This window comes from Donghicola tyrosinivorans, from assembly GCF_003003355.1.
Lineage (GTDB): Bacteria > Pseudomonadota > Alphaproteobacteria > Rhodobacterales > Rhodobacteraceae > Donghicola > Donghicola tyrosinivorans.
The window spans coordinates 1-112,276 of record NZ_PVTQ01000010.1; the positions used below are offsets into that span (position 1 = coordinate 1).

General features: G+C 62.0%; 106 protein-coding genes (1 of these 106 cut by a window edge). 62 read left to right on the plus strand and 44 right to left on the minus strand.

Annotation, left to right across the window (positions count from 1 at the left end):
* Positions 1-217 precede the first annotated feature (217 nt).
* Genes CLV74_RS13960 through CLV74_RS13980 form a run of 5 tightly spaced genes read right to left on the minus strand, consistent with a single transcriptional unit; the run spans position 218 to position 5,641 of the window.
* Entirely contained in the window at positions 218-1,129 is a 912-nt protein-coding gene (locus tag CLV74_RS13960) for a substrate-binding domain-containing protein (RefSeq protein WP_106265876.1), read from the minus strand.
* Positions 1,126-1,998, minus strand: coding sequence for an amidohydrolase family protein (locus CLV74_RS13965; protein ID WP_106265878.1), 873 nt, complete (start codon positions 1,996-1,998; stop codon positions 1,126-1,128). Before CLV74_RS13965 ends, CLV74_RS13960 begins: the two co-directional genes overlap by 4 nt.
* An 18-nt stretch (positions 1,999-2,016) precedes the next feature.
* A complete protein-coding gene (locus CLV74_RS13970) occupies positions 2,017-2,925 on the minus strand; it encodes an amidohydrolase family protein (protein WP_170108059.1) in 909 nt (302 codons plus the stop codon).
* A 26-nt stretch (positions 2,926-2,951) separates the two neighbouring features.
* Entirely contained in the window at positions 2,952-4,619 is a 1,668-nt protein-coding gene (locus tag CLV74_RS13975; protein ID WP_106265881.1) for a thiamine pyrophosphate-binding protein, read from the minus strand.
* The gene (locus tag CLV74_RS13980) at positions 4,616-5,641 is read right to left on the minus strand and encodes an amidohydrolase family protein (protein WP_106265883.1); all 1,026 of its coding nucleotides are present in this window, start codon (positions 5,639-5,641) and stop codon (positions 4,616-4,618) included. Before CLV74_RS13980 ends, CLV74_RS13975 begins: the two co-directional genes overlap by 4 nt.
* A 203-nt stretch (positions 5,642-5,844) precedes the next feature.
* On the opposite strand from CLV74_RS13980, the gene CLV74_RS13985 reads away from it, so the two are divergent.
* Positions 5,845-6,816 (plus strand): ABC transporter substrate-binding protein, encoded by a 972-nt coding sequence (locus CLV74_RS13985; protein WP_106265885.1) that lies wholly within the window; start codon positions 5,845-5,847, stop codon positions 6,814-6,816.
* An 11-nt stretch (positions 6,817-6,827) separates the two neighbouring features.
* Positions 6,828-7,679, plus strand: coding sequence for an HpcH/HpaI aldolase family protein (locus CLV74_RS13990; RefSeq protein ID WP_106265887.1), 852 nt, complete (start codon positions 6,828-6,830; stop codon positions 7,677-7,679).
* Positions 7,680-7,775: 96 nt separating this feature from the next.
* Here CLV74_RS13990 and CLV74_RS13995 read toward each other — a convergent pair whose 3' ends face one another.
* Positions 7,776-9,005 (minus strand): LysR family transcriptional regulator, encoded by a 1,230-nt coding sequence (locus CLV74_RS13995; RefSeq protein WP_170108060.1) that lies wholly within the window; start codon positions 9,003-9,005, stop codon positions 7,776-7,778.
* A 226-nt stretch (positions 9,006-9,231) separates the two neighbouring features.
* On the opposite strand from CLV74_RS13995, the gene CLV74_RS14000 reads away from it, so the two are divergent.
* Positions 9,232-10,482, plus strand: coding sequence for an MFS transporter (locus CLV74_RS14000; RefSeq protein ID WP_106265891.1), 1,251 nt, complete (start codon positions 9,232-9,234; stop codon positions 10,480-10,482).
* A gap of 149 nt (positions 10,483-10,631) precedes the next feature.
* On the opposite strand, the gene CLV74_RS14005 is transcribed toward CLV74_RS14000, so the two are convergent.
* From CLV74_RS14005 to CLV74_RS14015, 3 genes are all read right to left on the minus strand, one after another.
* The gene (locus CLV74_RS14005) at positions 10,632-10,790 is read right to left on the minus strand and encodes a peptidase M23 (protein WP_106265893.1); all 159 of its coding nucleotides are present in this window, start codon (positions 10,788-10,790) and stop codon (positions 10,632-10,634) included.
* Between the two features lie 9 nt (positions 10,791-10,799).
* Positions 10,800-12,119, minus strand: a complete 1,320-nt coding sequence (locus tag CLV74_RS14010; protein ID WP_106265895.1) for a DUF3500 domain-containing protein — start codon at positions 12,117-12,119, stop codon at positions 10,800-10,802.
* Positions 12,120-12,262: 143 nt separating this feature from the next.
* Positions 12,263-13,303 (minus strand): Bug family tripartite tricarboxylate transporter substrate binding protein, encoded by a 1,041-nt coding sequence (locus tag CLV74_RS14015; protein ID WP_170108061.1) that lies wholly within the window; start codon positions 13,301-13,303, stop codon positions 12,263-12,265.
* A 312-nt stretch (positions 13,304-13,615) separates the two neighbouring features.
* On the opposite strand from CLV74_RS14015, the gene CLV74_RS22585 reads away from it, so the two are divergent.
* A complete protein-coding gene (locus tag CLV74_RS22585; protein WP_146134962.1) occupies positions 13,616-14,410 on the plus strand; it encodes an alpha/beta fold hydrolase in 795 nt (264 codons plus the stop codon).
* Positions 14,411-14,472: 62 nt separating this feature from the next.
* Here CLV74_RS22585 and CLV74_RS14020 read toward each other — a convergent pair whose 3' ends face one another.
* On the minus strand, positions 14,473-16,524 hold the full coding sequence (locus CLV74_RS14020; RefSeq protein ID WP_211299057.1) for a tripartite tricarboxylate transporter permease: 2,052 nt from the start codon (positions 16,522-16,524) through the stop codon (positions 14,473-14,475).
* Between the two features lie 292 nt (positions 16,525-16,816).
* On the opposite strand from CLV74_RS14020, the gene CLV74_RS14025 reads away from it, so the two are divergent.
* The 7 genes from CLV74_RS14025 to CLV74_RS14055 all read left to right on the plus strand — a co-directional run bounded on the left by CLV74_RS14025 (position 16,817) and on the right by CLV74_RS14055 (position 22,614).
* Positions 16,817-17,701 (plus strand): substrate-binding domain-containing protein, encoded by an 885-nt coding sequence (locus CLV74_RS14025; RefSeq protein WP_106265899.1) that lies wholly within the window; start codon positions 16,817-16,819, stop codon positions 17,699-17,701.
* Positions 17,702-17,713: 12 nt separating this feature from the next.
* A complete protein-coding gene (locus CLV74_RS14030) occupies positions 17,714-18,685 on the plus strand; it encodes a VOC family protein (RefSeq protein ID WP_106265901.1) in 972 nt (323 codons plus the stop codon).
* Positions 18,682-19,218 (plus strand): carboxymuconolactone decarboxylase family protein, encoded by a 537-nt coding sequence (locus CLV74_RS14035; protein WP_106265903.1) that lies wholly within the window; start codon positions 18,682-18,684, stop codon positions 19,216-19,218. The genes CLV74_RS14030 and CLV74_RS14035 overlap by 4 nt, the downstream gene beginning before the upstream one ends.
* Positions 19,219-19,242: 24 nt before the next feature.
* On the plus strand, positions 19,243-19,803 hold the full coding sequence (locus CLV74_RS14040; protein WP_106265905.1) for an NADPH-dependent FMN reductase: 561 nt from the start codon (positions 19,243-19,245) through the stop codon (positions 19,801-19,803).
* 127 nt (positions 19,804-19,930) lie between these two features.
* Positions 19,931-20,902, plus strand: coding sequence for a PhnD/SsuA/transferrin family substrate-binding protein (locus CLV74_RS14045; RefSeq protein ID WP_106265907.1), 972 nt, complete (start codon positions 19,931-19,933; stop codon positions 20,900-20,902).
* Positions 20,903-20,914: 12 nt separating this feature from the next.
* Positions 20,915-21,778 (plus strand): amidohydrolase family protein, encoded by an 864-nt coding sequence (locus tag CLV74_RS14050; RefSeq protein ID WP_106265909.1) that lies wholly within the window; start codon positions 20,915-20,917, stop codon positions 21,776-21,778.
* A complete protein-coding gene (locus CLV74_RS14055) occupies positions 21,775-22,614 on the plus strand; it encodes a fumarylacetoacetate hydrolase family protein (RefSeq protein ID WP_106265911.1) in 840 nt (279 codons plus the stop codon). The genes CLV74_RS14050 and CLV74_RS14055 overlap by 4 nt, the downstream gene beginning before the upstream one ends.
* A gap of 416 nt (positions 22,615-23,030) precedes the next feature.
* Here CLV74_RS14055 and CLV74_RS14060 read toward each other — a convergent pair whose 3' ends face one another.
* Positions 23,031-24,011 (minus strand): haloalkane dehalogenase, encoded by a 981-nt coding sequence (locus CLV74_RS14060; protein WP_106265913.1) that lies wholly within the window; start codon positions 24,009-24,011, stop codon positions 23,031-23,033.
* Between the two features lie 73 nt (positions 24,012-24,084).
* Positions 24,085-24,399, minus strand: a complete 315-nt coding sequence (locus CLV74_RS14065) for a hypothetical protein (protein ID WP_106265915.1) — start codon at positions 24,397-24,399, stop codon at positions 24,085-24,087.
* A gap of 168 nt (positions 24,400-24,567) precedes the next feature.
* Between CLV74_RS14065 and CLV74_RS14070 the strand changes: the two genes are divergently transcribed.
* Positions 24,568-25,479 carry a LysR family transcriptional regulator gene (locus CLV74_RS14070; protein ID WP_170108062.1) on the plus strand — a complete coding sequence of 304 codons (912 nt, stop codon included), beginning with the start codon at positions 24,568-24,570 and terminating at the stop codon, positions 25,477-25,479.
* A gap of 209 nt (positions 25,480-25,688) precedes the next feature.
* Here CLV74_RS14070 and CLV74_RS14075 read toward each other — a convergent pair whose 3' ends face one another.
* Both CLV74_RS14075 and CLV74_RS14085 read right to left on the minus strand, forming a co-directional pair.
* On the minus strand, positions 25,689-26,537 hold the full coding sequence (locus tag CLV74_RS14075) for a PhzF family phenazine biosynthesis protein (protein ID WP_106265919.1): 849 nt from the start codon (positions 26,535-26,537) through the stop codon (positions 25,689-25,691).
* A gap of 604 nt (positions 26,538-27,141) precedes the next feature.
* On the minus strand, positions 27,142-28,191 hold the full coding sequence (locus CLV74_RS14085; protein WP_106265921.1) for a Bug family tripartite tricarboxylate transporter substrate binding protein: 1,050 nt from the start codon (positions 28,189-28,191) through the stop codon (positions 27,142-27,144).
* A 193-nt stretch (positions 28,192-28,384) separates the two neighbouring features.
* On the opposite strand from CLV74_RS14085, the gene CLV74_RS14090 reads away from it, so the two are divergent.
* A complete protein-coding gene (locus CLV74_RS14090; protein ID WP_170108063.1) occupies positions 28,385-29,104 on the plus strand; it encodes a dienelactone hydrolase family protein in 720 nt (239 codons plus the stop codon).
* Between the two features lie 8 nt (positions 29,105-29,112).
* On the opposite strand, the gene CLV74_RS14095 is transcribed toward CLV74_RS14090, so the two are convergent.
* Positions 29,113-29,940 (minus strand): universal stress protein, encoded by an 828-nt coding sequence (locus CLV74_RS14095; protein WP_106265925.1) that lies wholly within the window; start codon positions 29,938-29,940, stop codon positions 29,113-29,115.
* Between the two features lie 127 nt (positions 29,941-30,067).
* A complete protein-coding gene (locus CLV74_RS14100) occupies positions 30,068-31,309 on the minus strand; it encodes an MFS transporter (protein WP_170108064.1) in 1,242 nt (413 codons plus the stop codon).
* Positions 31,310-31,507: 198 nt separating this feature from the next.
* Between CLV74_RS14100 and CLV74_RS14105 the strand changes: the two genes are divergently transcribed.
* Positions 31,508-32,062: a DsbA family protein gene (locus CLV74_RS14105; protein WP_106266196.1), complete on the plus strand. Its 555-nt coding sequence runs from the start codon at positions 31,508-31,510 to the stop codon at positions 32,060-32,062.
* 12 nt (positions 32,063-32,074) lie between these two features.
* Here the strand turns inward: CLV74_RS14105 and CLV74_RS14110 are convergent, their stop codons facing one another.
* A complete protein-coding gene (locus CLV74_RS14110; RefSeq protein ID WP_170108065.1) occupies positions 32,075-33,289 on the minus strand; it encodes an ROK family transcriptional regulator in 1,215 nt (404 codons plus the stop codon).
* 151 nt (positions 33,290-33,440) lie between these two features.
* Here CLV74_RS14110 and CLV74_RS14115 point away from each other — a divergent pair, with 151 nt between their 5' ends.
* From CLV74_RS14115 to CLV74_RS14140, 6 genes are all read left to right on the plus strand, one after another.
* Entirely contained in the window at positions 33,441-34,691 is a 1,251-nt protein-coding gene (locus tag CLV74_RS14115) for an ABC transporter substrate-binding protein (protein ID WP_106265931.1), read from the plus strand.
* 112 nt (positions 34,692-34,803) lie between these two features.
* Entirely contained in the window at positions 34,804-35,694 is an 891-nt protein-coding gene (locus CLV74_RS14120; protein ID WP_106265933.1) for a carbohydrate ABC transporter permease, read from the plus strand.
* Positions 35,694-36,551 carry a carbohydrate ABC transporter permease gene (locus CLV74_RS14125; protein ID WP_106265935.1) on the plus strand — a complete coding sequence of 286 codons (858 nt, stop codon included), beginning with the start codon at positions 35,694-35,696 and terminating at the stop codon, positions 36,549-36,551. The genes CLV74_RS14120 and CLV74_RS14125 overlap by 1 nt, the downstream gene beginning before the upstream one ends.
* A 5-nt stretch (positions 36,552-36,556) precedes the next feature.
* Positions 36,557-37,669 (plus strand): ABC transporter ATP-binding protein, encoded by a 1,113-nt coding sequence (locus tag CLV74_RS14130; RefSeq protein ID WP_106265937.1) that lies wholly within the window; start codon positions 36,557-36,559, stop codon positions 37,667-37,669.
* Between the two features lie 69 nt (positions 37,670-37,738).
* Entirely contained in the window at positions 37,739-38,467 is a 729-nt protein-coding gene (locus tag CLV74_RS14135) for an SDR family oxidoreductase (RefSeq protein WP_106265939.1), read from the plus strand.
* Positions 38,468-38,524: 57 nt separating this feature from the next.
* Complete coding sequence (locus tag CLV74_RS14140) at positions 38,525-39,988, plus strand: mannitol dehydrogenase family protein (protein ID WP_170108066.1); 1,464 nt, start codon at positions 38,525-38,527, stop codon at positions 39,986-39,988.
* On the opposite strand, the gene CLV74_RS14145 is transcribed toward CLV74_RS14140, so the two are convergent.
* Together CLV74_RS14145 and CLV74_RS14150 are read right to left on the minus strand one after the other, a co-directional pair.
* The gene (locus tag CLV74_RS14145; RefSeq protein WP_106265941.1) at positions 39,985-40,704 is read right to left on the minus strand and encodes a transporter substrate-binding domain-containing protein; all 720 of its coding nucleotides are present in this window, start codon (positions 40,702-40,704) and stop codon (positions 39,985-39,987) included. The two genes, CLV74_RS14140 and CLV74_RS14145, sit on opposite strands and share 4 nt — an antisense overlap.
* A 138-nt stretch (positions 40,705-40,842) precedes the next feature.
* Positions 40,843-41,763, minus strand: a complete 921-nt coding sequence (locus CLV74_RS14150) for a GntR family transcriptional regulator (RefSeq protein ID WP_106265943.1) — start codon at positions 41,761-41,763, stop codon at positions 40,843-40,845.
* Positions 41,764-42,051: 288 nt separating this feature from the next.
* Here CLV74_RS14150 and CLV74_RS14155 point away from each other — a divergent pair, with 288 nt between their 5' ends.
* The 14 genes from CLV74_RS14155 to CLV74_RS14220 all read left to right on the plus strand — a co-directional run bounded on the left by CLV74_RS14155 (position 42,052) and on the right by CLV74_RS14220 (position 57,058).
* Positions 42,052-43,035 (plus strand): Bug family tripartite tricarboxylate transporter substrate binding protein, encoded by a 984-nt coding sequence (locus CLV74_RS14155; RefSeq protein ID WP_106265945.1) that lies wholly within the window; start codon positions 42,052-42,054, stop codon positions 43,033-43,035.
* Positions 43,036-43,085: 50 nt separating this feature from the next.
* On the plus strand, positions 43,086-43,517 hold the full coding sequence (locus CLV74_RS14160) for a tripartite tricarboxylate transporter TctB family protein (protein ID WP_106265947.1): 432 nt from the start codon (positions 43,086-43,088) through the stop codon (positions 43,515-43,517).
* Positions 43,518-43,520: 3 nt separating this feature from the next.
* Positions 43,521-45,059, plus strand: a complete 1,539-nt coding sequence (locus CLV74_RS14165) for a tripartite tricarboxylate transporter permease (RefSeq protein ID WP_106265949.1) — start codon at positions 43,521-43,523, stop codon at positions 45,057-45,059.
* Between the two features lie 97 nt (positions 45,060-45,156).
* On the plus strand, positions 45,157-46,227 hold the full coding sequence (locus CLV74_RS14170; RefSeq protein ID WP_106265951.1) for an isocitrate/isopropylmalate dehydrogenase family protein: 1,071 nt from the start codon (positions 45,157-45,159) through the stop codon (positions 46,225-46,227).
* A gap of 5 nt (positions 46,228-46,232) precedes the next feature.
* Complete coding sequence (locus CLV74_RS14175) at positions 46,233-46,874, plus strand: aspartate/glutamate racemase family protein (RefSeq protein WP_146134964.1); 642 nt, start codon at positions 46,233-46,235, stop codon at positions 46,872-46,874.
* Positions 46,868-48,130, plus strand: coding sequence for a 3-oxo-tetronate kinase (otnK, locus tag CLV74_RS14180; protein WP_106265956.1), 1,263 nt, complete (start codon positions 46,868-46,870; stop codon positions 48,128-48,130). The genes CLV74_RS14175 and otnK overlap by 7 nt, the downstream gene beginning before the upstream one ends.
* Positions 48,127-48,765, plus strand: a complete 639-nt coding sequence (otnC, locus tag CLV74_RS14185; RefSeq protein ID WP_106265958.1) for a 3-oxo-tetronate 4-phosphate decarboxylase — start codon at positions 48,127-48,129, stop codon at positions 48,763-48,765. Before otnK ends, otnC begins: the two co-directional genes overlap by 4 nt.
* 1 nt (position 48,766) lies before the next feature.
* Positions 48,767-49,798 (plus strand): AbrB family transcriptional regulator, encoded by a 1,032-nt coding sequence (locus CLV74_RS14190; protein ID WP_106265960.1) that lies wholly within the window; start codon positions 48,767-48,769, stop codon positions 49,796-49,798.
* A complete protein-coding gene (gene acnA, locus CLV74_RS14195) occupies positions 49,795-52,359 on the plus strand; it encodes an aconitate hydratase AcnA (protein ID WP_106265962.1) in 2,565 nt (854 codons plus the stop codon). The genes CLV74_RS14190 and acnA overlap by 4 nt, the downstream gene beginning before the upstream one ends.
* 59 nt (positions 52,360-52,418) lie before the next feature.
* Positions 52,419-53,150 carry a GntR family transcriptional regulator gene (locus tag CLV74_RS14200; protein ID WP_170108067.1) on the plus strand — a complete coding sequence of 244 codons (732 nt, stop codon included), beginning with the start codon at positions 52,419-52,421 and terminating at the stop codon, positions 53,148-53,150.
* 89 nt (positions 53,151-53,239) lie between these two features.
* Entirely contained in the window at positions 53,240-54,160 is a 921-nt protein-coding gene (locus CLV74_RS14205) for an SMP-30/gluconolactonase/LRE family protein (RefSeq protein ID WP_106265967.1), read from the plus strand.
* An 8-nt stretch (positions 54,161-54,168) separates the two neighbouring features.
* A complete protein-coding gene (locus tag CLV74_RS14210) occupies positions 54,169-54,699 on the plus strand; it encodes a TRAP transporter small permease (RefSeq protein WP_106265969.1) in 531 nt (176 codons plus the stop codon).
* A complete protein-coding gene (locus CLV74_RS14215; protein ID WP_106265971.1) occupies positions 54,696-56,015 on the plus strand; it encodes a TRAP transporter large permease in 1,320 nt (439 codons plus the stop codon). Before CLV74_RS14210 ends, CLV74_RS14215 begins: the two co-directional genes overlap by 4 nt.
* Positions 56,016-56,068: 53 nt before the next feature.
* A complete protein-coding gene (locus CLV74_RS14220) occupies positions 56,069-57,058 on the plus strand; it encodes a TRAP transporter substrate-binding protein (protein ID WP_106265973.1) in 990 nt (329 codons plus the stop codon).
* 14 nt (positions 57,059-57,072) lie between these two features.
* On the opposite strand, the gene CLV74_RS14225 is transcribed toward CLV74_RS14220, so the two are convergent.
* Positions 57,073-57,750: an IclR family transcriptional regulator gene (locus tag CLV74_RS14225; protein WP_106265975.1), complete on the minus strand. Its 678-nt coding sequence runs from the start codon at positions 57,748-57,750 to the stop codon at positions 57,073-57,075.
* 99 nt (positions 57,751-57,849) lie between these two features.
* On the opposite strand from CLV74_RS14225, the gene CLV74_RS14230 reads away from it, so the two are divergent.
* The 10 genes from CLV74_RS14230 (at position 57,850) to CLV74_RS14275 (ending at position 67,043) form a co-directional block, all read left to right on the plus strand.
* Positions 57,850-58,725, plus strand: a complete 876-nt coding sequence (locus CLV74_RS14230) for an amidohydrolase family protein (RefSeq protein ID WP_170108068.1) — start codon at positions 57,850-57,852, stop codon at positions 58,723-58,725.
* A gap of 11 nt (positions 58,726-58,736) precedes the next feature.
* On the plus strand, positions 58,737-59,801 hold the full coding sequence (locus CLV74_RS14235) for an Ldh family oxidoreductase (protein WP_106265979.1): 1,065 nt from the start codon (positions 58,737-58,739) through the stop codon (positions 59,799-59,801).
* Positions 59,798-60,565 (plus strand): TIM barrel protein, encoded by a 768-nt coding sequence (locus tag CLV74_RS14240; protein ID WP_106265981.1) that lies wholly within the window; start codon positions 59,798-59,800, stop codon positions 60,563-60,565. Before CLV74_RS14235 ends, CLV74_RS14240 begins: the two co-directional genes overlap by 4 nt.
* Positions 60,565-61,935 carry an NAD-dependent succinate-semialdehyde dehydrogenase gene (locus CLV74_RS14245; protein WP_106265983.1) on the plus strand — a complete coding sequence of 457 codons (1,371 nt, stop codon included), beginning with the start codon at positions 60,565-60,567 and terminating at the stop codon, positions 61,933-61,935. The genes CLV74_RS14240 and CLV74_RS14245 overlap by 1 nt, the downstream gene beginning before the upstream one ends.
* Complete coding sequence (locus CLV74_RS14250) at positions 61,932-62,342, plus strand: cupin domain-containing protein (RefSeq protein ID WP_106265985.1); 411 nt, start codon at positions 61,932-61,934, stop codon at positions 62,340-62,342. The genes CLV74_RS14245 and CLV74_RS14250 overlap by 4 nt, the downstream gene beginning before the upstream one ends.
* Positions 62,339-62,629 (plus strand): putative quinol monooxygenase, encoded by a 291-nt coding sequence (locus tag CLV74_RS14255; protein WP_106265987.1) that lies wholly within the window; start codon positions 62,339-62,341, stop codon positions 62,627-62,629. Before CLV74_RS14250 ends, CLV74_RS14255 begins: the two co-directional genes overlap by 4 nt.
* An 80-nt stretch (positions 62,630-62,709) precedes the next feature.
* Complete coding sequence (locus CLV74_RS14260; RefSeq protein WP_245888557.1) at positions 62,710-63,666, plus strand: D-2-hydroxyacid dehydrogenase family protein; 957 nt, start codon at positions 62,710-62,712, stop codon at positions 63,664-63,666.
* A gap of 122 nt (positions 63,667-63,788) precedes the next feature.
* Positions 63,789-64,637 carry a DUF6635 family protein gene (locus tag CLV74_RS14265; RefSeq protein ID WP_106265989.1) on the plus strand — a complete coding sequence of 283 codons (849 nt, stop codon included), beginning with the start codon at positions 63,789-63,791 and terminating at the stop codon, positions 64,635-64,637.
* A 127-nt stretch (positions 64,638-64,764) separates the two neighbouring features.
* Positions 64,765-65,820 (plus strand): MBL fold metallo-hydrolase, encoded by a 1,056-nt coding sequence (locus CLV74_RS14270; protein ID WP_106265991.1) that lies wholly within the window; start codon positions 64,765-64,767, stop codon positions 65,818-65,820.
* Positions 65,821-65,912: 92 nt separating this feature from the next.
* A complete protein-coding gene (locus CLV74_RS14275; protein ID WP_106265993.1) occupies positions 65,913-67,043 on the plus strand; it encodes a lytic murein transglycosylase in 1,131 nt (376 codons plus the stop codon).
* A gap of 7 nt (positions 67,044-67,050) precedes the next feature.
* Here the strand turns inward: CLV74_RS14275 and CLV74_RS14280 are convergent, their stop codons facing one another.
* A complete protein-coding gene (locus tag CLV74_RS14280; protein WP_106265995.1) occupies positions 67,051-68,202 on the minus strand; it encodes an alpha-hydroxy acid oxidase in 1,152 nt (383 codons plus the stop codon).
* A gap of 114 nt (positions 68,203-68,316) precedes the next feature.
* Positions 68,317-69,804 (minus strand): FAD-dependent oxidoreductase, encoded by a 1,488-nt coding sequence (locus CLV74_RS14285; protein WP_106265997.1) that lies wholly within the window; start codon positions 69,802-69,804, stop codon positions 68,317-68,319.
* Between the two features lie 190 nt (positions 69,805-69,994).
* On the opposite strand from CLV74_RS14285, the gene CLV74_RS14290 reads away from it, so the two are divergent.
* Positions 69,995-71,023, plus strand: a complete 1,029-nt coding sequence (locus CLV74_RS14290; protein ID WP_106265999.1) for a trans-3-hydroxy-L-proline dehydratase — start codon at positions 69,995-69,997, stop codon at positions 71,021-71,023.
* 142 nt (positions 71,024-71,165) lie between these two features.
* Positions 71,166-71,708 (plus strand): YaeQ family protein, encoded by a 543-nt coding sequence (locus CLV74_RS14295; RefSeq protein ID WP_106266002.1) that lies wholly within the window; start codon positions 71,166-71,168, stop codon positions 71,706-71,708.
* Between the two features lie 77 nt (positions 71,709-71,785).
* On the opposite strand, the gene CLV74_RS14300 is transcribed toward CLV74_RS14295, so the two are convergent.
* Complete coding sequence (locus tag CLV74_RS14300) at positions 71,786-73,585, minus strand: PHA/PHB synthase family protein (protein WP_106266004.1); 1,800 nt, start codon at positions 73,583-73,585, stop codon at positions 71,786-71,788.
* 96 nt (positions 73,586-73,681) lie between these two features.
* Entirely contained in the window at positions 73,682-76,285 is a 2,604-nt protein-coding gene (locus CLV74_RS14305) for a cation-translocating P-type ATPase (protein ID WP_106266006.1), read from the minus strand.
* A gap of 202 nt (positions 76,286-76,487) precedes the next feature.
* Here CLV74_RS14305 and CLV74_RS14310 point away from each other — a divergent pair, with 202 nt between their 5' ends.
* Both CLV74_RS14310 and CLV74_RS22855 read left to right on the plus strand, forming a co-directional pair.
* The gene (locus CLV74_RS14310; RefSeq protein WP_106266008.1) at positions 76,488-77,078 is read left to right on the plus strand and encodes a LysE family translocator; all 591 of its coding nucleotides are present in this window, start codon (positions 76,488-76,490) and stop codon (positions 77,076-77,078) included.
* Between the two features lie 156 nt (positions 77,079-77,234).
* Entirely contained in the window at positions 77,235-77,399 is a 165-nt protein-coding gene (locus CLV74_RS22855; protein WP_170108069.1) for a hypothetical protein, read from the plus strand.
* 70 nt (positions 77,400-77,469) lie between these two features.
* On the opposite strand, the gene CLV74_RS14315 is transcribed toward CLV74_RS22855, so the two are convergent.
* Complete coding sequence (locus tag CLV74_RS14315) at positions 77,470-78,612, minus strand: Gfo/Idh/MocA family protein (RefSeq protein ID WP_106266011.1); 1,143 nt, start codon at positions 78,610-78,612, stop codon at positions 77,470-77,472.
* A 19-nt stretch (positions 78,613-78,631) separates the two neighbouring features.
* Positions 78,632-79,357: a GntR family transcriptional regulator gene (locus CLV74_RS14320; protein WP_106266013.1), complete on the minus strand. Its 726-nt coding sequence runs from the start codon at positions 79,355-79,357 to the stop codon at positions 78,632-78,634.
* A gap of 113 nt (positions 79,358-79,470) precedes the next feature.
* On the opposite strand from CLV74_RS14320, the gene CLV74_RS14325 reads away from it, so the two are divergent.
* From CLV74_RS14325 to CLV74_RS14355, 7 genes are all read left to right on the plus strand, one after another.
* Positions 79,471-80,625 (plus strand): LLM class flavin-dependent oxidoreductase, encoded by a 1,155-nt coding sequence (locus tag CLV74_RS14325; protein WP_106266016.1) that lies wholly within the window; start codon positions 79,471-79,473, stop codon positions 80,623-80,625.
* Positions 80,625-81,515 carry an aldo/keto reductase gene (locus CLV74_RS14330; protein WP_106266018.1) on the plus strand — a complete coding sequence of 297 codons (891 nt, stop codon included), beginning with the start codon at positions 80,625-80,627 and terminating at the stop codon, positions 81,513-81,515. Before CLV74_RS14325 ends, CLV74_RS14330 begins: the two co-directional genes overlap by 1 nt.
* A complete protein-coding gene (locus CLV74_RS14335; RefSeq protein ID WP_425430982.1) occupies positions 81,512-82,009 on the plus strand; it encodes a flavin reductase family protein in 498 nt (165 codons plus the stop codon). The genes CLV74_RS14330 and CLV74_RS14335 overlap by 4 nt, the downstream gene beginning before the upstream one ends.
* Positions 82,010-82,063: 54 nt before the next feature.
* Positions 82,064-82,651, plus strand: a complete 588-nt coding sequence (locus CLV74_RS14340; protein ID WP_106266022.1) for a TRAP transporter small permease — start codon at positions 82,064-82,066, stop codon at positions 82,649-82,651.
* A gap of 1 nt (position 82,652) precedes the next feature.
* Positions 82,653-83,942, plus strand: a complete 1,290-nt coding sequence (locus tag CLV74_RS14345) for a TRAP transporter large permease (protein WP_106266025.1) — start codon at positions 82,653-82,655, stop codon at positions 83,940-83,942.
* 29 nt (positions 83,943-83,971) lie between these two features.
* Positions 83,972-85,030, plus strand: a complete 1,059-nt coding sequence (locus CLV74_RS14350) for a TRAP transporter substrate-binding protein (protein ID WP_106266028.1) — start codon at positions 83,972-83,974, stop codon at positions 85,028-85,030.
* Positions 85,031-85,129: 99 nt separating this feature from the next.
* Positions 85,130-86,155, plus strand: coding sequence for a YeiH family protein (locus CLV74_RS14355; RefSeq protein ID WP_106266031.1), 1,026 nt, complete (start codon positions 85,130-85,132; stop codon positions 86,153-86,155).
* Here the strand turns inward: CLV74_RS14355 and CLV74_RS14360 are convergent.
* The 4 genes from CLV74_RS14360 to CLV74_RS14375 are packed head-to-tail and all read right to left on the minus strand — an operon-like array spanning position 86,147 to position 90,563.
* The gene (locus CLV74_RS14360; protein WP_106266033.1) at positions 86,147-86,455 is read right to left on the minus strand and encodes an AtuA-related protein; all 309 of its coding nucleotides are present in this window, start codon (positions 86,453-86,455) and stop codon (positions 86,147-86,149) included. The two genes, CLV74_RS14355 and CLV74_RS14360, sit on opposite strands and share 9 nt — an antisense overlap.
* Entirely contained in the window at positions 86,442-87,737 is a 1,296-nt protein-coding gene (locus CLV74_RS14365) for an acyclic terpene utilization AtuA family protein (RefSeq protein WP_106266035.1), read from the minus strand. The genes CLV74_RS14360 and CLV74_RS14365 overlap by 14 nt, the downstream gene beginning before the upstream one ends.
* A complete protein-coding gene (locus CLV74_RS14370; RefSeq protein ID WP_106266038.1) occupies positions 87,734-89,602 on the minus strand; it encodes a TRAP transporter permease in 1,869 nt (622 codons plus the stop codon). Before CLV74_RS14370 ends, CLV74_RS14365 begins: the two co-directional genes overlap by 4 nt.
* Position 89,603: 1 nt before the next feature.
* Positions 89,604-90,563 (minus strand): TAXI family TRAP transporter solute-binding subunit, encoded by a 960-nt coding sequence (locus CLV74_RS14375; RefSeq protein ID WP_106266040.1) that lies wholly within the window; start codon positions 90,561-90,563, stop codon positions 89,604-89,606.
* A gap of 89 nt (positions 90,564-90,652) precedes the next feature.
* Here CLV74_RS14375 and CLV74_RS14380 point away from each other — a divergent pair, with 89 nt between their 5' ends.
* Positions 90,653-91,570 carry a LysR family transcriptional regulator gene (locus tag CLV74_RS14380; protein ID WP_106266043.1) on the plus strand — a complete coding sequence of 306 codons (918 nt, stop codon included), beginning with the start codon at positions 90,653-90,655 and terminating at the stop codon, positions 91,568-91,570.
* 292 nt (positions 91,571-91,862) lie between these two features.
* Here the strand turns inward: CLV74_RS14380 and CLV74_RS14385 are convergent, their stop codons facing one another.
* The gene (locus CLV74_RS14385; protein ID WP_106266203.1) at positions 91,863-92,741 is read right to left on the minus strand and encodes an alpha/beta fold hydrolase; all 879 of its coding nucleotides are present in this window, start codon (positions 92,739-92,741) and stop codon (positions 91,863-91,865) included.
* A gap of 267 nt (positions 92,742-93,008) precedes the next feature.
* Here CLV74_RS14385 and CLV74_RS14390 point away from each other — a divergent pair, with 267 nt between their 5' ends.
* A complete protein-coding gene (locus CLV74_RS14390; protein WP_106266046.1) occupies positions 93,009-94,091 on the plus strand; it encodes an alpha-hydroxy acid oxidase in 1,083 nt (360 codons plus the stop codon).
* On the opposite strand, the gene CLV74_RS14395 is transcribed toward CLV74_RS14390, so the two are convergent.
* The 13 genes from CLV74_RS14395 to CLV74_RS14455 all read right to left on the minus strand — a co-directional run bounded on the left by CLV74_RS14395 (position 94,076) and on the right by CLV74_RS14455 (position 107,572).
* Complete coding sequence (locus CLV74_RS14395) at positions 94,076-94,924, minus strand: energy transducer TonB (RefSeq protein ID WP_106266048.1); 849 nt, start codon at positions 94,922-94,924, stop codon at positions 94,076-94,078. The two genes, CLV74_RS14390 and CLV74_RS14395, sit on opposite strands and share 16 nt — an antisense overlap.
* A 2-nt stretch (positions 94,925-94,926) precedes the next feature.
* Positions 94,927-95,394 (minus strand): TonB system transport protein ExbD, encoded by a 468-nt coding sequence (gene exbD, locus CLV74_RS14400; protein WP_106266051.1) that lies wholly within the window; start codon positions 95,392-95,394, stop codon positions 94,927-94,929.
* 3 nt (positions 95,395-95,397) lie between these two features.
* A complete protein-coding gene (gene exbB, locus CLV74_RS14405; protein WP_106266054.1) occupies positions 95,398-96,258 on the minus strand; it encodes a tonB-system energizer ExbB in 861 nt (286 codons plus the stop codon).
* 1 nt (position 96,259) lies between these two features.
* Positions 96,260-96,943: a Fe2+-dependent dioxygenase gene (locus CLV74_RS14410; protein WP_106266056.1), complete on the minus strand. Its 684-nt coding sequence runs from the start codon at positions 96,941-96,943 to the stop codon at positions 96,260-96,262.
* An 82-nt stretch (positions 96,944-97,025) separates the two neighbouring features.
* On the minus strand, positions 97,026-99,479 hold the full coding sequence (locus CLV74_RS14415; protein WP_245888558.1) for a TonB-dependent receptor: 2,454 nt from the start codon (positions 99,477-99,479) through the stop codon (positions 97,026-97,028).
* Positions 99,480-99,665: 186 nt separating this feature from the next.
* A complete protein-coding gene (gene xylB / locus CLV74_RS14420) occupies positions 99,666-101,120 on the minus strand; it encodes a xylulokinase (RefSeq protein ID WP_106266058.1) in 1,455 nt (484 codons plus the stop codon).
* A gap of 63 nt (positions 101,121-101,183) precedes the next feature.
* Positions 101,184-101,861, minus strand: coding sequence for an HAD family hydrolase (locus CLV74_RS14425; protein WP_106266061.1), 678 nt, complete (start codon positions 101,859-101,861; stop codon positions 101,184-101,186).
* Positions 101,862-101,912: 51 nt separating this feature from the next.
* On the minus strand, positions 101,913-102,974 hold the full coding sequence (locus tag CLV74_RS14430; protein WP_106266064.1) for an ABC transporter ATP-binding protein: 1,062 nt from the start codon (positions 102,972-102,974) through the stop codon (positions 101,913-101,915).
* A gap of 12 nt (positions 102,975-102,986) precedes the next feature.
* Positions 102,987-104,039: an NAD(P)-dependent alcohol dehydrogenase gene (locus tag CLV74_RS14435; protein WP_106266066.1), complete on the minus strand. Its 1,053-nt coding sequence runs from the start codon at positions 104,037-104,039 to the stop codon at positions 102,987-102,989.
* A 4-nt stretch (positions 104,040-104,043) separates the two neighbouring features.
* Positions 104,044-104,295: a DUF2160 family membrane protein gene (locus CLV74_RS14440; RefSeq protein ID WP_211299058.1), complete on the minus strand. Its 252-nt coding sequence runs from the start codon at positions 104,293-104,295 to the stop codon at positions 104,044-104,046.
* 5 nt (positions 104,296-104,300) lie between these two features.
* Positions 104,301-105,137, minus strand: a complete 837-nt coding sequence (locus CLV74_RS14445) for a carbohydrate ABC transporter permease (protein WP_106266069.1) — start codon at positions 105,135-105,137, stop codon at positions 104,301-104,303.
* A 5-nt stretch (positions 105,138-105,142) separates the two neighbouring features.
* Entirely contained in the window at positions 105,143-106,018 is an 876-nt protein-coding gene (locus CLV74_RS14450) for a carbohydrate ABC transporter permease (protein WP_106266071.1), read from the minus strand.
* A 120-nt stretch (positions 106,019-106,138) separates the two neighbouring features.
* The gene (locus tag CLV74_RS14455) at positions 106,139-107,572 is read right to left on the minus strand and encodes an ABC transporter substrate-binding protein (RefSeq protein ID WP_106266073.1); all 1,434 of its coding nucleotides are present in this window, start codon (positions 107,570-107,572) and stop codon (positions 106,139-106,141) included.
* Between the two features lie 218 nt (positions 107,573-107,790).
* Here CLV74_RS14455 and CLV74_RS14460 point away from each other — a divergent pair, with 218 nt between their 5' ends.
* The 5 genes in view from CLV74_RS14460 to CLV74_RS14480 are tightly spaced (at most 25 nt apart) and all read left to right on the plus strand, a layout consistent with a single transcriptional unit that may run on beyond the window.
* Positions 107,791-108,774 (plus strand): sugar-binding transcriptional regulator, encoded by a 984-nt coding sequence (locus CLV74_RS14460; RefSeq protein WP_106266076.1) that lies wholly within the window; start codon positions 107,791-107,793, stop codon positions 108,772-108,774.
* Positions 108,775-108,799: 25 nt separating this feature from the next.
* On the plus strand, positions 108,800-109,684 hold the full coding sequence (locus CLV74_RS14465) for a sugar phosphate isomerase/epimerase family protein (protein WP_106266078.1): 885 nt from the start codon (positions 108,800-108,802) through the stop codon (positions 109,682-109,684).
* A gap of 19 nt (positions 109,685-109,703) precedes the next feature.
* Positions 109,704-110,696 carry a tagatose kinase gene (locus CLV74_RS14470; RefSeq protein ID WP_106266080.1) on the plus strand — a complete coding sequence of 331 codons (993 nt, stop codon included), beginning with the start codon at positions 109,704-109,706 and terminating at the stop codon, positions 110,694-110,696.
* The gene (locus tag CLV74_RS14475) at positions 110,696-111,973 is read left to right on the plus strand and encodes a D-tagatose-bisphosphate aldolase, class II, non-catalytic subunit (RefSeq protein ID WP_106266082.1); all 1,278 of its coding nucleotides are present in this window, start codon (positions 110,696-110,698) and stop codon (positions 111,971-111,973) included. Before CLV74_RS14470 ends, CLV74_RS14475 begins: the two co-directional genes overlap by 1 nt.
* A 16-nt stretch (positions 111,974-111,989) precedes the next feature.
* Positions 111,990-112,276: the start of an SDR family oxidoreductase gene (locus tag CLV74_RS14480; protein ID WP_106266084.1), read on the plus strand. 445 nt of this gene lie beyond the right edge of the window; the window shows 287 of its 732 coding nt (coding positions 1-287); the start codon lies at positions 111,990-111,992; its stop codon lies off the right edge, out of view.

Consider the following 112,276-nt stretch of genomic DNA (forward strand, 5'->3'; position numbering starts at 1 on the left):
CCCTTACCCCGCCTCCACCAACTTCGGAGCCACCTCCGTCGGCACCCTCGCCATCCGCCGCTTCCTGCGCCCCGTCTGCTACCAGAACCTGCCCGCAGAACTGCTCTCGGAAAGCTTCAGCTAAAGAAAAACAGGGCGCCACAAAAGCGCCCTGCCTTCATCTTGGCAAAAATACCTCGGGGGAGGCCAAAGGCCGGGGGCAGAGCCCCCAAACAGCCTAACCTCCCGCGATTTCGTGGATCAAAGGGTGGAACAGATCATCCACCGCCACGGGACCTGGCAGCAAATGCTGCTGGGTGGCATAGCGGATGGCGCAGTCCAAGGCAGGGCGGTTCGCCGCAATCCCGATGGGCCAAGGGTCAATGCCGTCACGGCCCCCCACCGCCAGACGCGATCTGACAAGCATGTGCCACAAAACCCGCACCACATCGGGTCGCTCGTCGCACAATGAATTGTGGATCATCAGGTAGTGGTTGGGCGGCACCAGACCCGCGCGGCCATGCCATTCCAAGGCGGCCTTATGGGGATCGGGGATCAAAGGACGGATACGTGGGTCGTCGGGCATATTCATACCCAAGATAGCCGCGTCCAGCCGCCCCTCCAGCAGCATCTGCACCGGATCATCGGCCGGATCACCAAAGCGCACGCTCGGGGGATCGGTGTATTCGGTCAGATGGGGCTGATCAAAGCACAGCCAGTCCACGCTGTCGGGGTCTAGCCCGTAATCATTTTGCAAGATCCCCCGCACCCAAAGGCCGGTGGTCTGGGTATAACTGCGCACCCCCACGGTCTTTCCTGCCAGATCGGCGGGGGCCAGATGGGCATGGACATCGGTGTTATAGCCGATGCAGTGATGCTGGAACCGCCCCAGTGCCACAAAGGGCAAAAGGGTGAAGGGTTTGCCATAGGCCAGCGCCTGTAGCGCTGTTGCGATGGCCATCTCGGACACATCATAGCGCCCGTGGCGCAGCATATCCTTAAAGCCCGCGTGGGCCTGCTTCAGCCCCGCAAATTCCAGATGCACAAGGTTCGAAGTCACCTCGCGTTCCAGCAACGCGCGGGTAGGCTCAAAACGGGTGATGTTGGCGGACAGGGTCAATGGCCCCTGCCCATAGGTTTTGGCGCTCATGCAAGGGCCTCCAAGGTGACATTGGCAAGTTGCGGGTAAAGGCGCCGTGCCGTTCCGGACCAGATCGCAGCTCGATCCCTGTCCGACAGCGCGACAAAGCAGCGGTGCCCCTGCTGCACCAGTTCTTTCAACGAGCCGTTGTTGGCTGGAAAGTTCGATCCCCACGCCAGCCGTTCGGCCCCGTATTCGGCCACCAGCTTTGGGAAAACGCTGTCAGGGCGGGCAGGGGCCTTTTCGGTCAGATCAAAGGTGCGCGGCGTGATCTTGAGGAACAGATTGGCGAACCGCGCCAGCTGCCACAGAGGAGCGGCGTTGGCATAAGGCGCACCGTCCGACAGATCGGGGCGGCCCAGATGATCAAGGATGATGTTCACATCGGGAAAGCGCTGCAAGAGATCCTCGACTACGGGCAGGCCGATCTTGGTGGTCTGGATGCAGACGGGCATGTCGATGGCGGCCATATGCTCCCAGACGGGCAGGGTCTCGTGGGCGAACATCCATTCGCCGGTTGATTGCACGGTTGATCCCGCGCCGAACAGGCGCAGACCGGCCATACCGCGCTTGCGCCATGCCTCTATGGTGTGCACTGCATCAGGCGCGCCGATGTCGACGGTGAAAACCCCGACGATGCAGTCGGGGTAATCCATGGCGCAATCGGCCACATAGCTGTTGTCATAGCCATAGGTGGTCGCCGATTGCACCATCGCGGCGGCGCTGATCCCTGCGGCGTCCATCTCGGCCACGTATTGGCTGATGGGAAAGGGCCGCTCGGCCGACCAGTCCGACCGCTTGCCGCCCAAAGGCGCGTAGGGATAGCGGACCGGATCGGGGGCGATGATGTGGGGGTGAATGTCGATGATCTCTGTCATGGGTGTGCCTTGGTCATGTCAGGCCCACTCCAACCAGCGGTTCATGTTCTCGCCCAGAATGGCATCGCGATCTGTGTCGGGCAGGTCAGGCAAGACGCGCCAGAATTCCAGCCCCTCGGCGTAGGGGCTTTTCAGCAGCGTCATGTCGGAGGCGTACATCAGGCGCTGGGGTCCGAAGGTCTCCAGTACCCGACCCACCAGCTGCTGTGCGTTGGAAAAGGGGAAGGCATCGCCGCTGTCACGGGGAATGACGCCGGTCTTAATCATCACATTGGGAAAGGCCGCCATAGTGTCTGCCACGGTTTCAAACCGCGCCAGCGCCTCCTCGGCCTCGACGTTGCGGCCAAGGCCAAAGGCATCAAGGCAGAGTTTCAGATCGGGGTGACGCTCCATCGCTTGGGCCAGCACCGGCAGGCTGTCGCCTGCATGGACCGACACCGGAATGCTGTTTTCTGCCAGAATGGGCCACAGCCAGTCCGCCCCGCCCGAGGCCAGATATTCCGCGCCTGCGTCATTTGACAGGAACATCCGCAGACCGGCCATACCGGGGGTGTCCAGCCAGTGGGTGATGGCCTCTGCCTGATCCTCCGCGGGGCGGCCCGCCAGACCCAGAACACGGATGCGGTCCGGATAGGCTGCGGCGGCCTCTAGCGAATAGGTATTGCCCCGCGCCGCCCAACTGGGTGGGACCAAGACAACGCGGTCAACGCCATTTGCGTCCAGCGTGGCCAGCAGTTCCTCGACCAGCAGCGGTTCTTGCCGTCCGGAGGCGCTGGGGGGCCGGTCCCCGTGGGCCTGCCAGATATGGACTTGCCCGTCGGTGATGCGGGCGCGGCTTTGCGCGCCGCCCTTACGGGGCAGTCCAAGCGTTGCCGTCAGTCCCGTCAGGCCCCCCAGCAGGCTGCGGCGATCAATCGTATTTGCCATCTGTCTTTCCTCCCATTTGATTTCCATCACTTGGCCGCCTGCGCGGCGGCGCGGATCTGGCTAAGGCTTTGGGCCGGTGTCATCGCTTCGGGATCGATCATGATCTCCAGCACCGCGGGCCCGTCATGGGCGTCGGCGCGGGCGAAGGCGGCGGCAAAGCTGTCGGTGTCACTGACCCGTTCCCCAAAGGCCCCATAGGACTGCGCCCAAGCGGTAAAGTCCGGATTGCCTGCACTAAGGTCCGTGCCAGAGACGCGGGCCGGATAGTGCCGTTCCTGATGCATGCGGATCGTGGCCAACATGCCGTTGTTCAGGATCAGGATGCGGATTTTCAAGCCGTGGGCGCAGGCGGTGGCCAGTTCCGTGCCGGTCATCTGGAAATCTCCGTCTCCGGCGATGCAGATCACCTTTGCTTCAGGCTTGGCAAAGGCTGCCGCCAGAGCCGCAGGCACCCCGTAGCCCATTGATCCGCAGATCGGCGCCACCTGTGTGCCGAACTGCCGATACCGGTGGAAGCGGTGCAGCCAGACCGAGAAATTGCCCGCACCGTTGGTGTAGATCGTGTCTTGCGGCTGGGTTTGATCCAGCCACTTCATGATGTGGCTCATCTGGATCGCGCCGGGTACTTCGCGCGGGGCGGTCCAAGCCTCAAAGTCGCGGCGGGCGCTGTCACGCCATGCGCTCCAGTTGCCGCTGACGGGACCACCGGCGGCCAAGGCCAGCGCGAATTCGGCAGGGTTCGACACGACGCCCAAGTCGGGCTGGTAGACATGGCCGATCTCATCGGCACCCGCATAGACGTGGATCAGGCTTTGATCGGGGCAGGGGGCCTGCATCACCGTGTAGCCGTTGGTGCCAATCTCGCCCAAGCGGGCACCGATCACCAGCAAGAGGTCTGCATCCTTGATCCGCTGCGCCAGCGCGGGGTTTACGCCTAGGCCGACCTCACCGATGTAGCTGGGGCTGTCGTTGTCCAGAAGGTCCTGCCGCCGGAACGAGGCTGTGACCGGCAGATCGCTGGCTTCGGCAAAGGCGCGAAAAGCGGTGACGGCCTCAGTGGTCCAGCCGCTGCCCCCCAGCATCACCACGGGCGCACGGGCCTTGGACAGCATCACGCGCACATTGGCCACGGTGGATGCCATCGGCCCGCAAACGGGCGCGGTGACATAGGGGCCATCGGCGCTGTCGGCGTGATCGGTCAGCATGTCTTCGGGCAGGGGGATCACCACAGGGCCGGGACGGCCCGAGAGGGCCAGCCGGAAGGCGCGGGTGACGATTTCCGAGGTGCGTGCCGCGTCCTCGATCTGCAAGACGGCTTTCGACTGGCAGGCGAACATCCGGCGATAGTCCACCTCTTGGAACCCTTCGCGGGTGGAGACATTGCGGGGGTTCTGGCCGATGAACATGATCAGCGGTGTGGAATCCTGCCATGCCACATGCAGACCGGATGAGGCATTCGTCGCCCCCGGTCCGCGCGAACAGAACACCACTCCGGGCCTGCCGGTCAGCTTGCCATAGGCTTCGGCCATCATGGCCGCTCCCCCTTCGTGGCGGCATGTGACCAGTTCGATCTGCGGGCTGTCATGCAGGGCATCCAGCACGGCCAAAAAGCTTTCGCCAGGGACGCAGAACACGCGGTCGATCCCTTGGATCACCAGTTGATCGACCAGAATACGGGCGGCAGAGCGGGTCATGCGGCCTCCTGCGCTTTCAGGCGGGCATCAAGGCGCGGATAGACGCGGCGCACGTTGCCCTCGAAGATCGCATAGGCATCGGCGTCCGAGAGGTTCAGCGCGTCGATATAGCGTTTGGTGTGGTCAAAGGGATGACCGGTCTCGGGATCGATCGAGCGTACAGCCCCCACCATTTCCGACCCGAAGAGCACGTTCTTGACGGGGATCACATCGGTCAGCAGGTCAATGCCGGGCTGGTGATAGACGCAGGTGTCAAAGAAGACGTTGTCCAACAGCGCCTCGGCCAGCGGGGGTCGCTTCAGATCCTGCGCCAGACCGCGATAACGACCCCAGTGATAGGGCACCGCGCCGCCGCCGTGGGGAATGACCATCCGCAGGGTCGGAAAGTCCTTGAACAGGTCCGACAGCAAAAGCTGCATGAAAACAGTGGTGTCGCCGTTGATGTAATGGGCGCCGGTCCCGTGGAAGTTCGGGTTGCACGACCCAGACACGTGGATCATCGCAGGCATGTCCAGCTCGACCAGTTTTTCATACAGCGGGTACCAGAAACGGTCGGTCATCGGCGCGTCGGTCCAGTGGCCGTCCGACGGATCGGGGTTCAGGTTGCAGGCGACAAAGCCCATCGCGGCGCAACGCTCTAGTTCAGGGATACAGCCGCGGGGGTCCGCACCGGGGGATTGGGGCAACTGGCAGACAGGGGCGAAGCGGGTGGGATACATCTCGGCCACGCGGGCGATAAGATCGTTGCAGGTGGCGGACCAATGCTGGGACAGGGCCTCGTTCCCGTGGTGGTGACCCATCAGCCCCGCGATGGGCGAAAACAGGGTCATGTCGATGCCGCGCTCTTTTTGCAGGCGGATCTGGTTGGCCTCTAGCCCCTCGCGCAGTTCGTCGTCGCTGATATGGGGCGCGGGGCTAAAGCCTGAGGTCTTGCCTGCGGCAAAGTCGTCGATCTGGGCTTTGCGATAGTCGCGGAAATAGGCGGGAACGGTGGTGAAATGCCCGTGGCAATCGATGATCATTGGCTCTCTCCGATAGGATATTGGGTTTTCCAAGCGGTAGCGCGGAGGGCCGAATTTCCGCCAATCGGAAAGCTGCCGGATGGTATATGAAACCGGCAGTCGGGGGCGCTTGCGGCGATCCTATGGGGGCTGTGCGATCTTCTATTTTCGTGCGGCAGGGGCGCGCCGCTAGGAAGAAGGCCACAGCAACAGGAGAAGCCAACATGTCTGACGCCCCGCTCAAGGTGGCTTTGCGGACCTATCCTTATACCGCCGCGCTCAAATCCGGCGAGATTACCGTGCCGTCTGCCCCCTTGCAGTTCGAAGAGGTCAAACCCCACATCGCCGCCTTCCGCCGGATGGTGCGTGAACTGGCTTATGACATCTGCGAGATTGCCCCCACCACCTATCTGATCGCCCGCGCCTACGGGGTGCCGATCAAGGCACTGCCGGTCTTTTTCGTGCGCCGCTTTCACCATGACGGCCTGTTGGTGCGCCCTGATGCGGGGATCAAAGGCCCGAAGGATCTGGAAGGGCGCAACTTCGGTGTCAGGGCCTATTCGGTGACCACGGGCGTGTGGAAACGGGGCCTGTTGCAGAACGAATACGGCGTGGACATCGACAAGGTAAATTGGTGGGTCGATGACGAGGAACATGTCTCGGCGCTGAAGCTGCCCGCCAATGTGCATCATGTCCCCCAGGGGGGATCGTTGGTGCAGATGATGGCCGATGGCCAGTTGGATGCCGCCTGTACGGGTGACGCGGGCGTTGGCCGTGCGGGCAAGCCGGACGCAGGCTGGAACGATGCCGCCCCCGCCTTGCCTGACCTGCAAGAGATGTTCGCGGACCCCGCCCGTCTTGATGCCGAGGTCTATGCAAAGGACGGGGTCTTTCCGATCCACGGCACGCTGGCGATCAAGGAAAGCGTGCTAGAGCGTTACCCCAATCTGGCTGCCGAACTCTATGAGGCCTTCGTTGCGGCCAAAGCGCCCTATCTGGCGGCGCTGAAAGACGGCTCGGCCACGGGCAAGCAAGTGGCCAAGGATCTGCGCCACATGCAGATCGTGGGCGATGACCCGCTGCCCTACGGGATCGAGGCCAACCGCGCCTCGATCGAAGCCCTGATCCGCTATGGCCATCAACAGGGCCTGATCCCGCGCCTGTGCAGCGCCGAAGACATGTTCCTGCCGTTCTGAGGAGATAAGATATGAGCAATCCCGACCGCCTCAATGGCATCATCGCCGCGCTGGAAGCTGGCGAGAAACCCACAATGGCCTTTGCCCGCGCTGACCGCGAAGAGGCCACCCAATTCGGCCTGTCGCCGCTAACCGGTGTGCTCTTCGAGATGGAACACACGCCCTATTCCGCGTCCGAGCTGAAAGACGCGCTGGCCCATCTGATGAACCGCAAGCGCATTGTCGAGGGCGGCTCGCTTCGTCCGCCGGTGACGCCTTTTGTGCGCATCCCCGCCAACGGGGCCGAGATGAACACCTGGATGGCAAAGCAGGTGCTGGATCAGGGCGTCTACGGGGTGATCTTCCCCCATATCGCCACGGCCGAGCAGGCGCGAAACGCGGTTTCGGCCTGTCGTTATGCCCGTCCCGAAGGATCGGAGGCCTATGAACCCAAGGGCCTTCGGGGCGATGCGCCCAATGCGGCGGCCCGCTATTGGGGGCTGTCGGTGCAAGAATACTATGACCGCGCCGACGTCTGGCCGCTGGACCCCAAGGGCGAGATCATGGTGGTGCTGATGATCGAAAGCGTCGAGGCGATGGAGAACCTTGATGATATCCTCAAGGTGCCGGGTGTCGGCGCGATCATGATCGGCGAAGGGGACCTGAGCCAGAACCTTGGCTTTCCCCGCCAGTACGATCATCCCGAAGTGGTCAAGGCCAAGGCGGAAATTCTGGCCAAGGCCAAGGCGGCGGGCGTGGCGATTGCCCATCCCCATGTGGGCGTGGCCAACGCCGCCGAAGTGATCGAGCAAGGCTTTGACATTCTCTTTACCACCCCGTCGCGCAGCTATGCCACGCTGGAAAAGGTGAAATCCCTGCTCTGAGCCCGCGCGCCCGCGATCGGCGGGCGCATCCCCTAAACGGAATAAAGGCCGCAGGGTTTTCCCTGCGGCCTTTATACATTTCAGGCGGGGTTGGCCTTAAGAGGCCAGCCGTTCAGGGCGCCGGTTCACCCCCGCTGTGACATCCCTCAGGCAGTCCAGAAAGGCGGCGTGGGCTTCGGTCGGTAGCCAGTCGGAACGGGTGGTCACCCCTTTGGGCAGCACCGCATCCAGTCGCGGGCAGGGCAGGTTTGTCAAAATGCCCATATCCAGATCGGCCTGTACCTCGGATCGGGTCATCAGGGTGATCATATCCAGATTCAGCAGGAATGCACGGCTGAGCGCCAGTGACGGTGTTTCCACATGGAAGGACGGGGGTGTGATACCCTCGAAGATTTCCTCGATGCGTTTGCGGCGCGGGGTGCCCGATTGGGGCGCGATCCACTGGTAGCGGGCCAGATCTTCGGGGGTGATCTGGGGCAGGCGGGTCAGCGGGTGGCCTGTGCGCATCACAAGGCAGTAGCTGTCGCGGAACAAGAGCTCTTCGTTCAGGTCCTCGGCCCAGTCGGGCTTGCGCAGCACGCCGAAGATCATATCGATCCGGCTGTTGGACAGGTCCCCCAGCAGCTTGTGGTATTCACCCGAGATCAGACGCACCTTGGCCTGCGGATAGGCTTGGGTGAAGGCATAGGTCGCCAACGCCAGATCATGCGAGCCTGCCATAGGCAGCGCCCCTACGGTGATCTCAAGGCTTTCGCGTCCCGAGGCCAGCAGGATTTCGCCCCGAGCCATCTCGATCTCGCGCAGGGCGCGGCGCAATTCGCGGGCCAGAGTCTGGCCGGTGGGGGTCGGAATGACCCCTTGGGCGGTGCGATCGAACAGAGGCCGCCCCAGACTGCGTTCCAGCGTGCGGGCCGAGCGGAAGAGGGACGCGGGCGACAGACCGATGCTGTCGGCGATCTGGTTCACGCGGTCTTTCTCGCAGGTGATGATCATGGCCCGCATCTGGGTGTTGGTGATCAGCCAGTCCGCCCGCGGGATGGTCCCTTCAGAGGGGGGCATGGCCTGCGCAATTGCCTTGTCGAGAATTTCGAAGAAGCGGTCGATCCGCAGCAGATACTGTTTGCCCAATGGCGTGGGATAGGTTCCCACGGCGCGGCGTTCAAAGATCGGCGTGCCGATGTCGGTTTCCAGATTGGCGACGGCTTGGGTGACCGCTGGCTGAGATGTGCTTAGCTCGCGCGAGGCACAGCTGACCCCGCCCGTGCGCCCGATCACCTGCACCATCCGCAGATGCCGCAGGTTCGGAATTTCCTCAAAGTGGAACATTACGGTTCTCCCCATCCCCGTGAACTCGAACTGCCCGGCCTCCCCGCCGGGACTTGAGGCCCAAGGGTGACGGGATCGCGGGCAAATGGCTAATCAAATTATGCCTCACGCCATAAGAAATCTGCCGCGCCTCTGGCAAGGTCACGCAGATTCAGTGAAATTTCCTTAAAAATATCGCGCTATGGGCGGGGTTTCCCCATAAGCCCCGCGCCATGAGGGCATTGGAATGTCGTTAGTCCAGAGGATCGCACGCGCACAGGCGGTGCAGGTTTTGTTCAGGTCGCAATTCGGGCTTTATCTGGCCGGTAATACCCTGTCGCTGACTGGAACCTGGATGCAGCGGATCGCCAGCAGTTGGCTGGTCTGGGACTGGACCGGATCGGCGTTCTGGGTGGGGGTGCTGGCGGCCTCGGACCTGTTGCCGGTGGTGGTAATCTCTCCGTTTGCGGGGGTGGCGGCGGATCGCTGGGACCGGCTGCGGCTGAATGTGGTGGCGCAGGTGATCTCGATCCTGAATGCGGTGACGATGGCCTTGGCGATGGTCACAGGTCATCTGGGGCTTTGGGGCGTGCTGGCGCTGACCCTGATGCAAGGGGTGCTGACAGCGGCGACCCAGCCCTCGCGCTTTGCGATGGTGCAGCAGATGGTGCATCGTGATCAAGTTGCCAGCGCCGTGGGCCTGAATTCGGCCTGCGTTAATATTGCCCGCCTTGTGGGGCCAGCGGTGGCAGGGGCGATGATCCTGCATTGGGGCATCCCGCAGGTCTTTACGGTGAATGCGGCGGTGACGGTGCTGTTTGTCGTGGTGCTGCTGCGCTTGCGGCTGGAGCCTATCGCCAAAAGCCCGTCCGCGCCATTTCTGGCGCAAATGCTGGAAGGTTTCGCCTATGCGGCGCGTATTCCGGCACTGAGGGTGATCCTTTTGGCCATGTTCGGAGGCGGCGCCATGGTCCGCGCAGTGATGGAGCTGATGCCGGTCATCGCCGCCCAATCCTTTGCCGATGCGGTGACGGGGCTGGCCATGTTGACCGGTTCGGCTGCGGTGGGCGCGGTGCTGGCGGGTCTAAGCGTTGGTCAGCGTGCGCCGGTGCATCTGTTGCGTCAGGCGCCCATGTGGTGGGCGATCGGCGCGGTAACGGCAATCTTTCTTGCGCGGGCAACGGGTCCGGTGATGGGCATTCTGGCGGCAATGGCCTTGGGCGCGACGATCACGCGGGGGCTGGTCTGTACCCAGACATTTATCCAGCTGACCACACCGGGCACGCTGCGGGGCCGGACCCTGAGCGTCTTTGGCCTGTTTGCCCGTGGCAGCCCTGCCTTGGGGGCTTTGGCAATTGGCTACGGGGCCGATGTGATGGGGATGCAAGCCACGGTTCTGCTGTCCTCTGGCCTGTTGTTCGTGGTGCTGGCGGCGCTGGCGCTGCCCTTGTGGCGCATCTCTGAGGCGCTGGACGACGGTGCGACGCCCTTTGACTGAGGCGGTGCTGATGGACTGACGGGGACTGCTGGTCTGCCACGATGCCATGTGCTCTGCCACGTTCTTCAAGACAGGTAACAGACGCGAAAAGGCCCGGGAGGATCACGTCCCGGGCCTTTCCGATTGATCGCGGGATGGGGTAGCCGCCTTTAGCGCTTGTAGGCCAGCACTGCGGCCACCGCGATCAAACCCGTGCCCAACAAGAGCAACGGAACCTCTGTGCCGTGGGGATGTATATGCACCCCGCCGTGGGCCAGAGCAGGAGAGGCGGCAAAGACCGCCATGGTCAGTGTTGAGATAGATTTCATCTGGAATCCTCAGTCGTGGGAATGGGTGTGCGGGTGGTCATGATCATGATCGTGGGAGTGCCCGTGGTCATGTCCATGCCCGTGCATATGGCTATGGCTGTGATCCCCGTGGTGGTGATCGTTCAGAAGGTGCTGGCGCAGCAGGTCCAGACCAAAGTCGTTGCCGTTCGGGTTGCGCACGGTGGTGTGGATGTGGAACCGCTCGGGCTGGGGGTTGTCCAGCACCACGCCCCAGTGGTGGTCGAATTCCACCATCGTGACGGGGCTTTGGATGCGGTAGTAGAACACCCCGCGCTGCTCTAGCCCGCCTGCCCAACAAAAGCGGGTCTCGGACTTGTGCCGTTCCAGATCGCCCATCTTGGCGGCCAAGGGACCGGCGGGCAGGGTGGACAGGTAGCTTTCTGCCAGATCCAGAAGGTCGCGCCACTGGGTCGGGGTCAGATCGTCGCCGGTGATCCCCTCATAGGGGACAACTTGATTGTCGCGGTAGGCTCCGCCGAAACACAGCCCGTCGAACTGGTGATGACGGCCCGGCGCTTGGGACGCGGCAAGGATGCTATCGGCAAAGATCGCCTTGCGGCGCTGGTCCGCATCCAGACTTTGTGCCAGCCTTAGCCCATTGTATTCGTCGTCCATAAAGACCGAGGCCCCGGCGAATTGCCCTTCGGTGCATTCGTTCGGTTCGACCCCGAAAAAGGTGGGCGTCATGGTCATCTGGCGGCCCAGAATAAAGCAGGTCAGCGCCAGATGGTGACCCGAGAACTGCCAGCCCCATGGCTCGGTCGTCGAGGGCGTGCCCCAGAAATGCAGACGGTAACAGAACTCTCCCAGCAGTTTCGGCGCGCCGACCAATTCGCCCAGATAGCCGTTCAGCTTCATCACGTTGCGCGCCCGCTCATAGCCCTTGGGGCTGAGCGAGGCTTTCAGCACCGCCAAAGCCGCATCGCGGATCGGGGCTGAGACCTCGTCCAGTCGCACGCCGTGGGTGTTGAAATCGGGGATGCCGTTCTGCCACGCGCGTTTCTCGACCGAGTGCAGGGGCAAGAGGGTCTTGGCCTTTTGTTCGGGCGTTAGCAGGGCAAGAAAATGCTCGACCGCGTTGAGGATTTCTTCGGTAGGGGCTCCTTCGTCCCGCAGCTCATAAAGGTCGGGGATGACGGTGCCATCGGTGGTGATGCCTTTGTAGGGCGTCTTTTTCAGGTCTTCCATTGCCGCCGCACGCCGCGTCCAACGACGTTCGGGCATGGTGTCCATAAAGTCCTGCGGGCTCATGCCAAACAGGCGGTGGGTGCCCATCGGGGCGACGTATTTAAGGAAATCAGAGGACATCCTGATGTCTCCTGTTCAAGAATGATGCGGCCTGCTGCGGGGAGCATCCGGCACAGCAGGCCGCCCGTTGACCCGCCCTTGGCCGCTCGTGGCAAAGGCGGGCCGGTGGAAAGGTTGGCCGCTGAAATAAGCGACCACAGGGATTACTGCCCGTTGGTAAAGGTCCGCACCTTTTCCAGCACAGCTTCTGGGGTGGCGTAGAAACCGTCGATCAGGGTTTGTAACTCTTCCGGGGTTTGCAGCTCTGCCTCACCCAGACCCGAGGCCTTGACGAAATCGGCAAAGGCGGGGTCCGCGAAGGTTTCGGCCATAGCGGTGCGTAGGGCGTCGATCAATTCATCGGGCATGCCTTGCGGCACCGCGATGGGCCGCCCCACGGACGAGCTGTCCAACAGGAATTGCGCGACCTGCCGGTTGTCGGGATCGGTGATATAGTCCATCGCGATTGGCAGATCGGGATGGCGCGGATCGGGCTTTGAGGCCATCAGCAGGATCGGCTTCAGGTGCCCTTCCTTGATCATCGCACCAGCGTTGCCGACCAACTCGCGGATGTGCTGCGATCCGGTGAACCAACCGTCGGCCTCGCTGCGCTCCATCGCCAGTTCTACCTCGCCCGAGCCCTTGTAGCCCGCGACGATCTTGAACTTGGTGCCCGCATAGTCGTTCATCATCGCCGGAAAGACGCGGTTGTAGTTGGTGAACGAGGTCGCGCCGATGACCATTTCCGTGTCAAACAGCTGGTCCGCCGACTGCACGGGCGAGCTTTCATAAGCATATGTGGCGTAAGGGTAATCGCCCGAGTTGATCGCGCCGATCCAGGCCATTTTGCGTGGGTCGAACTGGGTGTTGCCGGTGATCATCGGTGTTGTGATCACATTGCCCAGAAGAAACGCGATTTCGGTCCCGTCATTCTTGGCGGCCCGTGCGAAATAGGCACCGCCCACCAGCCCGCCAGCACCGGGCATGTTCTGCACGATGATCTGCGGCTGGCCGGGGATGTGGCTTGCGAAGACCTGAGCAAAGGCCCGCGCCACCGTGTCGGCCATGCCGCCGGTGGCGGCTGCGACCGTCATCGTAATGGCTTTTCCTGCGTAGAATTCCTCGGCGGTTTCGGCATTTGCGGCACCCGAGAGTGCCACCATTCCGGCTGCTGACACCGCGATAAGTGCGGATCTGTCAAACATCATAATTCTTCCTCCGTTTCGGGCCGTCACAGTGCCGGACGGCCCAAGCGCACTATGGGTGATCAGGAAACGAACACCCGCATTGGAATTCGGTAGGCGACGATAGATTTCGGACCGTTTGGCCGAGATACCGCGCAGGGCAGGCCGCCTTGGTATACCGTTCCAGTTTGGCCGCGCTTTCACAATGCGCGGGAAATCGGAAATCGCTCCGCGCCCATAGGAAATCTGTCTGACAGGTGGCGGTGCTCTTGTCTGCGACGCTGCGGGGCGATCAGGCTGCTTGCGTTTTTCACCACTTCGGATCGGCGCGAGATGCTTAAAATCAAGAACCTGACCTTTGCCATGCGGGCGGATTTGTCCGACAAGCCGCCCTTGCTGCTGGTGCATGGGCTGCTGTCCAGCCGCCACCACTGGCGCCTGAATCAAGAGGGGTTGCGCCGCCACTATCGCCTGATCATTGCCGAACTTCCGGGCCACGGGCAGGCCCCCGCCTGCACCGATCCGGCACGATTGTCGCCCGATGCGCTTGCCGATGAACTGGACAAAGCCCGCCGTATTCTGGGCATTCCGCGCTGGTATGTCTGCGGGCAGAGCTTTGCGGCAGGGATCACCCTGCGCCTTGCTTTGCCGCGTCCCGAAACGGTGGCCGCGCAGGTCTGGACCAATGGCAATCGGGTGCTTGCCCCCGCGCCGGACGCGGCCTCGCGGGCCAATGACATGGCACGCGCGGAGGGGATCGAGGATGGCGGCCAGCCCGCCTTGCGCCTTTTGCCGTTCCATCCGCAGCGCGGGGGCGCGTTTCCCGCCGATGTAAGGGCGCAGCTGTCGGCGGATGCGGATGTCTGCGATCTGCCAACGATCTGTGCCTTGATGCGTCATACCCTGCCGCCCCTGCCCATGCGTGACAGCTTCGGGGCGTTGCAGGTTCCGACCCTGCTGATCAATGGCCGCAACGAAAAGCAGTTCCAGCCCATCCGTGCATTGGCAGCCTCGCTCTTGCCGCAGATGCAGGTGGCGGACCTTGCAGGTGGCCATGCCATCAACATCGAAGCGCCCGAGGCGTTTAACGCCGCGCTCTGCGGCTTCTTTGAGAGCCACCCTCTGTAAGACATGACAAAAAAGCCCCGCCCTTCGTAGAGAAGGGCAGGGCAACTGCGCATTCAAGGGCGTCACATGGACGGGATCACCGCCGCTAACCCGGGCAGAAGATCACCCATCACCGTCGAGGGCCACGGCACGCGGATCACCTGATCGAACATCACATAGATGAATAGGGTCACGCTGGCGGCGTAGATGAGGCTAAGCCGCCATGGCTCGCGCCCCTCCAGCCGCATGAAGGCGACGATGATCAGCGGCACAGTGGGGATCAGACCGATCACGGCCATGCTGGCCAGAAAGGCCACGAACCAGCCAAAGAAGATACCGCCACGGATCAGTACATAGCTGGTCGACTGGTCCTCGTCCTCGGAGGCAAGGTCCATGTGGATGCCACGGTGCGTGGCCTCGGCCGCAGCGGCGCTGCCCCGTCCCGAGAACAGCACGTAGATCAGGCTGACGGCCCCAGCGATCAACATGGTGCAGCCGACGACGGTCGGTCCGATACGGGCGCCAAAGCTCCATTCCTGTGCTTCCAGCAGCATCCAGCCGCCGATCCCCAGAAAGAAGACATACATCAGGTCCGAGGCCCGCAGGGAAAAGCCGCCACGAGGGGTGAAAGCACGAAGACCCGCGTGTTTGATCTCGGTGTACATGGGGCGCATCAGCACCATCACCGCCATTACAAGGAAGATCGCGACCACCGGACGGGTCAGCCAGTCTGCGCCGAAACGACCGATCGAAATGGCCATGTAGCGCTCGATCAGGGTGCCCAGAACAAGGCCGAGGATCAGCGGCGGACGGGGCCAGCGCAGGCGCTTCATCGCCCAACCGACAACGCCGAAGAACAGCAGCGCATAGAGATCTCCCCAAGCGCGCGAGCCCTGATAGGCACCCACATAGACCACGGCCATGATCGCAGGCAGCAGCAAGGTGTAGCGCATGATCGAGATCTTGGCGAAGTGGCCGCTGAGCAAAAAGCACAGGCCTGCGCCAAAGATATTGGCCAGTGCGATGGACCAGATCAGGGTGTAGGTCATGTCCAGATCGGTGGTCAGCATGGCAGGACCGGGCACAAAGCCATGCACCATGATCGCACCCAAGAGGATGGCCTGCGCCGCACTGCCCGGCACGCCAAAGGCAATGGTCGGGACCAGACCGCCGCCCTCGCGGGCGTTGTTGGCGGATTCAGGTGCGATGACGCCGCGGATATCGCCTTTGCCAAACGTCTTCTCGGCACCTTTTTCCGTGCGCAGGGCGTGGCCATAGGCGATCCAGTCGGTGACCGCGCCGGTGATGCCGGGAATGATCCCCAGTAGCGCGCCGATGCCACTACAGCGCAGGCACAGGAACCAGTTCTTGAAGACATCGCGGGCGCCCTGAACCATGCCTGTGGTGTGGCTGTATTTCATTTCAGAGGCGACGGACGAGCGTTTGATCGCGATGTCGCATAGCTCTGGCAGGGCGAATATGCCTAGCAGGACCGGCAACAGGGGCATCCCGTCCCAGAGGTAAAAGATATCGCCCGCCCAACGGATGGTGCCGGTCTGCGCGTCGGTGCCGATCATGCTGACCATGCAGCCAAAGCCCGCCACCACAATTCCGCGCAAGGGCGCGTTGCCCGACAGCGAAGAGACCATCGCGATGCCGAAAATCGTCAGACCCAGCAGTTCCGGTGTGCCGATGGCAAGGACAAAGGGCCGGATTACAGGGATCGAGACCGCCAGCACCAGCGCCCCGAAGATGCCCCCCAGAAGCGAGGCGGTAAAGCCTGCGGACAGCGCCCGTCCGGCCTCGCCTTTCTTGGTCAGGGCAAAGCCGTCCAGCACCGTGGCTTGTGACGCCGCCGTGCCGGGCACCCCGAACATCACCGCCGGAATCGTGTCAGAGGTCGAGGTGACAGAATGCATCCCCAAAAGCATGGCCAGCGCCGCGACGGGGTCCATCGTGTAGGTGAACGGCACCAGCAGGGCAAAGCCCGTCAGCCCGCCGATCCCCGGCAACAGGCCGATGGCAAGGCCCACCAACACCCCCAAAACCAGAAACCCGATCCTCTCGAGTTGCATGATGGTTCCGAAAGCCTCGCTTGCGGCTGCAAACATGAAGCCGACATCAAGTCCTTCCATTATGTCTTTCCTCCCTTTCTGCCCGTCGACGGGTCAACGGGCAGCGATTCAGGCGATCGTCTCGCCGTTATGGTTCTTGGGGATTTTGCCTTTTCGGGGTGTTCGGGCGCCAATCGGAAAGAAGCCGCCATCCATAATATCAGCGGAGCCTTCATGTTTAAACGCGCCGCATTCGGGGCGCGGGCCAATCATCCTATTGCCTGTGCCTGTCTTCCTATTGGCGGCTTCGGGGCGGGTTAACGGAAGGTGGCGGGGCTTGCGCGCCCCGCGCCATCTGAAAGGACCATAGCCCGTGCTGCAAAAGAAAACACTCAAGACGCTGCTTGCCGACTATCCGGTGACGCAGGCGATCAAGTCCGGACAGATTACTTCGGATCTGATCGACTTCGACTTTGCGCCCTATGCGCGGGCCAATAAGGGGTTCAAGCCCTTCGTGCGCGATCTGGCCTTTGATGCGGGCGAATTGGCGATTGTGACCTTTCTTCAGGCCCGAGAGGCAGGCGTGCCGCTGGTGCTGCTGCCCGCGACGATCTCGGGGCGGTTCCAGCATCACTGCATCGCCTATAACGCCGACCGCGGCGAGGTGTGCCCCGATGATCTGGCGGGCAAGCGGATCGGGGTGCGGGCCTATACCCAGACCACCGGCATGTGGGTGCGCGGCATCCTGCAAAACCAGTTCGGCGCTGATCTGGATGCGGCCGAGTGGCTGACGTTCGAGGATGCCCATGTGGCCAGCTACCGCAATCCGCCCAACGTCACCATCGCCTCTGAGGATAAAAAGCTGGTGGATATGCTGCTGGATGGCGAATTGGATGCCGCCATGCTGGGGGTGGATATGCCCGACGATCCGCGCCTGAAGACGGTAATCCCTGATCCCGATGCCGCAGCGCAGGCGTGGTACGCGCAGACCGGCGCGGTTTCGATGAACCATATGTTCGTGGTGCAGGAACGCCTGTGCGCTGAGGCCCCCGAGGTGGTCCGCGAATTGTACCGCATGCTCAAGGCTAGCAAGGCGCAGGCCCCGCAAAAGGGTGCCATTGATTTCCGCCCCTACGGGTTTGCGGCGCTAGAGCCCTCACTGACTTTGGTGATCGATTACTGCCTTCAGCAGCGGTTGATCTCGCAGCCGGTGACGCCTGCGGATTTGTTTAACGATCTGACCCGTTCGCTGGTTTGAGAAGAGGGCGCGATGACTGATACCTACCTCACCCCGCCTTTCCGCATCACCCGCATCAGCCATGTGGTGATGCGGGTCCGCGATCTGGACGCCTCGGTCCGTTTTTACACCGGCCTTGCCGGTCTGGTTGAGACCACCCGCGAAGATGGCGCGGCTTACTTGCGCGGGATCGAAGAGACCAGCCACCACAGTCTGGTGCTGATCCGCGATGACACCCCAAGCTGCGATTGCCTTGGTTTTCGCGTGCTGGCAGATAGCGATCTGGACGCGGCGGAGGCGTATTTTGCTGCCCTTGGGGTTTCCACCGAATGGACCGAACGTTTGGGGCAGGGGCGGACGCTAAGCGTCAACCACCCCTCGGGCCTGCGGTTGGAACTGACCGCCTCCATGACCCGCGTGCCGCGCACTCTGACCGATTACGCCACACGCAAAGGCGGGGCGGTGCTGCGCCTGAACCACGCGCAGGTGATTGTGCCGGATGTGGATGGCACGGGCTCCGGCTTTGAAGCGATGGGCTTTCGCGCCGCCGAGGTGATCCGGCAGGCGGACACCGGCCAGCGCATCGGGTTGTTCCTGCACCGCAAGAACGATCCCCATGATCTGGTGCTGGCCCTTGGGGCGGGACCGCGGTTGCATCATTTCTCGTACATCGTCGGTGACTTGCAGGCCATGTTCCGCGCCTGTGACATCGCGGGCGAAATGGGCTGCGGGTCCGAGGTGGAACGCGGTCCCGGTCGCCATGGTCCGGGAAACTCGGCCTTTGTCTATTTCCGCGACCCTGACGGCCACCGGATCGAGTTTATCCTGCCGCCTATGCAGTTCATGGACGCGGATGAGCCCACCGCCGTCTGGTCCACCGAAGAAAAGCACAAGATCGTGCCTTGGGGCCAACCCGCGCCGCAGCGCTGGCGGGAAGAGGCAACGTCTTTTACCGGCGTTCAGGTCAGCCAAGAGGGCGCATTGGCGCGCTGGGTGGCGACATGAGCCTGCCGCCGAACCGCGTTCAGGAACCAGACGCCGCCCAAGTTACCCCGCGCCAGCAGGCGCTGATCGATCGGCTGATCGCCAAGCGGGGCAAGGTCTTGATCCCCTATAAAATCTGGCTGCACGCCCCCGGCGTCGCCGAGGGGATGGAGGCCATCGGCACCCATCTGAACAAGGCGTCCTCTCTGACCGATGCCGAGCGGGAACTGGTGGTGCTGGTCACGGCGGTTCACTGGCAATCGCCCTTTCCGATCCGAGGTCACAGCAAACACGCCCGCGCAGCAGGTCTGACAGAGCCGGTGATCGCCGCCCTTCTGGCGGGGGACGCGGCGCAGATCGACGATCCGCGTCTGTCAGCCATCTACGATCTGGCGCGCAACGCTTTGGCAGGGGCCGATACCGACCAACCCGCCTTTGACCGTTACGCGGCACTGATCACCCGCGAAGGCATCGCCGAGGTGATGGCGCTGATCGGCTATTTCACTTCGGTCGCGCTGGCGATGCGGCTGCATGACGTGCGCCCCGCCGACTGACCCTCTTTGAACAAGGAATGCCCTATGTCCCAAATCCTGCTGATTATGGCCAGTGTCCGGCCGTCGCGCGTCGCTGACCAACTGGCCGACTGGATTCACGCGCGGAACACTCTTGGTCTGTCCATCGAAACGGTCGATCTGCGCGACTGGCCCCTGCCGATGGATGATGAGCCGCACCAGCCCAAGCAAGAGGGCTTTGACGGCTACAGGTCGGAACACACCCGCAACTGGAGCCGTAAGGTCGATAGCGCGGCAGGCTTCATCTTTCTGCTGCCCCAGTACAACTGGGGCTATCCGGCGGCGCTGAAGAACGCGCTGGATCACCTTTATTCCGAATGGCAGGGCAAGCCGGTTGTGATCACTTCTTACGGCGCGGGCGGGGGCGGCAAGGCCGCTGACCAGATCGCGCAGGTCTGTCAGGGCCTTCATCTAGAGCCGGTTCCAACCCGCCCCGCGCTGCCCCTGAAAGCGGCGGAAAGGACCGACGCAGGCCGCCTTGTAGACCCCGCCGCCGCCTTTGCCGCGCAGGCCGCTGACATGCAGGCGGCGCTGGGGGAACTGGCCGCGGCCCTGCACAGCGCATAACGCCCGTTTCCCGATACCCGCTGACGGATTTCCGATTGGCCGGTTTCTGCCTTGATCCACACAATCCCTGAAAACACCTGCCTTCCTGTCCGGCCCGCGCCGGACGGGAACGACGCGCGGAGGCCAAATGCCTGAAAAGGTTAGACTTGATATCTCGATCGCGGAGTATCCGCATACCCGCAAACTGATCTCGGGCGAGATCCCCATCGAAGGGGTGGACGCCAATTTCATCGAGGTGAAACCCCAGATCGGGGCTTTTCGCCGTATGGTCCGTGACGTGGAATTCGACGTCTGCGAGCTGGCTCCGACCACCTATATTATCGCCCGCGCCTATGGGGCGCCCTTTGTGGCGCTGCCGATCTTTGTGATGCGGACCTTCCACCACGGAACTATGGTCAAGCTGCCCGATCAGGGGATCGAAACTCCCAAGGACCTTGAGGGCAAGAAGGTTGGCATCCGCGCCTATTCGGTGACCACCTGCGTCTGGAACCGCCAGATACTGGAAGAAGAATACGGCGTTGATTGTTCCAAGATCACTTGGGTGGTCGATGATGAGGAACATGTTCAGGCGCTCAAGCTGCCCGCCAATGTGGTCCACGTGCCTGAAGGGGTGTCCCTCTATGAGATGATGCAGCGGGGCGAGCTGGTTGCCGGTAGTTCCGGCAATTCGGGGGTGGGGCGTACAGGCTCGCCCACTGGGGGGTGGCAGACGGTCAAAAACGACTGGCCCAAGCTGATCCCTGATGCCTCTGACCGCGAGGCCGCGTCCTACAAAGCGACGGGCGTTTACCCCATGCACGGCACCATCGTGGTGAAGGACGCGGTTCTGGCCGAACACCCGTGGATCGCCAAGTCCCTGTCGGATGCCTTTGCCGCCGCCAAAGCCGACTGGCTGGCCGATTGGAAGCAAGGCATCGGCACCACCAAGGATGACGAGAAATACCGCAAGCTGGCCCCCATCGTGGGCGATCCGCTGCCCTATGGCATGGCCGCCAACCTACCCACGATCAACGCCCTGCGCACCGCTGCGTTCAAGCAGGGTCTGACCCCGCGCTTGATGGAACTGGACGAGATTTTCGTCGACCCCGAGACCACCTGAAGGACCAATCCTATGGCTGACACTTTCTACGACATTCACCCGCACGTCATTTCGGGGGATTTCGACAAATACCCCTCGGACCCGCTGTTCGGCAAACGCTCGGAGTGGTCCGAGGAACGCCCCGTGGATATCGATGCCCTGATCCGCGAAATGGACGAGGCCGGCATCCAGAAAGGCGCAATCGTGCAGTCCTCGACCTGCTACGGGTTCGACAATTCCTACGTCTGCGATGCCTGCGCCATGTATCCGGACCGTTTCACCGCTGTCGGGTCGATTGACATGATGGCACCCGACGCGCTGGCGGTGGCCAAAGGTTGGATGGATCGGGGCCTGACCGGCCTGCGCCTGTTCACCGGCGGGACGACCAAGGCCTTTGATACCTCGGCGATGGATCATCCCGATAGCTTCAAAGTGTGGGAGTTCTGCGGCGCCGAGGGCCTGCCTATTTGCATCCAGACCGGCCCCGTGGGTCTGACGCAGGTGGCCGCGTTGGCGCACCGCTTCCCCAAGACCAAGATCATTCTGGACCACTTCTCGCGGCCTGATATCTCGGACGGAGCACCGTTCAACAAGGCGGTGGGGCTGTGGTCGCTGTCCGCCTTTGACAACATCTATCTCAAGTTCACTCCGCGTATCACCGACAAGGTGCTAGAGGCCGGTATTGAACCGCGTGCGTTCTACGACAAGCTGCTGTCGCACTATGGGTCGGACCGGATCGCTTGGGGCTCGAACTATCCCGCGAATGAAGGGTCGATGGCGTCCAATTTACAGGCAGCGAAGGATCAGATCGCCTGTCTGCCCAAGGCCGATCAGGACAACATTTTCTACGGCACAGCGGCCGCGCTTTATCCGGCGCTGAAGGATGGCGCGGCATGAAGCTGGTCTCTTACGTGAACGGGGACGCCGCCAGCTATGGCGTCCTTGAAAACGGCGCTGTCTGGGATTTGCCCGCCCGCGGCGCGCCTGCACAGATCACCGATTTCATCGCATCGGGCGGGGCGCTGCCAAAGGCGCTGGAAGGAGACGGGGACTTTTCCATCGACACCCTGACCCTACTGCCCGTGGTCCCGAACCCCGGCAAGATCATATGCATCGGCCTGAACTATCAGGCCCATAAGGAAGAGGGCGTGCGCGATCCCGATGACAAGCCCATGCTCTTCGCCCGCTGGCCCGAGACCCTGATCGGCCATAAGGCCCCGCTGGTGATCCCGCGCATCTCGGACAAGCTGGATTTCGAGGCCGAGATGGTCGCCGTCATCGGCCGCGATACGGGCCGCAATCTGCCTGCGGAGAAGGCGCTGGATTATGTGTTCGGCTATGCCTGCATGAATGAGGGCAGCGTGCGTGACTGGCAGCGGCACTCCAGCCAAGTGACGGCGGGCAAGAACTTTGTCGGGACCGGCGCTGTGGGGCCGTGGCTGGTCACCGCCGATGAGGTCGGCGACCCGCAGGCTTTGGAATTGTCCCTGACCGTGAACGGCCAGACCATGCAACAAGCCAATACCGCTGACATGATCTGGCCCGTGGCCGAGATGATCGCGTACATCACCAACTGGATCCCCCTGCGGGCAGGGGACATGATCGCCACCGGCACCCCTGCGGGCGTCGGCTCCCGCCGCACGCCGCCGGTGTTCCTGAAGGAAGGCGATGTGGTGGAGGTCACGATTGACCGGCTTGGCACCCTGCGCAATCGTGTGGTGAAAGAAGGCTGATCTGGGCGGGGTTGGCTCTTTACAGACTTGCGGCATGCAGACAGGATTTGCGTGTCGTAAGGCTGGAGGGCTAAGGTCCGTTTTGAGCCCTTTTTGACCAACGCCGCAAGGCGCACGAATGTCAGATTTCCGCCTGCAGTGAGCTAATTGCTCTGTTTGGCCTAGGTCATTTCTACGGCGAAGGCCTTTTCACGGAAGAAACGTCCAGAAGCGCCGGAACTTTTCCAAGCGGGTTGGCCGCTTGAAACGCCTTTGACTTGCTTCCGAGGTCGACGACTTCGACTTCAAATCGGGTTTACGTGATCGTCTGAAGAGCAGCTGGCGGGCAAGTGGAAAAACTTGGTCATTTTGCTCTCACATGTTGTTTGTTGGTCTGGCGATCGGAGAGCAGAAAGGGGGTCCGCTCTCCGAGGGTCTTAGTTGCGACGCAGCCAGTCCGCGATGGCACGGCCAATCGCGACCGGCTGGTCTTCTTGGATGAAGTGAAGTCCCTGACCGATAAACACTGTTTCCAGATCATGGATCAGGTTGCTGTAGAAAGGAACGGCTTGTGGCGGCACCAGAACGCCCGGTTCCGCGTAGGTCAGCAGGACAGGCATATCCGTTTCGCCCATGAAGGATTGAATGTCGGCCATCAATTGAACGTTTTCAGTCGGCTCTCCTCCAATCGGAACTTCGCGCGGCCACATCCAGGTTGGAAGACGGCTTTCGACAGTTGTGTAGGGTGCGCCATAGGCTTCCATTGCTTGCTCGCCCAAGGTGCGGTTGACCATCATGGGCAGGATACCTTCTACGAAGAAATTGCCCTCCATGACCATCTCGTACCCTTGTTTTTCATCCTGAAGCGCGCGGAACATTCCGCCCATTTCTTCGCCCAACGCCTCGTAGCTCGGCTGGGGCAGTGCAGGCGGTAGAACGCCTTCCATAAAGGCCAGCTTGACTACGATATCGGGGTTGCGCCGGGCAAAATCCCATGCCAGCGCCGCACCCCAGTCATGCCCGACAAGGGTTATGTTGGTCAGATCCATTTCGGCGACAAAAGCATCGAGGAAGCGGGCGTGATCGGCGAACGTATAGTCGATGTCGGGTTTGCCCGACGCGCCCATCCCGATCAGATCGACTGCGATGGCACGATGCGTGTCGGCCACGTGGGGCAGGACATTGCGCCAGAGATAGCTCGAAGTCGGATTGCCATGCACAAAGAGCACCGGATCGCCAGAGCCAGTTTCGACGTACGACATGGAGGAAGACAGGACATCGACGCTTTGCGATGCAAGGGTCATTTCTTCCGATACAGCGGGGAGTGGTAGTTTTGTAGGCTCAGACGATACTGCAAATGGAATCGAGGCGAGCGCCATCGTTCCGGCCACGGCCAGAGTAATTGAAGTGAGTTTCATGGTATTTCCTTGAAAATTTTGGTTTGTTCCGGACAAAGATTGCACTTCCGTACGGAACCAAGACGCTTGGTGGTCAGGTGTGCTTTGTGGTCAGGATGATGGATGCGTTTTCCAGATCGAAGATCGCGTCGCGCAGCGCAACATGTGACTGATACTCAGCATCGCCAGCCATGCCCTGCATTGATGTTTCGGGATCGTCGGTCTCGAACAAGTTGACGAGGTCAGCCTGTTGCGCCCCTCGCAGCGACTTGAGCGCCCGAAGCGGGGCATCAACGCGCCGAAGTCCGTTGCGTTCCATCGCCGGGCGGACTTTCTCAAAATACGCCAGCGCGTCTTCGATGGTTTTGCCTTCCTTGAACGGAAGAATGTCGACAAGAATATGTGCCATTTCGCGTCTCCTTGGACTTTTACTTTTCCGCCCCCCAAGTCGCTCCATGGAAGGTGCATCCGGAGGGGGTGATCTCGGGCTTTGTTGCCCGGACGAGGAAAACTTAGTAGTCTCAAAAATGTGACGCAATTTTCTGATATGATACAAATTGGTGCATTGATGAGACAAATGGATTGGGGCGATCTGAAGCTATTTTTGCTATTCGTGCGAAGCGGGTCCACCCGCGCCGCTAGCGCCGCACTTGGGATCAGCCACTCGACTGTTGCACGCAGGTTGGAGGCAATGAGCGCCTTTGCCGGTGCGCCGCTCTATCAGCGGAAAGGTGGGAAGCTCGAACTTTCTCAGACGGGACAGGAGATGCTGGCGACAGCCACGACCATCGAGAACGAAGTCGCCACGCTGGATCGGCGTACCTTCGGGATCAGCCGCGAGATTTCCGGGCCGGTTACGCTTTCAATGGGGGATGTTCTGGCGGTCGGCCCGGTACTGGAAATCCTTGAAGAGTTCCGTCAAGCGCATCCCGATATAGACCTGCGTGTGATCACCAGCGCCTCGCTCTCCGATCTTGACAGACGGGATGCCGATTTGGCGATGCGGTTCGGACACAGCCCTGATGATCATCTCATCGGTCGGAAATTGACCCAAACCGCCCGCGCGGTCTACCTGTCGAAGGCTGTTGTGGAGAAATTGCGCGACGGCCAGCCGTTCGACGATTTCGGGTGGATCAGTTTCAGTCCCGAAGGGTCTTCAGAATCCTGGAAGAGAAGCACTCCTTTCGCAATGCACCCGACCGTCATGCGTATCAGTGACATGCGAACGCAACAGATCGCCTGTCGCGCAGGCATCGGACTGGTTTTGTTGCCTTGTGTTCTGTGCGACCCCGACCCGGAATTGGCGCGCATCACAGAGCCCGAGTTTGTTCCACGTCAGGATTTATGGCTGCTGCGCCACGCGGAACTGCGCGACAACGCCCGCGTCCGCGCTTTAAGCGACCATCTGGTTCACTCGCTTCCGCGACTGATCGGGCTCTTCAGGGGAGACAGTGGCGAGACAATCCCAATGCCCAAACAGGCGAGCTGACATCGCGATGCAAAGTGCCAGGAATCGCGATGCATTCGCGTGTTGTCTTTGGTCCACGCTCATACACTGGAACCGGTCATTTATGTTTTCATTGTGAACGACCGATAATCGCGTAGCTCCCGTCAATTAACTAGTTGATCGCGCCAAAGCGGCGAACGTCCGCTTCAACGACCGAACGATTTCACGGCCGTCGACGCACGACTGCACAATCAACACTGGTCAATAATTGTGTGCGCTTTGCCCGCCACGTGGACTGGTGCGCCGACCTCGTCGGTGAGGCGAACGTTGATGATCGATGGCGCGCCCATATCTTCTCCTTGCCGGATGACGAAGTGTCCACCATGCGGCCAGCATCGGTCCCGCAGGTAGCCCGCGAAGGCAGCCGCCGCGGCGCCAGTTGCCGGATCTTCCAGCACTCCGCCCGATGCAAAGGCGTTGCGCACGACAAAGGTTCGCTCGTCCTCTACGTAGACGATCATAATTGTCACCAGCCCATGCCGCCGCATGACCTCGCGCCCTTGATCCAGGTTATAGTTTATGGCCGCGAGCCTGGCGCGGTCGTGCAGGGCCAGAATGACGTGGTCCGCTCCGCCATGAATTCGCGCAGGTGGCAGGCGGTCGTCCAAGTCGCGCGTTGTAAGGCCGAACAACTCAAGAGCGTCCGCGGCCTCTTCCTCTGTTGCGGCTCGGCTTCGCGTCGGCGGTGAGGTGAGCGTCGCGGCCATGCCTTCCACTGTCGCCTCCGCCTCTACGGAAATGGTCGTGTCGTTCAGGGTTGGATTATAGGTCCCAGCCCCGAACCGTTCGCCAAGCACAGCACCGAGCGCGATGGTCGCATGCCCGCAGAACGGCACTTCTGTTTCCGGCGAAAAGTATCGCGCGCGCCAACCGGAGGCGCCATCGCTGTTCCGCACGGCAAACACGGTTTCAGAGTATCCGACTTCGGAGGCGACGCGCGCCATCTCAACATCGGGGATGGGGGCGTCCAGCAGGACGACGCCCGCTGGGTTGCCGCCACGTCCATTATCGCTAAAGGCGGCGATGCATTGGATGTCCATGATCTCTTCTCGCGTTCTGAGACGCCGGACTGGTTCCCCGGCAAAGGGGGGATCGCAGTCGTTGAAATGAAGGCAAATTCTTCGGATTTAGACGCAAATCGGCAATGTGAACGCAGTGTAGAAGGTGCGAAAGCAAATTGCCAAGTCAATCATTACCGTTCTCAACGCGGACCGCCGCACAGGCTTTTTTAGGATCGGCAAATCGGCTGGCCTCTGTCCCCATTTCATCGGAGACCCACTGCGCCTGTTGCACAATTGGGGAGCGGTTGATGGAGGAGGACCGTTTCCTACAACCGCCTCGCGCTCGTCGACGAGGCCGAGTTGGACGACATCCTCTCGCGGCCGCATGAGCGGGCGGAGGCTCACCCCTCTATCATTAAATCATCGCGCTTGCATGAGCGGATGCCGGGTCTCTCAGCATGTCTGTAGGAAAGTTTCGGATATGCCTGCCCACTGGCATGGCCAGGTAAAAGGGGGCATTTGTGAGTGTCTTAGCGGACGGCAACTTGCGTCCCACATCCCTCATTTAAAGCCACACACCGCCAACCAAAAAGGGGACGCAGACTGGCTGCGCCCCCTTCCGAGGTGTCTTGGATGTTAGAGGTTACTTGTCGGTCAGGATGTCCCGCGCGGCCTCTAGGACGCTGTCGGGGGCGGCGTAGACTTCGGCGACCAGTTCTTGCAGGCCCGCGCCGTCTACGGTGGCGACCTCTTCCACACCCATGCGTTTGCGCATGTCGGCGATGAAGGCCTCATCGGCTGCGGTTTCGTCAAAAGCCTTGCGGATGGCGGCCACGCGGTCTGCGGGTACCTCTGGCGGGAAGACGATGGGACGACCGGCGATCAGCGGCGTAAAGAAGAACTCTAGCAGCTTGGTCTGTTCGTCATTGGTGATGAACTCAGAGATCAGCGGTACGTCGGGGAAGGCGGGGTGATGTTCGAACCCGATGGTGATCAGCGGAAATGCCGTGCCATCCGCCACCCATTCTTTCGCCTTCGCACCGGGGTCCAAGAGCGAGGCATAGCTGAGCATCCAGCCGTCGACCTCGCGGCGCTCCATCGCCAGATAGATCTCGGGCGAGCCCTTGTAGCCGGGAATGATGTTGAATTTGGCCCCCAGATAGCGGTTCATGATCTCTGGGATGGTGCGGTTCTGGTGGGTAAAGCTGGTGGCGGCAATCGCCATCTCTTTTTCAAAGATTTCATTGGCGGTTTTCACCGGCGACTGGTCGTTGGCGAGGATCACGTAAGGATACGCGCCCACGTCGATGCTGCCGACCCAGTTGACTTCGCGCGGGTCGAACTGGTCCTCGATCCCTTCGACGCGGGGCACAAAGACCGATCCGCCAAGCAGCATGGCCATCGCGGTGCCATCTCGCTCGGCCCCTGCCATCATTTCTTTTGCAGCCACCATGCCGCCCGCACCGGGCTTGTTAAAGACGACGATCTCCGGATTGCCGGGAAAGTGCTTTGCCAGATGTTCGACAAAGGTGCGGGCGATGGTGTCAGCCGATCCGCCGGGGGTCGCGCCCACGGTCAGTTCAACGGTTTTGCCGGTGTAGAATTCTTCTGGCGTCTGCGCGGCGGCAGAGGCGGCGGTCAGACCGGTTGTCACGGCCAGCGCCATGGCGCGGCGTATCCAGGTATTCAGCATATTCTCCTCCCAAGAGTTTATTCGCGCGGCGTTTGTTGCCTGTTCTGCGCCCTTTCATGTTGTGCGCTGGGGCGGGCGGGGAGAAATCGGATTGGGCGGCAGGCCCATAGGAAAGCTATGCGCGGAGGATGCGATTGGCTAAGAACCGGTGCAGATTTCCCGCATATCCAATCGTTCGAAAGGAAGGCAGATGATGCCACGGATCGAGACTTTGACAGTTGGCGGTAGCCCGATGGAGGTCTTCCTCTACGAGCCCGCAGGCACCGGACCTACGCCCGCTATCGTGCTGGCCATGCATATTCCGGGTCATGACGGGATCGAGAAGGACGAATTCACCCTCAAAACCGCCGAGCGTCTGGCTGAGGCGGGCTATGTGGTGGCGGTGCCGTTCATTTTCCATTGGTGGCCGAAATCCGAAGCCCGCGATCTGAAGAACCGCGAATTTCGCGATGACTGGACCATTGCCGATCTGACCGTGACGATGGACCTGTTGCAAGGCATGGAACGGGTTGATCCGGCGCGGGTCGGCATTGTGGGTCATTGCTGGGGCGGGCGTGTGGCGTGGCTGGGGGCCGCAACCGACACCCGCTATCGGGCCTGCGTGGTGTTCTATGGCGGGCGCATCCGGCTGGCGATGGCCGATCAGGGCATTCCGGCGATCGAGCGTGCAGGCGATATCCCCTGTCCCGTCGCGGGGTTCTTCGGCAATGAGGACAGCAACCCCTCGCCCGAGGATGTGGATATCTATGAGGCCGCCCTTGAGGACGCAGGCGTCCCTCATGAGTTCCACCGCTATGACGGGGCGGGCCATGCGTTCCAGAATTTCCCGTCACCGGAACGCTATTGCCCCGCCCAGAGCGAGGATGCATGGGGCAAGGCGCTGGCCTTCTTGGGGCGCGAATTGCGCCCCTGACCATTGCGTTAGTGCGACATCAGCACCGGTAAATGGGCGTCCGCCAGAATATCGGCGGTCGGCCCTCCGAAAAGGGCCTCATGGGTGGCCGAATGCTCGTAAGCGCCCATGACCAGCAGACCCGCGTCGGCGTCACGGCACGCATCCAGAATGGTGTCTGCGATGCTGCGGGCGGTCTTTGGCAGGGTCAGGCGGTTGACCGCGATCCCGTGACGGGTCAGCAGATCCTGAATGTCGTCGCCCTGATGGCGGTCATGGGTCACATCGCCCACGGTCAGCACGGTCACCAGATCCTTGGTTTCAAGGATATGCATGGCATCGGCCAAAGCCCGCGCCGCTGCCCGCTTGCCATCCCACGCAAAGACCGCATGTTCGTTCAAGGCGTTGGCATTGTAGGCATGGGGCACCAGAATGACAGGGCGGCCACTGTCCAGCGCGATCTGCTCGGGCTTGGCCCCGAAGTGTTCATGCCCCGGCTCAAAGGCGCGGCGCCCCATGACGACGATGTCATAGGCGCGGGCGGCCTCGACCAAGGTGAAATCGGGGCGGGTCTCAAGGTCCAGAAAATGGGCGGCGCTTTCGGGCAACTCTGCCTTGGTCTTGTCCTCGAACCCTTGGCGCAGGGCGGCGACGGCCTCGGCATCGCGGCTGTGCAGCAGGTCCAGAAGCTGTTGGCTCATGTAGCGGTTGTACTTGACCTCGGAGAGAGCAGGACCGTGGGACACAACGCCCGTCAGATGGGCATTGTATTTGCGGGCCATCTGGATCGCCAGATGCAGCGCGCCCGAGCTTGCGGACTCGCCGGAGTAGGCCAGCAGGATGCTTTTGATCGCCATGAATTCGGTCCTTTCTAAAGGGGCAGTCGTATGGCGTCAGAATAGCGGGCCGCCCCCAAGGGCATCAGTTCGAAACCTTGCAAAAGCCATAACTTCTGTGCTGCCTGCCTTGACCTGCGGGGCGGGGCTAGGTCTGCAACCGCCGCAGCTTTGGCACAAAGACCAAAAGCGCGAGGGTAAAGATCAGGATCAGCCCGCCCATGACCCCATAGGCCACCCGTACCCCCGCCGAGGCCGAAAGGGTGGCTGCTGCTGCCGTTCCCAAGGGCATGAGGCCACGGTTCATGAACATCATGCTCATGACGCGGCCCCGATAGGCGTCTTCAATCGTCATCTGCATGATCGAGGTGAGCGCGGTGTTATAGCTCATATAGGTCGCGCCAGAGATGATCAGGATCAGTGGCGCCAGCACGGCTACCGGATTGGCGGCGAAGGCCAGTAGCGACAGACCAAAGGCCAGCAGCAGGACCAGCATGACGATGCCGCGCCGCAAAAGTTCGGTATAGCCGCCGATGACCAGCGCCCCCAGCACCGACCCGAGCCCCGCGGCAGAGGTCAGCAGGCCAAAGCCGGTCGGCCCCCAATGCAGGGCGTCATGGGCAAAGACCGCTAGCAGAACCAGAAAGGGCTGGCCTAGAAACACCGGAACAAGAGCCACCAGCACCAGCATATAAAGCACCTGCCGCGCCCTCACGTAAGCCAGCCCCGATAGGATCGCGGCGGCAAGGCTTTCCCTTGGCTCAGGCGTTTTCTGTGTCTGGGGCGCGGGCGTCAGGGTCATGCAGTAAAGGGTGTAAAGCACCGCCAGATAGCTGACCGCATTCAGGGCAAAGCACACCGTCAGGCCGAATTGGGCGATCATCAGACCCGCCAGCATCGGTCCCAGCACCTTTGTCGCGTTCAGCGTCACAAGGTTCAGGGCCACGGCGTTGGGCAGCTCATCGCGCGGGACCAGCATGGGGATCAGTGCATGGCGGGCAGGCAGGTTGAACGCAAAGGCCGCCCCGCGCCCCGCCGCGATCAGCGCCAACGCCCAGAGGGGTGTGACACCCGCCACAGCAAGGCCTGTCAGGATCACCGCAAGCGCCATCGATGCCAGTTGGATGACGATCAGCAGTCTTCGTCTTTCGACGCGGTCCGCGATGGCTCCGCCCACAAGGGCAAGGGCCAGAATGGGAATGGCGCGGCAAAAATTCACCACCGCCAGATCAAGCGCGCCGCCGTTTTGCGCCACGATCAGCCAGTTCAGCGCCACCATGTCCAGCCAGTCGCCCGTGTTCGACACCAGCGTTCCGGTCCAGAGTAGCCGGTAATTCCGCCGCCGCAGGGCGGATGTGAACCGCAATAAGCGGGAAGGAGATGCGCCCATAATGACAGCCTTTTCCACAAGGAGCCGAAGCGCCAGTGTGCCGCGCGGCCTCGGCGGGTCAATCAAGCGGCGCCCTGTTTGCACGGGATCAAATGGGGCGGGGGCAAGTTCCGATAGGCGGACACGCCGAAAGACGTGGAAGGGTCGGTCAGGCAGGCGACACCTCGCCCGATTATGACACTTGGAACGGAGGCCGTAATGGCAACATTCATCGGAGACGCGCTGACATGGGGCCACGGCCCTACCACTCTGGATGTGTTTCTTGAGCCTACCTGCGGGCATTGCGGACGCGCTTTCGCCAAGCTGCCCGCGCTGCTAGAGGCGGCGGGCGAGGATCGCCTGACGGTGCGGATATTTCTGCAATCCCAGCCGTGGCATCTGTTCTCGCCGGTGATATGCCGTGCCATTCTGGCCGCGGCGGCAACTGATGGGGGCAAGGGCGCGGCGTGGGATATCTTTGAAAAGGTCTTTGCCCATCGCGACGATTTCATCGCGACCGAACACTGCAAAGGCGCGAATATGCAGGTCTCTCAAGCGGAGATCCTGTCGCGGATCAAGGCGCTGACCGGTGTGGACGTGACGGAGCCGCTCGAACTGAAAGCCGTCACCAACGAGATGAAGCGCCACGCGAAGATTGCCCGTCAGAACGGCGTGCATGGATCGCCCACCTTCATTGTGAACGGGCTGATCAACGACGGGATGGGCAGCCGTGACGAGATCGGGAAATGGCTGGTTGATCTGGGGCTGGCTTAGGCGAGGCGCGTTTCAGGCGCTGTGATCGGCCCCCAGCAATTCCGGTCGCCCGCTGCCCAAGGGGCCGAACTGGGCAAAATGCTGGTGGTGCAGGGTCATCGCCGCGCCGACGGCGGGGCCTTCGCCACTGGTGCCGGTCAGTTCCAGAACGGGGGGCGGGGTCTCTTCTAGCAGGTGATCGCGCAGGGCGCCTAGCAGGTCGCCTTCGGTGCGGCGGGCCATCTCTGCCACGCGGCCCCCGATCACGATCCGCGCCGGATTGAGCAAGGTGGTCAGGATAGCCAGTCCGCGGGCAAAGTCCTGCGTCCAGACAGACAGCACCTTTTGCGCGGCGGCGTCCCCTTGGTCCAAGGCCGCAAGAAACGCGGTCAGGCTGGTGGCTTGCCTCCCAAGGTTGGCGTAATGGGCAAGAATCGCAGGGCGCGAGACATAGTTTTCGAAGGCCCCGTGAATGCCGGTCAGGTTGCAGTGCCCCTTGGTGCCGATCGGCATGTGGCCAATCTCGGCGGCAAGGCCCGTGGTGCCTTCAAGCAGGCGCCCACCGCTTAGGATGCAGCCGCCGACACCGTCATCCATCAGCAGAAATACCGCATCTTGGGTGTCGATCAGATCGGGGCGGCGCAACTGCGCCACGGCAAAGGCGTTGGCGTCGTTGATCAGTTTATGCACGGGCATTTCGCCCATTGCCTTGGCCAGTTGTTCGCGGAAAGGGACCTTGCGCCAGTTCAAAGGAGGCGCGCGAAGGATGTCGCCCGTCAGATCGACAATGCCGGGGATGGCCACATTCAGCCCTTTGACAGCCGCCTGATCGGGCAGGTCGGCGCAGGCCTTTTCCACCATTTCCGCAAGGCGGGCGCTGACCACCTCGGACGAGGGGTTGGGCTTGTCAAAGCGGTGCGTGACCTCGGCCCGCAGGGTTCCGGCAAAGTCCAGCACACACAAGCGCAGGTCTTTGGCCCCCACATCTGCCCCCAGATAAAACGCATAGTCAGGGTTCAGCCGCAGACTGATTCCGGGCCGTCCGGTCTTTTGTTCGCGGTCAGAATTATCTGCCGAGACCTCTTGCACCTGACCTTCGCTGATCAGGGACGCCACGATGCTGCTGGCCGTCGAGCGGGTCAACTCTAGCACGCGGGCGATGTCCGCGCGGCTCATGATCCCCTTGGAAAACAAGGCCTCCAAGGCGCGAGCTTCGTTCATTTTTCTGACCGCGACCGGCATCGACATGGGGCTCTCCTTTGGTGCGATGTTGGCCCGTCTGGCAGGGTCTTTCAACAGCATTGACAGCTTTTCCGACATATGTTTGTTTTGCAACCAAACAAAATAGCGGCGGCCAAGAGGAGACCGTCGTGAAAGCCAAGAAAGAGGAGTTCTGGCGATGAAAGTACCTGCAAAGCTGCTGGCGACAGCGGCCGTTTCCACCCTGATCAGCAGTGCCGCGATGGCGCAAAGCGTTGAGGTTCTGCACTGGTGGACCGCTGGCGGCGAGGCTGCGGCGCTGAACGTTCTGAAAGAGGATCTGGCCGGTCAGGGCATCGGCTGGGAAGACATGCCCGTTGCCGGTGGCGGCGGTGAAGCGGCAGCAACCACGCTGAAGGCCCGCGTTGCCGCCGGCAACCCGCCCACCGCTGCGCAGTTGTTGGGCATGCAGGTCCGTGAATGGGCCGATGAGGGTGCGTTGGGCGATCTGACCGCTGTGGCGACCGAAGGCCATTGGGCCGACGTGGTCCCCAGCGCCCTACAGGATTTTGCCGTGCGTGATGGCAAGTGGAACGCAGTGCCCGTCAACATCCACCGCCCCAACTGGTTGTGGATCAACGCAGCGATTTTTGAGGAAAACGGCCTGACCCCGCCCACCACTTGGGAAGAGTTCAACACCGTCGCGCAGACCCTGAAAGACAAGGGCATCACGCCGCTGGCCCACGGCGGTCAGCCTTGGCAGGACGCGACCATCTTTGACGACGTTGTTCTTGGGATCGGTGGCGCGGATTTCTACCGCAAGGCCATCATCGAGGCCGACATGGACGCGCTGGGATCGGACACCATGGTTCAGGTCTTTAACCAGATGCGCACCGTTCGCGGCTTTGTGGATGACAACTTCTCGGGTCGTGACTGGAACCTTGCCACGGCGATGGTCCTGAACGGCGAGGCCGCAATGCAGCTGATGGGCGATTGGGCCAAGGGCGAGATTGTCCGCGCGGACATGACTCCCGGCACCGATATCCTGTGCGTGACCGCACCGGGTACCGAAGGTTCGTACCTGTTCAACACCGACTTCTTCGCCGCCTTTGATGTGAGCGACGACAATCAGGCCGCACAAAGCGCGCTGGCCGCCTCGGTCATGTCGCCGGCCTTCCAAGAGGCGTTCAACCTTGTCAAAGGCTCGATCCCTGCGCGGACCGACGTGGCCCCCGATAACTTTGACGCCTGCGGTCAAAAGGCGATGGCCGACATCAAAGAGGCCGAAGCCAATGGCACCCTGCTGGGATCGCTGGCCCACGGCCACGGTCAGACCTCGGCGGTGCAGCGGGCAATCTTTGACGTGGTGACCGAGCATTTCAACTCGGACATGAGCGCCGAAGACGCTGTGGAAGAGCTGCAAATCGCAGTGGAATCCGCGCAGCTCTAACGCGGCAAGCCGGAACAGGGGCGCGGCGTGCTTCCCTTCGCGGTCCTGTTCCTCGGGCGAAGCTCTGGCGTCGCCCGTCTTTCCCAGACGTCTCACCCCGAAGGAGGCCGCCTTGGCCCGATCCGCCTCTTCCGCGCGGGCAGCGTTGCGCAATCTGTTGCCGCGCCTTGTCCTGAGCCCCAGCGTCGCCCTGATCGCGATCTTTGTGTACGGGTTCATCGCCTTCACCAGCTATCTGTCCTTTTCAGACAGCCGCATGTTGCCAAGCTATGGCTGGGTGGGGCTGTCGAACTATGAAAAACTGTTTTCCCTGCGCACATGGGACATTGCCCTGAACAACTTGGCAGTGTTCGGCATCCTGTACATCGCGATCTGTTGTGTGCTGGGTTTGATGCTGGCGATCCTCTTGGACCAGCGCATCCGCGCCGAGGGGTTCATCCGCACCATCTACCTCTACCCGATGGCCCTGAGTTTTATTGTCACCGGCGTGGCGTGGAAATGGTTTCTGGATCCCGGCATCGGCCTTGAGGCGGTGATGCATGACTGGGGCTGGACCAGCTTCAAGTTCGACTGGATCAAGAACCGCGATATGGCGATCTACACGGTGGTCATCGCGGCGGTCTGGCAGACCTCTGGCTTTGTGATGGCCACCTTTCTGGCCGGTCTGCGCGGCATCGATGCAGAGATGCTGCGGGCGGCCGAGGTGGACGGGGCCTCGACCTTTGCGCTGTATCGCCGGATCGTGATCCCGCAGCTGCGCCCTGCTTTTCTGTCGGCCTTTGTGGTGCTGGCCCATATGGCGATCAAGTCTTACGACCTAGTGGTTGCCCTGACCAACGGCGGCCCCGGTACGGCAACCGAAGTGCCAGCCACCTTTATGTATTCCTACACTTTCACCCGAAACCAGATGGGGATCGGGGCGGCCTCGGCCGAGATCATGCTGCTGACCATTGCTGCCGTGATCGTGCCCTACCTCTGGTCCGAACTGCGGGAGAAGCGCTGATGTCCATACCCCTCTCATTCGGCCGTATCAGCCTTTACCTGCTGCTGGGTCTGTTCTGCATTTACTACCTGCTGCCTCTCTACGTGATGGTGGCCAATTCCCTGAAGCCGTTGGACGAGATCACCTCGGGAGGGATGATGGCGCTGCCCTCTGACTGGACGCTGGCCCCGTGGCGGTCAGCATGGTCCGAGGCGCAGGTGGGCGTTGAGGCCACCGGCCTGCGCCCCTATTTCACCAACTCTCTGGTGATGGTGGTGCCTGCGGTCATGATCACCACCCTGATGGGCGCGCTGAACGGTTATGTGCTGACGAAATGGCGGTTTCGGGGCGATACGCTGATCTTTGGCCTGATCCTTTTCGGCTGCTTTATCCCGTTCCAGATCGTGCTGATCCCGATGGCCCGAACGCTGGGTCTGCTGGGGTTGTCGGGCACAGTGCCGGGTCTGGTCTTTGTCCATGTGATCTACGGGATCAGCTTTTCCACCCTTTATTTCCGCAACTACTACGCGGCCTTCCCGACCGAACTGGTGCGGGCGGCAGAGATCGACGGGGCGGGGTTCTTTACCATCTTCCGCCGTATCCTTTTGCCCAATTCCGGCCCTATCGCGGTGGTCTGCGTGATCTGGCTGTTCACCAACATCTGGAACGACTTTCTGTTCGGGGCCTCATTCTCGGACTTTGACAGCCAGCCGATGACAGTTGCCCTGAACAATCTGGTCCAGTCCTCGACCGGCGTGAAGGAATACAACGTTCACTTTGCCGGCGCGATCATGGCCGCCTTGCCCACCCTCTTTGTCTACGTCGTCGCGGGCCGCTTTTTCGTGCGCGGGCTGATGACCGGCTCTGTGAAAGGATAAGCCTCATGGGTTTTCTTGATATCGACAATGTCACCAAATCCTACGGCTCGGTTCAGGTGCTGAATTCCACGCAGATCGAGGTTGAGGAAGGCGAGTTTCTGGTGCTGGTCGGCCCATCGGGCTGCGGCAAGTCCACGTTGCTGAACATGATTGCGGGGCTGGAAAAGGTCTCGGACGGGGAAATCCGCATCAACGGGACGCGCGTGAATGAGGTCCGCCCTGCCGACCGCAACATCGCGATGGTGTTCCAAAGCTACGCCCTTTACCCCAACATGACCGTGCGCGGGAACATCAGCTTTGGGATGGAAATGCACGGCGTTCCCAAACCCGAGCGTGAGGCCAAGATCGCCGAAGTGGCCGAGCTGTTGCAGATCACCCATCTGCTGGACCGCAAGCCCGGCCAGTTGTCGGGTGGCCAGCGTCAGCGGGTGGCGATGGGCCGCGCTTTGACCCGTTATCCGGACGTGTTCCTCTTTGACGAGCCCCTGTCGAACCTTGACGCGAAACTGCGCGTAGACATGCGGACCGAGATCAAAAAGCTGCACCAGAAGCTGGGAACCACCATCGTCTATGTGACCCACGACCAGATCGAGGCGCTGACCCTCTCGACCCGCATTGCGGTGATGTTCGGCGGCGATGTGCAGCAGTTGGGCACGCCACAAGAGATCTACGACAACCCTGCCAATATGTTCGTGGCCGGTTTTATGGGCAGTCCCGCCATGAACCTTCTGCCCGCGCGGCTGCTGCGTCAGGACGGTGTGATGTGCGCCGGTCTGAAGCTGGCCGACGGGTCCGAGGTGCTGCTGCCCTTCCCGCGTGCAGAAGGGCTGGACCGCTATGCGGGCCGCGAGATCGTGCTTGGCATCCGCCCCGAGGCGATGACCGATCCCGAAGGCGCGGACCGCGATAGCCCCGCTTTGGCGCAGGTCGATCTGCCGGTGGATGTGGTCGAGCCTGCGGGCAGCGACACCTTTGTCACCGTCTCGCTTGGCGGGCGTGATGCGATTGGCCGGTTCAGGGCGCACACGCAGGCCCGCGCCGGTCACCCTGCCCGCTTTGCCTTCGATATGGCCAAGGCCGTGGCCTTTGATCCCAAGACAGAGGCGCGGCTGGCCTGAGCCATTGCAACCTTTCAGCCCATGTTTGGGCCAATGATTTCAAAGACAACTCCTTAAGGGAAAACAAGCATGTACACCTTTGACAAAGGCCCCATCCTCGTGACTGGCGCCAGTGGCGGTATCGGCGGCGAGACCGTCCGCCAGCTTTGCGCCGCTGGGGCCGACGTGATCGCCAATGGCCGCAATGAAGTGGCGCTGGCTGCCCTCAAGGCCGAGACCGGCTGCAAGACGTTGCCCTTCGATCTGACCTCGGAAGACAGTATCAAGGCCGCTCTGGAAGGGCTGGACCTTTACGGTGTGGTCAACTGCGGTGGTTGGGGCGGCGAGATCGCCACGCCAATGGACACCGACATCGAGGTCTTTGACAAAGTGATCAGCATCAACGCCCGTGGTGCTTTGCTGGTCACCAAATACGCCAGCCAAAGCATGGTGCGTCTGAAAAAGGGCGGGGTGATCGTCAACGTCTCAAGTCAGGCGTCGCTGGTGGGGCTGCGCGGGCACATTTCATATGGCTCGTCCAAGGCGGCGCTGGACAACATCACCCGCGTCTCGGCGCTGGAGTTGGGCGAATACGGTATTCGCGTGAACAGCGTGAACCCCACCGTGGTCATGACGCCCATGTCCGCGTGGTACTGGGGTCGCCCCGAGGTGGAAAAGCCGTTCTTGGACACCATGCCCCTTGGCCGTTGGGCCACCGAGGCCGAGATCGCCGCGCCCATCGTGTTCCTGCTGTCCGATGCGGCCTCGATGATTTCGGGGGTCACGCTGCCGATTGATGGCGGCTTTACCGCTGTTTGATCCAACGCGCCGCCTCTGAACGGGGCGGCGCATCTTTCTTTTTCCGGAACCCCGAAGATGATCCCCTTGTCCCTTGCAACGCTGGCCGATGTGCCTGCGGATGTGGCCCGCCCCACCTATGACCGCAGCAATCTGCGCGCCGGTATCCTGCACATCGGTGTGGGCAATTTCCACCGCTCCCATATGGCGGTCTATCTGGACCGGCTGATGAACATGGGCCTTGCTCATGATTGGGCCATTGTCGGCGCCGGCCTGCGTGCGGGTGATGCCGACATGCGAGACCGTTTGGCCGCGCAGGATTGGCTGACCACGGTTGTGGACCGCGATGGGACAGGGGAAAGCGCGCGGATCACTGGCGCGATGGTGGATTACTGCCCCGTCGATCCCGCCGCAATCCTTGCGGCCATGTCTGATCCTTTGATCCGCATCGTGTCTCTGACCGTGACCGAGGGCGGGTATTTTCTGGGGCGCGGCGGCGCGGTGCGCTTGGATGATCCGGCGTTGCATGCAGATATCGCCAACCCCGATGCGCCAAAGACGGTCTTTGGCCTGATCATCGCCGCCTTGCGTCAACGGCGTGACGCGGGACAGCCTGCCTTCACGGTCCTGTCCTGTGACAACGTGCAAGGCAACGGTGACATCACCCGCCGCGTGACGCTGGCCGTCGCTGAGGCCCAAGACCCCGAGCTGGCCGGTTGGATCGCGGCCCATGTGGCCTTTCCCAACGGGATGGTGGATTGCATCACCCCCCGCTCTGGTCCGCGCGAACTGGCGCTGGTGCAGGATTGCTTTGGCGTCCGCGATGCCGCCCCTGTGGTGTGCGAGCCCTTTCGCCAGTGGGTGATAGAGGATCATTTTCCCGCCGGTCGCCCCCCCTTGGAAAAGGTCGGCGTGACCTTTGTGGATGACGTAAAGACCCATGAAATCATGAAGCTGCGGCTCTTGAACGCCAGTCATGCCTCGCTTTGTTATGCGGCGGCGCTGATGGGTTATGCCCATGTGGATCAGGCGATGGCCGATCCGGTCTTGTCGGGCTGGTTGAAGGCGCTGCCAACGCGCGAAACGATCCCCACCCTAGAGCCGATCGAAAGCGTCGATTACGCCGCGTATCTGGACAGCGTGCTGCACCGCTTTGGTAATCCGGCCATTGCGGACACGATTGCACGGCTGGCGCAGGACGGCTCGGACCGGCAGCCCCAGTTCATCCTGCCAACATTGCGTGATGCCCTTGCGCGGGACCTGCCCATCGACGGGCTGGCGTTAGAACTGGCGATCTGGATGCAATTCTGCTCCGCCCCGCCGATCCCGCTTGAGGATCCGATGGCCGCCGCTTTGCAAGCGGCAGCGCAAAGCGGGCCTCAGGCGTTTCTTGGCCAGACCGCGGTCTTTGGGCATTTGGGCCAGAACCCGCGTCTGCGGGCGGCGGTCGCTGCGGCCTATGAGGGGCTGCAACAAGAAGGCGTAGAGGCGATGTTGAGCCGCTACCTGACGACTGCGCCCACCAATCAGGTCAGCGCCTAATCCGGTACCAGCGCGCTTTGGCGGCTGACGCCGTGGGCCTCCAGAATGTCGCCCACCCCGCCAGTCGTGGCCAGTTGGCCCAGAAACTCCCGCAGGTGAGCCGCCGCTTGCGGGCGGCCCTTCACGATGGCCATGGCTTGGCGGATTTCCATGAACGGCGGGCGTAATGTGCGTGTGCCGAGGCGCAAGGCGGCCTCGGCGTCCATCACATCGCCAATGCCTGCCGCCGCGCTGATCTGGCCCGTGTCCAAGGCGGCCAGCATGGCGTAGATGTCGGGGAAAACCACCAGATGTTCGGCCCCTGCTTTGCGCTGCAAGGTCAGCGAATAGGCCGAGCCTTCGACTGTGCCCACAGGCGCGCCCGAGGCAACCAGTTCGTCCGACGTCGCTGCTGTGCAATCGGGACCGGCAAGGTAGCGCCCTTCGATGCGGACGTAAGGGTGGGTGAAATCCAACACCTCGGCCCGCTTGGGGTCCACGGCCAGAAAACACACGTCCCATGCGTCTGCGGTGGCGCTGTTCGAGACATCAACCGCCCGCTCATATTCGATGAACTCTACGGGTAGCGACAGTTCAGCCCCAAGCGCCCGCGCCAGATCGACCGAGATCCCCTGCGGGCTGCCATCTGCCGCGCGGCCCACCAAAATCCGGTTCCCGTGGTTCAACGCCACCCGCAGGGTGCCGGTCGGGGCGTATTCGGTTGTCAGATCGTGCATGGGGCGCTCCTGTCGTGGATGTTGCACTCATTTATTGGTTTAATGCATTTCAAAATGCAATATGCAATTTCACCCGTCGAATAAGCAGCCGAAATTACCCCGCAAACGGGCCGTATGGCAGGTCATCAGATAAAAAGGCTACTCGGCCTCGGAGGCTTGGCGCGAGCCTGAGGTCCAATCCCAGACCACGGGCGATTTGCGCTTCAATGCGCCTGATAGATGGCGGCGCATGAAATACGAGGCTTCGGCGATCTCGCCCCGCTCAAGCAAGTCGATCAGCTCCAGATGTTCGGTGCATTGCACGGTCAGGCGTTCGCGATCTACGCGCGATCGGTATTCCATCAGGCGGCGCATCCGGTTTACTCGTTCTAATGCAGTGACAAAAAACGGATTGTGAGACATCTGGCAGATGATCTCGTGGAAGTTGGCCCCGTTATCAAGAAGGCGCTCGACCGGAGTTGTGGCGATGTCGCTGTCCAGCATTTTTGACTGGATGCGCTTTTGCTCTTCCAGTGCCTCGCGGTTGATTTCAAAGCCGGGTTCCAGCAGCGCGGCGGGTTCAATCGCCATGCGGAAACGGTAAATCTCGTCAAAGGCTTCGGCGTTTTTGGCCACGGGCAGCAGACGCCAGCCATAGCCCTCTTTGCGCTCGGCCCATCCTTCGCGGGCGGCGCGGGCCAGCATCTCGGTCAGGCGGGCCTTGGTCCAATCGTATTTCTGGCGCAGGGTCTGTTCGGTCACCACCTCTGGCAGGCGGTCGGTCAGCCAATCCTCGGCGAACTGCTGGTAGTCGCTGCTATCGGTGCCAAAGTTTCCGGCCGCCTCGTCGATGGCGTCCTTGGGAATATTCTCTGAGACGAAATAGCCCCGATTGGGGAAATGTTCAAGAAAACCAATCTCTTGCAAGTGGACCAAAGCATCACGGACGGGCGTGCGCGAGACCTGATAACGGTCCGCAATCTGCTGGGTCCGCACGTGGCTGCCAGAGGCCAGATCGCCGCTCAGGATATCCTGAACAACGCGGTTCGAGATGCGATTGGCAAGCTCGCTGGTGGTCATTTGGCAGCCCTCATTGGTCGTCGGTCGAGTCGCCTAGTTGTGGCAACCAAACCGTATCCAGACAAGCAAAATCACCCGAAATCCGTTCGATTGCATTTGGTTTTGGCTTCTGCGGGGCTGACGTTAGGTAAGCTTAAGACCCTGTTTTAACAGGGTTATCTTAGCCCTTTCGCAGTCAAAATTGTATCTATACGAATAAAAAACCACATTCCCTATTGGCTTTAGGCGTACTAAAGTGCAATAAATGGCAGCGCGGGGCGAACCCGCACCGTTTAGGGAGGAACATTCATGACATTCAAAACCACTTTCGCCGCGGCTGCTGTGCTGATGACAGCGCTGCTGCCGGTTGGCGCTCAGGCGGAATTCAAGGCCGAGAACCCCCAGTGCATCGCACCCTCGAACCCCGGTGGCGGCTGGGACTACATCTGCCGGACCACTGCGAAATACCTGTTCGATCTGGGCCTGATCGACGATGCCATGCAGGTCACCAACATGAGCGGCGGTGGCGGCGGTGTGGCCTTTGCCCATGTCACCAAAGAGCGGAACGAGGACAACAACCTGATCGTCGCCGCCTCGATGAGCACCAGCGCCCGTATCGCGCAGGGCATCTATGAAGGCGCAACCAAGGAAAGCGTTCATTGGCTGGCGACCTTTGGCGCGGAATACGGGGCCATCGCGGTCGATGCGGACAGCGAATACCAGTCGCTGAACCAGATCATGGACGCAATCAAGGCAGACCCTCGTTCGGTCGGCATCGCGGGCGGCTCGTCCGTTGGCGGGTACGACCACATCAAACCGATGCTGCTGGCGCAGGCCGCAGGGGTCGAGGATGTGACCAAGTTGAAATACGTAGCCTTCTCGGGCGGCGGCGAGGCGATGACCGGCCTGCTGTCGGGCTCGGTTCAGGCGCTGTCGGGCGATCTGTCGGAAATGCTGGGGTTCCTTGAATCCGGTGACATCCGCATCGTTGCGATCCTGTCGCCGGAACGTCTGTCCGGCCATCCCGATATCCCCACCGCGAAAGAGCAGGGTTATGACGTGATCGGCGCGAACTGGCGTGGTCTCTATATGCCTGCCGGTGCCTCGGACGAGGCGAAAGAGTTCTGGAAGAATGCGATCCAGACCATGACGGAATCCGATGCATTCCAAGCGGACCTGAAGGCCGCCTCGATCGAGCCCTTCAACAACTTTGGTGCGGATATGGACGCTTACGCGGCCAAAACCATCGAGGACGTGCGCACGCTGTCCAAAGAAATCGGCATCATCCAGTGACCTTACAGGGGGCGGCCCCGTGTCGCCCCCGCACACTCCGGGAGACCCTTATGAGTGACCGAATATTCGGCGCGGTCGGTTTGGCCCTTGGTATCTTTTACCTTTGGGCCGCGACGATCATCCCCGACAGTTTCATGAGCGATGTGGTCGGCCCCCGTGCCTTTCCCTACATCGTGGGCGCGATCATCTGCATCTGCGCCATCATCTTTCTGATCCTTCCCGATCCCGATCCGGTCTGGCCCGGTTTGCGTGATCTGGCCGAGATCATCTTCGCCGGTGCGGTGATGTTCCTTTACGGTTGGGCGCTGTCGCCCGCGGGCTTTGTGGTGCCGACCGTCTTTGCCACCGCCTATCTGACATGGCGTCTTGGCACGCCGCCTTTGTGGTCCCTTGTGACGGGTGCTGCGACCTCGGTCGGGATCTATGTTGTCTTTCATCTTGTGCTTGGCCTGTCGCTGGCCAAAGGCCCGTGGGGGTTCTGAGATATGGAAATGCTATCCAACCTAGGCGACGGTTTCCTGATCGCGATGACCTGGCAGAACCTGCTGCTGGCGCTGATGGGCTGTTTCCTTGGCACCTTGATGGGCGCGCTGCCCGGTCTGGGGCCTGCCAATGGCGTGGCGATCCTGATCCCGATTGCGTTCTCGCTGGGGCTGGGGCCGACGGCATCGCTGATCTTGCTGACCAGTGTCTACTATGGCGCGATGTACGGGGGGCGGATCAGCTCGATCCTGCTGAATATTCCGGGTGACGAGCCTGCGATGATGACCTGTCTGGACGGCTATCCGATGGCGAGACAGGGCCTCGCGGGCGAGGCGCTGACCCTGTCCGGCATCGCCTCTTTCGTGGGTGCGTTCTTTGCCACATGGGGTCTGGTGCTGCTGGCGCCGCAGCTGGTGAAAATCGCGCTGCTGTTTGGCCCTGCGGAGTACTTTGTGCTGTTCACGCTGGCTTTCGCGACCCTTGGGGGGATCTCTTCGACCAATCAGGCAAAGTCGGCCTTCGCGGCGGCGCTGGGTCTGGGGATTGCCATGATCGGCAGCGACAGCCAGACCGGATCGCAGCGGTTCACCTTCGGGGAAATCCACCTCTACGACGGGATCGACTTCTTGATCGCCATCGTTGGCCTCTTTGCCCTGTCCGAAGTGTTCATCTTCCTTGAGCATCACAAAGGCGGCGCAGTGGGCAATTCCGGCGCGATGAAGATCGGTCGCATCATGCCCGATTGGCCGATGGTCCGCCGCTGTATCCCCACCATGGGGCGCGGGACGGTGATCGGCTTTATCGCCGGTGTGCTGCCGGGGGCAGGGGCGTCTTTGGGATCGTTTCTAGCCTATTCGGTGGAACGTTCGACCGTGGACCCCGACAACAAGACCTTCGGCAAGGGTGATCCCCGCGGTGTGGCGGCCCCCGAGGCGGGCAACAACGCGGCCTCGGGCGGGGCGCTGGTGCCGATGCTGGCGCTGGGTGTGCCCGGATCGGGAACCACGGCGGTTCTGCTGGCGGTGCTGCTGCAACTGAACATCACCCCTGGCCCGCTGCTGTTCCAGAAGAACCCCGATATCGTCTGGGGTCTGATCGCGGCGCTGTTCATTGGCAACGTTATGCTGCTGCTGATGAACATCCCGATGGTGGGTCTGTTCACCCGCGTCCTTCTGGTGCCGACGCGCATCCTGATGCCTGTGGTGGCGATGATTTCCTTCGTTGGCATCTACTCGATCACCGGCTCGACCTTTGACGTGATGCTGATGGTGGGCTTTGGCCTGATGGGCTGGGTGCTGCGCAAGCTGGACGTGCCGATGGTGCCGATCATCCTTGGCATCCTTCTGGGCAACGAGATGGAAGTTAACATGCGCCGCGCCATGACGATCTCTGACGGGGACTGGTCGATTTTTGTCGGCTCGCCCTTGGCGATTGTCCTTTGGGTTGTTGCGATTGCAGGCTTTCTGGCGCCCATCGTGGTGGGCCGTGTTCTGCGCCGCAAGCAGGCGGCGCTGTCCGACGAGATCGCGGAAGGCGACTGATCTTTCTTGAAAACCGCTGTCCGGCACGTGCTGCCGGACGGCCCCTATTTTCCCGCCGCAGCAAACGTGCTGCCGGCGAACGCGACAGGAGACTCTTATGCGTATCATGTATTTGCCCTGCGATGGCATCGGCCCCGAGATCATGGCCGAGACCCTGAAGGTGGTGCAGGCCGCGAACGAAAAGTTCGAACTTGGCCTGACCTTTGAAGAGGCGGAAAGCGGTTTCACTTCGCTCAAGAAATACGGCACCACCCTGCGCCAAGATGTGCTGGACCGTGCGCGTAGTGAATTTGACGGTGTGATCCTTGGCACCCAAAGCCACATGGACTATCCGCCCGTGGCTGAAGGCGGGCGCAATGTGTCGGCGGGCTTCCGTATCGGGCTGGACCTTTACGCCAACGTCCGCCCTGCGCGGTCGCGCGATTACATCCCTAACAAGGCCCCCGGCATGGATCTGGTGATCATGCGCGAGGCGACCGAGGGCTTTTACCCCGACCGCAACATGTACAAAGGCGTGGGCGAGATGATGCCCGATCCCGACATGGCCCTGTCGGTGCGCAAAATCACCCGCGCATCCTGCATGCGCATCTGCCGCGAGGCGTTCAAACTGGCGATGCAGCGCAACAAAAAGGTCGTGGCGATCCACAAGGCTAACAGCTTTCTGATGACCGACGGTCTGTTCCTTGAGTGCTTCCGCGAGGTCGCCAAAGACTTCCCCGAGGTCGAGGCCGACGACAAGATCGTTGACGCCTTTGCCGCCCTGCTGGTGCGCCAGCCGCAGATCTATGACGTGGTGGTCGCCACCAACTTCTACGGGGATATCCTGTCGGATCTGGCGTCCGAGCTGTCCGGTTCTTTGGGGCTGGCGGGCTCGATCAACGCCAATGCGGAGACCGGTCTGTGCTGTGCGCAGGCGCAACACGGCTCGGCCCCCGATATTCAGGGTCAGAACGTGGCCAACCCCACCTCGCTGATCCTGTCGGCAGCGATGATGCTGGTTTGGCTGGGGGAACAGCGCGGCGTGCAAACGCTGATGGATGCGGGCAACGCGATCATGACCGCTGTGGATGCGGTGATCGACGATCCGGCCAAGCGCACCCGCGACCTTGGCGGCTCGGTCAACACCGACACCTTCGGCACCTATGTGGCCGAAGCTCTGAACGCGTGATCCCCATGCGCATTGTCCTGATCCATGCCACCCGCGTCGCCATTGAACCTGTCGAGCGTGCGTTCGCATTCCTCTGGCCGCAGGTGCAGACGGTCTCTTTGCTGGACGAAGGTCTCTCCTCAGACCTCGCCTCCGGACGGGCGACGCGGGAGGTGTTGGATCAGCGGATCAATGCGCTGGCCGATTACGCTATGGGGATGGCGCCTGACGCCATCCTCTTCACCTGTTCGTCTTTCGGCAGCGGAATCGAAGAGGCCGCCGCAAGGTTGCCCGTTCCGGTGCTGAAACCGAATGAGGCCATGTTTGATGAGGCGATCCGCGCAGGTGGCAAGGTGGTGATGCTGTACACCTTCGGCCCCGCTGCCGAAGGCATGGCCCGCGAATACCATGATGCCTGCGGGCAGGATTTGCCCTGTGTCCACGTCTCTGGCGCGCTTGAGGCGCTGAAGGCTGGGGATGCGGCAACTCATGATCGCCTGCTGGCGACGGCGGTGCAGGACATCGACGCCGACACATTGATGCTGGCGCATTTTTCCATGGCAGGCGCGGCAGACGGGCTGCGCGGCCTGACCGATGCCCGCATTCTGACCAGCCCCGATGCCGCCGTGCGCAGGCTTCAAGAGTTACTAAAGGACAAGACATGCTGATTGGCGTCATCGCAGATGATTTCACTGGCGGCAGCGATATTGCCAATACGCTAGCCAAGGGCGTTGCCCCCGAAGGGGGCCTGCGCACCGCGCAATTCTGCGGCGTGCCGGACAGCCCCGCGCCGGATGGGCTAGAGGCAGGGGTTGTGTCGCTGAAAAGCCGGTCGTGTCCGGTGGATGAGGCAGTCGCGGACAGTCTCAAGGCGCTAGACTGGTTGCTGGCCCAAGGGTGCGAGCAGATCGTGTTCAAATATTGCTCGACCTTCGACAGCACCGACGCGGGCAACATCGGCCCCGTGGCCGAGGCGCTGGCCACTGCACTGGACCAGCGCGGGGTGGCCGTTTGTCCTGCCTTCCCCGCTACGGGCCGCACGGTTTATCAGGGGCATCTGTTCGTTTTTGACCGCCTGCTTAGTGAAAGCGGCATGCAGAACCATCCCCTGACCCCCATGACAGACCCTGACCTGCGGCGCGTTCTGTCGCGGCAGACGCGGGCCTCGGTCGGGGTGGTGCCGTTCAGCACCGTCGCGCAGGGGGCGCAGGCCATCCGCGCCGCGATGGTGGATGACTTTTGCATTCTGGATGCGGTCTCGGACGCGGACCTCTTGACCCTTGGCGCGGCGCTTGAGGGGCGGGCGCTGGTGACTGGCGGCTCGGGCATCGCGCTTGGACTGCCGCGCAACTTTATCCGTGCGGGTCAAGCCAGCGGCGGGCAGGTGCCGTTTACCCCCGTTCAAGGCTTTGAGGCGATTTTGGCCGGTTCCTGCTCTGGCGCGACACGGGGGCAGGTAGAGCATCACGCCCGCAACCATCCGACCTTGGCGATTGATGTGCCTGCGGTGATGGCAGGCAGTGTGACCGCGCAAACATTGGTGGATTTCATCACCAACCACGCGGGCCACGCGCCGTTGGCTTATTCATCGGGAAGTCCAGATGAGGTTGCCGCCCTGCAAACCCGCTATGGCCGTGCCGCCGTGGCGGCAAAGCTGGACGGCTTGTTCGCAGACACCGCCCGCCAGTTGGTGGCTCAAGGGGTCAAACGGCTGGTGGTCGCGGGGGGCGAGACTTCGGGCGCGGTGGCGCAAGCGGTCAGCGCCGCCCTTGGCGTAGACGCCATGCAGATCGGCCCAGAGATCGACCCCGGCGTGCCGGTCCTGTCCCTGAAAGGCGGCGTCACGCTGGCCCTGAAGTCCGGCAATTTCGGCAGCACTGATTTCTTTGCCAAGGCGCTGGCCTTGATGGAGGGCACCGCATGAGCCTTGAGCAAACCGCCCGCACCGAAATGGTGCGCCTGTGCAAATCGCTTTTTGACCGAGGGTTCTCGGTCGGCACGGCAGGCAATGTCTCGGTCCGGTTGCCCGACGGTATGCTGATGACCCCCACCAATGTGCGGTTGGGGGATCTGGAGGCCGAGCGGATTTCCAAACTGGACCTGCACGGTAACCACATCAGCGGCGATAAGCCCACGAAAGAGGTCTTTTTGCATCAGGCTTGTCTGGACACTCTGCCAGAGGCGCAGGCGGTGGTGCATCTGCATTCCACGTGGGCCACGGCCTTGTCATGCTTGGAGGACACCGATCCCGATGACTGCGTGCCGCCCTTGACGCCCTATGTGGTGATGCGGGTCGGCGCGGTGAAACTGTTGCCTTACGTCAAGCCCGGTGATCCGTGTATGGGCCAGATGATCCGCGATCTAAAGGGGCGCTATGGGGCGATGCTGCTGGCCAACCACGGGCCGGTGGTGACGGGGCGAACGCTGGCCTCGGCCGTGGCGGCGGCGGAAGAATTGGAAGAGACCTGCAAACTGCTGGTCGCCCTGCGCGGCTTGCCCCTGCGGATGTTGACCAGCGCCCAAGTGGCCGAGCTGACAGCCACCTTCGGGCGGATATAGAATGCAGATCGCGCGGGCCTCTCTGACCCTTTTGGCGGCGCTGGCTGCCGGTTGGGCCTGCGCTAAGGCGGGGGTGCCCTTGGGCTGGTTGGTCGGCGCAAAGCTGGCGATGGTCCTTGCGGGGCTACTTCGCCTGCCCGCCGCGCAGCCGGTCGCCTTGATGCCGTGGGTCAAAGGGGCAGTGGGCGCGATGCTTGGTGCCTCGATCCCCGTGGGGGTTCTGGGCCATCTTGCAGGCTGGTGGCCAACCATTCTGGCCATGTTCGCCGTCATGGCCCTTGCCGGAGCCTTGAACTTTCGCATCCTGAGCACCCGCTTCGGCTTTGGCCGCATGGACGCGGCCCTTTGCGCGATGCCCGGCGGCATCACCGAGATGATCATCCTTGGCGAACAGTCAGGCGGCGATGCCCGCCGTGTGGCCATTGTTCATGCGGTGCGGATCGCCCTATCGATCCTAGCCATCCCGTTGCTGGCCCAAGGCATTTTCGGCATCGCGATTGCCAGCGCCGACCGCCTGCCGCCTGTACATATGACCATGCCCGACTGGGGTTGGTTCCTGCTCTGCGTCGCCGCAGGGGTCGCAGCGGATCGCTGGACGCGGCTGCCGGTGCCGCTGGTCACCGTGCCGCTGGCCCTGTCGGCGGCGCTGCATCTAGGCGCCATCAGTGCATTTCACGTCCCGCCCGAAGTCTCGCGCATGGTGCAGGTGATGATCGGCGTGAACGTGGGGGCGCGGTTTTTGGGCTTTGCCCTGCGCGATCTGGCGGCGGTGGCGCTGGCGGCCCTGTCGGTGGTGGCGGTGCAGCTGTCGCTGGCCTTGGGGGCGGCTTTGGCGCTGGCCCGCATTGGGGCAGGGGACGCGCTGGCGCTGCTGCTGGCCTATGCCCCCGGCGGTCTGGCCGAGATGTCCCTGATCGCCATCGCCATGGGGCGAGAGACCGCCTTTGTCGCCCTTCACCACATTATCCGAGTGCTTTGCGCCCTATTCGCCGCGCCGCCTCTTTTGACCATCCTTGGAAAGACAGAACCATGATCCAGACAACCATGACCCTGAACGCATCTGATTGGCGATACGTGGACCTGCCCGCGGTCTTGGGCGGACATCTGGCGCGATTGCCCCATGTCTTGCGTCTTCTGGCAGAAAACCACCTGCGCGAAACCGGTGATCCCGCGCCTTTGTTGGCGGCATTAGAAGCGCGTGCAAATAACCAGCGTGACGGGTTCGAATTCACCTTTCGCCCCAATCGTCTGTTGATGCATGACACCACCTGCACCCCCGCGCTGGCCGATATTGCCGGTCTGCGCGATGCACTGGCCGAGGCGGGCGGTGATCCCGAACGCCTGACCCCCGGCCTGCCGGTCGAGGTCTCGGTCGATCATTCGCTGGCGGTGGAAATCTATGCTGAAATGGGCGCGGCGCAGCGCAATATCGCGATCGAGATCCAACGCAACCACGAACGCTATGCCTTTATGAAATGGGCGGGGCTGAACCTGAAGGGCGTGCATGTGAACCCGCCCGGCACGGGTATCATGCACACGATCAACCTTGAGCAACTGGCCACCGTGCTGGAGATGCGGGACGGGCAGATGCACCCCGATATGTTGCTTGGCACCGACAGTCACACGCCGATGATCAACGGGATCGGCGTCATGGGCTGGGGCATCGGCGGGCTTGAGGCGGAAAGCGTGATGTTCGGCCAGCCTGCCTCATTGGCGATGCCGGATGTGGTCGGCGTGCGGCTGGACGGAGCCTTGCCCGCAGGGGTTCTGGTCACTGACCTTGCGCTGGAGATCACTCACCGCCTGCGCGAATTGGGCGTGACGGGGGCGTTCGTGGAATTCTTCGGGCCGGGGGTGTCGGGTCTTTCAGCGTCTGAACGCTCGGTCATCGCGAATATGGCCCCCGAATACGGGGCGACAACGGGGTTCTTTGCGGTGGATGGCGCGGTGGTGGACTACCTGCGCATGACCGCGCGGCCCAAGGCGCTGGTGGATGCGATTGAACCCGCGTTCCGCGCGATGGGCCTGTGGTTCGACCCCGCCGCGCATCCCCTCTTTGACCGCGAAATCGCGCTGGACCTGTCTGCCCTGTCGCCCACCATTTCCGGCCCGCGCCGCCCGCAGGATCGCTGCGCCCCGTCCGAGGCCGCCCCACGGATCGAGGCCGCCATTGGCCGCGCCCTGACCCATTGCGACGGCGTGCCGGACGGAGCCGTTGGCGTCGCCGCGATCACCAGCTGCACCAATACCTCGGACCCTGCTTTGTTGATTGCTGCGGGACTGCTGGCCCGCAATGCGCGGGGGCTGGGGCTGCGCGTGCCTGATTGGGTCAAGACGTCGCTGGCACCTGGTTCGCCCTCGGCCCGCGATTATCTGGCCCGCGCCGGTCTGCTGCAAGACCTTGAGGCGCTTGGCTTTGGCATCGTCGGTTATGGCTGCACCACCTGTATTGGCAACCCCGGCCCGCTGCCACAGGTGATCGAAGCGGCGCTAAGCGATGGCAAGGCGGTCTGCGCTGTGCTGTCGGGCAACCGCAACTTTCCGGGCCGTGTGCATCCGAAGCTGGACTTGGCCTATCTGGCCTCGCCTGCGCTGGTCATTGCCTATGCGCTGTGCGGCGTGATCCGTGGTGACATCACCCGCGACCCCGTGGGGCAGGGCGCGAAGGGGCCGGTCTATCTGGCCGATATCTGGCCCGACAGTGATGAGGTCGCCGCTGCCATGAACCGCGCCCTGAACCCTGCCGATGTGCCCGCCGCCTTTGCTCAGGCCGCAGCGAACGTTGATTGGGCGGCGATTGACGCGCCTGAAAGCCCGCGTTTTCCTTGGGCGCCGACCTCGCGCAATCTGCGCCGTCCCAAGTTCGCCTCTTTCGATGAGACCTGCCGCCTTGGCACCTACAGCGCCGCGCCGCTGACGGTGCTGGGGGATGATATGACCACAGACCACATCTCTCCGGCGGGGTGGATTTCGCCCGAGAGCGCAGCAGGCCAATGGCTGATCGAGCGGGGCGGTGATCCCGATGATCTGAATGTCTACGCCTCGTATCGCGGCAATTGGGAGGTCATGCTGCGCGGTCTCTTCACCAACCGTCTGGCGCGGAACTATCTGGCCGATGATCTGCCGCCTTCGTGGACCACCTTGGCCGATGGTCGCAGGCTGCCGCTGTTCCAAGCCGCCGAGGAACTGCGCGAGGTGGGGCAATCCGCTGTCATTCTTGCGGGCGAGCGTTACGGCATGGGCTCTAGCCGCGATTGGGCGGCGAAGGGGGCAGCGCTGCTAGGCACCCGCGCCGTTCTGGCCCGCAGCTTTGAGCGTATCCACCGGCAGAACCTGATCGGCATGGGCGTTTTGCCGGTGATCCTGCCTGATTGGACGCCTGCGCAGGCGGGGCTGACGCCCGCCTGCCGGTTGCACATTGATCTGCCTGCCAATGCCCTTAGCCCCAATTGCGTGGTCCCGATCACGTTGCAGCGGGCAAATGGCCAGCGCGAAACCATCACCGCCCGCGCCGCCGTGGAAACCGCCCGCGAAGTTGCCCTGCTACGCAACGGCGGCGTCCTGCGGACAATCCTTGATCAGGCGATGTCGTAAACCAATTCTGGCCCTGCTTTGCGTAAATGAGTAATCATTACGGCAAAGCAGGAGGTCATATGCAGGGACGCCAAGATATTTTCGACCATTTCGCCACGCAAATCCGCAGTGGCAAGGTCGCGGTGGGCAGCAAGATGCCCACAGAGAAACAGATCGCCGAGGAATTCGGGGTCAGCCGCTCCACCGTGCAGGCCGCGATGACGCGCCTTGCCGAAGAAGGTCTGGTGCGGCGCTATGCGGGGCGGGGCACGTTCGCCTGCCGCGAAGACAGCGACATGCGCATGAAGGTGGATCTGGACATCCACAACATCCAGTCGTTCGAAACCGAAGCCGCCTTGCGCGGCGATACGGTCAGCTACCGGCTGCTCAGCTTTGCCCTGCGGCCAGTGTCCGCCCGCGCGGCATTACGTTTGGGCCTTGAAAAACAGGCGCAAGTCTATGCCTTAAGCCGAACGCGCCACATTGATGAAGCCTGTATCGGGATCGAATTGCGCTATTTCTCGCCCCTTTTAGCGATGGATTTGCCCATGTCTTCGCTGCTGAACAAAGGGCTGCATTCGATCCTTCAGGACGATCTCGGGGTGCAGATCGGACGCATTGATGCCGCCCTTCGGGCCACTGTCGCCTCAGCGGAAGAGGCGCAGGCCTTGGGTGTTATGAATGGCGCGCCATTGCTGGTCCGGTCCCATACGATCTACGATATCGAAGACCGCCCCTTGGTTCATGGTGAGAGCAGCTACGTGGAAGAGTTCTCATTCCGTTACTCGGCGACGGTGCGCACCGATAAATGAATACTCATTTACGGGATTAGACCAAGAAAGCATTGACCGCTTCTTTGATTCGGCTTTATCCATTTAAAAAGCCAATTGGAGGAGGCCAGATGTTTTTTGCACCACCAGCCGAGCTGGAGGCAGAGGTGTTTGCCCAAGTGCCGCAAGACATGGCACCGGATCATGGATCCGCATGGGGCAGCGTGCAGCACCCGGGTAAACAGTTCCGTGCCTTCCTTGAGGGGCCTTCGTTTGACCGCGACGGGAACCTCTATTGCGTCGATATCTGTCATGGCCGGATTTTGCGCTGCGATCCGAATGGTGAATTTACCGTTGCTGCCCAATATGATGGCGAGCCGAATGGCCTGAAAATCCATAAGGATGGCCGCATTTTCATTGCCGATCACGCCCACGGGCTGATGGTCATGGATCCGGTCAATGGCAAGGTGGAACCCTATCTGACCCGTCCGGGGCTAGAGCGCTTCTATGGCCTGAATGACCTGCATTTCGCGGCGAACGGTGATCTCTATTTCACCGACCAAGGGCAAAGCGGCCTGCACGCCCCCTATGGTCGTTTGTTCCGCCTGTCAGCGCAGGGCGCGTTGGATTGTCTGATCGACAACATCCCCAGCCCGAACGGACTGGTCTTGAATGAAGAAGAAAACCAACTTTACCTTGCCGTCACCCGTATGAATGCCGTGTGGCGTGTGCGGTTTCTTCCAGAGGGTCGGACTGTCGCGAAAACGGGCACGTTTATCCAGCTGTCGGGCGGATTGGCGGGTCCGGACGGTCTGGCCCTTGGCGAGAATGGCGAATTGGTGATCGGCCACATGGGTCTTGGCACCGTCTGGGTCATGTCCCGCTTGGGCGAGCCGATGTACCGCATTCGCAGCCCGCGCGGCATCCTGACGGCCAACATGGCGTTTGGCGGGCCGGACAACCGTGACCTGTTTATTACCGAGGCGGAAACCTCCTCGATTCTGCGTGTTCGCCTGCCCTTCGCGGGCAAACTCATGTTCAGCCACAGCTGAGGCCCCCAATGATCCAGAAAATTGATCGGGCGCTTTGCGCCTTTGAGACCTTGATGGTCGTCACCCTGACGCTGGCCGGATTGGCGATGGCCTTTGTACAGGTGGTCTTGCGCTATCTGTTCAACACCGGAGTGCACTGGCTTGAGGCCGGATTGGTCACCGCGCTGGTCTGGGCCATGCTGTTCGGCGCGGTCCGCGCTGTGCGCGAAGGCAGCCATCCGCGGGTCGAGCTGTTGCCCGCGATGATGCCGCCCAAGATCGCCGCCGCCATGAACTGTGCCGCGCTGATCGCGACCTTTGCGCTGGTGGTTTTCTACCTGTCAGACGCGGTGTTCTACGGAAAATTCCTGAACATGATCAATGCTTTGCACCCAGAGCTAGAGATCAAGCAGGTCTATCCGTTTCTGGTCATCCCGATCATCACCGCCCTGATGGCCCTGCGCTATGGGTTGCTGGCCATCGTCCTGTGGCGCACGCCGGCCACCCACACCCCTGAATTCGACTACCGCGAACGTATGACCAAAGGAGCGGACACATGATCGCGCTGACCCTTGTTGCGGCCTTTTTCGGCCTGATCCTGATCGGTGCGCCCATTGCTGTGGCGCTTGGGGGATCGGCTGTGGTGACCTCGATGCTGTTCTCGCCTATTGCGGACGGGATTATCGGGCAAAAGCTGTTTTCGAACCTGAACCACTTTACCCTGATGGCGATCCCGTCCTTCTTTCTGGCCGCTGGCCTGATGGAGCAAGGCGGTCTGGTGCAGCGACTGGTGGGCCTTGCCCGCGCGATGGTCGGTCACCTCAAGGCCGGTCTGGGGATGACCACGGTGCTGACCTGCATATTCTTCGCGGCGATCTCGGGGTCCAGCCCCGCGACGGTCGCGGCGGTTGGGAACATCCTGTATCCGTCTCTGCTAAAAGAGGGCTATTCCCAGAAATACGCGGTCGGGGCGCTGGCCACATCGGGGGCCATCGGCATCCTGATCCCGCCTTCGATCCCGCTGATCTTGTACGGGTTTGTGACCGAAACCTCGATCCCCGCGCTGTTCATGGCAGGCATCTTTCCGGGCCTGCTTTACGGGGTGCTGCTTCTGGCAACAGCGCGGATTTTGGCGGGTAAGGAAGGCATCCAGACCCGGCCCCGCGCCAGCCTGAAAGACCTGAACCGCGCTTTCCGCAGCGCACTGCCCGCCCTGTCGCTGCCGGTGTTCATTGTGGTCGGCATCTACGGCTTTCCCGAATTCACCCTGTTCGGCTGGAAAAACGATGGCGGAGCGATCTTTACCCCGACTGAGGCGGCAGCCGTGTCTGCGGTGCTGGCGATGGTGATCGGGTTCTTTGTTTACCGCGAACTGACCCTGCGCGATGTGCTGCGCATCACCGCTGAAACCGGTCCCCGCGTGGGCATGATCTTCTGGATCACCGCCAATGCGCTGCTGTTCGGCTTCTTTCTGACCAAGGTCGGCATCCCCGCCGCGATGGCGCAGTTGGTGGTGGATTGGAACCTGTCGCCTATCGTGTTCCTGCTGTGCGTGAACATCCTGCTGGTGATCGTCGGGTTCTTTTTGGAAGGCGTGCCGACCATCCTGATCTTTGCCCCGCTGCTGGTGCCTGCCGCCGAAAGCCTTGGCATCGATGCTGTTCATTTCGCGATCATCATGGTGGTGAATATCGAACTTGGCCTGATCACGCCGCCCGTGGGGATCAACCTGTTCGTGGCCAGCTCGATTTCGGGGATGCCGGTGTTGCAGGTGTTCCGCGCCACGCTGCCGTGGACCATCGCCACGGTGATCACCCTGCTGATCGTCACCTATTTCCCACCCCTTTCCATGACTTTGCCCGACCTCATGCGCTGAGGCGGGCCCAAGACCCCAAACTGAATAACTCAACTCAAGAGGGAGGAGACCTCATGAAAACTTTGAAAACGGCCGCGTTGCTGGCGGCCCTGACCCTAAGCACCGCTGCGCAGGCGCAGGTCCAGATCATCCTGTCGAACGACAATAACGAAAAGGGCCTGAAAGGTCAGACCTTTGAAGTGCTGGTCGATGAACTTGAAACCCGTCTAGGCGATCAGGTCGCGGTTGAGATGCACCACTCGGGCACGCTTTTCGACCAGCAAAGCCAGATTCAGGGCCTGCAATTGGGCGCGGCCCATTTGATCTCGCCCACGGCGGGGGTCTATAGCTCGGTCGCGCCGAAGGTCGGGGCGCTGCAATTGCCCTTCCTGCTGAACACGCCCGAAAAGATCCAAGAGGCGATGGCCGATCCGGTGGTGCGCGACGCGATCCTGCCCGATCTGCAAAAACAGAACATCGAGGTGGTCGCCGTCTGGATGAACGGCCCTCGTGATCTGGGCTATAACGCGGACAAAGCCATCCAGCGCCCCGAGGATGCCGCAGGTCTGAAGGTCCGCGTTCAATCGGCGCCGATCTTTGTGAAAACATGGGAGGCCGCAGGTGCAAACCCCGTGGGTATCAACTGGTCCGAAAGCCCCACCGCCCTGCAACAAGGGGTGATTGACGCTGCCGAAGTGACGCCGAACGCGTGGCGTGGTTCCTCGACCTATCAGTTCGTGGACCACATCTCGAAGACCGAGCATCAGTATTCGTTCTACATCGTCGGTGCGAATAAGGCGTGGTGGGATGGTCTGTCAGATGAGGTCCGCGCCGGTGTGCAAGCATCGCTGGATGCGGCCACCGCATGGAACATGATTGAGAACGCCCGCATCAACGCCGAGGCGCTGGAGTTCATGGCAGCCGAGGGCGTGCAAATCCATGACCTTTCCACCGAGGACCGCGCCGCTTGGGCCGCAGCCATGCAGCCCGTCTGGCAGGAACTTGGCACCGATCTGGTCGGTGGGGCCGTGATGGAGCGTCTTCAGGCGATCGCCGCCGACTAAGCCTTTGCTGTGCCCTATGGCATCTGGCCGCTCAGTTCCTGAGCGGCCATTTCCAGTTCCGGAATGGCCGCTTGCCGCGTGGCGCTGTCAAAGCGGGCATTCGGGCCAGAGACCGTCAGCGCGCCGGAAAACAGCCCGTTGGCGGAAAAGACGGGCGTTGAGATTGATGCGATATTCGGGTTCCGCGTGGCATCAAGGGTGACGGTGCCGCGGCTGTTGAACAGTTCGGTCGGGACGGTGTCATCGCCGCCAAAGTGCCGCAGAACCAGCCCGCTGGCACCGGTGCCAAGGCGCAGACGCATGCCTTCCTCGACCCCGTATTTTTGTAGATCGGCGTTGTTTTCGCGGTAAAGACAGACACGATCATCGCCTGCCCGCACAAAGAAGGACGCGGTCTCGCCCGTGGCGGCGACCAGTTGGCGCAAGACGGGGCGGACGATCTCATCCGTTGCAAAGCCTTGTCGGAAGATCAGCCCAAGGTGCCACACACTGGCTCCGATGGCAAAGCGGCCCTGCGCATCTCTGTCTAGAAAGCCAAAAATCTGAAGCGAGCCCGCAAGCCGCAAGATCGTGCTTTTGTGCAATCCGGTCTCGGCCGCCAGTTCCGCCAGCGACATGCGGGGACGGCGCGTGCCGAAGGCGGACAGGATCGAGAGGGCGCGTTCGACGGATTCGGTACGGTTCGCGGGCATGGGATGGGCCTTTCATCAATGGGTTGCGTTCTGTCAGGCGAAACGCACCGGTTTTCGCATTGCCTGACAAATTGGCTTTTGTAAATGATAAGCACAATTATGGAGGAGTTGCTTATGGAGGATCACCCGATCCGCTTGCCCAAGGGCAGTTGGGATTGCCACGTGCATGTGTTCGATCCGCGGTTTCCCTATCAGGACGGTCGCGACTATACGCCAGGCCCTGCTACGGCTGATACGTTGGCGCAGCAGCACCCAAATTGGGGCGTCAGTCATCCGGTGATCGTGCAGGCCAGCGTCTTTGGTACGGACAACAGCTGTCTGCTGGATGGTCTGCGCCGCCTTGGCCCCACCGCCCGCGCCGTGGCCGTGGTGGACCCGCGCCGGATCAGCGACGAGGCGCTGGCCGATCTATATGCGGGTGGCGTGCGGGGGCTGCGGGTCAATCTGGTAGCCAGCGGTGCTTCGATTTCGGGTGATCCCTTTACCCTGACCGCCGCGCGGTTGCGCGGCACGGGGATGTTCCTGCAGGTCTATGCGCCCCGTGCGAAAATTCTGGCCCGTCGCGCCGCGATTGAGGGTGCGGGTGTGCCGGTGGTTCTGGATCATTTCGCTGGCGGGGACGAAGTTGTCTCGCTGCGCCCGATGCTGGACAGCGCGCCGGTCTGGGTCAAGCTCTCGGCCGATTACCGGCTGTCTCTGGATGCAAGCCACGCGCGGCAGATCGCCCGCCAGATGATTGCAGAATTTCACGATCTGATCCCAGATCGCCTGATCTGGGGCTCGGATTGGCCTCATACGGGCGGCGGGGCCGAGCGCAAACAGCGGCCCATCACCCAGATCGAGCCCTTCCGGCAGGTGGATTCCCTGTCGGTGCCCGCCCTGTTTGATGCTGCGGGCCTTAGCGCCGCCGCGCAGACTGCCATTCTTTGCCAAAACCCCGAACGCCTGTTCGATGCAGGCTCCGTGAACATCTAAGGACACGCCTCATGGACCAGTCACCCCGCTACACGCCCGAGGCCCTGCAAGCCTTTGCCACCCGCGCTTTCGCCAGCGCCGGATTGCCGGCAACGGACGCCACAACCATTGCCCGCGATTTGGTCAAGGCGAACCTGCGCGGCCTTGATTCACACGGGGTGTCCCGCATTCCCATGTATCTGGAGCGTCTGGACAAGGGGTTGGTGAACCCGCGACCGGACATGAAGGTCACAAAGGTTGCGGGCGCCGTGGCCCATCTTGATGCGGATAACGCCATGGGTTTTCTGCCCTCGCATCTTGCGATGGACACCGCAATAGATCTGGCTGCGGATGCGGGGATCGGGATGGTGGGGGTCAAGAACTCGACCCATTTCGGGATGGGCGCGCTTTATGTGCTGCAAGCGATCGAGCGGGGCTTTGTCTCGATGGTTTTCACCAACTCGTCCCCCGCGATTGCCATGTGGGGCGGGCGCAGCGCGTTTCTGGGGGCCGCGCCCATGGCCGCAGGGGTGCCTGCGGGGCGGTCCGCGCCTTTCGTGATGGATATGTCGATGACCGTGATCGCGCGGGGCAAAATCCGGCTGGCGGCGATGAAGGGTGATCCGATCCCCGAGGGTTTGGCGCTGGATGTGGACGGCACCCCCACCACCGATGCGGCCAAGGCCTTCGAAGGGGTTTGCCTGCCGTTCGGCGGGGTCAAAGGATCGGTCCTTGGGACGATGATGGATCTGATGTCGGGGGTGCTGACGGGCGCGAACTATGGGGGCGACGTCAAATCCCTCTACTTCGATCATTCCGAGCCGCAGAACGTCGGACATATGTTCTTTGCCATCCGGCCCGATCTGTTCATGGCCATGACCGACTTTGAGGCGCGGATGGACGCGTTCAACCGCCGCATCAAGGACCTGCCCCGCGCCGCCGGAGTGGACGAAATCCTGATGCCGGGCGAGCCTGAAGCCCGCACCGAAGAGGCGCGCCGCGCAGGGGGTATTCCGGTGACCGCCAATGTGGTGGCTGACCTTGCAACGTTGGCTGCGGCCCGCGGAATAGCGCCAATGGACGGGCAGGTCGCATGATCCGCTTTTCCGCCCACTTGGGGTATCTTTTCACCGATCTGCCATTAGAGCGCCGCTTTGCCGCTGCTGCGGACGCGGGTTTTGAGGCGGTGGAACATCCTGCCCCCTTCGTCATTCCAGCCTCGCAAATGGCACGGCTGCTGACTGACAACGGTTTGCACATGGCGCAGATCACCTCTGGTATGGGCGCGGCGGGGGAAAAGGGCATTGCCAGCCAGACGGGCCGTGAGGATGAGTTCCGCGACAGCTACGCCCGCGCCTTGCACTATGCGGAACAGATCGGTTGTTCCTTTGTCCACCCCATGGCCGGTATCGGCGGGGATCGCGCCACCTATCTGCGCAACTTGGATGTGGCCCAGACCCTCTGTGAAACCCACGCCCCCGATTTGCTGATTGAGGCGATCAGCACCGTCGCAGTCCCTGACTATCACCTGTCCCACATGGACGATCTGCTGGCTTTGGCTGCGGCCCGCCCGCTGCGGGTGCTGGTGGATACCTTCCACGCCCGCGCCGATGGTCATGACCCCGCAACCATCCTGCGCCTTGCAGGCAGCAGTTTGGGCCATGTGCATGTGGCCGATTACCCCGGACGGCATGAACCGGGCAGTGGCAATCTGGATTTCACCGGCGTTTTCAACGCTCTGACAAACATAGGCTACGGCGGGGTGGTGGGGTTCGAATACCTGCCGGACGCCGCCGATCATCTGAACTGGATGCCCCAATGGCGCGGCATGCGCGACGGGCATCAGAAAGGACATCTCTAATGCAAAGCTCAATCAATCCCGCCAATGGCGCGTTGCTGGCGCAACTGCCTCTTCATGATGATGCCGAGGTGGATCGCAGCCTAACCGCCGCCAGTGCGGCGCAAAAGTCATGGCGCAAGGTGCCCGTGGCAGATCGTTGCAACCTGCTGAGCACTATGGCGCAGGTCTTACGGGCCAACAAAACGGACTATGCCCGCCTGATCACCCTAGAGATCGGCAAGCCCATCACGGAATCCTTGGCCGAGATCGAGAAATGCGCCGTCACCTGTGATTTCTACGCCGCCAAAGCGCCGGAATTCCTTGCGGATGAGATCATCCCCAGCAACGCCAGTCAATCGGGTGTCTGCTTTGATCCGCTGGGGGTCGTGCTGGCGATCATGCCGTGGAATTACCCGTTCTGGCAGTTCTTCCGCTTTGCCGCCCCTGCGTTGGCCGCTGGTAACGGCGCGATCCTGAAGCACGCCGCGAACGTGCCCCAATGCGCTGTCGCGATTGAGCAGGCAATGGTGCAGGCGGGCTGCCCTGAGGGGTTGATGCGGTCCTTGTTGATCGGCTCTGGCAAGGTCGCGGGGATGATTGCCGATGACCGGATTGCCGCTGTGACCCTGACCGGCTCGACCCAAGTGGGCCAGATCGTGGCCGCACAGGCGGGGCAGGCGCTGAAGAAACAGGTGCTGGAGCTTGGCGGCTCGGACCCGTTCATCGTGCTGGCCGATGCGGATATCCCTGCCGCGGCTGCGATGGCCGTCAAGTCGCGCTACATCAATGTGGGCCAGTCCTGTGTGAACGCCAAACGCTTTATCGTCGAAGACAGTGTCTATGACGCCTTCACCGCCGCCTTCATTGCAGGTGTCAAAGCGCTGAAGATCGGTGACCCGATGGACCCCGAGACCCAGATCGGCCCCATGGCCCGCGCCAACCTGCGCGATGAGCTGCATGATCAGGTGGTCCGCTCGATCAATGACGGGGCGGTCTGCGCCCTTGGCGGTGCACCGCTGGATCGTGAAGGCTCGTGGTACGCGCCCACCGTCCTGACCGATGTGACGCCTGATCACACCTCATTCCGCGAAGAGCTGTTCGGCCCTGTCGCCTCGATCATCCGCGCACGGGACGCCGATCACGCGGTGGCGCTGGCCAACCAGACCGAATTCGGCCTCGGCGCGTCTGTCTGGACCCAAGACATGGGCGCTGCCCGTGCCCTGATGCGCCAGATCGATGCGGGGGCGGTGTTCATCAACGGCATGGTTGCCTCGGACGCGCGGCTACCCTTTGGCGGGATCAAGAAATCCGGCTACGGGCGCGAGCTTGGCGAATACGGCATTCGCGAATTCACCAATATGAAAACCTTCTGGATCGGACCTGCACAATGACCAAACCTGCTATCCTGCGCCCTGACACCCTGCCCGTGAACGATCGCGGAAACGGCGCGCGCACCATTCCGCTGGTCACGCGGGGGTGCGGCTCGACCAGTATGATCAACGGGATCACAGCCTTTGATCCTGGTGCCAAGATCGGCGTCCACTTTCACAACTGCGAGGAATCCGTGATGATCCTTGAGGGCGAAGCCGTGGCCGAGATCGACGGGCAGCGCCATCACCTGAGAGCAGGCGATACCACCTTTATCCCGCCGAACGTGCCCCACCGCTTTCTGAACGAAAGCGACAAGCTGATGCGGATTTTCTGGATTTACGCGGACATCAGCGCCTCGCGGACGATGGTCGCCACGGGGATCGAGCAGACGATTGATGACGAACATGAAAAGGCCAAGCGCCTATGATCACCGAAATCGCCACGTTGAAGATTGATCCCGATCTGGCGCAGCGGTTCGAAGAGACCGTGCTGGCCGCACGGCCCCATTTTCTGGCCGCACCGGATTGTCTGTCCTTCCGGTTGGATCGGGTTGTTGAAGAGGCAGGCACTTACCTGCTGATCGTCGGCTGGACCTCGGTCGCGGCGCATATGGAGGACTTTCGCCAGACCGAAGGCTTTCAGCGCTGGCGGGAACTGGCGGGGCCGTTCTTTACCGCGCCGCCGCAGGTGATCCATAGCGCCAAGGTCATCTGACCTTTCGGGCGTGTGGACAGGGCTTGCCGCGCCTTGATGGATCGGCAAAGTGGGCGCAAGGGATTGGAAGGGGAGCGGGAATGCTGAAGATTGCAGTGCTTGATGACTATGCGGGTGTGGCGCTGGACTGTGCCGATTGGGACAGTCTGGGGGGCGACATTACGGTCTTTACCGCGCCCATTCCCGCCGCCGATTTGCTGGACACCCTGCAAGGGTTCGATGTGATCTGCCTGATGCGCGAACGCACGCCTTTTCCGGCCGATCTGATCAACGGGCTGCCCGATTTGCGGCTGATCGTAACCACGGGTCCGCGTAACCTGTCCATTGACGTTGCGGCGGCCCATGCGCGGGGGGTGACCGTCTGCGGGACGCGTTCGCGCAAGACCACCACGTCAGAGCTGACCATGACCCTGATGTTGGCCCTGTCGCGCAAGCTTCTGGCAGAGGCGCGTTCTTTGGCAGAGGGCGGCTGGCAAAGCGCCATCGGGCGCGATCTGGCAGGCCTGCGCCTTGGGCTGATCGGGCTGGGAAATATCGGCGGGCAGATGGCCAAACTGGGCGCGGCCTTTGGCATGTCGGTCACCGCATGGTCGCCAAACCTGACCGAAGAACGCGCGGCAGAGGCTGGCGTGGGTTTTGCCCCCTCGGCGGCAGTGCTGGCGGCATCTTCGGACGTCCTTAGCGTTCATATGGTGCTGTCCGAGCGCAGCCGCATGTTGATCGGGGCCGAGGTCTTTGCCGCCTTGCCCGAAGGCGCGATCTTTTTGAACACCTCCCGCGCGGGGCTGGTGGATCGGGACGCTTTGTGGACCGGTATGCGCCAAGGCCACCCTTGGGCCGCGGGCATCGATGTTTTTGAGGACGAACCGCTGCCCGCAACTGACCCTTGGCGCGCGGCAGCGCAGGAATTCGGCGACCGGCTGCTGCTGACGCCTCATTTGGGCTATACGACCCAAGCGACGTGGGACCTGTTCTATCAGGATACCGTCGCCGCCATCGCCGCCTTTCAGGCTGGATCGCCCATCAGGGAACTTTGACCGGCACTTCCTCTTGCGGGTGGGCGGATGGTCTCCGATATCAAGGGGGAATGGCGGGCGATAGACGCCCGCTCTGCGCCCCTTTACCCTGCGGCTCATGTTGAAAGCGTGTTCGGACCCCTATGCCAGTCAGCCCCCTCTCAGACATCGACACGGCAGGCGTCGGCCATAGCCCCGCCGAGATCGAGCGGTTCGTCGGGCGTCATTTCGGCCTTTTGGGCAGTTTGCGGCTGCACAGGGCGGCCGTCGGGTTGGACCTGTTGCGGGCACCGGTGAACGTCATGCTCTCGCCCCTGCTGTTCATCACCCGCGTGTTGGCGTGGGTCTGTCGCAAGATCGGGCTGCGCGGTGTGGCCCAGTGGCTACTTGGGCGGCGTCTGCTGCTGCGCACGGCTGTTGCAGCAAAGGTCGAAGGGGTGATCCTGTCCGAGCTGATCAACACGCCTTTGCCCGCCGATGATCCCGTTGCCATGCGGCGCATCCAAGCGGCGCTGACCGAATATTCCGGCACTCGCACAGCTATGGCCGAGTTCACGACAGCCCTTGTGATGTTGGTGGTGGGCGCGGTGTTCTTTCACGCGGCCACGCCGGGGGCGATCTCGATGGCGCCGGGAATTGCCTCGGAAATCGCCCGAAACAGCGCGATTGCGGGCTTTCCTTTGGGCGTGACCCTTGGGGCAGGGTGGTACGGGATGTTCCCCGTTGGCCCCTCGGCAGGGTTAATGAGCGTGACGATCATGGGGCTGATCATCATTGGCTCGGTCATCGCCACCTTCGCGGGGGTGCTGGCCGATCCGGTGCAGACGCAGATCGGGATGCATCAAAGGCGTCTGACGCGCCTATTGCACACCATCGAGGCCGAGCTGGGACGCCAGCCCGAACGCCCATTCGTTGCGCGGGAACATTTTCTGGCGCGGGTCTTTGATCTTTGGGACATGGCTGCCTCTTTACTAAGGGTTTTCAAGGGCTAACTGTCCCTTAACCGGCGTATCGATCACGACTTTGTGGCCGCCCGCCCCATGCCGTGCCGCTTTCGCGGGCATGGGAAACATGGTCTATCTGTCCCATGCAAAATTGTAAGTTACCAAAGGCCCGCTGATGAACCGTAGAAATCTGTTGCGCTCGGCAGGGGCGCTGGTGGGGATCACCGCTGCGGGCGGTGCAGGCTATGCGGCGCATGAGGGCGGGAACCGCTATTACAACGGCCCTGTGTCGGATCATTTCGACGGGGTGCGGTTCTTTAATCCGGACGGTGCGGCGCCCAAGGGCTTTGGCGATCTGTGGAAATGGCGCCGAGAGGGCGAACGGCAAGTATGGCCCGAGAATATTCCGCTGAGCGCCACGGCCAAGCCTGCGGCGCGGGTTGATGATCTGACGATCACAATGGTGGGCCACGCCACAATGCTGATCCAGATGGACGGGCTGAATATCCTGACCGATCCGGTCTGGTCCGAGCGTGCCTCGCCCGTGTCGTTCGCGGGGCCAAAGCGGGTGATCGCGCCCGGCATCGCGTTCGAGGATCTGCCGCCCATCGATCTGGTTCTGCTGTCCCACTGTCACTACGACCACATGAATTTGCAGACCCTGACGCGGCTGCAGCAGACCCATGATCCGCTGGTGATCACGCCTTTGGGGAATGACACGATTATCAAAGGCACCGGCCTGAAGACCCAAGTGATGGACTGGGGGCAATCGGCCAGCTTCAAGCATACCTCGGTTCATTGCCTGCCCTGCCACCATTGGGGCGCGCGGGGGGTGAAGGATCGGTCGATGGCGCTGTGGGCCAGCTTTGTGCTGACCTCGCCCAAAGGGGCGGTGATGTTCATCGGGGACACGGGCTTTGACAAGGGGCGGCCCTATCAAGGGCTGGCGTCCTTGGGGCCGATCCGTATGGCGCTGCTGCCGATCGGTGCCTATGCGCCCGAATGGTTTATGGCCGATCAGCACCAGAACCCCGCGCAGGCGGTTGAGGGGTTTCGCATCATGGGCGCTCGCTATGCGGTGGGACACCACTGGGGTACGATCCAGCTGACCGATGAGGGGCGTAACGATCCGGCTATCGCCTTGCATCAGGCATTAGAGGCGCAAGGCGTTGAGGCGACACGCTTTCGCCCCCTGCAGGCCAGCGATGTCTGGAAGGTTCCGCCGATCTAGGCCTTTGCGCCTGAAACCCGCTTGAAACCAGCGCTGCAACCCTCATCTTTGTTAGAGCATTTGTTTCAAATTTATTGATCGGGAGGGGCCTCATGGGGTTCAACAGGCGGCAGTTTCTTGGCGGAGTGATGATCTCGGGGTTGGCGGCCTGCGCGGGTGCGCCCGCCTATCGCGGCCCCTCTGGCGGCGCAGCGCCTGATGGCATGCGTCCCGTGCCGAACGGGGCCTATGATGCGTGGATGAACAGCTTTCGCACCCGCGCCGAGGGGGCAGGTTATTCGCGCGGCTTTCTGAACAATGCCTTCCGTGGCACCGGCTATCTGCCCGGTGTGGTCGAGCGTGACCGCAACCAGACCGAATTCAGCCGCGCGCTTGAGGACTACCTGTCCATCGCCGCCTCGGACGAGCGGATCACCAAGGGCCGTGCGGCCTTTGCCCGCCATCGCGGCACCCTTATGGCGCTGGAGAACAAATACGGCGTGGACGCGCAGATCATCGCGGCGATCTGGGGTCTGGAAAGCTATTACGGTGAGCGGCGCGGCGATATTCCGGTGCTGTCGGCCACCACCACGCTGGCCTTTGACGGGCGCCGTGGGTCGATGTTCGAAAAGCAGACCATGGCCGCCCTGCGCATCCTGCAAGAGGGCCATATCAGCCCCGACCGCTTTACGGGCAGTTGGGCGGGCGCGATGGGCCATACCCAGTTCATGCCAACCTCGTTCCAAGCCTTCGCGGTGGATTTCACCGGCGACGGGCGGGCGGATATCTGGTCGGACGATCCCACGGATGCACTGGCCTCAACCGCGGCCTATCTGGCGCGGAACGGCTGGCAGCGCGGCCAGCGCTGGGGGTCCGAGGCCGTAGCCGGTGGCGGTAACCTGCAACCGCAGGCGGGCGGGCCATCCTTCAACACCACGGCCAATTTCCGCGTGATCAAACGCTATAACAACTCGGATTCCTACGCCCTTGGCGTGGGCCATCTGAGCGACCGGATCATGGGCGGCGGGCCTTTGCGCGGCAGCTTCCCGCCCGATGTCTACGGGCTGACAAAGGCGGACCGGATCGCCCTGCAACGGGGCCTGAATGCGCGGGGCTTTGATGCAGGCACGCCCGATGGGGTATTGGGCGGCCAAACCCGCAGCGCGATTGAGGCATACCAGCGCCGCACGGGGTTGCCGGTGACGGGAACGCCCTCGGTCGATCTGCTGCGGATGCTGACCTGATCGCTGTTCAGCGCGGCGGCATAGGGTCCATAAAGGCCTGCCCACGACAGTCGGCTAGGGTCTTGAACCCAAGCTGACCCATGTTGGATTCCATGTCCTTGCGCAGGATGTCGATCAGGTGGGCCGGCCCCTCGGCCCCCAAGGCACCCAAAGCGTAGTGGAAAGCACGCCCGAACATCACAAAGTCCGCCCCCAATGCGATGGCCCGCAGAATGTCCAAGCCGCCTTCAAAGCCACTGTCGATGATGACGGGACAACTGACGGCCTGACGGATGGGGGGCAGACACTCGATACTCGATAGGGTGCCGTCAAACTGGCGTCCCGCGTGGTTCGAGACCCAGATCGCGTCCACGCCCATACTCTCCAACCGCGCGGCGTCTTCGGGCCGTAGCACGCCTTTGACCACGAACGGCCCGTCCCATGCATCGCGCAGCCACTGCACATAGTCCCAATCGGGCGAGGTGCGCAGCAGATAGCCCACATGAGCCGTCGGGTTTCGGGCGATCACGTTTTCGGTGTAGCGGTCCAGCGTCTTCATATGGGGCAGTTTGCGGAACGCCATCTGCCGCGCCCACGTGGGCCGCATCGCCACCTGCGCCACCAGACGGGGCGTGATACGGGGCGGCTGCACAAGGCCCGAGCGCACCTGCCGCTCGCGCCGGCTGGCCACGGGAACATCGACGGTCAAAACAAGGGTGGTAAAGCCGCTGGCCTTGGCGCGGTCCAGCATATCCTGCCGGATTTCCGGATCGCGGGGCGGATACATCTGGAACCATCCGTTGCCGTCCAGATGGGGGCCGACCTCTTCGGGCGTCTTGGTCGCCACGGTCGATATCCCATAAGGCAGCCCCGCCTTGGTCGCCGCCTGCGCGAGAAGCCGTTCCGCATCGGGCCACATCAGGCCCGACATGCCCACGGGGGCGATGCCAACGGGAATGTCATAGGTGCGGCCAAGCATGGTAGTGCCGAGATCCGCTTTGAATTCGCCATGCAGGACCGAAGGCATGAACATCACCCGATCCAGCATGGTCCGGTTCCGGCGCAACGTGGCCTCGGTGCCGGTGCCGCTGTCCAGATATTCCCACACGAACTTGGGGATGCGCTTGCGGGCGCGGGCGCGTAGATCCGCGATGGCGGGATATCGGCTGTGCAGGTCCATGGCGAGAAAGCCTTTGATCGTTGTAGAAAGACGGCGGCCCTTGGCCAGCAATCCAAAGCCCTACGGCTTTGCCGTCAGATTGGTCGAAGACCTTTTCGGGATCAATGGCTTATATCACTTGGCCGCGGGGGTGCTGGCATAGACACGGGCGGTATCCTCAGCGAACAGGCGCAGTTCATTCAGCCGTTGTGCCTCATTCCAGCCAAGGGCGGCTGCGGCGATGTGCGAAAGCTCTTCGGCGCGGGCGCGGCCCAGATCGGGGTCCAGCCCGTCCGGCAAGCGCCGCCGGATAAGGTCGGTCAGATGCACCACATGCTCGGCCTTCAGGCGTTGACCAATGCCGTCATAATCGGGGGGCAGGATGGGGCCTGTTGGCGCGGGGCCGCGACGGCCCAGATGCCGCTCAACCGCCCTAGCCGCAAGGCGTCCCGCATGCCGGTGTAACATGATGGTCGAGCCTGTCATCGTCACTAGCCCCGGTGCATCGGGGCTTTGCACCGCCCGCACCAGATTGCGCGGCGTCGTCCCGTCGGTCGAGGTCACAGGCCGCACCCCGCACCACGTATGCAGCACATCTGCCCGCGTCAGGCCCAAATCGGGAAACAGGATGTTAGCCTCAGCAAGGATATAGTCGATCTCTTCATCCAACACGCGGATGGTGTCGGGATCATCGGTCACATGGGTCTCTGTCGGGCCGATGAAGTGGTGATCGCGCCACGGGAAAACGTAATAGGGCTCTCCCTTGCTAGAGAATGCCTCAAGCCCCTGACCGCGCCACGCATCTGGCAGCTTGACCATGACGTTCACGCCTTTGATCCCCACGATCCGCCGCGCCTGATCGCCCCCCGCGCCGGTCAGCCGGTCTACCCAAGGGCCAGCGGCGTTGATCACCATGTCACAGGCGGCATGGACTGGCGCCCTGTCGGGCACTGCTGCATCCTGCAAGGTGACAATCCAGCCGCCGTCCTGCTGCGTGATGCTTGTGACACGGGTATAGGTGCGCAAAGTCGCCCCGCGCGCCTCGGCATCCAGCGCGGTATCCACGCAGATGCGTTCGGGCCAGGCGTACATATATTCTTCAAACAGCCCGATACTACGGGGCGCTTTCCCCAGCCCTGCCGCCAATGGGCAGTCCTCCGCCGCCACCTCAGGCGCAACGCGGCGATACGATAAAGGCACCTTCCAGCCGCCAAGCGCCTCAACCAGACGAAAGCCGATGTCCACCAGCCAAGGCGGATAGCGGTCCCCTTTGCGGAAGGGATAGGCAAAGCGGTGGCGGGTCAGGTGCTGGGGCATCTGCTGTGCCAGTTCTGCCCGACAGCGCATCACGTCGCGGGTGTACAGCAACCGTTGCAGCATATCGATCGGGTGCAGCACCATCTGCCAAAGCGGGTAGCGCACCGCCAGATACCCAAGACCAGAATACAGCATCCGGCTGGACCGCGAAGACGTCCCCGCCCCGATATCCCCCCGATCCACCAGCAAGACCTTGAACCCGCGCCCTGCCAGCTCCCGCGCCGAGGCACACCCCACAGCCCCCGCGCCAACCACCACCACATCCCAGTGGGTCTGGCCAAGGTCATGAAGGACAGGGCGTGGCATGGGCAAATACCTTGTTTCAAAGGGGTAGCGCGGCACCTCTATCGGGTTCCCAACGCGGCAATAGCCCAAGATTAGGCAGGGCATTTCACCCGTTCAACATAAAATGTTCACCTATGTACTTTTTGTTGACATGGATGAACACTTTGGAAAAGCTGGCTCCAACCCCCGCCGCAGTTGAAGGTGCCCCGCCATGCGATCCATCAAGACCATCCACGTGATTTCCGCCCATGCCGAGGGCGAGGTTGGCGATGTGATCGTGGGCGGCGTCCTGCCGCCTCCGGGGGACACGATCTGGCAACAAAGCCGCTGGATCGCGCAGGATGAAACCTTGCGGAACTTTGTCCTGAATGAACCGCGCGGCGGTGTCTTCCGCCATGTGAACCTGCTGGTGCCACCCAAGCACCCCGAGGCCCAAGCCGCCTGGATTATCATGGAGCCCGAAGACACCCCGCCCATGTCCGGTTCGAACTCGATCTGCGTGGCGACCGTGCTGCTGGATGGCGGTCTGGTCCCCATGCAAGAGCCTGAAACCCACATGACCCTAGAGGCGCCCGGAGGTCTGGTCCGCGTCCGCGCCGAATGCCGCAATGGCAAGGCCGAGCGGATTTTCGTGCGCAACGTCCCCTCTTTCGCTGCCCAACTGGGCGTGCCTTTGCAGGTCGATGGGCTGGGGCAGATCACCGTAGACACCGCCTATGGCGGCGACAGTTTCGTGATCGTGGATGCTCAGGCCTTGGGGATCAACGTCACCGCTGAAGAGGCGCACAGGATCGCTAAACTGGGGGTGCAAATCACCAACGCCGCGAATGCGCAACTGACCTTTGATCATCCCGAAAACCCCGACTGGCAGCATTTCTCGTTCTGCCTTTTCGCAGGGCCGCTGACCCAAGGACCGGACGGGTTTGAAACCACCGCCGCCGTGGCAATCCAACCGGGCAAAGTGGACCGCTCGCCCACGGGAACGGCGCTGTCTGCGCGCATGGCCGTGCTGCACGCCAAGGGCATCATGAAAGCAGGTGACCGCCTGACCGCCCGTTCGGTGATCGGCTCGCAATTCTCCGGCCAGATCATGGGCGAAACCACCGTCGGCACCCTTCCCGCGATCGAGCCTGAAATATCGGGCCGTGGTTGGATCACCGGCACCCACCAGCACATGCTGGATCCAAGCGATCCGTGGCCCCAAGGCTACCGCCTGTCGGACACATGGGGCGCCCGCTAGGGCGCTTCACGCTGCACAGGCACCTGAAAAATGGTATTTATGTCGCGCCATCAGGCATACGACACACACACGTCGCTATCTGCTTTCAAAACAGCCCGCCCCGCGGTACGCATCCCGATCTTACAGGACTGGGGACATTGCCATGGCGCAGAATGCCACGATTTATAAGGTCGAACTTTCCGTCTCGGACATGGACCGCCATTACTATGAGACGCATAAGCTGACCATCGCCAAGCACCCCTCGGAAACCGACGAACGCCTGATGGTGCGCCTCATCGCTTTCGCCCTGAACGCCCATGAAGCGCTTGAGATGACCAAAGGCATCTCCACCGATGATGAGCCTGACATCTGGCAGAAATCCCTCAGCGGAGAGATCGACCTCTGGATCGCCCTCGGCCTTCCCAGCGAAAAACTGGTCCGCCAGTCCTGCGCCAAATCCAAAAAGGTCGCCATCTACGCCTATGGTGGCCGCACTGCGAACATGTGGTGGGACAAGATCAAGAACAGCACGACCCGCTTCAACAACCTTCAGGTCGTGAACCTCAAGGAAGAGGACACAGCCGCACTGGCTCAATTGGCAAACCGCGCTATGAAGCTACAGGTCAATATTCAGGACGGAGAGATCATGGTCAGCCTCGATGACCAGATGGTCTACCTGACCCCCGAAGTCTGGAAAAACGACTAACCCCCAAAGCCCCCGCTGCTTTCATCTTGGCGAAAATACCTCGGGGTGCGGGGCAGAGCCCCGCGAGCCTCGCCAAGCTACTCTTGATAGATATAGGTGCCGGGCGCGTCACATAAGGCTTTGCCCATAGCGGGGGGTGCGCCCTTACCCTCTGAATGTGCAGCCAGCCAGCCGGCGAACTCTGGCCACCACGATCCCTCAATCGGCGTGTGCTGCTCCAGCCATTCGTCCGGCCCTTGATAATGCTGATCCGCCACCCGCAGGCCAACGCGATAATGGCGGTGCTTGTGACCGGGCTCGCTCAGGATGCCGCCGTTGTGCCCGCCGTTCGTCAGCACAAAGGTCAACTCGTGATCGGTGAACAGCCGCGCTTTATAGACAGACCGCCAAGGCGCGATGTGGTCGGTCTCGGTGCCCACCACGAACATCGGGGCCGAGATGTCTTTTAGCGCGATCACTCGTCCCTCAACCGCAAAGCGCCCCGCCGTTAGGCGGTTTTCCAGAAACAGCCCCCGCAGATATTCCGAGTGCATCCGCGCCGGCATCCGTGTGGTGTCATTGTTCCACACCAGAATGTCCGAGGGCAGATCGTCCTTGCCTAGAAAATACCGGTTTACCGCGCGGGTGTAGATCAGATCCTCGGCGCGGATGGTGGCAAAGGTGCGGGTCATCTGGGGACGATCCAGATAGCCTTGGGTCCACATCAGATCCTCGATAAAGGCGATCTGGCTTTCATCCACGAACAGCAGCAATTCACCCGCTTCGGCAAAATCCACTTGGGCGGCCAACAGTGTCACGGTGGCCAGACGGTCATCCCCGTCCCGTGCCATGGTCGCGGCGGTGATCGACAGCAGCGTGCCGCCCAGACAATAGCCCATCGTGTGGATTTTCTGATCGGGAACGATGCCGCCAATGGCATCCAGCGCGGCCATCACCCCTTGGATGCGATAGTCCTCCAGACACATCTCGGCCTTATCCGCATCAGGGTTGCACCAAGAGATCATGAAAACCGTAAAGCCCTGATCCACCAGATATTTCACCATGGAATTATGGGCCGACAGATCAAGGATATAGTACTTCATGATCCATGCAGGCACGATCAGCAGCGGCTGCGCATGCACGTCCTTGGTGGTGGGGCTGTATTGGATCAGCTCGAACAGATCGTTGCGGTAGACCACCTTGCCTTCTGTGCAGGCCAGATCCTTGCCGATCTGGAACCCTTCGGGCGGGCGCTTGTGGGTCTGGGTCAAGGTCTGGACCATGTCTTCGGTGAAATGAGCTGCCCCTTCGATCAGGTTCACCCCGCCTGTGCGGGCGGTTTCCTGAATGATCTGCGGGTTCAGCCATGGAAAGTTCGAAGGCGAGATCAGATCAAGGGTCTGGCGCATCTGGAACCGCGTCCGCTCGGCATCGCTTTTGGAAAAGCCGGGCATGTCGTCCGTGGCCGCGTTCCACCAATCCTGCATGGCCAGAAAGCTTTGGGCGTATAGTGCAAAGGGCAGCTTGGCCCAACTTTGATCGGTAAACCGGTGATCATAGTCCGAGGGCTTGAAAGGCGCCTCACCCGCAGGGTTTTGGGCGAAACTCGCCAGCTTGCCCGCGTTCTGCGCCGCGTGTTCGGCCAGTTCCAACTGCCGACCAGGCGAGCGGGACAGATGCAGTGCCCAATCGCTCCATGCCGCAAAGATCGAATGGGGCGAGACCCCACCCGTCATCCGCGCCAAACTTGCCCGCGCAGCGCGGTCTAGCATCCGGTAAGGATGCTCTGGCCCTTCTGGGTCTTGCCCTGCACAGGGGGGTGTTTGGACCACCGCGGGCAGGTTGGATTTCAAGGGTACCACGGTGTCGTTAGCGGTGGTCGCGGTCTTCTTGGCCATCACGGGACATCCTTTAAAACAAGGCATCGGGCGCACCAAAGGCGCGGGTGTGTTCAAAGCATAACGCCGAATGCGCATTTGGTGGTTTGATCTACGTCATGAGTGCCCTGCGCCGTGAACACCCTTGCGTGATCGGATGAATTTCAGGCCCTCGGGGAGCACGATCAGCGGCAGTGCTGCCAAGGCGATCTGGCCCCATTGCTGCGGTCCGAGGCCAACCGTTTGCAACAGCGCTTGCAGCGGTCCCCAGTAAACGGCCAGCACCTGCATCGACAGGCTGAGAGAGAAGGCGATGATCAGGAACCGGTTCGACAGCCAGCCGATCCGGCTGCAGGGCTGTTGTAATGAGCGGAAGGCAAAGACGCTGACCTTTTCAAAGACCACCATGCCGGTAAAGGCCGTTGTCCGCGCCAGCTCCACGCCCAAGGGCAGAGTGTGATAGAAAAGCCAAAGACTAGCCGCGCCGGTATAAAGACCGAACGAGGCGATGGTCCGGAACCCCCGCCGGTTCAGCACGGGGGCATCGGGACGACGGGGCGGGCGCTCCATCTGGTTCTGCTCGGATTTTTCAACGCCCAAGGCCACGGCGGTCACGCCATCGGTGATCAGGTTCATCCATAGAATTTGGGTAGCCAGAAAGATTAGCGGCCCGCCAAGGGCGAGGTTTGCGACAATCGCCACCACTTCGCCCGCGTTCGAGGACATCAGGTACAGCACAAACTTGCGCAGGTTGTCGAACTGGCGGCGGCCTTCGCGGATGGCGGTGACGATGGTGGCGTAGTTGTCATCCAGCAGCACCAGATCGGCGGCGCTTTTCGACACATCCGTGCCGCGAATGCCCATCGCCACGCCGATATCGGCCCTTTTGAGGGCAGGGGCATCGTTCACCCCGTCGCCCGTCATCGCTACGATTTGTCCGCCTGCCTGAAGGGCGGCGACGATGCGCAGTTTATGCTCGGGGCGGGTGCGGGCGAAATGGGCGGGCTGGCGCAGGCGTTCTTGCAGGGCCGTATCGCTCATGTCGTCCAGATCGCGGCCTTCCAGCACGTCTCCGTCGTCAAAGCCGATCCGGTCCGCAATTGCCCGCGCTGTCAGGGGGCTATCGCCGGTAATCATAATGGTGCGGATGCCTGCGCTGCGGGCAGCCTTCAGGGCGCTGGCGATCTCGGGGCGGGGGGGATCGATCAGGCCCAAAAGGGCCAGGAAGGTCAGGCCGGTTTCCTCGGTATCCCCTTGCGCGGCGGTGCGGCAGGCCAGCGCCAGCACGCGCAGGCCGGTGCGGGCCATATCCCCGTAAGCCTTTGTCAGTCCGTCTTTATCGGCGGGCGTCATCGGGCGGGGCCCGCTGGCGGTCATGACCTCTGAGCAATGCTCCAGCACCGCCTCAGGTGCGCCTTTGACATGCAGAACCGCGCCATCACCTGTGCGGGCCAGAACGCTCATGCGTTTGCGGTCGCTGGTAAAGGGCACCTCGGCCAGACGGTCGTCTGCGGGGCAGGCGGGGGCCCAACCCTTATAGGCCAGCGTCACCAGCGCCCCCTCGGTAGGGGTGCCGATCATCTGCCAGCCGTCCCCCGCACGGGCCAATGAGGCGTGATTGCAGATCAGCGCAGTCTCAAGCACCTGCGCCAGCAGCGGATCGTCGCCCGCACGGCGCTTGTGTCCGTCTTGCGCGATGTGGCCGGTGGGATCATAGCCCGCGCCTGTCACCTCATAGAGGCCCTCTGCCGTGTGGACCTGCGTCACGGTCATCTGGTTCTCGGTCAGGGTGCCGGTTTTATCCGTGCAGATGACCGAAGCCGCGCCAAGGCTTTCAATCGCTTGCAGGCGGCGGGCCAGCGCCTTTTGCCGCGCCATTGCCGCCGCGCCCAAGGCCAAGGTGATGGTGGCAACCGCCGGCAGCCCTTCGGGCACCAATGCCACGGCCAAGGACAGCCCCGTCATGAACATGTCGAACACAGGCCGCCCGACCAAGATGCCCACCCCGATAACCAGCACAGCAATGCCGATGGCGGCCACGGCGATCTGCTCGGCCAGTTGCGCCAGCCGCTGTTGCAGGTTCGATTGCTTTTCCCCGACCGAGGCCGTCAGTTTCGCCACATGACCAAAGCTGGTGTCCGCCCCGATGGCGGTGACGCGCCCTTCGGCCCGTCCAGCGACCAGCGAGGTGCCTGCCAGCAGGCGCCCATCGTCGCCTTCGCCCAAAGGGGTTTTGGTCACGGGGACGGATTCGCCGGTCAGGGCGGCCTCATCCGCTTGGACACCTTCGCCGGTCAGTAGGTCCATATCCGCAGGGATCGCGTCACCCGTTTGCAGGATCACCACGTCATCGGGGACGATTTCGCGGGCAGGCAGGCGCATTTCCTGCCCGTCGCGCCGCACTACGGCCATCGGGGCCAGCATGGCTTTCAGGGCGCGCAGGGCGGTTTCGGCCCGCCATTCCTGTACGAACCCCAGCACAGCATTCAGCAAAAGCACCAGTCCGATGGCCAGCGCGTCAATAAGCTCGCCCAAGGCAAAGGCGATTACCGCCGCCAGCGCAAGGATCAGGATCAGCAGGCTTTTGAACTGGCGCAAAAAGACCGCAATGGGCGACGGTGGCTTGCCCTCGGGCAATTCGTTCCAGCCGTGGCGGGCGCGGGCCTCTTGTACTTGCTGAGTGGTCAGGCCGTCAGTCATTGCCTGTGTGCGGTCGGGCATGGAGAGGTGCCTTTTTGCTATCATTCAGCCGCATGTTATCGCGCCCTTGGCTCGGGCGGTTTGCGATGGGTCAAGGTCTCGCGCGATTGTGTTGTGGGGCGTGGGGTTACGGTCTTCTCGGCCAACCGCTCTTGAATTGACCAGCAATTGCCCGTTGAACTGGTAAGGCGCAAGGATCACGCGCGATTATAGGAGCGCTGGCTTGCTGACATTCGCCTTGGCCGTTTTCTTTTTGATCATCACTCCGGGACCGGGGGTGCTGTCTACCGCAGGGGTCGGGGCCAGTTTCGGCGGGCGTGCGGGGCTGCGCTATGTGTCGGGGCTGTTTGTGGGCACCAATTTGGTGGGGCTGACGGTGATCAGCGGGCTTGCGGCGCTGGTGCTGGCAGACCCGCGGCTGCGGGTGGTGCTGTTCACCCTGTCCTTCGGCTATCTGGCCTATCTGGCGTTCCGCATCGCCTTTGCCGGATCAAAGCTGGCATTCATCCAGCGGGCCAGCCCGCCTGGCCTGTCGGGGGGTATCCTGCTGCAAGTGATGAACCCCAAAGCCTATGCGGTGAACACCGCGCTTTACACCGGCTTTGGCTTTCTGCCTGACAGCTACTGGACCGAGGTGCTGGCCAAGTTTCTGATCATGAACATGATCTGGGTGCCGATCCATCTGCTGTGGCTGTGGGCGGGGATCAAGGTGCATCAGTTGAACCTTTCGCCCCGCGCCCATTCGATCATCAACAAGGCGATGGCCGCATCCATGCTGATCGTGGTGATTTTGGCCGCGTTAGAACTGGTCTGACCGCGCAGCGCTTTGGCTTCGGGCCTTTGGGTTTTGGCCGGATTGCGCTATGAGAGAGGCGGCCTTACGTCAAAGCTCTCTTGTGGGGCGCACGCCATTGGGGCATGAGGCCGCCAGCAGCCGATCACGGCCAGAAACCTATCAAGGTAAGAGATCATGGATTACAGCAAATCGGGCGGTGCCAGAATGGGCAGCAACAAGCCGCGCCATAAAGAGCATAACGCCAAGGGCACCGAAAAGAACCCCTATGGCAAGCAGCCTCCCAAGGCCGAGCTGCTGGCGCGGATGAAAGCCGCCGCCGAGAAGAACAAGAAAGACTAAGCCGTCTTGCGGGCGGCGCGTGATGCGCCGCCGGACTGTGCTATTGGTCCTTGCCCGTGAAAAGCAGGGATCAGTCACCGCCTGTCAGTTCGCTGATCAGCACCGCGCGCCCTTCGGTCATGGACCGTTGCGCCGCAATCCCCATGATCACCGCCCATTTCCCGTCCTGAAGCGAGACCTCGGGCGCGTCGCGCTGTCCGCGCACAAGTTCTACAAACCCCTGATGCTGGTAGAAGGTCGATCCATTGTGATCGCCCGCCTCAAGAATTGTGGGGTCAACGGGGATCTCGCGCACTTCCGGCCCTTTGGGATAGCGGGGCGAGACGATGACCTGCGGCGTAGGTGCCGCGCCCAGATGGGCAGGCCAGAAACGACCGGGGCCTGGGACCAGCGCCTCGATCTTGCCATTGGGGCCCACGGCCGAGATTTCTTCCTGATAGCGGGCGCCTTCGGCGAACATGCACAGCTCTAGCATGGCGCGGACACCGCTTTCGAATTCCACCATCACATAGCCGTGGTCGAAAATGTCGGGTGCCTCGCCGTCATAGCTTTCATGCAGATGGTTCGCTGCTTGGCCTCCCATTGCCATCACGCGCACGGGGTTCGATTGCAAAGCAAGGCGCATCAGGTCAAAGAAATGGCAGCACTTTTCAACGAATGTCCCGCCGGTGTAGCGGTTGAAGCGGTTCCACGCGCCGACTTTCGGCAGGAAGGGAAAGCGATGTTCGCGGATGGTCAGCATCTTGATGCCGCCTGTTACCGCCTCGGCCTCTTGCAGCAGTTTGGCAACGGGGGGCATGTAGCGGTATTCCATCGCCACCCAGACCGGCGCGGGATAGCTGGCGGCAAAGTCATTGATTGCGCTGGCATGATCGGGATCGGTGAATAGGGGTTTTTCCACCAGCACCGGCAAGGGCCGCTTGGCCGCGATCTGCTGAAGCTGCTCTACATGGCAGAAGTTGGGGCTGGCGATCAGCAGGCAGTCCAGATCGGGCACTTCCAACAGCGCCTCTAGGCTGTTCACAAGCAACGCATCGGGGGCAAACCTCAGGGCGATCGAGCGCATCTCGGCGTCAGGCTCATAGATCGCGCCGACAGTGGTGTTGTCCAGCAGGGCGATGTTGCGCAGGTGTTCCTGCCCCATCATGCCACAACCGATGACGCCATAGGTGATGGTACGGGTGCCGCAATCGGCCAGCGTGTCCGTGGTCATGGGTTCTCCTCCCTTGTTCTTAGATTAGGCGCTGTACGTAGAGCGCCTTGGACGTGTCGTACCAAGTGCGCGAAAATTCGACCGCCTGCGTGCCTTGGGCCCATGAGAGGCGCTCGATATAGGCGGTGGTGGTGCCAGCGGGTAGGGCAAATTCGGGCGGAGCCCACTCGGGCACCTGACCGATTCCCACCCGATCCTCGGCGCGGGTGATCCACAGTTGCAGGGTCTGTTTGTAGGTCAGATAAAGCGAATCCTGCACCTTGTCGCGCGGGATTTGACCGGCGTCCGCGTCCAGCCAGATTTCCTCAACTGCGATCACCACATCGTCCAGATAGCGCAGACGTCGAAAGCGCGTTCCGTGGTCCGAAGTGCCGTATTTCGGCTGCGCAGGGTCTTTAGGCAGGTGGTCTACGGACAGGATATCGGCGGTGGGCAGGCCGCCGCCACCCTCGGCCAGTTCAAGGCGGAACATGGAGTAGACGGACTGGGCCTGACCGCCCGCTTTGACATAGTTTCCCGACCCTTGGCGACGCTCTAGCAGGCCCTTTTCTTCCAGCTTTAACAGGGCTTTACGCAGGGTGCGCACAGTGGTGCCGTGGGCTTTGGCAAAGTCCCTTTCGGGCGGCAGTTTCTGGCCATCGATCAGGCGTCCCGCCGCGATATCGCGGATCACCAATTCGCAAATCTGCATGTAGATCGGCAGCGCGTCGGGGCGGTTCGCAGATTTCCTGCTTTTTTCCGGCATGTTTTCGCCTCCTCCGCGATCCCAGCTTCTGGAAAAAATTGATACACCATTGATCTACATCAAAGACAAAGCTATGCAAGTGGAAAGTTCGGAGGCTTTCTGGGGAGGAAATCATGACGGTCGTACCCGTAACATCTGCCGATCTCGATGCGGTCGAGGTGGCTTGGTTCTCGGCGCTTTGCTCGGATGATTATCAGTTCCTCGGGGTGCCGGATGGCGATCTTCGGTCGTCTTGGCAGCATTGTTCGGACATTGTGAAAACCGCCGAAGGGCAGGGCTTTGGCAACATCCTGTGCCCTTCGTCCTATCAGGTGGGGCAGGACACCCTAAGCTTTGTGGCAGGCTGCGCCCCGATCACCGAAAGCATCAACCTGCTGGCCGCTGTGCGCTGCGGCGAGATGCAGCCCATCATGCTGGCCCGCACCATCGCGACGCTGGATCACATGCTGCAGGGGCGGCTGACGGTGAACATCATCTCGTCCGATTTTCCGGGAGAGAAGGCGGATAGCTCTTTCCGCTATCAGCGGTCGCGCGAAGTGGTCGAGATCCTCAAGCAGGCGTGGACGCAGGACCAGATCACCTATCAGGGACAGGTCTATAATTTCGAAGGTCTGACCACCGATCCGGCCAAGCCCTACCAGAAAAACGGCCCGATGCTGTATTTCGGCGGCTATTCCCCCGATGCGCTGGACCTGTGCGGCCAGCATTGCGACGTCTACCTGATGTGGCCCGAGAAATCCGAGGATATCGCCGACCGCATGAAGGCCGCCAATGCCGCTGCCGAGAAATACGGGCGCACGCTGGACTATGGCTTTCGTAGCCATGTGATCGTGCGCGACACCGAGGCCGAGGCCAAAGAATACGCCCGCTACATCGCCAGCAAGCTGGATGATGACTACGGCAAAGCGATCCGTGAACGGGCGCTGGATGCGGGCAGTCTTGGGGTCAGCCATCAGGCCCGCAACCGCGAACTAGCCGACCTTGAAGGCTATATCGAGCCCAACCTCTGGACCGGCATCGGACGGGCGCGCTCTGGCTGCGGTGCGGCGATTGTCGGCTCGACCGATCAGGTGCTTTCCAAGCTGGAAGAGCTGCAAAACATGGGCATTCGCGCGTTCGTCCTGTCGGGCTATCCCCATATTGATGAGGCCGAGCACTTTGGCACCCGCGTGCTGCCCCAGATGAAAACCTGCCAGCTGAACAGGGTCTGGGACCGCGTGCCTGCGGCTCTGCCGCAGACGCCCCTTGGCGCAGGAGAGCGCCGCTGATGGAACGTGTTGCACTGACCGAAGACCTAAGCTTTTCCCGTCTGGTCTATGGGATGTGGCGGATCGGGGATGATCCCGACACCTCAGCGGCCCATGTCCGCGCCAAGATCGACGCCTGCCTTGATCAAGGCATCACAACACTGGATCAGGCGGATATCTATGGCGATTACACCGCCGAGGCTGTTTTGGGTCAGGCCCTGAAGGCTGATCCCGCACTGCGTCAGCGGCTGGAGATCGTCACCAAATGCGATATCGTCGCCCCTTGCGGCAAATACGCGGATGTGGCCTGCAAGCATTATGACACCTCGGCGGCGCATATTGCAGCCTCGGTGGAAAGCTCGCTGCGGGATTTGGGTACCGATTACATCGATCTTCTGTTGATCCATCGCCCCGATCCGCTGATGGACCATGACGAGACCGGCGGCGCTTTGGATGCGCTGATCAAGGCGGGCAAAATCCGCGCGGCGGGGGTCTCGAACTTTCGTCCGTGGGATGTGGAACTGCTGCAAAGCGCCATGACGAACCGACTGGTGACCAACCAGATCGAGGTATCCTTGGCGCGGATTGATCCCTTTACTGATGGCGATCTGGCCTTTCATCAGCGCCAGCGCGATGCGGTCATGGCGTGGTCGCCCTTGGGCGGTGGCAGTTTGATGACCTCTGACACGGCGCTGACCCGTCTGATGGATGGGATGGCTGCCGATAACGGCGTGGACCGTGCGGCGATTGCGGTGGCCTTCTTGCTGCGGCACCCCGCGAAAATCCTGCCGGTGCTGGGGACCAATTCACTTAGCCGGATCGCCAGCATTTCGGACGCCTGCAAGGTCAAGCTGACCCGCGTGCAGTGGTTCCAACTGTATGAGGCGGCCTTGGGCCGTGAGGTGGCATGATGCTGCAAAGTTTCGTGCCAGAGCCAAGCAATGGCCGCGCCCTGCGCGATGCCTTTGGTCTCTTTGCAACTGGCGTCACGATTGTCACCACCAGCGGGCCCGAGGGGTGCGTTGCGATCACGGCCAACAGTTTCTCATCGGTCTCGATGGACCCGCCTTTGGTCCTGTGGTCGCCTGCCCGCGCCTCGCGCCGCTATCCCCTGTTTGCAGGGGCCGAGCATTACGCGATCCACGTTCTGGCCGCTGATCAGCAGGATCTGGCGTGGGCAGTGGCCAAGGATGCGGGCGCTTTGCTGGGAACCCAACTGGATCAGAATGCCGAAGGGGTGCCGGTGCTGCCCGCCTGCCTTGCCCGTTTTGATTGTCGCCGCCACGCGGTTCATGAAGCGGGCGATCACGCGATCATTGTCGGCGAAGTGTTACAAGCTACGATGCAATATGGAGACCCGTTGGCTTTCTTTGGCGGGCGCGTTGCGAGGATCGATTTGAATTGACCACAGCAGTGCGCCTTTGGAGGAGGGCGCGTTGTTCAGTGGTGGGAGGAATGAATGGTGCTATTCGACGGGCTGCTTCGGCTGCTGTCAGGGATCAATGACCGTCTGTTGATGGTCGGTCGCGGGATCGGCATCTTTGCCGTTGCGGTGATGGTTGCGGTCACGCTGTTGCAGGTCTTCTGCCGCTATGTGTTGGGAAATGCCCTGCCGTGGCCCGATGAGGCCGCGCGGTTCTGCATGCTGTGGATGACCGGCCTGATGGCCCCCACCGCATTCCGCCGTGGCGGGTTCGTGGCGATTGACGTGCTGCCATCGATGATGCCGCGCCGCGTGGCCAGTTTGCTGAACCTTGTGCTGCTGATGGTCAGTCTGGCGGTGCTGGTTGTCGCTGTACAGATCGGCTGGAAAGAGGTCACGGGCCTTGGCGGGCGTTTTGCCTCGGCCTCTCTTTACATCCCGACGGCGCTGGATTTCAGCGCATGGTATCGGGTGCCGCGCAGCTGGATGATGGCCTCGATCTTTGTTGGGGTGGTTCTACTGATCCTTGTGAATATTGAACTGATCCTGCGCAACCTGTTCCAACTGACCTCTGACCGCGATCTGCCGCCCATCGATATGGGCCAGACCCAAGGGGCCGAATAAGATGCTGATCTGGTTCCTGCCCCTGTTTCTTGTGTTCCTGATGATCGGCTTGCCGGTCTTTTTCGGCCTACTGGCCGCGCCCGGTATTCTGCTGCTGCTGAACGGGCAAGAGCGTGACCTGACGCTGCTGTATCGCAATCTTTACAATGGCATGGACAGTTTCCCGCTGATGGCGATCCCGTTCTTCATGCTGGCGGGCGAGATTATGAACCGCGGCGGTATCACCCATCGGTTGGTCGAGTTCAGTCAGGCCTTCATGGGGCACCTTCGCGGCGGTCTGGCTCATGTGAATGTGCTGTCCTCGATGCTGTTTGCGGGGCTGTCGGGCTCGGCTGTGGCGGATACCTCGGCGCTGGGGTCCATGCTGATCCCCGCAATGGAGAAACAGGGCTACACCCGCAAGTTCGCCGCAGCGATCACTGCGGCCAGTTCGGTCATCGGGCCGATCATTCCGCCCTCGGGCATCATGATCATCTACGCCTATGTGATGGGTGAAAGCGTGGCCGCCTTGTTCTTGGCCGGTCTGGTGCCGGGTGTGATGGTGGGCGTTGGTCTGATGCTGCTGATCAAGGTCATGGCTGATCGCTACGATTTCCCCGTTGCCTCGCGCAAATACTCTTGGGGCGAGCGGGGGCAGGCCAGCCTGAAGGCCTTCTTTCCGCTAATGACCCCCGTCATCATCCTTGGCGGCATTCTGGGCGGCGTCTTCACCCCGACCGAGGCCGCAGCCGTCGCCGTGGCCTATGCGCTTATCATCAGCCTTTTCGTTCTGCGCAGCCTGCGGGTATCGGAACTGCCCGAAGTGCTTGGCAAGGCGGGGCTGACCTCGGCGGTGGTGCTGTTGCTGGTGGGTGCGGCCATGTCGTTCAAGACGGTGGTGTCCCTGTCGCACGCGCCGCAGATGATGGCCGATTACATCCTGACCCTGACCCAGAACCCGCTGATCCTGCTGTTCCTGATCAACCTGCTCTTGTTCGTCGTGGGCATGTTTCTGGACGCAGGCCCTGCGATCATCATCTTGGGGCCGATTCTGGGGCCGGTGTTCATTGGCATGGGCGTGGATTCCGTCCACTTCGCCATCATCATGTGTGTAAACCTGACCGTCGGCCTCGCAACGCCGCCCATGGGGCTGGTGCTGTTCGTGGCCTCTGCCGTGTCCGGTGAAAGGGTCACAACCATCGCAAAGGCCATTCTTCCATTCCTCGCGGTCGAGATCGTGGTGATCTTTCTGATCACCTATTTCCCCGCGCTGTCCATGACGATCCCCCGTTTGACGGGCTTCGCGAATTAAGACCAATCCAGAGTATTAGGGAGGATAATATGCTCGGGAAAGCCAAGACATTAGCGGCAACGCTACTGATGACGGCGGCACTTGCCGTCCCCGCAATGGCGCAGGACTATACCATCCGCGCCGTCGCCAACTCAAATGAAAACGATGAGGATTATGACGGCCTTGAGGTCTTTAAATCCTATGTCGAAAGCGCCTCGAACGGGGCCATCGCCGTTGAGATCTACATGGGCACGCAGCTGTGTTCCAACGGGGCCGAGTGTCTTCAGGGCGTGGCCGATGGCTCGATCGACGTCTATATCTCGACCTCGGGCGGCGCGGCGGGTCTGTTCCCCTATGTTCAGGTTCTGGACCTGCCTTACGTGATGCAGGATGACCGCATTGCGGAAATGGTCCTGTCGGGCGATTTCACCCGCACCATGCGTGATATGGCGCTGGAGGATTCCGGCGGCGCGATCCGTCTGATGACCATCGGTAACACCGGCGGCTGGCGCAACTTTGCCAACACCAAAAAGCGCGTGCAGGCCCCCGCCGATCTGGAAGGCATGAAGATGCGCACCGTGGTTGCCGACCTGCCGCAGGAACTGGTCCGCGCCTTGGGCGCTGCGCCCACCCCGATCCCGTGGCCCGAACTGTTCACCTCGCTGCAGACCGGCGTGGTCGAGGGCACCAAGAATGGTATCACCGACATCATGTCGATGAAGTTCCCCGAAGCGGGTCTGCAATATGTCACGCTGGACGGTCACGCCTACATGGGCGCTCTGTGGTGGATGTCGAACGAAAAGTTCATGGCCCTGCCCGAGGATGCCCGCCGCGTGGTGGTCGATGGCTTCTATGCGCTGCAACAGGCCACTTTTGCCTCGCCCAAGCGCAAGTCGATCCCTGCGTATAAGGACTTTGTCGCGGGTGGCGGTGATCTCTATGTGCCGACACCGGAAGAAAAGCAGGCCTTCGCCGATGCGGTTCAGCCCGTCTACGAATGGTTCGGTGCCAATGTGACCGGCGGCGAGAAAATCTTTGCCGCCCTGCAAACCGCCGTGGCCGAGGCCACTGCCGAACTGGAAGCAGATCGCGCCCGCGATATCCAGTAATTGCCCTAAGGCGCGCCGTCGTTGGGGTGGCGCGCCTTTCCCTTGGTCCGATCGCCCTCGCGGCGGCATCGGACCAAGGCCAACTTCCTAGGACATTTCATGAGCGCCCTTCTCTCAGCCCTCTATAACCCGCGCGATGTGGTCGCGCAGGCCAAAATCCTTGCGCCCGGTGCGGGCTTTGTCATGGTTCTGGCGATGGCAGCCCAGTTCCTGTCGAACCATTACGGCGCGCCGGTGATGCTGATGGCGATCCTGCTTGGCATCCCGTTCCACTTTCTGTCCGAGCATGAAAACATCGGCCCCGGTGTCGGTTTCGCCGCCAAGGGGATGCTGCGGATCGGGGTGGCGCTGCTGGGGCTGCGGGTCTCGGTTGATATGGTGCGGCAGATCGGCTGGGGGTTCGTGCTGGTGATCGGGGTCTGCGTGGCGATGACCATTCTGGCCTCGGTCCTGTTGTCGCGGTTTGTGGGCAAGGATCGCGCCTTCGGGTTTCTGACCGGCGGGTCGGTGGCGATTTGCGGAGCGTCTGCGGCGATGGCGATCTCGTCGATCCTGCCGGACCGCGACACGGCCGAGCGTGATCTATCCTTCACCGTGATCTCTGTCACGGCCTTCTCGACCCTTGCGATGATCGTCTACCCGATCATCGCCGAAGGGCTGGGGCTGGATGTGCATATGACTGGCCTGTTCCTTGGCGGGACAATCCATGACGTGGCCCAAGTGGTGGGTGCGGGCTATTCCGTGTCCGAGGAAACCGGCGATGTGGCCACCGTGGTCAAGCTGATCCGCGTCACGATGCTGGCGCCAGTGGTGCTGATCGGTGCGCTGGTGATGCGCCGTCAGGTAGCCTCATCAGGCAAGCGCCCGCCCTTGCTGCCCGGCTTTGTGGCGGCCTTTCTGGTGCTGGCAGCGTTGAACTCGTTCCATTTGGTGCCCCAGATGGTGACCGAGGTCACATCCACCCTGTCCCGCGCCTTGCTGGTCACAGCGGTGGCGGCGGTGGGCATGAAAACCTCGATCGCGAAGTTGGCAGATGTGGGCGGCACGGCCATCGCGATGATCGCCGTGCAGACTGTCGCATTGGCCGCGATGGTGCTGGTGCCGCTGCTGTACGGGCTAGTCTAGGTCAGGCAAGGGCATGTCCAGCAGGACCGAGGACAGGCATTTCCCGTGGGCATCCAATGCCAGTGATCGGGTCACGCCCCCCGCCAAAGCCCCGCGAATAACGAAATTCATCGCCCCCAGTTGCGGCAGGACATAGCGCGTCACGGCCCCAACCGGTTGACCCAGATGGGCAGCGACGCGGGCTGTGGTCACCGCCTGAAGCAGGCGGTCGAAATCCTGCGCCCGATAGGCGATGACCGAGATATTGGAGGTATCGCCCTTATCGCCGGTGCGGCCGTGGGCAAGGTCATGCAGCTTCATCGGCACTCTCCAACAGGTTGGCGCGGGTGGGTACAAAGCCCGCAGGCATCAGGGTCGAGGCGATGGCGATGATCTCTTTCACCGTCTTGGTCACCCCGCCGCCCGCAGCGGGACCGCAGAGGTAAAGGGCCTCGACCTCTTGGGCGACACGCTCGGCGGTGGCTTTGTCGGCGCAGCGGGTGGCATAGCGCAGACGCACATCGCTGTCGGTGCCGATGACCTGTGACAGCCTTTGGCTGATCTGGGGCTGGGTCAGGCGCTGGTCCAGAATTTGCGCGGCCAGATCGGCGCGGGCGCGGGCATTTGCGCCTGCATAGGAAATCTGCCCCTCGCCAAGCCATCCGTCGCGATAGGCGACCGAGACCTTGAGCCGCCCCGTGGGCGCACGCCCGTCAGCGCCTTTGACCGCCACGCGGTCCGGCCCCACCTGCGTCAGCGTCACCCCCGAGAAGTCAGCGATCACATCCGGTTGCAGGTAGGCGGCGGGATCGTGGATTTCATAGAGCAACTGCTCGGTGCAGGTGGCGGGGCTGACAAGCCCGCCGGTCCCGTCCAGTTTGGTGATCACGGCGTTGCCGTCCTCGGACACCTCGGCCAGCGGAAAGCCGATGTTGGCCAGATCGGGCACATCCTTAACGCCCGGATCGGCGAAATACCCGCCAGTGACTTGGGCCGAGCATTCCAGCAGGTGCCCCACCAGCGTACCCCGCCCGAGGCGGGTGAAATCGTCCAAGGACCAGCCAAAGTGATGCACCATCGGCGCCAGAAACAGCGCCGGATCAGAGGCGCGGCCACAGATGACGATATCGGCCCCTTGGTCCAACGCCGCGATGATCCCTTTGACCCCGATATAGGCGTTGGCGGACACCAGCCGCGTGCCCAAGGCCTCTGCCAATCCACCCGTTTCATCCAGCGCATAGCCCGCGATCCGGTCCGACACATCGTCGCCGGTCACTGCCGCGACGCGCAGGGATAACCCCAGTTCCGCGACAATGGTTTGGGCGAGTTTCGCCGCCGCAAGGGGGTTGGCTGCGCCCATATTGGTGATGATCTTGGTGCCATTCTGGGCGCAACCGGGCAGGCAGGCCCGCAGGCGTGCCTCAAGCAGCGGATCATAGCCCGTAGCGGGATCGGCCAGTTTGGCCTGTTGGGCCAGCGCGATGGTCCGCTCGGCCAGACATTCAAAGACCAGCACATCCAGCCCGCCCCGTTCAGCCAGATCCTGCGCGGGATCGATCCGGTCCCCTTGGAACCCTGCGCCACATCCGATGCGGAAGGTCATGCCAGCGCTCCTTTTCCTTGTTTGCCGAATTTGGTCGCGCCAAAGAACAGGGCCAGTGCCAGAACGGGGGTGACGGGGTTCGGCCAGAGGGCCAGACCGATCACCACCAGCAGGATCGCGATGTCCAGCGCACGGGTGCCGGTCAGCGACACGCCAACCAGCAACGCAGGCACAGCCATCACAAGGGCGATGCCGCCCAAGATCGCCTCGGCAATGGCCAGAGGTCCGCCTTGCAACAGCATGCCGGGGTAAAGGACCAGCAGGAAGGGCACCAGATAGGTCACCGCGCCAAGGCGCACCGCTTGGCCCGCGGCAGGTAGCCAGTTGGTGTTGGCAATCCCTGATCCCACAAAGACCGCGACGCAGACCGGTGGCGTGATGACCGAAATGGTGGCGAAGTAGAAGACAAACAGATGCGCGGCCAGCGGATCGACGCCCACAGCGGTCATGGCAGGGGCCAGCACAGCGGCCACCAGCACATAGGCAGCAGTGGTGGGCAGACCCATACCCATGATCAGGCAAACCAGACCCACAATCAACGCCACCAGCGGCACGCTATCCCCGGCCAGCGAGACGATCAGCGAAGACAAAGTCACCCCGATCCCCGTCAGGTTGATCATCGACACAAGGATTTGCGCCCCTGCCAGCAGCACCCCGATGATGACCAGCCCTTTGCCCGCATCCTCAAGCCCGTCGATGATCTTGCCGATCATCTGGCGCGGGGACAGGCGGTTCCATTCGGTGGCCACAAAGGCGATCAGCAGGCCGACCACTCCGTAAAAAGCAGCCGTCGCGATCGAGCGTCCCATCCAGATGCCGATCCCCAGCCCGCCAAGGGCGCATAGGATCGGGGCCACGCGGCGGGGCGCAAGGATGGTGTTCCATGCGGGCAGTTCCTCGGACGGGACCACGGCCAGCCCGCGTTTTACGGCCACATAATGCACTGTCACAAAGACCGAGGCATAGAACAGGACCGCAGGAACAATCGCGCCCAGAATGATGGTGGTGTAGGGAACGCCCAAAATCTCGGCCATGACAAAGGCGGCGGCGCCCATGATCGGTGGCGCGATCTGCCCGCCGGTCGAGGCCACGGCCTCAACCGCGGCGGCGAAGGGGCGGGGATAGCCAAGGCGGATCATCATGGGGATGGTAAAGTTGCCGGTGGTCGCCACATTCGCCACAGCCGAGCCGGAAATCATCCCGAACAGCCCGCTGGCGATGGTGGCAATCTTGGCCGCGCCTCCCGGTTGGCGGCCCCCAAGACGCATGGCCAGATCCATAAACGCCTGCCCGCCGCCCGAATGCAGCAGCAACGCACCGAACAGGACAAATGCCGCGATGACGGTGGCGGCAACGCCGGTCAGCATGCCCCAGATGCCCAGATCGCCTAGGAAAATCGTCTCGGTCACGAAGGCGGCGTCAAAGCCGCGATGGCGCAGGGCACCGGGTAGCAGGTCTCCGAAAAGGGCGTAGGCGATGCCTGCTAGCACCAGCACCGGAAAGATCAGCCCCACGGTGCGCCGTCCCAACTCCAATACGGCCATGACCAGTCCCACGGTCAGGGCTTTGTCCAGTGTCGTTGCCCACGGCAGCGAGGTCATGATTTCATCGTAGTTCACGATGATATAGCCGCCCGCCGCCAGCGTGGCGGCGCAGAGCGCAAGGTCAATTGCCATGCCCACCGGACGCCAGCTTTTGCCAGCCCCCAGTGGATAAAGCGCGAACCCCAGAGCGGTCACAAGCATCAGGAACAGCGCCCGCTGGATCAGCCCCTCGAACGGGCCGGTGGCGGCGGTGTAGAAGACAAAGGCGCCGACAAGGATCGCCAACCCCTTCTGAACGGTCTGGAAGTTCGCAAAACGCATTTTACTGCGCCTTCAGTTTGGCAGGCACGTCCATGCCTTGCTCTTCAAACCAGCGCAGAGCGCCGGGGTGCAGGGGCACGGTGCCATAATCCAGCGTCATCTGGGCCAGATCGGCACCCTTCAGGCTGGCCATCGCGTTGGCCTGTGCGCTGTCATCGGCCATGATCGCCGCGACGATCTTGTAGGCGGTGTCATCGTCCATGCTGGCAGGAGCCGCAACGCCGACGCCAAAGGCCCAGGTGCTGTAGGCAGGAATACCTTCTGCCGCGCCGGCGGGGATATCGACGACCGAGATATCAGGCATCTTGGCCCGCAGGGTGTCAGCCTGTTCGGGCGACAGACCCAGAACGGCAATCTCTGTGGAGACGGCGATATCCATGGTCGAGCCGTCCAGCTTTTGACCCGAACCCGATTTCACATAGCCCGCAACGCGGTTGTCCTTGATCGCGCCGACAATATCCGTGGTCGAGCCGCGCACGTAGTCCGCCGACAGGCCAAGGGTGTTGAAGACCGCCTCGGTGGTGGCTTCGGTCGAGCCGCCCTTGATGCCGGGGTTAAAGCGCTCGCCCGCCAGCCCTGCAAGGCTGTCCACGCCCGCATCGGCGCGGACGATCACGTTCTGAGGTGCGTTGGTGTAGACCCACAGCAGGCGCAGGTCTTGCGCGTTGCCGTCAAAGGCGTTGGTGCCAGCGACCGCGTGCTGCACGGCATTGGTGGTGACCAGACCCAGATCCACCTGACCGCGGGCCATGCGGCGGATGTTGTCCATGGTCGCGCCGGTCTCTACGACCGATGCCTTCAGCCCTTCGGCGTTTTCATTGATCAGCTGTCCGACGGCGACGAAATAGCCGTAGTGGCTGGACGAGGCCGAGGTCGAGCCGATCAGCAGATCCTTGTCCTGAGCGGCCAGCGGCGACGCCAGCAGGGTCGCGCCCATGAGCGCGGCGAAAGTATGTTTCATAATGTCCTCCCTTGGTGCCTCTAATGGGCAGGGGTATCTTGCGCGGGCTTGTCTGTTGCGGAAATAGACAAGTTCGGCATAATTGATGCATGAAACGCAATAATATCTCTTTGGCCGATTACCAAGCGGTGCTGATGCTGCAGCGCACGGGCGGGTTTCGCACCGCCGCCGAGGCCCTGCGCCTGTCGCCATCGGCCCTGTCGCGGCAGGTTTCCGCATTGGAAGAGCGGCTGGGGACGCGGCTGTTTGACCGCGACACCCGCAATGTGGTGCTGACCACCAGCGGTGCGGTGCTGGCCCGTATCGCCGAGCGGATGGTGAACACCGCCGAAGATGCTCAGTCAGAATTCGACGCCCATCTGTCCGCGCGACACGGGCAGTTGACGATCGCGGGTCTGCCCTCGGTTACGGCGGCGCTCTTGCCGCGCATCTTGCGGAGGTTCACCAGCGAATATCCGCAGATCGATTTGAAGATTGTCGATGCCCTGTCTGAAAGCGTGATCGAGGTGGTGGAATCGGGCCGCGCGGACATTGGCTTTACGGCTGGAACGGGGATCACGCGGTCGCGCTTGGCGTTCCAGCCGGTGACCGAGGATGTGTTTCTGGCCATCGGCGCGCCGGACGGGCCCTTGGCCGAGGATCGCGCCTATACATGGGCGGAACTGGTCGAGATGCCGTTTATCGCCATGGCGCAGGGCACCTCGGTCCGCGAATTGCTGGACAGCGCCTGCCTGCGGTTGGGCCGGCCCCTGTCGCCCCGTTTCGAGGTCGCCCATCTTGCCACCGCAGGGGCTTTTGTTGCCTCGGGGCTCGGGATTACGGCACTGCCGGAACTGACTTTGGCGGTGCTGCCAACAGAGCGTCTGATCCGGCGCGAGATCAAGGACTTTGGTATTCGTCGCCGGATCGGACTGGTGCGCCAGCCCGGTCGCACCATGTCCCCTGCCGCCCGCGCCTTCATGGCGGTTTTCACCCGCGAGATGGGATCGGGTGATCTGAAAGAGTGAGGTTTCGCTTGTGGCTGGCCTTCGCGGGGCTCTGCCCCGCACCCCGTGGTATTTTTGCCCAGATGAAGGCAGCGGGTTTTGGTCTTTGGGCTTGGGGGAAAAGAAAAAGGCGACACACAAGGGAGGAGGAGATGTGTGCCGCCTGAATTTTCAAGACACCGTCAGGGAGGAGGAGAGACGCTGTCTACCTCTTGAACCTAGCGGTTGGAGCCGATTCAGACAAAGGAAATTTCTGCAACGCAGCAATGCACGTGCGGCATAACTAATGGATGCTTGAATTTTGGGCAAATTGCTAGGTCAGATGGTGGCGGTGCAGGAAATCGAGGATAGTGGCTGCGATTTTTTCGGCGACGTCGGGATCAAGGTGGAAGTGGTGATCGCCCGCCATGTCCAAGGCCTCATATCGGGACATGAGTTCTGCGGCGCGGCTGGCGAGTTCTGCGCTGCCGGTGCCGCGCTGTTTCAGGCCATCAGTCGCCCAGAGGTTCAGGACGGGGCAAGTGATGCTGGCGAGCACGGTTTCCGCCTGTTGCTGGCTGAGTTTGACGGCTGAACTGGCGAACATGCGGGCATCGCCGCGCAGGCGGTAGCCGCGCGGGGTTTGGTGCAGGGCGCGAGGGGCCAGAGCGGTTGAGGTGGCATGGCTGTTCCCCCGTGCGCTGCGGCGGGCGACATAGTCTGCGCGGCTGGGAAAGTGGCGCAGGGGCCGGTTGGTGGCGGCGCGGGTGTCTTCGACGAAGGCGCGCAGGGTCTCGACGATGGATTTTCCCGAGGGTTCGGAGATCAGTGAGTCCAGTGCCACCAGTGCTGTGACCCGATGGGGTTGTGCGGCGGTGAAGAGGCTGGCGATGTTCGCGCCGCGGGAATGGCCCATCAGGACGCAGTTCGTCCAGCGCATTTGGTCCAGAATTCCGGCGATCTGGGGCAGGTCATCCCAGATGTTATAGGTGGCGTGGGCGGCGCGGTGGCTGCTGAGGCCTTGTCCCGAGAGGTCCAGTGCCACAACGTGGCAGCCTGTCAGGCGCGGGGCCAGTTCGGCAAAGCTGTCGGCGTGGTCCATCCAGCCGTGCAGGGCAAGGATCCGCAGGCCGCCGGTCTCGCCCCATTCCAGTCCTTCATAGACCAGCCCGTCCACATGCCAGCGGCAAGCGCGCCCTTTTTGGTTTTGCATTTCCTGACCTTCGATCATTGGCCCCATCAGACCTCAGGCATAGCAGAGCCTTTGCCGCAAGTTCACCGAAAATCGCGTGATTTGTGGCTGGTGCGCGGGTCAGGTGCAAGCGAAGTGGCGCGGTCACTTGTGCCTTTGACGCGCTGCGATTTCTGCTAGGGTGCGAATCCAGCCGGCGCGACCAGCGCCAGATGCCGAAGCCATGGCCCTTCGCGGCCCTAGCCCAAGTCGGCACGCCCGAATTATTTGCCACAAGAGCCGCGTGTCATGACCGAAGATCTTCTACCTACCCTTGCCGCCTATGAAGAGGCCGCCCGCGCGGCCCTGTCCCCGCGTCTTGCCGCCTATTTTCTGGCCGGTGCGGGGGCCGAGACGACTTTGGCGGCCAATCAAGAGGCGTTCGGGCAGGTCTCGGTCATTCCGCGTCATCTGCGGGATTTGCGCGGGGGTACGGCGCAGGCGCGGGTTGGTAATTTGCGTCTTAGCCATCCGTTGATCGTCGCGCCTTTTGCCTACCAGACCCTGCTGACCCCAGAGGGCGAGATTGCCACCGCCAAGGCCGCAGCGGCGCAAGGTGCGTTGATGACCCTCAGCGCACAATCGGCCACTTTGATGGAGGATGTCCGCGCCAATGGCCCCAGCTGTCTGTGGTTCCAGCTATATTGGCAAACCACGCGCGAGGCGACCTTGGCCCTGTGCCAGCGGGCCGCTTGGGCGGGGTTTCAGGCGCTGGTTCTGACCATTGATGCGCCCGTGAACGGTGTCCGCGATGCGGAGATCGAGAGCGGCTTTGCCCTGCCAAACGGCGCACGGGCGGTGAACCTGACCGACCAGCCGCAGCCGAATTTTGCGCCTTTGGGCGAAGGGGAAAGCGCCATTTTTGACCGGATCGCCCATATCGTCCCTATTTGGAAGGATATCGAGTGGCTGTTGGACAATGCGCCCTTGCCGATCTACCTGAAAGGCATCCTGCACCCTGATGACGCAGCACTGGCGATGAAGGCAGGGGCCGCTGGGGTGATTGTCTCGAACCACGGCGGGCGGGTGCTGGATTGCGCGATTGCCAGCTTACGCGCCTTGCCCGCCATCCGTCAGGCGGTTGGTCCCAACGCGATGGTCTTGATGGACGGCGGTATCCGGCGCGGGGTGGATATCTTCAAGGCTATCGCCTTGGGGGCCGATGCGGTGATGGTTGGGCGGCCCGTCATCCACGGGCTGGCTGTGGCTGGGGCAGCAGGCGCGGCCCATGTGCTGCGCCTTTTGCAAGATGAATTCGAGATTGCCATGATGCTGGCGGGATGCCGGACGTTGGCCGACATCTCGCCAGAATGTGTTCACTTGAACTGGTAGTTCAGCGGCACCATCAAGGTAAAGCTGTCCCCTTGCAGGTGATGGGGCGGAGTGGGCAGCTTGCCCACATCGGCCAGCACCTTCAGCGCGGCATTGTCCAGCACCGTATGGCCGCTGCTTTCCGCCACTTCTTGCGACAGCACATTGCCATACCGGTCGATGGCAAAGCGAACGCGGACGGTGCCGGTGATCTTCTGCTTTCGCGCCTCGTTGGGGTACTTGCGCGCCTTGCCGATGCGCAGCACCACGTCTTTTTGCCAGTCCATAATCTCGGCGGTGGCCTTGGCCGATAGACCTTCGGACTTGGCCTGTGCCTTTTCCGCCACCTCCGGCGCATCTACGCCCGACATCGATCCGGCCGAGGCATCGCGGGCCTCGGACCCGACCTGACTTTCGGCCAAGATTTGCTCTTCGTCGAATTCGGTCGCGGTCTCATGGGCGATCTCTTCGGTGTCTGCTGCAGGTTCGGGACTGGCGACGCCGAATTTCAGCTCATCATCCTCAACCTCATAGGGCACCTGATTCAGGATCGGCTCATCAGCGGCTTTGGCGGGGTCCACGGCCTCGGCGCTCTCGGTCACCGTGGGCGCGTCCTCGACTGCGGCCACTGCGGCGGCATCCTCGCCCGCGTTTTCCGGCGCGGCGATGATGTCCGAGAGGTCAAAGAACATCGCCCCCTTAATAGATGCCTCTTGGGTCTGGACCACAGGCGGCGTTGCTTCCACTTGCGAGAATACCGCCGCAGCGGCCCCCACATGCAGACCAACGCCAGCGACAATCGCCCCGAACCATAGCAGCGGGGCAGGGCGGGAAACGGGATCAGCCAGTGACATGATTACTCTGCCTTAGCAGGGATTGCGCCTGCTGCTTCGGCTGCCTCGGGTCCGGCGCTGGCAGGGTCCAGCCCCACAAGGCCAACCTTCAGATAGCCGTCAGAGGTGAGCTTGTTCATCACCTTGATCAACTCACCATAAGGGACCGAGGCATCGGCGCGGATGTAAAGCCGCGTGTCGCGCTTCAGCATGGTGGCAATGCCCACCTCCATGACCAGATCATCCAGAGTGATGCCGATCTCACCGACCGACAGGCTCAGATCCTCTTGGATGGTGATGAACACCGGATCAGAGGGACGCGTGGGCGGTTCGGCCACGGCCACGGGCAGCTCGACAGGGATATCCACGGTGGACAGAGGCGCTGCCACCATGAAGATGATCAGCAGCACCAGCATCACGTCGATGAACGGCGTGATGTTGATGTCGTGGTTCTCGGCCAGATCGTCCGTATCGGAAAGACGCGCACCCATGGGTTATTCCGCCGCCAGAACAGCGTTTGCGGGCAGATCGTCCGCCTGCGGCGCAGGACGGCGGGCGTCCAGATCACGGCTAAGGGTCCGTTCCACCAAGGCGCTGGCATCCCCAAGCATCACTTTATAACCGCCAAGGCTGCGGGTGATAACGTTGTAGAAGATCACAGCAGGGATCGCCGCGACCAAACCGATTGCGGTGGCCAGCAGCGCCTCGGCGATACCGGGGGCTACAACGGCCAGATTGGTGGTCTGGCTTTCCGCGATCGAGATAAAGCTGTTCATGATGCCCCAAACCGTGCCGAACAGACCCACAAACGGCGCGGTCGCGCCGACGTTGGCCAGAACGCTGGTGCCGCTGGACATGCGGCGGGCGCTGCCAGCCTCGATCCGCATCAGCACAGAGGATGCCCGCTCTTTGATGCCGGCGGCGCTGCTTGCGGCCACATCATGGGACAGGGATTTTTCACGGCGGGCAGCATCCGCCATCCGGCCCAGAACGCCGGTCAGACGCGGGGCGGCGGTAAAGCCTGCGGCACGGTCAAGGCGGCGATAGTTGGTCCGTAGCGACACGTGCGCCAGTGCCAGAGCCGCCATCTTTCCCAGAAAGATCACCCATGTGACCACAGAGGCAAAAGCCAGCGACAGCATCACGGCCTTCACCACCCAGTCGGCGGCCATGAACATGCCCACGGGGGACATGTGATCCTGCGCGCCTTCTTCCAGCCAGGTCAGCAGATCGAAATACACAGGCTTGGCCCATGCAGGCAGGGCTTGGGGATCAAATAGCGCCAGTTCGGCTGCAAAGCTGCGGGTGGCGAAGAGGGTGGCCAACACAGCGGCCACAAAGAAAATGCGTTTCATATCAGGTGTCTACCCAGATGCGGATCATGTTGTGATAAATGCCGGTCAGCTTGACGACCTCGGGGTCATCCGCGCCATGGCGCTCGGCCAGCGATTGAATGGTCTGGTCCAGATCGAACAGCACGCGGCGATGCTCGTCCGAGCGGACCATGCTTTGCAGCCAGAAGAACGAGGACACCCGCGCCCCGCGTGTCACAGGGCGCACTTCGTGTAGGCTGGTCGAGGGGTACAGCACCATGTCGCCTGCGGGCAGCTTGACCTCTTTGGTGCCGTAATAGTCCTCGATGTACAGCTCGCCGCCGTCGTATTCGTCGGGCTCGCTGAAAAACAGGGTCATGGACAGATCCGTGCGCAGACGCTCTTGGGTCAGGGGGTTCACACGGATGGCGTTGTCCACATGCAGGCCAAATGTCTCGCCGCTGGCATAGCGGTTGAACATGGGCGGCAGGATTTTGTTCGGAAGGGCGGCCGAGACAAACAGCGGCGTCTGCCCCAGCTTTTGCAGGATGAACTGGCCGATCTTCTGGGCCACGTCGCCGGTCGGCTCTAGCTGTTGGTTGTTCTTTACCTGTGCCGATTGGGCGCCAGCGGTGGTTTTGCCGTCCAGCCAGTCGGCCGCATCCAGCAGCCCGCGGCAATGGGCGACCTCTGCCTTGGTTAGCACGTTTGGAATGGTGATCAGCATGGGCTGGCCTTTCAGAAGGGGGAAACGGGGGCGGGCCACCCTTTGAAAAGGGCAGCCCACCTGAGGGAAATCCGTCGAGGGATCAGAAGCGGAAGTCGACCGCCACCGAGAACTCGCGACCCGGAGCCACATAGGTGAACGGATCACCCGAGCGGTACGCGGTGTCGTAGTAGACAACATCGGTCAGGTTGGTGACGCCGAAACGCACCTCTGCCGCGTCGGTGATGTCGTAAGACCCAACCAGATCCCACGTCCATGCTTCGGGCAGTTCCTTGCCGTTGGGCACGGTGCCGCCAAGGTCTTTTTCCCCTTGGAAGTTGGCGCGCAGACCCAGCATCAGACCATCGGTGATGTCGTAGGTGCCAAGCAGGTTGAACTGCGCGTGTGCGATGTTGGCCAGATTGCGACCCACATTCGTGTCGTCATCGCTTTCCAGCACTTCGCTGCGCATCCATGTGGCACCGCCGAAGAGGCCAACTTTCTCGCCCACACGGCCTGCGACACCCAGTTCAAGACCTTCGATCTTATACTTCAGCGTGTCGCTGGTCACCGCAGAACCACGGGGGCCGATGTCCTCACGCGCGTTGTCGCGGGTGGTCTGGAACAGGGCCGCGGTCAGCAGCAGATCGTCGTTGAACTGGTACTTTGCACCCAGTTCCAGCGAGAGCGACTGCTCAGGCTTCAGGTCCTGACCGCTTTCGTCCAGACCGCCGTAAAAGCCGCCGCCCGAGGCGATCTCGGACCCCATCGGCGTGGTCGAGGTTGCCGCCGCACCGTAGAAGCTGAGGTTTTCCGCAGGTTTGAAGACCACACCCGCGTTCCAGTTCCACATGGTGTCGGTGCGCTCATACTTGGTGGCCGAGGTACCGCTGCCGCTTTCGCGGGTGATCTCGTATTCGTCCACACGCAGACCGCCGTTGACCTGCCACTGGGTGTTCAGTTCAACCGTGTCCATGATGTAGGCCGAACGGGTGCGCACGCCGGTGGTGGTCCCGTCCGAGGCACGTTCGGGGTCCTGACCGGTCCAGCAGCCCGCCGCTTCTTGGTCGGGGTTGGTGGCCGAAACCGCACAGCCACGAATGCCAGTGGGGGCCTGATAGTCTTCGGAGGTCAGGTTGTCATAGCCGAACTTGCGCACGTCTTCCTGACTGAAGGTCAGACCAAAGGCCAAGGTGTGCTTGCGCCCTGCAATGAACTGCTCGCCGCCCAGTTCAAGGGTGTTCGAAAGCACATCGGTCTCTTGATAGACCGACTTGTTCGACACGGCGACCAGCCAGTCATCGGGATCGGTCGAGCCGTTGGTGGTGATGCCGCTGGGAACCGAAGCCATATAATCCAGAACCGAGCTGGATTTGCGCAGGGTGTTGGTCAGGCTCATGCCGTTGTCGAATTCGTACTTCGCGCGGGCAGTACCGACCGACTGGGTGGTTTTCTGGAAATCGCGGTCCGCAAGGCCGTACCATGTATCACGATCCACACCCAATGAGGTCACAGGACCACGGGTTCCGATGTAGGGCACGCCCCAGTCGGGTTTGCCTTCAAGCTCGGTGTAGCTGTAGTCGAACTCCAGCGTCAGCTGATCGGTCGCCTTATAGCGGGTGGCCAGTGCGACACCCAGACGGTCATCTTCTACACCGTCACGACCCGCGACTTCGCCGTCCTGCCACATACCGTTCAGACGGTAGGCAAAGCGGTCATTCACAACGCGGTTCACGTCAGCGGTGGCGCGTTTGGTGCCTGCGCTGGTCATTTCGGTCGTGACCTTGTTGAAGTCCACGTCCTGCGGCTTTTTCGAGACCACATCCAGTGCGCCGCCTGCGGTGCCACGACCGCCTACGGTGCTGGCGGGGCCTTTGACGATCTCGACCTGCTCGGTCGCGAAGGTCTCGTGGACCGAGATGCCCGGATCACGCACGCCATCCAGATAGATGTCGTTGTTGGCCTTGAAGCCACGGATATAGAGGTTGTCGCCGTAGCTGTTGCCGCCCTCACCGAAACCAAGCGAGATACCGGGCGTGCTGCGAGCAATCTCACGGACGCCGGTGGTGTCCAGCACTTCTTTGGTGATCGCGGTCACCGTGCGGGGGGTGTCCAGAATCTGGCCGGGCAGTTTGCTGTTCGAAAGGGTGTCCGCTTTGAATGGCGCGTCAGGGTCCGCAAAGGGGTTGGTGCCTGCGCTGGCCAGCGCCTCGGCGCGGGCGGCGGCAGCGGCTTCTGCAGCGGCTTGGGCTTCGGCGGCCTCTTGTGCGGCACAGACGGGGGTGCCCGCCAGTTCCGGCGTACAGGTCTGCGGTGCTGCGGGCGCTGCGGCACGGCGGGTGTTGGTGGTCCGGCGCGGCGTCGCAGGGGCAGCGGGGGCCTCTTCGGTGGTCTCTACGTTCACCGTGGGCAGAACGATTTCATTCTGGGCATAGGCGCTGCTGGCCCCTGCGGTGGCAAAGCAGGCCGCGGCCAGAGATGCGCCAAGCATGTCGCCGATGGTTGCCGATTTCCGCGATGTGGTGCGCGCGGGGACGGACAGGATATCCTCTTTCATGGTCGCTCACGTAACTACTTGTTATGCTGGCGTGCACATGAATTGGCTGGCTCTGGGCAGGGCTAATAGGTGAGTCTTTTACTCGTGTAAAGGAAATGTGATGGAAAATCATAGGATTCGACCGACGGGAAACCGAAGTGGCGTTTTTCGCGGTCTTTTCCTATGATTTTTGTCGGGTTGCCGCCATCACATGGGCCTGCTTGACTGCCAAGCGTAAGCCTGACGAAAGCTCTCATAGGCTTCGTCAAAGGCGGCGCGGGTCTCTGGGACCGGCAGGATTGGCGCGGACAGATGGGGCGGGGTCATCACGCTTTCTTCATCCCCTTGGCCAGTGGCCACCATTGCCAGACGGGCTGCGCCCAAGGCGGCGCCAAACTCGCTGGATTCGGGCAGGCGTAAGGGCGTGTCCAGAACCGTCGCGATCAGCCGCAGCCAATAAGGCGAGCGGGTGCCGCCACCGATGGCGATCAACTCGTCCAATGAGGCATGGGTGGCGCGCAGGGCCTCAAAGCTGTCGCGCAGGCCAAAGGCCACCCCTTCCAGAATGGCGCGGGTCATATCGGTCCGGCCCGTGCCCGACCCAAGGCCCGAGAACAGCCCCCGCGCGGTTGAATCGTTATGGGGCGTCCGCTCGCCTGATAGGTAAGGCAGGAACCGCACCGTGCCGGGGCGATGCAGATCGGGGCCAAGCTCGGCAGTCAGGTCGGCGGGTTTGCAGCCTGTGATCCGTGAGAACCAGTTGAGGCTTGCGGTCGCCGACAGCATCACCCCCATCTGGTACCAGCGCCCCGGCACCGCATGACAAAAGGTATGCACGGCAGTTTCAGGCGCAGGCGCGTAGCCGTCCCTTGCGGCCAGCAACACGCCCGATGTCCCGAGCGAGACAAATCCCTGCCCTTCGTTCAAGGCACCGATCCCGCAGGCCGCCGCCGCGTTATCGCCCGCGCCGCCCGCGACCGTCACGGTCTGCGACAGGCCCCAACGCTGTGCAAGGGCGGGGCGCAGGGTGCCTGCGGCCTCGGTCCCTTCGACAAGGCGGGGCATCTGGTCGCGGCGCATATGTCCCAGCGCCAGCAGATCATCGGACCAGCAACGTTGCCCCACATCCAGCCAAGAGGTGCCTGCGCTGTCGGACATATCGGCCACATGATCGCCCGTAAGATAGAGGTTCAGATAGGCGGCGGGCAGCAGCACCTTGGCGATGCGCTCAAATATTTCGGGCTCATGGGTGCGGACCCATTCCAGTTTCGGGGCGGTGAAGCCCGGAAAGACGATGTTGCCCGACAGGTCGCGAACCTTCTCGGTCCGGTCCAAAGCGGCGGCTTCGGCGTGTGACCGGCTGTCGTTCCACAGGATGCACGGACGCAGGACCGTGTCGCTGGCGTCCAGCAAGGTGGCCCCGTGCATCTGGCCTGCAACGCCGATCCCGCGTAGGTCCGCGAACTGCGGATAGGTGGCGCGCAATTCCTCCACAGCGGAATCCAGCGCGGCTATCCAGTCGGCGGGGTCCTGTTCTGACCAACCTGCGTGAGGATGAGACAGAGGATAGTCCCGCTCGGTCGCGCCGATGGGCTGGCCATCCGCATCCACCAGCAAGGCCCGCAGGCCAGAGGTTCCCAGATCCAAGCCCAGATAACTCATGGCTGTCTCACTCGTTCAACGTTGCTACAAGATACGGTCGAATTTGTCATACAAGTCAGCCCGTCATTCAAGCATTAAAGCGGTCAGGGTTTCGGGAATGGTCTGGCAGACGATGCCCGCCCCTTTCGACCGCAGCAGATCGCGGTGGCTGTCCCGCATGGGGGCCAGATGGCTGCCGCCGACAAAGCCGACCGCCCGCATGCCCGCAGCGCGCGCGCCTTGGACGCCGTGGGGCGAATCCTCCATCACCACGCAGGCGGCGGGGTCCACGCCCATCTCTTGGGCAGCAAAGAGGAACAGATCAGGCGCGGGTTTTCCTTGCGCCACCTGATCGGCGCTAAAGGCGGTGCCGGTGAAATAGGGGGCCAGTTTTGAGATCCGCAGGGTCTCATGCATCCGGCGGATGGAACCACCCGTAGCGATGGCCACCGGAATGCCCTTCGCCTTCAGGTCGTCCAGCATGGCCGCCGCCCCGTCAATCTGGCGCAGGTCGGTGGCGTATCGTGCAAAGAGGCGCGTTTCGACCCGATCCACGAAATCCTCGGCGCAGGCCTTGCCGGTTTGCTCGGCCACATGCTGGCAGATCACCTGCATCGAGACCCCTAAGAAGCGGTCCCGAATGTAATCATAGGTGACGTCTGTGACGCCCATATCCCTGATTTCTTCGGCAATCGCCCCGATCGAGAGGGGCTCGCTGTCCACAAGGCACCCGTCGAGGTCAAAGATTACGGCTTGGGGCATTGGCTTTCCTTTGGTGCTGCGGGGCGCGTATCTCAGCGCCCCGTCGTCAGGTCAGAGGCGCTGCTCGGTGGTGCGGTCAAAGAGGTGCACGTTGGCCGGATCGATCACAAAGCGGACCTCGGAATTCGGGGCGGCTTTGAAGCGATCCTTGACCAGCGCATCCACAAAATCCCCGCCGTGTTTGGCAAAGACCTGCGTTTCCGACCCGGTCGGTTCCACCACGACCACCCGCAGAGGCACGCCGTGATTGCCGATGGCGATATGCTCGGGGCGGATGCCATAGGTGACCTTGTGCCCGTCAGGCAGCGCGGTCTGTGGCAGGGGTAGCAGCAAGCCACTGTCAGAGCGGAACTGGCGCACACCCCCATCGGTCACGATCTGCCCGTGGATAAAGTTCATCGAAGGCGAGCCGATGAAGCCCGCCACAAAGACATTCGCGGGGTTATCATACAAATCCAGCGGCGCACCGATCTGTTCGACCCGCCCATCACGCATTACGACGATCTTGTCAGCCATGGTCATGGCTTCGATCTGGTCGTGGGTCACGTAGACGATGGTGGTGCCAAGGCGCTGGTGCAGTTCCTTGATCTCGACCCGCATGGTGACGCGCAGTTTGGCATCAAGGTTCGACAGAGGCTCATCGAACAGGAACACCTGCGGATCGCGCACGATGGCACGGCCCATGGCGACGCGCTGGCGCTGTCCGCCGGACAGCTCTTTGGGGTAGCGCTTGAGGTACTTGGTCAGGTCCAGAATATCGGCCGCACCGCGCACCTTCTGGTCAATCTCGGACTTGTCACGGCCCGCCATTTTCAGGGGAAAGCCGATGTTGTCGTAGACGGTCTTGTGCGGGTAAAGGGCGTAGCTTTGGAACACCATGGCGATGTCGCGCTCTTTCGGGGGGACGTCATTGACCACCCGATCGCCAATGCTGATCGCGCCGTCGCTGATCTCTTCCAGCCCCGCCAGCATCCGCAGCAACGTGGACTTGCCGCAGCCCGAAGGGCCGACCAGTACCACGAACTCTCCGTCATCAATATCCACGTTGACCCCGTGCATCACCTGCACCGATCCGTAGCGCTTGATCACGTTGTCGATTTTTACCTGAGCCATTTGGGTCGTTCCTTATTGCGGCAGTTCGATCTGCATTTTCACATCAGCCACAGGGGCCGAGGCGGCGATCTCGAAGGCGCGCACAGAGTCGTTGAAGTCGAATTTGCGGGTGATCAGCGGTTTCACGTCGATGGCCCCGCTGGCCAGCATCCCCACGCAGCGGGGGAAGACATGGGCGTAGCGAAAGATGTTCTCGACCCGCGCTTCGCGGACCATTGCGGCGCCCGCGTCATAGGCGATGGGGTCGGCCTGTCCGCCGATAAAGACCACGCAGCCACCGGGGGCCAGAGGCTGGAAGACGCCAGCGGCAGCTTTGGGGGCACCGGTGGCCTCAAACACGATATCCGCGCCCCAGTTTTCAGTGGCGGCCATGACGGTGGCGGTCAGGTCTTGTTTCGTGGCATGGACGGGCGTGATCGCGGGCGAGAGGCTGGCGGCGATCTCAAGCTTTTTGTCGGCCAGATCGGTGACAAAGACCCGCGCACAGCCTGCGGCCAACGCGGACAAAGCTGTGACCAAGCCGATGGGGCCAGCGCCCAAGACCACAGCCACATCGCCCGGTTTGACCCGCGCTTTGGTGGCCGCGTGAACGCCCACGGCCAAGGGTTCCACCATTGCGCCTTCGGCCATGCTGACGCTGTCGGGCAGCTTGAAGGTGAAATCGGCGGGATGCACGCAAGTGGGGCGCAGGACACCGTGAACAGGGGGCGTGGCCCAGAACCGGACGGCGGGGTCGATGTTGTACATCCCCAGACGCGCAGCCTTGGAAGTGGGGTCGGGAATGCCCGGCTCCATACAGACCCGATCACCGATGGCCAGATGGCTGACGGCCGATCCAACCTCAATCACGGTGCCTGCGGCCTCATGGCCAAGGATCATGGGTTCGGTGACCTCAAAGGGGCCAACCTTGCCGTGGGTATAGTAATGCACGTCCGATCCGCAGATGCCGACCGTATGCAGCTTGATCCGCACATCACGGGGGCCAAGGGTTTCTTCGGCCTTAGAGATTTCGGGGAAATCGCGCAATGACAGCTCCATCTTGCGCTCCATGACCAATGATTTCATGAAATCAGCCTTTCGTAATGATCAGCACGGCCAAGGCCAGCGCGATTGCGTTTGAAATCCAGATGCTCAGGCCCAAGGGTTCGACAAAGCGGAACCAGAACAGCGAAAGCGCGACCCAGATCACCACCGAGATGAACAGGCGGTCGAACCAGTTGGTCTCGATCGGCAGGAAGCCGACCTTGGGCGAGGACACCGCAGGGGTGTCCTCTTCTTCGTGGTGAGCCGAGGCGAGGGGCGAGTTGTCAGGGTTGCTCATGAGGATCAGCCTTTCACTGCGCCAAAGGTCAGGCCCGCGACGATGTGCTTTTGCACAAGGCCAAAGACGATCAGGGCGGGGATCAGGGTAAAGACAGAGATGGTTGCCATGATGCCCCACTCGGTCCCTGTGGTGGTGACGTATTCCGAGAGACCCGTGGTCAGGGTGCGGGCGTTAAAGTTCGTCAGGGTCGCTGCCAGCAGGTATTCGTTCCATGCAAACACCCACGTCAGGATCAACGTCACCGCAAGGCCGGGGCGACAGAGGGGAAAGACGATCTCGGTGATGACTTTCCAGCTGGAGGCACCGTCCACATAGGCGGCCTCGTCCAGTTCTTTGGGGATACCGTCCAACGTCGGGCGCAGGGTCCAGATCGCGAAGGGCAGGTTGAAGGTACAATAGACCAAAATCATGCCGATCCGCGTGTCCAGCAGACGGAAATCACCGACCGCGTAGACTTGGGTCATCAGCAGGAACAGGGGCAGCAGGAACACCGCAGGGGGGGCCATCCGGTTGGTGATGGTCCAGAAGAACAGGCTTTCCTTACCGGCCATTTTGAACCGCGACAGGGCATAGCAGGCAAAGAACCCCAGTGTTGTACACAGCAGTGCGTTGCCGGTGGAAATCACCAGAGAGTTCACCATGTAGCTGCGCAGCAGGCGGTCGCCCCATACCTTGGCGTAGTTGCCCCAATATGGGTCCGACAGGATCACATCAGGGGTCGAGAACAGCTGCACCGCCGGTTTCACCGAGATGACAAACAGCCAGTAGATCGGGAACAGGGTCAGAAAGCTGACAAGGCTCCAGAAGACGATGGCAATGATCGGATTGTTCTTTTTCATCGCGCTCAGTCCTTCTTGTTACGGGGGGCCAGCATGGTGACATAGAGCAGCCAGCACGCGACGATGGTGAGGTAGAGAACGATGACCGAGATCGTCGATCCGTAGCCGTAGTTCGTCTTGGGGAAGACCTCTTTGAAGATGTGCACGCCCACGAAGCGGGTGGCTGATCCGGGCCCGCCGCCCGTTAGCATCCAGACCTCATCCACGGTGCGCAGGGCGTCCATCAGGCGGATAAAGACGGTGGCCACAACGGCGGGCGCGATCATCGGCACAGTGATGTGAAAGAAAATCTGGCGTTTGTTGGCACCATCAATCTGGGCTTGCTCGAACGGGTCAGGGGGCAGCGACACCAGCGCGGCGATCAGGGTCAGCGTGACCAACGGGGTCCAGTGCCAGATGTCCATGATGATGATGGTGGCAAAGGCCGCCACGGGCGAGGTGCCGATGTTGATGCTGATCCCGAACCATGCGTTCAGATAGTGCGGGATGATCCCGATGGAGGGCGTCATCATCAGCTTCCAGACCGAGCCTACGATGATCGGGGCCATGATCAGGGGCAGGGTGTGGATGGTCCGGAAAATCGCCTTGCCGGGGAATTCCTTCATGAACGCCTGTGCCAGCACATAGCCCACGACAAGTTCGGAAATCACCGCGAACAGCACGAAGATGACCGTCACACTGACCGAATTCAGGAACTCGGCATCGAAGACGATTTTGCGAAAGTTATCGGCCCCGTTAAAGATCATGGTGGGGTCGGCGGCGAACGGGTTCCATTGGTGGAACGACACGTAGACCACGTAAATAAAGGGCAGAACGCCGAAGAAGAACAGAATGACCAGCGTCGGCGCCAGCAAGATCCATCCCAGTCTGTTGGATTGCATCGTCATGCTCCCTGTAATGTTCGATGCGCGAAATCACTCCGGCGGCATGGGGGTTGCGCCGGAAGGATGACCGTCACCCTTTGCGGGTGACGGTCTTTGTTCAGCGATTGGGAGGATCGCTTACTTGCGGTAGCCCAGTTCAGTCAGCGTGGCCTCGGTGGTCTCGGCCATCTGGTCCAGACCATCGCTGACGCTGATGTCACCGGTGAGGATGCTGTAGAACGTCGGCGCAATCGCTTCACGCAGCTGCGCGTGGAACGGATAGGCCGGTGCCCCTGCAAAGAGGTAGCCCTTGTCCCGCAGCATGTCGTAGTAGCCGCCAAGTTCGGTGTTCATTTCCTGAACTTTGGGATCGTCATAGGTGGCGGTGTTGGTCACGCGGGGCGCGGCCACGGCCCAATCGGGCTGCACTTCGTTCTGGCCGATGTACTGCAGGAACAGCGCCGCCGCCTCTTTGTTCTTCGAGGTCGAGGGCATGCCGAACGCGCCGCCATCATAGTAGCCGATGTAGCCGTTGCCGCCTTCGACTTCTGCCAGAACGCCGTCAGACAGCGGGGGCAGCGCAACGCCGACCTTGCCGACAACCAGCGACTTTTCGGGGTCCGAGGCGATCCAGCCCGCGTTCTCACCATACACCAGACCCTGCGCCGCACGGCCCGCGCCAAAGGTGGTGCCCACTTCGGTCCAAGTCGACTGGTTCGATTCAGGCGGCGCGTACTGGCGCAGATCCAGCCACCACTGAAGGGCCTCTTTCGCGGTGTCCGAGTTCATCTCGCCGCCATTGGCCACGGTTGCGGCGTAGTTGTTCGAGGCATCAATCCCCCAGTTGTAGATGCCGAAAGTGGGGGCGACGGTTTCGTAGTATTCGTACCACGATGCAGGGTGGCCGGTGTGACCCTGAACGGTCGCGCCCCACAGCTGCATGTTGTTCGCCTGACCGTATTCGTAGAAGAACTTGGCGATCTCGGTGTATTCTTCGTGGGTGGTCGCGGGGGCTAGGTCGCGGCCGGTGGCCTCTTTGAACGCGGCCTGAATGTCGGCGTCACCGAACAGGTCCGTGCGATAGAGGTAGATCTTGATGAAGGCTTCCATCGGGATGCCGTAAAGATGGCCGTTATCGCCTTTGAAGTAGTTGGCGAAGGTGGTGAAGTTCGCCTCATCGTAGGTGGGGGCCTTCAGCGCGGGATTGTCGGCCAACAGCTGGGTGGTATCGGTCAGGAAGTCACGGGCCAGATACGAATAGATGATGTCCTGTTCGATATAGACCATGTCATAGATGCCGGTACCGGCCTCCATATCCTTGATCGCCTTGTCGAACATCTGGTCCCAAGAGGTGGTTTCGATGTCCACGCGGATGCCGGTCAGCTCTTCGAACTGGGGCGCCAGAACTTCGCGGATGTACAGCGACGGCGGCGAGGACTCGGTCACACCGCGCAGGGTGACACCCTCATAGGGTGCAGCGGCTTCTTTCCAGAATGCATCATCCGCATAAGCCATGCCCGCGGCAACGGTCAGGGCAATGGCCGAAGATGCCAGTTTAAAAACGGTTTTCATGAATTTCCTCCCTTGGATGTCGGATGGCTGGCGTAGCTACGATTCGTCTTTGCGTTGAGTCGCCAGCCCGTCCTGCGGCAATGAATGCATTTGTAAATTGATTCATGCAAGTGTTTATTTTTCAAATGTTGCACTTGCCATACAGATGTTTTCCGTGTCATCGTCCCCGTCGATGCAGTAAGCGGCAACGCAACACGCATCTACGGAGGACGACGAAAATGGCACGTGAACCGATCGAGGACAGCGACGTCTTCATCACCGAGGTTTGTTGGCATTACTACGTGAACGAGATGACTCAGGCCGAAGTGGCGCGCCTGATGGATGTCACGCGCTTGCGGGTAAACCAGGCAATCCAGCGGGCACGCAGCCTTGGCATGGTGAAAATCCAGATTGAATCGCCCTTCACCACGCGGATCGAGATGCAAGAGACGCTGAAGCAGGCGCTTGGCATCGATCGCGCCGTGGTCACGCCCGCCAATCGTGATGCCTATGATTACCACCGCCCCACCGGCGCGGCCCTTGCGGCCTTGCTTTTGGAACGGCTGAAGTCCGGCGGATGGTCGTCCTTTGGTGTGTCTTGGGGTCTGACGCTGGATGCGGCGATTGCCCGTTTGCCGAAACAGAACCACCCCGATCTTGAGGTGGTCTCGATCCTTGGTGGGACGGCGCAGGGATCTTCGTTCAATTCTTTCGGGATCGCGTCGGGCTTTGCGGGGGCGCTTGGGGCGCATTATTCCATCCTGACCGCGCCGATCTACCTGTCCGAGGGGCTGGACCGCGATCTGTTCCTGTCCCAATTCGCCCTGCGCGAACATTTCCAGAAATTCGACAATCTGGATGCGGTGCTTCTGACCTGCTCGAACGTGTCCAAGAAATCCTTCCTTGTCAGCCACGGCCTACCGAACGAGCTGTCGCCCCAAAGCCTGATCGAACAAGGGGCGATTGGCGATGTGCTGGGGCAGTTCCTTGATAAGGACGGGAACTCGGTGTCCAAGGCGATAGATGATCGGGCCGTGGGGATGCTGCTGGAGCGTGTCCAGCATGTGCCTGAAAAGATCATGGCCGCCGCCGGTCCCCACAAAGTGGATATCATCCGCGCCGCCTGCAAACGCGGGCTGGTGGATACTTTGGTCACGGACGACGTGACCGCAGAATTATTGATCGCATCAGAATTACCGGACGCACCACCGACCGCCCGTTAGGCGGGTCTTTCGGGAGGAGATTTAAATGAAACGGCTTGGCATTCATTCCTTTGTCTGGACCGGAGGTCAGACGCAGGAAGGCCTTGAAATGGCGTTGGAAAAATCGGCGCAGCATGGCTACCGCTGCATCGAATTCGCCTATCTGCGGCCCGAATTGTTCGATCTGGACCGGCTGGCCCGCAAAAGTCAGGAACTGGACGTGCAGATCGGCGTGACCATGGGCCTGCCACTGGACAAGGATATCTCGTCCACCGACCCAGATGCGGTCGCGGCGGGTAAGGCGATGCTGGCCGATGCGGTGCGGGCCGTGCGCGATGTGGGCGGCGACAAGCTGGGGGGCATCCTTTATTCGGCGCACACCAAGTACAACCGCCAGCCCACCGCCGAGGGGTGGAAGAACTCGGTCCACGCCATCGCCGAAACCGCCCAGATTGCAGAGGCCGCAGGTGTTGATCTGGTGTTGGAACTGGTGAACCGGTTTGAAACCAACCTGCTGAACACCACCGCGCAGGGGCTGAAGTTCATCGAAGAGACCGGAAGTGACCACGTGCGCCTGCACTTGGACACCTTTCACATGCAGATGGAAGAGGCCAATCTTGCCGCCGCGATCCGGCTGGCGGGGGACAAGATCGGCTATTTCCACATCGGCGAATCCAACCGTGGCTATCTGGGCGACGGCACCATTGACTGGGACCCCGTCTTCGACGCGCTGGTCGAGATCGGCTATGCCCGCGATGTGGTTTTTGAAAGCTTTTCAACGGCGATCGTGGATGAGGGCCTGTCGCTGGCCTGCGCGATCTGGCGGGACACGTGGACCGAAAACGATCCACTGGCCGCCCACGCCAAACAGTTCATTGAATTGAAATGGGCCGAGGCAGAACGCCGACGCGCCACCAATACCCGCGCTTAACCTCGGGAAAGACGCTGACATGACAGACCAAGACACCCTAGCGCCCGACGCGCTGGGACCGACCCTTTGCATCGGCGAGATACTGGCCGAGATCGTCGCCACCACCACGGGGAATGGCTTTTTAGAACCGGTGCCAATGATCGGCCCCTACCCCAGCGGGGCGCCTGCGATCTTTATTGATCAGGCCGGACGCATCGGCGGTGCGGCGGCGATGGTCGGGGCTGTGGGGGATGATGACTTTGGCCGCGTGAACATCGCGCGGCTAAAGCGGGACGGTGTGGACGTGAGCGGCATCCACACCGATCCCACCTTGCCTACTGGCACCGCCTTTGTCCGCTATCGCCCTGACGGGGCACGGGATTTCGTGTTCAACATGTGGACCTCGGCGGCGGGAGCCTTGGCGTGGACCGATGCGGTGGATGCTGTCTGCACCCGCGCAGGGCACCTGCATGTGATGGGCACTTTGCTAGGTCATCAGACCATCTGGGAGATGACCGAGCGCGCGGCGACCATGATCAAAGCCCGCGGCGGCACCATCTCTTTGGACCCGAACCTACGCAAAGAGCTGCGCGGCGATCCCCAGACCGGCAGTCGCTTTGCCCAGATGGTCGGGATGGCCGATCTGCTGCTACCATCGGGGGATGAGCTGTATCTGGCTGCCGATCTGCCCCCAGAGGCGGGTGAAGAGGCGGCGCTGGCGCGGCTTTTTGATCTTGGCGTCAAAGAGGTCGCGATCAAGCGCGGCGCGGATGGTGCCACCTGCGCCTTGCCCGATGGCAGCCGCATTCACGGGGCGGCTTTCGCCGTCACGGAACTGGACCCTACAGGGGCGGGCGATTGCTTTGGCGGGGCCTATGTGGCCTGCCGCCGCTTAGGGATGCCTGTGCAGCAGGCGCTGACCTACGCCAACGCCGCCGGTGCGCGGAATGTGACCTTTCGCGGCCCGATGGAAGGGGCCGGTACCCGCACCGAACTGAATGACTTTATCTCAAACACAAAGCGACTAGCCTGATGCCTCTTGCTCTGACCGATCTTGCGCCGCGTTATCACAGCGGCCAGCCTGCTGGCATCACCTCTGTCTGCTCGGCCCATCCGCTGGTGTTACGGGCGGCCCTTCGCCACGGGCGGGACACGGGTGCGACTGTGTTGATTGAGGCGACTTGTAATCAGGTGAACCACCTTGGCGGTTACACGGGCATGACGCCGGTGGATTTCGCCGCGATGGTCTACCGGCTGGCGGATCACGAAGGTTGCCCCCACGATCTGATCCTTCTGGGCGGTGATCATCTGGGACCTAACCCGTGGCGGCATCTGCCCGCCGATCAGGCGATGGCCGAGGCCGTGCAGATGGTCGCTGCCTATGTGGCCGCAGGTTTCGGCAAGATTCACCTTGATGCCTCGATGGGCTGCGAGGGCGAGGCCGAGGCGCTGGATGATGCCGCGACCGCCGCCCGCGCTGCACGTCTGGCCCGCGTGGCTGAGGATACTGCCAAAGCCCTCGATCTGCCGCCGCCCCAATACATTATCGGTACCGAGGTGCCGCCCCCCGGCGGGGCTGATCATGAACTGACCACCGTCGCCCCCACCGCGCCGGATGCAGCCCGCCAGACCTTGGCGGTGCATCAGCGGGTGTTCAGGGAAAACGGTCTGGATCAGGCCCTGACCCGCGTGCTGGGGCTGGTGGTCCAACCGGGGGTCGAGTTTGGCAACAAGAACACCGTCCTTTATCGCCCCGAGGCCGCTAAGGACTTGGTCGCTGTGCTGGCCGACACTCCGCAGGTGATCTTTGAGGCCCATTCCACCGACTACCAAGGCACCACACCTTTGACCCAGTTGGTCCGCGATGGCTTTCCCATTCTCAAGGTCGGGCCAGAGCTGACCTTCGTCCTGCGCGAGGCGCTTTATGCGCTGGACCTGATCGCCAGTGATCTGCTGCCCGATTACGGCGCACGGCCCCTTTTCACCGCGATGGAGGCTCTGATGATCAAGGCCCCCGCCAATTGGGCGCGGCACTATCATGGCTCGGACGCGGAACTGCGGGTGCTGCGCCATTATTCGCTGTCCGACCGCATCCGCTACTACTGGACCACGCCAGAGGCGCAATCGGCGGTGCAAGCCCTGCTGGATGCCTTGCGCGGGCACTCGGTGCCTTTGCCGCTGATGTGGCAGCACCTGCCATCTGCGGCGCGTTTCGCGGGCAAGCCGCTGGACCCTGAAGAGGTGCTGATCTGGCGCGTCACCCAGTCTTTGCAAAGTTATCACGCCGCCTGCACGGGCGCGGCGTCCTAGAAATGGAGGATTTCCGATGACCAAGGATTTCGAAGGTAAACGCATTATCGTCACCGGCGCAGGCAAAGGGATTGGCCGCGCTTGTGTGCAGGAACTGGCGCGCCGCGGGGCAATCCCCATCGCCATCGCCCGTACCCAAAGCGATCTGGACAGCTTGAAGGCTGAAACGGGATGTGAAGTGATCCGCGCCGATCTGGCGGATAACGCCGCCGCTCGCGCAGCAATGGCGCAGGCGGGGCTTTGTGATGGTCTGATCAACTGCGCAGGCACCAACGTTCTGGAATCCGTGCTGGAGATGACCGA

Excerpts from the sequence above, each read along its gene's own strand:
- CLV74_RS13960 (WP_106265876.1), bottom strand. The coding sequence starts at position 1,129 with ATGAGCGCCAAAACCTATGGGCAGGGGCCATTGACCCTGTCCGCCAAC.
- CLV74_RS13965 (WP_106265878.1), bottom strand. The coding sequence starts at position 1,998 with ATGACAGAGATCATCGACATTCACCCCCACATCATCGCCCCCGATCCG.
- CLV74_RS13970 (WP_170108059.1), bottom strand. The coding sequence starts at position 2,925 with ATGGCAAATACGATTGATCGCCGCAGCCTGCTGGGGGGCCTGACGGGA.
- CLV74_RS13975 (WP_106265881.1), bottom strand. The coding sequence starts at position 4,619 with ATGACCCGCTCTGCCGCCCGTATTCTGGTCGATCAACTGGTGATCCAA.
- CLV74_RS13980 (WP_106265883.1), bottom strand. The coding sequence starts at position 5,641 with ATGATCATCGATTGCCACGGGCATTTCACCACCGTTCCCGCCTATTTC.
- CLV74_RS13985 (WP_106265885.1), top strand. The coding sequence starts at position 5,845 with ATGTCTGACGCCCCGCTCAAGGTGGCTTTGCGGACCTATCCTTATACC.
- CLV74_RS13990 (WP_106265887.1), top strand. The coding sequence starts at position 6,828 with ATGAGCAATCCCGACCGCCTCAATGGCATCATCGCCGCGCTGGAAGCT.
- CLV74_RS13995 (WP_170108060.1), bottom strand. The coding sequence starts at position 9,005 with ATGTTCCACTTTGAGGAAATTCCGAACCTGCGGCATCTGCGGATGGTG.
- CLV74_RS14000 (WP_106265891.1), top strand. The coding sequence starts at position 9,232 with ATGTCGTTAGTCCAGAGGATCGCACGCGCACAGGCGGTGCAGGTTTTG.
- CLV74_RS14005 (WP_106265893.1), bottom strand. The coding sequence starts at position 10,790 with ATGAAATCTATCTCAACACTGACCATGGCGGTCTTTGCCGCCTCTCCT.
- CLV74_RS14010 (WP_106265895.1), bottom strand. The coding sequence starts at position 12,119 with ATGTCCTCTGATTTCCTTAAATACGTCGCCCCGATGGGCACCCACCGC.
- CLV74_RS14015 (WP_170108061.1), bottom strand. The coding sequence starts at position 13,303 with ATGTTTGACAGATCCGCACTTATCGCGGTGTCAGCAGCCGGAATGGTG.
- CLV74_RS22585 (WP_146134962.1), top strand. The coding sequence starts at position 13,616 with ATGCTTAAAATCAAGAACCTGACCTTTGCCATGCGGGCGGATTTGTCC.
- CLV74_RS14020 (WP_211299057.1), bottom strand. The coding sequence starts at position 16,524 with ATGGAAGGACTTGATGTCGGCTTCATGTTTGCAGCCGCAAGCGAGGCT.
- CLV74_RS14030 (WP_106265901.1), top strand. The coding sequence starts at position 17,714 with ATGACTGATACCTACCTCACCCCGCCTTTCCGCATCACCCGCATCAGC.
- CLV74_RS14035 (WP_106265903.1), top strand. The coding sequence starts at position 18,682 with ATGAGCCTGCCGCCGAACCGCGTTCAGGAACCAGACGCCGCCCAAGTT.
- CLV74_RS14040 (WP_106265905.1), top strand. The coding sequence starts at position 19,243 with ATGTCCCAAATCCTGCTGATTATGGCCAGTGTCCGGCCGTCGCGCGTC.
- CLV74_RS14045 (WP_106265907.1), top strand. The coding sequence starts at position 19,931 with ATGCCTGAAAAGGTTAGACTTGATATCTCGATCGCGGAGTATCCGCAT.
- CLV74_RS14050 (WP_106265909.1), top strand. The coding sequence starts at position 20,915 with ATGGCTGACACTTTCTACGACATTCACCCGCACGTCATTTCGGGGGAT.
- CLV74_RS14055 (WP_106265911.1), top strand. The coding sequence starts at position 21,775 with ATGAAGCTGGTCTCTTACGTGAACGGGGACGCCGCCAGCTATGGCGTC.
- CLV74_RS14060 (WP_106265913.1), bottom strand. The coding sequence starts at position 24,011 with ATGAAACTCACTTCAATTACTCTGGCCGTGGCCGGAACGATGGCGCTC.
- CLV74_RS14065 (WP_106265915.1), bottom strand. The coding sequence starts at position 24,399 with ATGGCACATATTCTTGTCGACATTCTTCCGTTCAAGGAAGGCAAAACC.
- CLV74_RS14070 (WP_170108062.1), top strand. The coding sequence starts at position 24,568 with ATGGATTGGGGCGATCTGAAGCTATTTTTGCTATTCGTGCGAAGCGGG.
- CLV74_RS14075 (WP_106265919.1), bottom strand. The coding sequence starts at position 26,537 with ATGGACATCCAATGCATCGCCGCCTTTAGCGATAATGGACGTGGCGGC.
- CLV74_RS14085 (WP_106265921.1), bottom strand. The coding sequence starts at position 28,191 with ATGCTGAATACCTGGATACGCCGCGCCATGGCGCTGGCCGTGACAACC.
- CLV74_RS14090 (WP_170108063.1), top strand. The coding sequence starts at position 28,385 with ATGCCACGGATCGAGACTTTGACAGTTGGCGGTAGCCCGATGGAGGTC.
- CLV74_RS14095 (WP_106265925.1), bottom strand. The coding sequence starts at position 29,940 with ATGGCGATCAAAAGCATCCTGCTGGCCTACTCCGGCGAGTCCGCAAGC.
- CLV74_RS14100 (WP_170108064.1), bottom strand. The coding sequence starts at position 31,309 with ATGGGCGCATCTCCTTCCCGCTTATTGCGGTTCACATCCGCCCTGCGG.
- CLV74_RS14105 (WP_106266196.1), top strand. The coding sequence starts at position 31,508 with ATGGCAACATTCATCGGAGACGCGCTGACATGGGGCCACGGCCCTACC.
- CLV74_RS14110 (WP_170108065.1), bottom strand. The coding sequence starts at position 33,289 with ATGTCGATGCCGGTCGCGGTCAGAAAAATGAACGAAGCTCGCGCCTTG.
- CLV74_RS14115 (WP_106265931.1), top strand. The coding sequence starts at position 33,441 with ATGAAAGTACCTGCAAAGCTGCTGGCGACAGCGGCCGTTTCCACCCTG.
- CLV74_RS14125 (WP_106265935.1), top strand. The coding sequence starts at position 35,694 with ATGTCCATACCCCTCTCATTCGGCCGTATCAGCCTTTACCTGCTGCTG.
- CLV74_RS14130 (WP_106265937.1), top strand. The coding sequence starts at position 36,557 with ATGGGTTTTCTTGATATCGACAATGTCACCAAATCCTACGGCTCGGTT.
- CLV74_RS14135 (WP_106265939.1), top strand. The coding sequence starts at position 37,739 with ATGTACACCTTTGACAAAGGCCCCATCCTCGTGACTGGCGCCAGTGGC.
- CLV74_RS14140 (WP_170108066.1), top strand. The coding sequence starts at position 38,525 with ATGATCCCCTTGTCCCTTGCAACGCTGGCCGATGTGCCTGCGGATGTG.
- CLV74_RS14145 (WP_106265941.1), bottom strand. The coding sequence starts at position 40,704 with ATGCACGATCTGACAACCGAATACGCCCCGACCGGCACCCTGCGGGTG.
- CLV74_RS14150 (WP_106265943.1), bottom strand. The coding sequence starts at position 41,763 with ATGACCACCAGCGAGCTTGCCAATCGCATCTCGAACCGCGTTGTTCAG.
- CLV74_RS14155 (WP_106265945.1), top strand. The coding sequence starts at position 42,052 with ATGACATTCAAAACCACTTTCGCCGCGGCTGCTGTGCTGATGACAGCG.
- CLV74_RS14160 (WP_106265947.1), top strand. The coding sequence starts at position 43,086 with ATGAGTGACCGAATATTCGGCGCGGTCGGTTTGGCCCTTGGTATCTTT.
- CLV74_RS14165 (WP_106265949.1), top strand. The coding sequence starts at position 43,521 with ATGGAAATGCTATCCAACCTAGGCGACGGTTTCCTGATCGCGATGACC.
- CLV74_RS14170 (WP_106265951.1), top strand. The coding sequence starts at position 45,157 with ATGCGTATCATGTATTTGCCCTGCGATGGCATCGGCCCCGAGATCATG.
- CLV74_RS14175 (WP_146134964.1), top strand. The coding sequence starts at position 46,233 with ATGCGCATTGTCCTGATCCATGCCACCCGCGTCGCCATTGAACCTGTC.
- otnK (WP_106265956.1), top strand. The coding sequence starts at position 46,868 with ATGCTGATTGGCGTCATCGCAGATGATTTCACTGGCGGCAGCGATATT.
- otnC (WP_106265958.1), top strand. The coding sequence starts at position 48,127 with ATGAGCCTTGAGCAAACCGCCCGCACCGAAATGGTGCGCCTGTGCAAA.
- CLV74_RS14190 (WP_106265960.1), top strand. The coding sequence starts at position 48,767 with ATGCAGATCGCGCGGGCCTCTCTGACCCTTTTGGCGGCGCTGGCTGCC.
- acnA (WP_106265962.1), top strand. The coding sequence starts at position 49,795 with ATGATCCAGACAACCATGACCCTGAACGCATCTGATTGGCGATACGTG.
- CLV74_RS14200 (WP_170108067.1), top strand. The coding sequence starts at position 52,419 with ATGCAGGGACGCCAAGATATTTTCGACCATTTCGCCACGCAAATCCGC.
- CLV74_RS14205 (WP_106265967.1), top strand. The coding sequence starts at position 53,240 with ATGTTTTTTGCACCACCAGCCGAGCTGGAGGCAGAGGTGTTTGCCCAA.
- CLV74_RS14210 (WP_106265969.1), top strand. The coding sequence starts at position 54,169 with ATGATCCAGAAAATTGATCGGGCGCTTTGCGCCTTTGAGACCTTGATG.
- CLV74_RS14215 (WP_106265971.1), top strand. The coding sequence starts at position 54,696 with ATGATCGCGCTGACCCTTGTTGCGGCCTTTTTCGGCCTGATCCTGATC.
- CLV74_RS14220 (WP_106265973.1), top strand. The coding sequence starts at position 56,069 with ATGAAAACTTTGAAAACGGCCGCGTTGCTGGCGGCCCTGACCCTAAGC.
- CLV74_RS14225 (WP_106265975.1), bottom strand. The coding sequence starts at position 57,750 with ATGCCCGCGAACCGTACCGAATCCGTCGAACGCGCCCTCTCGATCCTG.
- CLV74_RS14230 (WP_170108068.1), top strand. The coding sequence starts at position 57,850 with ATGGAGGAGTTGCTTATGGAGGATCACCCGATCCGCTTGCCCAAGGGC.
- CLV74_RS14235 (WP_106265979.1), top strand. The coding sequence starts at position 58,737 with ATGGACCAGTCACCCCGCTACACGCCCGAGGCCCTGCAAGCCTTTGCC.
- CLV74_RS14240 (WP_106265981.1), top strand. The coding sequence starts at position 59,798 with ATGATCCGCTTTTCCGCCCACTTGGGGTATCTTTTCACCGATCTGCCA.
- CLV74_RS14245 (WP_106265983.1), top strand. The coding sequence starts at position 60,565 with ATGCAAAGCTCAATCAATCCCGCCAATGGCGCGTTGCTGGCGCAACTG.
- CLV74_RS14250 (WP_106265985.1), top strand. The coding sequence starts at position 61,932 with ATGACCAAACCTGCTATCCTGCGCCCTGACACCCTGCCCGTGAACGAT.
- CLV74_RS14255 (WP_106265987.1), top strand. The coding sequence starts at position 62,339 with ATGATCACCGAAATCGCCACGTTGAAGATTGATCCCGATCTGGCGCAG.
- CLV74_RS14260 (WP_245888557.1), top strand. The coding sequence starts at position 62,710 with ATGCTGAAGATTGCAGTGCTTGATGACTATGCGGGTGTGGCGCTGGAC.
- CLV74_RS14265 (WP_106265989.1), top strand. The coding sequence starts at position 63,789 with ATGCCAGTCAGCCCCCTCTCAGACATCGACACGGCAGGCGTCGGCCAT.
- CLV74_RS14270 (WP_106265991.1), top strand. The coding sequence starts at position 64,765 with ATGAACCGTAGAAATCTGTTGCGCTCGGCAGGGGCGCTGGTGGGGATC.
- CLV74_RS14275 (WP_106265993.1), top strand. The coding sequence starts at position 65,913 with ATGGGGTTCAACAGGCGGCAGTTTCTTGGCGGAGTGATGATCTCGGGG.
- CLV74_RS14280 (WP_106265995.1), bottom strand. The coding sequence starts at position 68,202 with ATGGACCTGCACAGCCGATATCCCGCCATCGCGGATCTACGCGCCCGC.
- CLV74_RS14285 (WP_106265997.1), bottom strand. The coding sequence starts at position 69,804 with ATGCCACGCCCTGTCCTTCATGACCTTGGCCAGACCCACTGGGATGTG.
- CLV74_RS14290 (WP_106265999.1), top strand. The coding sequence starts at position 69,995 with ATGCGATCCATCAAGACCATCCACGTGATTTCCGCCCATGCCGAGGGC.
- CLV74_RS14295 (WP_106266002.1), top strand. The coding sequence starts at position 71,166 with ATGGCGCAGAATGCCACGATTTATAAGGTCGAACTTTCCGTCTCGGAC.
- CLV74_RS14300 (WP_106266004.1), bottom strand. The coding sequence starts at position 73,585 with ATGGCCAAGAAGACCGCGACCACCGCTAACGACACCGTGGTACCCTTG.
- CLV74_RS14305 (WP_106266006.1), bottom strand. The coding sequence starts at position 76,285 with ATGCCCGACCGCACACAGGCAATGACTGACGGCCTGACCACTCAGCAA.
- CLV74_RS22855 (WP_170108069.1), top strand. The coding sequence starts at position 77,235 with ATGGATTACAGCAAATCGGGCGGTGCCAGAATGGGCAGCAACAAGCCG.
- CLV74_RS14315 (WP_106266011.1), bottom strand. The coding sequence starts at position 78,612 with ATGACCACGGACACGCTGGCCGATTGCGGCACCCGTACCATCACCTAT.
- CLV74_RS14320 (WP_106266013.1), bottom strand. The coding sequence starts at position 79,357 with ATGCCGGAAAAAAGCAGGAAATCTGCGAACCGCCCCGACGCGCTGCCG.
- CLV74_RS14325 (WP_106266016.1), top strand. The coding sequence starts at position 79,471 with ATGACGGTCGTACCCGTAACATCTGCCGATCTCGATGCGGTCGAGGTG.
- CLV74_RS14330 (WP_106266018.1), top strand. The coding sequence starts at position 80,625 with ATGGAACGTGTTGCACTGACCGAAGACCTAAGCTTTTCCCGTCTGGTC.
- CLV74_RS14335 (WP_425430982.1), top strand. The coding sequence starts at position 81,512 with ATGATGCTGCAAAGTTTCGTGCCAGAGCCAAGCAATGGCCGCGCCCTG.
- CLV74_RS14340 (WP_106266022.1), top strand. The coding sequence starts at position 82,064 with ATGGTGCTATTCGACGGGCTGCTTCGGCTGCTGTCAGGGATCAATGAC.
- CLV74_RS14345 (WP_106266025.1), top strand. The coding sequence starts at position 82,653 with ATGCTGATCTGGTTCCTGCCCCTGTTTCTTGTGTTCCTGATGATCGGC.
- CLV74_RS14350 (WP_106266028.1), top strand. The coding sequence starts at position 83,972 with ATGCTCGGGAAAGCCAAGACATTAGCGGCAACGCTACTGATGACGGCG.
- CLV74_RS14355 (WP_106266031.1), top strand. The coding sequence starts at position 85,130 with ATGAGCGCCCTTCTCTCAGCCCTCTATAACCCGCGCGATGTGGTCGCG.
- CLV74_RS14360 (WP_106266033.1), bottom strand. The coding sequence starts at position 86,455 with ATGAAGCTGCATGACCTTGCCCACGGCCGCACCGGCGATAAGGGCGAT.
- CLV74_RS14365 (WP_106266035.1), bottom strand. The coding sequence starts at position 87,737 with ATGACCTTCCGCATCGGATGTGGCGCAGGGTTCCAAGGGGACCGGATC.
- CLV74_RS14370 (WP_106266038.1), bottom strand. The coding sequence starts at position 89,602 with ATGCGTTTTGCGAACTTCCAGACCGTTCAGAAGGGGTTGGCGATCCTT.
- CLV74_RS14375 (WP_106266040.1), bottom strand. The coding sequence starts at position 90,563 with ATGAAACATACTTTCGCCGCGCTCATGGGCGCGACCCTGCTGGCGTCG.
- CLV74_RS14380 (WP_106266043.1), top strand. The coding sequence starts at position 90,653 with ATGAAACGCAATAATATCTCTTTGGCCGATTACCAAGCGGTGCTGATG.
- CLV74_RS14385 (WP_106266203.1), bottom strand. The coding sequence starts at position 92,741 with ATGCAAAACCAAAAAGGGCGCGCTTGCCGCTGGCATGTGGACGGGCTG.
- CLV74_RS14390 (WP_106266046.1), top strand. The coding sequence starts at position 93,009 with ATGACCGAAGATCTTCTACCTACCCTTGCCGCCTATGAAGAGGCCGCC.
- CLV74_RS14395 (WP_106266048.1), bottom strand. The coding sequence starts at position 94,924 with ATGTCACTGGCTGATCCCGTTTCCCGCCCTGCCCCGCTGCTATGGTTC.
- exbD (WP_106266051.1), bottom strand. The coding sequence starts at position 95,394 with ATGGGTGCGCGTCTTTCCGATACGGACGATCTGGCCGAGAACCACGAC.
- exbB (WP_106266054.1), bottom strand. The coding sequence starts at position 96,258 with ATGAAACGCATTTTCTTTGTGGCCGCTGTGTTGGCCACCCTCTTCGCC.
- CLV74_RS14410 (WP_106266056.1), bottom strand. The coding sequence starts at position 96,943 with ATGCTGATCACCATTCCAAACGTGCTAACCAAGGCAGAGGTCGCCCAT.
- CLV74_RS14415 (WP_245888558.1), bottom strand. The coding sequence starts at position 99,479 with ATGAAAGAGGATATCCTGTCCGTCCCCGCGCGCACCACATCGCGGAAA.
- xylB (WP_106266058.1), bottom strand. The coding sequence starts at position 101,120 with ATGAGTTATCTGGGCTTGGATCTGGGAACCTCTGGCCTGCGGGCCTTG.
- CLV74_RS14425 (WP_106266061.1), bottom strand. The coding sequence starts at position 101,861 with ATGCCCCAAGCCGTAATCTTTGACCTCGACGGGTGCCTTGTGGACAGC.
- CLV74_RS14430 (WP_106266064.1), bottom strand. The coding sequence starts at position 102,974 with ATGGCTCAGGTAAAAATCGACAACGTGATCAAGCGCTACGGATCGGTG.
- CLV74_RS14435 (WP_106266066.1), bottom strand. The coding sequence starts at position 104,039 with ATGAAATCATTGGTCATGGAGCGCAAGATGGAGCTGTCATTGCGCGAT.
- CLV74_RS14440 (WP_211299058.1), bottom strand. The coding sequence starts at position 104,295 with ATGAGCAACCCTGACAACTCGCCCCTCGCCTCGGCTCACCACGAAGAA.
- CLV74_RS14445 (WP_106266069.1), bottom strand. The coding sequence starts at position 105,137 with ATGAAAAAGAACAATCCGATCATTGCCATCGTCTTCTGGAGCCTTGTC.
- CLV74_RS14450 (WP_106266071.1), bottom strand. The coding sequence starts at position 106,018 with ATGCAATCCAACAGACTGGGATGGATCTTGCTGGCGCCGACGCTGGTC.
- CLV74_RS14455 (WP_106266073.1), bottom strand. The coding sequence starts at position 107,572 with ATGAAAACCGTTTTTAAACTGGCATCTTCGGCCATTGCCCTGACCGTT.
- CLV74_RS14460 (WP_106266076.1), top strand. The coding sequence starts at position 107,791 with ATGGCACGTGAACCGATCGAGGACAGCGACGTCTTCATCACCGAGGTT.
- CLV74_RS14465 (WP_106266078.1), top strand. The coding sequence starts at position 108,800 with ATGAAACGGCTTGGCATTCATTCCTTTGTCTGGACCGGAGGTCAGACG.
- CLV74_RS14470 (WP_106266080.1), top strand. The coding sequence starts at position 109,704 with ATGACAGACCAAGACACCCTAGCGCCCGACGCGCTGGGACCGACCCTT.
- CLV74_RS14475 (WP_106266082.1), top strand. The coding sequence starts at position 110,696 with ATGCCTCTTGCTCTGACCGATCTTGCGCCGCGTTATCACAGCGGCCAG.